A 112697-nucleotide genomic window follows, 5' to 3' on the forward strand; every position below is an offset into this window, starting at 1 on the left:
AGTCGCGCCCGTGCCTGTGTCGCGCCCGTGCCTGTGTCGCGCCCGTGCCTGTGTCGCGCCCGTGCCTGTGTCGCGCCCGTGCCTGTGTCGCGCCCGTGCCTGTGTCGCGCCCGCGCCTGTGTCGCGCCCGTGTCCGCCCAGCCCGTGCCCGCCCAGCCCGTGCCCGTGCCCGCCCAGCACGTGCCTGCCTGCGCCCGTGCCGCGCCCGTGGCTGCGCGCGCCCGTGCCCGTGGCTGTGCCGGGCCGCGCCTGTGCCTGCCTGCGCCCGTGCCCGCCCGCGCGCGTGCCGCGCCCGTCGCACTAGCCGTGCCATCTCAGGCAAGATCCACGCAACATCAGGGAAAGTGCTGCCTCAGCGCGTCCGGAGGCAGCACTTTCGCTGATATTGCGGGTGAAGAAGGGACGGGGCCGGAGCGCGGGGCGGAGTGTCGAGGTCGGGTTGGGGCGTGGCCTCCCGGCGGAGCACCCAGCCGCAAGATCACGCAACATCCAGGATTTAGGGGTATCCGGCGCGCGACGACACCACTACATCCGGGATCGAGCACGATCTTGGGGTGCTCGAGGGCCGTCCGCCAGATGTGCGTGGTTGGTCGGGCTGGGCTGGACGGAACCCGCCCCAGGCGGAGGCCGCCCCAGGCGGAGGCCGCCCCAGGCGGAGGCCGCCCCAGGCGGAGGCCGCCCCAGGCGGAGACCGCCCCAGCGGAGGCCGCAGCGAAGGCGCCCAGGCGCGGCCTCCCCAGGAGGACCTTCCCCAGCGGGGGCCGTCTCGGTGGCACCCTCCCAGCGGAGGCCGGTGAGTCAGCTGGTGAGGTCGGCGGTGGGGAAGGACGGGCCGTCGCCGGCGAGGCGGAAGGAATCGGTGTCGGCCGGTTCGACGAGCCCGTCCTGCACCAGGCCGGCCAGGGCTCGGGCGCGCTGCACGTCGTCGGTCCAGACCTGGTCAAGCCGTTCGTGCGGCACCGGACCGGTGGCGTCCCGGAGCACCCCGAGCAGCAGGCCGCGTACCTGTCGGTCGGTGCCCGCGTACCGCTGGGTTCGGCGGGTTGGACCTGTTGGGGCCTCCTGGCCGGAAGCCCGCCACGCGCAGATCGACTCGACCGGGCAGGTCGGGCAGCGCGGCGACCGGGCGGTGCAGATGACCGCGCCCAGTTCCATGAACGCGGCGCTGGCCAGCGCCGCCGCGGCCGGTTCCGTCGGGAGTAGCTCTTCGGTGGCGACCAGGTCGGCTGGCCGGGTGACCGGCCCGGCGTCCGGCTCGCCGGCTACCGCCCGGCAGACCACCCGTCGCACGTTGGTGTCGACCACCGGGTGCCGCTGCCCGTACGCGAATGCGGCCACCGCCCGTGCCGTGTACGTCCCGACTCCCGGCAGGGCCAGCAGTTGCTCCAGGCGGTCCGGGACCTGGCCGCCGTGCCGGTCGACGATCGCCACCGCGCATTCTCGCAGCCGAATCGCCCGACGGGGGTAGCCGAGGCGTCCCCACATCCGGATCGCCTCGGCGGGGCTGTCCGCCGCCAACGCTGCCGGGTCCGGCCAGCGGGCCAGCCATGCCTGCCAGGCCGGCACCACCCGGACCACGGGTGTCTGTTGAAGCATGACCTCGCTGACCAGGATGGCCCACGGGCTGGTGTCCGGCGCACGCCAGGGAAGGACGCGGGCGTGTTGCTGGAACCATCGGCTGACCAGGGTGGCGAAATCGGGCTGAGTCATGGCGACGTCGATGATGTCACGCGCCGGGGTCCCGCTGGTTGGGCGGCTCGGGCGGGGTGTCCCGGCGGCGCGCCCCGGATCGGAGAGAATGCGCGGATGAACGAGCTCGCGATCACCGTCATCGGTCGGGACCGGCCGGGCATCGTGGCCGACGTAGCCGAGGTGTTGGCTCGACTGGGCGCGAACCTCACCGACAGCACGATGACCCGGCTGCGGGGGCATTTCGCGATGACCCTGATCTGCACCGGGCCGGCCGCCGCCGAGGTCGAGGCCGCGCTGGCGCCGCTGGCCGCCGAGGGTCAACTACTGGCGACGGTACGCGCGGTCACCCCGGACGGTGAGGTGCCCGCGGTGGGTGAGCCGTACGTGCTGGCGGTGCACGGTTCGGATCGGATGGGCATCGTCGCGGCGATGACCCGGGTGCTTGTCGACGCGGGCGGGAATGTCACCGACCTGAGCACCCGGTTGGCGGGTGCGCTCTACGTGGTGCTGGCCGAGGTCGAGTTGCCGGCGGGCGTGGCCGACGCGCTTGTGGACCGGCTGCACCGGACGGCTGCTGACCTGGGCGTGGAGGTCACGCTCCGGCCGGCGGACCCGGATCTGTTGTGAGCGGCGCGGAGAGCGTGCCGTACGCCGGTCTGGGTGGCTGGACGCCGGAGGCGCTGGTCGCGTCGGGTGTGGTGCGGGCGGTGTTGTCCGCCCCGCATCCGGTGCTGAGTCGGGCCGCCGGAGAGGTCGATCCGACGGCGGACGAGACGGTCCAGCTCGCGGCCGACCTGGTGGCGACGATGCGGGTTTCGCCGGGTTGTGTCGGGTTGGCCGCCCCGCAGGTCGGGGTGGGTGCTCGTGTCTTCGCCGTCGACGTGACCGGGCACCCGAAGGCGGTGACGGTGCACGGGACCTTCGTGTTGTGCAACGCCCGTGTGGTGGAGGCGACCCGGTGGAAGCCGGGCCGGGAGGGTTGCATGTCGGTGCCGGACCTGACCGGTGACGTGAAGCGGGCCAGCCGGCTGGTGGTCGAGGGCGACCTGCCAGGCACCGGGGAGCCGGTCCGGTTGGTGACCGACGGCTTCGAGGCGCGGGCGTTGCAGCACGAGATCGACCACTGCTCGGGGCTGCTTTTTCTGGATCGGGTGGCTGGTGCGCACGCCGTCTATCAGCGCAAGGTCTACCTCTGAGCGGGTGCCGGACGATCGGGGTATTCATCCAGAGTGGAGGGTCGTGCCCGCGTCCCGACGGGGCTCCGGCGCGTCGCGCCACACTGGCGGGCGCAGCGCGGCTACGGTGGGGGGCATCATGCGTCTGACGGTCGGCCCCCTGCCACCCGCCGTGTACTGGCGGCGTCGCGTCGTCGTACTCGGAGCGGGGCTTCTCTTCCTGATTGTCCTGCTCTACTCCTGCACCGGCTCGGATCGTTCCGACCGCGACACGAAGGCTGCGGGGTCGCCGACGGCCACGCCCACCGGGGCGGCTGGTCCGGGCGCGCCGGTGCTGACGCCACAGACCGGCGCTCCGCCGCCGTCCGCCTCCGGCGATGCGGGCGCGACGACCCCGGACGCGACGACCCCGAGCCCCGCGATCACCAGCAACGACCCTCCGCCGGGCACGGTGGCCAATTCGGTGGACGACGGCACCTGCACCGATGCGGAGATCCGCGTGGTCTCGATGGCGAGTCCCACCTCGGTCCAGCGCGGAGCGGTGGCCGACCTGCAACTCAAGATCAAAAACACGTCGGACCGGACGTGCAGCCGCAACGTCGGCGCCGACCTGCAAGAGATCTTCATCAAGTCCGGTGCCGAGAAGGTCTGGTCCTCGGACACCTGCGGCAAGGTCCAGGGCTCGGACGTGCAGTCCTTCACCCCGAACTTCGAGCGCTCCTACCAGGTGGTGTGGAACGGGCGGGACACCAGCCGGTGTGACGGCAGTGGGTTGGCCGCCGGGCCGTTCCCGCCGCTCGGCACGTACGAGGTGTTCGCCCGGGTCGGCACGAAGCTCAGCGCACCGGTGAAGCTCACCGTGACCGGCTGAGCCGGATCAGACGTACCGCTCCAGGATCGACGCCTCGGCGAGCCGGGACAGCCCTTCACGGACACCGCGCGCCCGGGCGTCACCGACCCCCTCGACGGCCTGCAGGTCCTCCACGGTCGCGCCCAGCAGCCGTTGCAGGCTGCCGAAGTGCACCACCAGGCGGTCGACCACCGTCACCGGCAGCCTCGGCACCTTGGCCAGCAGTCGGAAGCCGCGCGGGCTGACCGCCGCGTCCAGCGCGTCCGACGCGGCCGGGTAGCCGATCGCCTTGGCCACCGACACCAGGTCGATCAACTCGGTGGCACCGAGCAGGTCCAGCTCGACAAGTGCCTCGTCGAGGGTGCGCGACTTGCGGCCGACCGGGAGGTAGTCCCGGATGACAAGCGTCCGATCGGCGTCCACGCCGGCCATCAGCTCGTCGAGCTGCAGGGCCAGCAGACGGCCGTCGGTGCCCAGCTCGACCACGTAACCGGCGATCTCGTCGGCGATCCGGCGGACCATCTCCAGGCGCTGCACCACGGCCACCGCGTCCCGTACGGTGACGAGATCCTCGATCTCCAGGGCGGAGAGCGTGCCGGAGACCTCGTCCAGCCGGAGCTTGTAGCGCTCCAGGGTGGCGAGCGCCTGGTTGGCCCGGGAGAGGATCGCCGCCGAGTCGTCGAGCACGTGCCGTTGGCCGTTGACGTAGAGGCTGATGATCCGCATGGACTGGCTGACCGAAATGACCGGATAGCCGGTCTGCCGGGCCACCCGCTCGGCGGTGCGGTGCCGGGTGCCGGACTCCTCGGTCGGGATGGACGGGTCGGGCATCAGGTGCACGGCGGCCCGGACGATCCTGGTGCCGTCGCTGGAGAGCACGACGGCGCCGTCCATCTTGCACAGCTCGCGGACCCGCGTCGCGGAGAACTCCACGTCCAGCGGGAAACCGCCGGTGCACAGGCCCTCGACGACCTTGTCGTAGCCGAGCACGATGAGCGCGCCCGTGCGGCCACGCAGGATGCGCTCCAAACCGTCGCGCAGGGCGGTGCCCGGGGCCATCAGGGCGAGGTTGGCGCGCAGTGGATCGCCGGCACTCCCGGTGGCTCCCGCGGTCACGCTCACGCTGATCGGGCGGGCGGGCGAGCCCACGGCGCCGGTGCGGGCCTGGGGCGGCGCGCCGGCTGGCTTGGTGGTATCGCGGTCGATCGGCACGGACACAGTCTACGGACTGCCGTGCGGTGGGTGCTGTCGTGGTTACTGTGATGTGTCACGATGCGGCCCTTCCAACCCGTTTCCCGCTTGCGGCGTGCTGTCCGGTTTTGCCGTCCCCGTCGGCACGCTGGGTCACTCGGCGGACGCGCGGGCCGCATGGTGCAGCGCCGAGCGGACGTCCGTGACCTCGGTCACCCGCATCTGCTGGGGGCCGGCGCCGGTGCTGGTCGGGCCGCAACCGGGCGGCACGAGGGCCACCTTGAACCCCAGCCGGGCCGCCTCGGCCAACCGGCGGGGCACCGCCCCGACCCGGCGCACCTCGCCGGTCAGACCCACCTCGCCGATCGCCACCAGGTGCGGTGCGATGGCCAGGTTGAGCCCGCCGGAGGCGACCGCCAACGCAACCGCGAGGTCCGCGGCCGGCTCCACCACCCGGATGCCGCCGACCGTGGCGGCGAAGACCTCCCGGTCGTGCAGGGTCAGCCGCTCGGTGCGTCGCTGAAGCACCGCGAGCACCATCGCCAGTCGCGCCGAGTCGAGGCCGGAGACGGTACGCCGGGGAGAGCCGGCCACCGTCGCGCCGATCAGCGCCTGCACCTCGGTGACCAGGGCGCGCCGCCCCTCCATGGCCACCGTGACGCAGGTGCCCGGGACCGGCTCCGCGTATCGGGTCAGGAACAGCCCGGACGGGTCCGCCAGGCTGCTGATGCCGCCCTCGTGCATCTCGAAGCAGCCGACCTCGTCGGCCGCGCCGAACCGGTTCTTCACACCGCGCACCAGGCGCAGCGAGGAGTGCTTGTCGCCCTCGAAGTGCAACACCACGTCGACCAGGTGCTCCAGCACCCGAGGCCCGGCCACCTGGCCGTCCTTGGTGACGTGCCCGACCAGCACGGTGGCGATGCCCCGCTCCTTGGCGACCGAGACCAGCGCGGCGGTGACCGCGCGTACCTGGGTGACCCCACCGGGCACCCCCTCGGTGCCGGTGGTCGAGATGGTCTGCACCGAGTCGAGCACCAGCAGGCCCGGCTTGACCGCGTCGAGGTGGCCGAGCACCGACCCCAAGTCGCTCTCCGCCGCGAGGTAGAGCTGGTCGTGCAGGGTGCCCATCCGTTCGGCACGCAAGCGCACCTGACTGACCGACTCTTCCCCGCTGACGACAAGCGAAGGGCTGCCGGCACCGGCTGCCCACTGCTGGGCCACGTCCAGCAGCAGTGTCGACTTGCCGACGCCGGGCTCGCCGGCGAGCAGCACCACGGCGCCGGGCACCAGACCGCCGCCGAGCACCCGGTCGAGCTCGCTCACCCCGGTGGGCACGGCTCGGGCCGGGGCGGCGCTGATGGTGGCGATCGGCCGGGCCGGCTCGGCCGGCATCCGGGAGCTGACCACCCGACCGGCCACGGTTGGGCCGGTCGTCGTGCTCTCGACCACCGCGCCCCACTCGCCGCACTCCGGGCAGCGCCCCACCCACTTGGGCGGCTGGTGCCCACAGGCGTCGCACTCGTACGCCGGGCGCGGCTCGCGGGCGGCGGACCGCCCACGCGCGGCACCGGCCGTGCCGCTACGCGAAGGAGTCGATCGGGAGGTGGTCACATCAGGACGCTAGCCCTCTCGTACGACGAAAACACCCCGGCGTGGTGGTCACCACGCCGGGGCGTCCGTCGATTCGGAGGTCGGGTCACTCGTGGGTCGTGCCGCCCTCGTTGCCCTCGTAGCCGCCCTCGCGCTCGATGAGCGGCGAGGGACGCGCCGCAGGGGTGAGCGGCACCGCGATCGGCGCCTGGCCGGTCACCGTGTTGCCGTTGCCGAAGTCGAAGGTCACCGAGACGTTCTGGCCGGAGCGCAGCGCCTCGGTCAGGCCGATCAGCCGGAGCTGCGAGGTGGCCTCGGAGTTGAGCTGGATGTAGCTGAGCGGAGCCAGCTCGATCCGGGCCAACTGGCCGGGGGCGGCCGGACTGGCCGAGCCCGACGCCCGCGCCGACTCCGGAGCGGACGGCGTGGCCGAGGACGAGCCGGTCTCGGACGGGGTCGCCGACGGGCTGGCCGAGCGGGACGTGGAGGTCGACGGGCTCTGTGAGCCCGACGGAGACGCGCTGCCCGACGGAGACGCGCTGCCCGACGGAGACGCGCTGCCCGACGGAGACGCGCTGCCGGACGGAGACGCGCTGGCCGAGGCGGACGCGCTGGTCGAGCCGCCGCCGATGCGCACCTCGCGGGCGCTCTCGGCGGTGACGGTGACGGTGACCGTCTGCTTCGAGTCGTTGTAGATCACGGCGCTCAGCGGAGCGTCCTGGCCGGCCCGGTAGCCCTCGGTGCCCGGGTACTCCACCAGCAGACCACGCACGGAGAAGGATCCGTTGTTGGTGGTGAGGTTGACGCCCTGGACCGACGGCTCCTTCAACGCGGTCTCGGCGATCTGACCGGTGCCGCATCCGGACGCCAGCAGGCCGGTTGCCGCAATCCCGGACAGCAACAGGGCCGCCCGCCGGGATCCCCTGATCGAGCGCGTCACGTCGGTCCTCCTCGTCACAATCCCCACCCGGGCCGCACGCCCGGGCACGGTGGCCATACCCGCGCAGACCGCGCTCCAGGGTAGTTGGGGCTGATCGAGGCCCGCACGCGGACCCGGCAATGCCACCTGGCCGGGTGGCGCTCACACCACCCGACCGCTCGCCACCAGCAGGACCACGTCGATCAGGGCCACCAGCATGACGGCGCGGAAGGCCGCCACCGGCCGCCGGCCGGCCCGGACCGCCGAGCGTCCGGCGTACCAGCTCAGTGCCGGCACCACGGCGGCCGTGCCGACCGCGGCCAGCCCGAGGGCCGACGGCGGCCCGGGTGGTCCGAGGACCAGGGTCGCGGTCGCCGCGAGGAGCAGACCGGCCGCCGCCGCCCGACTCCCGGCGGAGCCCAGCCGGTGCGGCAGGCCGCGCACCCCGGTCCGGGCGTCGTCGGCCAGGTCGGGCAGCACGTTGGCGAAGTGCGCGCCGGCCCCCAGGCAGGCCGCCGCGACGAGCAGCCAGGCGGGTGGGGTCGGCTGACCGGGCAGCGCGAGCACCACGAAGGCGGGCAGCGCGCCGAAGGAGACGGCGTACGGCACCACCGAGAAGGCGGTGGCCTTCAGCGGCCAGTCGTAGAGCAGCGCCGAGACGAGGGCCACGGTCAACCAGAACGCCGCCGTCGGGTTCGTGGTCAGCGCCAGCAGCGGACAGGCCACCGCGGCCGCCGCCGCAGCCCAGGCCGTGGTGCGCCGGCCGACCGCGCCGGCGGCGACAGGTTTGTCGGTACGCCCCACCGTGGCGTCCCGCTCGGCGTCCAGCGCGTCGTTGGTCCAGCCCACGGCGAGCTGGCTGGCCAGCACGGCGAGCACCACCGAGACGATTCCGGACGGTCGATGACCCACTCCCCAGGCCAGTAGGCCGGAAACCGCGGTGACCGCTGCGGCCGGTTCCGGATGGCTCGCTCTGACCAGCCCTAACACCCTCGACGACATAAGGGAAGTCTGGTCGTTACCGAGCAGTCGTGCCACGCTCGTGCCATGCGAGACGTGGCTGCGTCCGCGGCGTCCACCGGCCCCCGGGTGCTGCCGCGAAACGACCCGCGCCAGTACGACGACCTGGCCGCCGAGTGGTGGCGGCCGGATGGCGCGTTTGCGATGCTGCACTGGCTGGCCGCGGCCCGCGCGGCGCTGGTGCCACCGGCGACCCGTCCCGACGAGCTGCTGGTGGACCTGGGTTGCGGTGCCGGTCTGCTCGCGCCGCACCTGGCCGGCAAGGGCTACCGCCACGTCGGTGTGGATCTGACCCGCTCGGCGTTGCTCCAGGCAGCCGAGCACGGGGTGGGCGTTGTGCAGGGTGATGCGACAGCGGTCCCGCTTCCGGACGGATGCGCCGACGTGGTCTCCGCGGGCGAGTTGCTGGAGCATGTGCCGGCCTGGCCGCGGGTGGTTGCCGAGGCGTGCCGCCTGCTGCGTCCGGGTGGCCTGCTGGTCCTGGACACCCTGAACGACACGGCCCTGGCCCGGCTCGTCGCGGTACGGATCGCCGAGCGGTTGCCGACGGTGCCGCGCGGAATCCACGATCCACGGTTGTTCGTGGACGCGCGGGCCCTGGTGGCCGAGTGCGCTCGGCACGGCGTGGACCTGCGAGTGCGCGGCATCCGTCCGCAGCTCGGGGGCATGCTTGCCTGGTTGCTGCGCCGGGCCCGCGCGACCGGTGCGACGTCCACCGTCCGCGCGCCGCGCATCGTGCCGACCCGGTCCACCGCCGTGCTCTACCAGGGCCGGGGGGTCCGCAAAGGATAGTCCGGCCGTGGCGGGGTATGGGACGCCGAGGAGGAGACGATATGACGGTGCAGGCGTTTGAGGCGGCCCGCCGGTTGGCGCCGCGGTTCGCCGCGCGCGCGGCGGAGCACGACCGGGACGGTTCCTTCCCCATCGAGGACTTCCGTGACCTGCGGGAGGCTGGCCTTTTCGGGTTGATGGTGCCCCGGGCGCTGGGAGGCATGGGGGCCAGCTTCGCCGAGTACGCCGCGGTGGCCACCGAGCTTGCCCGAGGCAACGGCGCGACGGCCCTGGTGTTCAACATGCACGCCTCGGTGACCGGTGCCCTGGGCGCGGTCACCGAGGAGCTGGCCGAGGCGTTGGGCGTGCCGGACGAGGCGTTGGCAGCTCGGGACCGCCTGCTCACCGCCGCCGCCCAGGGCTCCTGGTACGCGGTCGCGATGAGCGAGCGCGGCGCCGGTGCCCGGCTGTCCCAGCTCACCACGGCGTACGAGGAGACCGACGAGGGTTGGCATCTCAAGGGCAGCAAGACGTTCTGTTCCGGCGCCGGTCACGCCGACGGCTACCTGGTGGCGGCACGCAGCGCGGCCGACCAGTCGGTGGTCTCGCAGTTCCTGGTGCCGGCCGGTGACGGGTTGACCGTGGAGCCGACCTGGGATTCGCTCGGCATGCGCGCCACCTCCTCGCACGACCTGCACCTGGATGTGACGGTGCCCACGGACCGACTGCTCGGCGGCGTGGAGGGGTTGGCGCTCGTGGTCGCCCAGTTGATGCCGCACTGGCTGGTGGCCAGTTACGCGGCCGTCTACGTGGGGGTGGCCCGGGCGGCGATCGACGCGGCGGCCGAGCACCTGAACGCCCGCAACCTGGCCGGCCTGCCGGCGGTGCGGGCCCGGCTGGGGCGGGCGGACGCCACGACCGCCGCCGCGCAGCTGGTGGTCGCCGAGGCGGCCCGTCGGGTGGACGACGCGCCGGGCGACGAGGAGACCAACCGCTGGGTGTGGCGGGCGAAGCTGCTCGCCGGCACCACGGCCGCGGAGGTGGCGGCGTCGGTGTTGGAGGCCGCGGGCACCTCGGCGACCCGACGTGGTCATCCGTTGGAGCGGCTCTACCGCGACGCCCGCTGCGGCTCGCTGCACCCGGCCACGTCGGACGTCTGCGCCGACTGGCTGGGCATCGCCGCTCTGGGCGGCGACCCGGACCGCGACGGATCGGCACCGCGTTGGTGAGGCGGCTCCGCGGGTTCGGCACGGAAGATGGGCCAGCCGAGGCGGCTGGTGGGACGGCCAGGGGGAGGACAGCATCCGACGAGAGGTGGGGATCGTGTCCGTACCAGTGATCGCGGGGCTCGGGACTGCGCAGCCGCCGTCCGCTTCGCAGGACGAGTTGTGGGAGGGCTTCTTCTCCCGGCACTTCACCGGCACCACCCGGTCGTTGGCCCAGCGGATCTTCGCGAACTCCGGGGTGACCCGGCGTCAGGCCGCGGTCAACCCGCTGTTGGAGGACGTGTCGGACTGGCCGACCGAGCGCCGGATGCGCCGCTACCAGGTGGAGGCGCTGCCGCTGGGCAAGGAGGCGGTGGGTCGCGCGTTGACCGCCGCCGGGTTGGACGCCGGCGACATCGGCATGTTCATCGTCTGCTCCTGCACGGGCTACGCCACCCCCGGGCTGGACATCCTGCTCGCCCGGGACCTCGGTATGGCGGCGGACACCCAGCGGATGTTCATCGGCCACATGGGCTGTTACGCGGCGCTGCCGGGGCTCGGCGCGGCGAGTGACTTCGTCACCGCGCGGGGGCGGCCGGCGCTGCTGCTCTGCGCAGAGCTGACCAGCCTGCACATCCAGCCGTCCAGTGCCAGGGTGGACACCCAGCAGATCGTCTCGCACGCGCTCTTCTCGGACGCCGCGGTCGCCGCCGTGGTCGTGCCGGGTGGTCCGGGGTACGCGTTACGCGAGGTCACCTCGGTCACCGACACCTCGACCGCCGATCACATGACCTGGGACGTCACCGATGCCGGCTTCCGGATGGGGTTGTCGCCGAAGGTGCCGCAGGTGCTGTCGAGGCACGTACGCGGGTTGGTCGACGACCTGTTGGCCCGGCACGGCGTCACCAGTTCCGACGTGGACGGTTGGGCCGTGCACCCGGGTGGGCCGCGGATCCTCAACGTGGTGGAACGGGAGCTGGCCCTCCCTCCGGAGGGGTTGGCGGCGTCCTGGGCGACGCTCGACGAGCACGGCAACTGCTCGTCGCCGACCGTGTTGCTGATCCTGGACCGGTTGGGCCGTTCCACGCCGGCGGCTCGACGCATCGTCATGCTCGCGTTCGGCCCCGGCCTCACCCTGTACGCCGCCCTGCTCGATCGACAGGAGTAAAAATCCGCCCCTGGCGGCGTTACGCTCGATGGATGGATGCGACGGCGGAGGGGCGGCTGCGCTCGGCGGTGCTGTTCGGCGCGACGGCGGCCCTCCTGGTCGCCGGTGGCTGGTGGTGGCGCTCCGCCGCGCCCGCTCCGGTGGCTCGGCCGCCCGGGACGGCGGCGACGCCTGTCGCGGGGCCCAGCGTCAGCACGCCGTTGGAGCGCGCCCTGGTCCGGGGTATTGGGGCGACCGCGCGGGTTGATGGAGAGACGGGGGCGGTCGTCCGGGCGGTGGATGCCCCGCGGGCGGTACTCGACCCGGCCAGCGGTGAGATCATCGACATCGAGGGTGATCCGAGCTGGCTCTTCTTCCAGGGCGAGCTGCCCGCGTTCCGCGAGACGATCTGGCAGGAGCGGACGGTGCTCGTGCCGAGGCAGCGCATCGTCCGGCAGGCGGGCGGCGGCGACTCCCGCTACCTGCTGCAGTACCGGTGCACCAGGCCGGGCACCCTGTCGGTGACGGTCTTCGAGGCCGAGTCGGCCGGGCCGTCCGAGATCGACTGCGATGGCGTGATCACCAGCGCCGAGGTGCTCTCGGACGGCAGGCCGTTCCGGGTGTCGCTGTCGACCGGCGGGGTGCGCGAGATCGATATCGAGGCGCAACTCGTCGGCCTGCCCCGCTAGGGCTGTTCAAAGCCCCTGGCCCGCCTCGGCTCGACCGAGGACTTTGAACAGACCCTGGGCCGGTGTCGAACCACCTGGCCCGGCGGGGTCACCGGCCCTCGTGGGGTCAGCCGGCGAGGGCGCTCAGGTCGTTGCGGTAGGAGTCGACAGTCCCCAGTTCGGGCAGCACCCGGGTCACCGTGCCGGTGCGGTCGACCAGCAGTGCGGTCAGGGTGCCGGGGTGGACCGGTTGGCCCAGGAACGACCGCAGTCCGCCAGCGGGGTCGGCGAGTGCCCGGACGCCCGTGCTCGCCGATGGCGAGGTCGCGACCCTCCGCCCTCCGGCCACGGTGATCACCGCGATCCCCGGGGGCGCCGCCGCCGCGGCCTCGTCGATCCGCTCGGGGCAGGGGCAGCCGTCCACCAGGATGATCATGGCGGGCAGCAGGCCGCGCAGCGGCACCGGCGCCTGGGCGGCGTCGACCAGGTCCAGCGCGGGCAGTGCCCGGCCGGCGACGGTCGCGGGAGGCGCGTACGGGGCCGGGGTCGGTCGGTCGGTGCCCCGGCTGGCGCGGGGCCAGGCGACGGCGAGCAGGCCGGCCATCGTGGTGAGCAGTGCGACCACCAGCACCAGCAGTGGTAGGGCCAGGCGGCCGGGGCGGTCGCCGGCGGCACGGCGCAGCTCGCGACGAAGCTGGGCGGCCTCGTCGGCGAGCGCCGAGGCGTCGTCCGGGACCACGATGCGGCCCCACTCGGGCGGTAGACCGGGCAGGCCGTCGGCTGGCCCGTGACCCTCGGCATCCGGCTTGCCCATCGGACCTCCTGGAAGGGGCTCGAGAGCGGTGTGCGGCTCGGTCTCCAGGGTCCCGCACCAGGGGCACCTCCCGCTACACCTGGGCGCATTCCCGCCAGCCGCGATACCATGGGAGAAGCGCATAGCCCTTGATCTCGACGTTCTGTTCACTAGTGCCGGGCAGTCATCCGCACGTTACGGAGCGTGTTCGAACCATTGGTTTGACCGCCTGTCAAGCTGAAGCAAGACCTCTCACAGGGCCCCTGAGCTGCGCCAACGGTCAGGACATCGGTGAGACATCGGTGCCTGAGCGTGTTACCCTAGACACAGCGAAAGGGGTTTCGAACCTATGGTTTTCAGTGTCGGCGAGACCGTTGTCTACCCCCACCACGGGGCCGCACTCATCGAGGCAATCGAGACTCGGGTCATCAAGGGCGAGCCTAAGCAATACCTCGTCCTGAGGGTCGCGCAGGGTGACCTGACGGTCCGGGTGCCGGCCGAGAACGCCGAGATCGTGGGCGTCCGTGAGGTGGTCGGCGAAGAGGGCCTCGGTAAGGTCTTCGACGTTCTGCGGGCTCCGCACACCGAGGAGCCGACCAACTGGTCGCGGCGTTACAAGGCCAACTTGGAAAAGCTGGCCTCCGGCAATCCGCTGAAGGTCGCCGAGGTCGTGCGCGACCTGTGGCGCCGGGAGCGGGAGCGGGGCCTCTCCGCTGGCGAGAAGCGGATGCTGGCCAAGGCCCGCGACATTCTCGTTGGTGAGGTCGCGCTGGCTGAGAAGAGCACCAAGGATGAGGCGGAGACGCTGCTCGACAAGGTCCTCACCGAGGCCTAGTCCGCAGAGCATCGTCGTCCCACCAAGTAGCGAAGAAACCACCGAGGACCGCGACGTGACCGCGCAGCTCAATCCGCGCGGTGACGTCGCGGTCCTCGTGCCTGCGGCGGGTGCCGGCGTACGGCTCGGCCCCGGCCGACCCAAGGCGCTGCGCCTGCTCGCCGGCGAGCCACTGTTGGTGCATGCCGTGCGTCGACTGGCTGCCGCACCGTCGGTGCACACGATCGTGGTGGCCGCGCCGGTCGACGACGTGCAGGCCGTCCGCGAGCTGTTGGCCCCGGTCGCACCGGTGATCGTGGTGGCCGGCGGTGCGGAACGACAGGCGTCGGTGGCCGCCGCGCTGGCCGCGGTGCCCACCGGCCCGACGATCGTGCTGGTGCACGACGCCGCCCGCGCGCTCACCCCACCCGAACTCGTCGAATCCGTCGCGGCGGCGGTTCGTGACGGGCGGGACGCGGTGATCCCGGTGCTGCCGGTCGTCGACACGATCAAAGAGGTGGATGCCGACGAGGTGGTGCTCGGCACCGTCGACCGTTCCTCCCTGCGCGCGGTGCAGACCCCGCAGGGTTTCCGCCGGGCCGTGCTCAGCGCCGCGCACGCCGCGGCCGGCGATCCCCTCACCGACGACGCCGGGCTGGTCGAGAAGCAGGGTGTCGTGGTGAGCTGCGTGCCGGGCTCCGAGTACGCCCTGAAGATCACCAGGCCGTTCGACCTGGCGCTGGCCGAGCACCTGCTTGCCGCCTCCGGTTGACGCGTACTCTCGGATCATGATCGTTCCCCGGGTCGCCATCGGCACCGACGTGCACGCGTTCGAGCCCGGCCGGCCCTGCTGGGTCGCGGGCCTGCTCTGGCCCGACCAGGACGGCCTCGCCGGGCACTCGGACGCCGACGTGGTCGCGCACGCCGCCTGCAACGCGCTGCTCTCCGCCGCCGGCCTCGGTGACCTCGGCGCCGCCTTCGGGGTGGGTCAGCCGGAGTGGGCCGGCGCGTCCGGGGTGGCGCTGCTGACCGAGACGGCCCGCCGGGTACGCGCCAGCGGCCTGGAGATCGGCAATGTGTCGGTGCAGGTGGTCGGCAACCGACCCAAGATCGGCCGGCGTCGGGCAGAGGCCCAGGAGGTGCTGTCCGCTGCCGTCGGCGCCCCGGTCACCCTCTCCGCCGCGACCACCGACGGCCTTGGCTTCACCGGCCGCGAGGAAGGGCTGGCCGGTGTCGCGGTGGCCCTGGTGTACGACGCGCCGGCCGCCTAAGCTCGCCGCGATGTCCAGCGACCCAGCCCCCGACCAGTCCGCCGCCGACGGCTATCTCCAGCGGGCCCAACTTCTCGCCGAGCTCGGGCGCCACGACGAGGCGGCCGGTGAGCTGGCCTACGGGCTGGCCCTGCAACCGGATGACGTGGAAGCCCTCACCACGCTGGCTCGGGTGCACCTGGCCGCCGGTCGCCCGACCGAGGCGCTCGCCGCCGCCGACACGGCCGTGGCCGCCGCACCGGAGGCCCTACCGCCGTTGGTCGCCAGGGGCATGGCGTTGGCCGACCTGGAGCGCTACGGCGAGTCGGCGGCCACCGCCGACCGGCTCCTCGCCCTCGGCCCGGCCGACGCGTACGCCCAGCGGAGCGCGGCGGCGCTCCTGGCCGACGCCCGCAACGGCCAGCCGGCGCTGAACGCGGCCTGGCGTGGTGTCGAACTGGCACCGGAGGAGCCGCAGGCGCACCTGGTGCTCAGCCTGGTCGCCGCCCGGCTGAACCTGTTCGACCTGGCCGAGCGGGCCTACCGGGAGGCGTTGCGGCTCGACCCGCGCGTCGCCGAGGCTGGGCACGACGTGGGGGTCCTGAGGTTGGAGCAGCGTCGGTGGTCGGAGGCGTTGGCGCACGTCGCCGAGACCGTCGCCATCAGCCCGAGTCGCATCGAATCGCCACGGACGCTCGCGCACGGCCTGCACCGCCTGGTGCTCTACGGCGCGGGTTGGTCGCTGGTGGCGGCGGTGCTGGTGGCCTTCGCGGCGTCGGCGAGCGACGGGTTGTCCCGCGCCCTGGCGGTGCTCGCCGCGCTCAGCGGGGGGATCGTGGTCTGGCAGCTCGCGGCCCGGTTGCCGGGGCTGACCCGGACCGTCCTGCCGGCCCTGCTGCGCTCGGACCGGGCGATCGCGCTGGCCGTCTACGCGGTGGCGGCCGCGCCGCTGCTGCTGCTGGTGTACGCCGTGGTCGGTTCCCCGTGGCCCCTGGTGCTGGCCATCGCCGTCACGGCGGTGGCCGAGTTCGCCATCTTCACCAGAACCGCGCTCCGCTAGCCGCGACGCGCCCAGGTCCAGGCGTACCCCTCGTCCTCGCAGCCGCTGGCGGCGTCGCAGAGATCGAGGGGGCGGAAGGTGTCGACCATGACGGCCAGCTCGTCGAAGTAGTCGGCGCCGATGGAACGCTCGGCGGCACCGGGCTGGGGGCCGTGGGTGAAGCCGGACGGGTGCAGGGAGATCGAGCCCTGCTCGATGCCGGAGCCGCGGCGGGCCTCGTAGTTGCCGCCGGTGTAGAAGAGCATCTCGTCGGAGTCGACGTTGTGGTGGTTGTACGGCACCGGGATCGACTGCGGGTGGTAGTCGACCTTGCGGGGCACGAACGAGCAGATGACGAAGTTGGGACCCTGGAAGGTCTGGTGCACCGGCGGGGGCTGGTGGATGCGCCCGGTGATCGGCTCGAAGTCGTGGATGGAGAACGCCCACGGGTAGAGGTGCCCGTCCCAGCCGACCACGTCGAACGGGTGGTTCGCGTAGACGTAGCGGGTCCAACCACGGCGGTGGCGGACCAGCACCTCGACCTCCTCGCCGTCGACGAGCAGCGGGGCGTCGGGGCCGCGGACGTCGCGCTCGCAGTACGGCGAGTGCTCCAGGAACTGACCGCGGACGGAGAGGTAGCGCTTGGGCGGGCCGATGTGCCCGGACGCCTCGACGGCGAGCAGCCGGACGGGCTGGTCGCCGGTGGGCACCAGCCGGTGGATGGTCGAGGTGGGAATGACGACGTAGTCGCCCGCGACCGCGTCCAGCACGCCGAACGGGGACTCGACCCGCAGGGTGCCCGACTCGACGTAGAGGCAGTGGTCGCCGGTGGCGTCGCGGAACAGCGGCGAGGGCCGGTCGGCGAGCACGTACCCGATCCGGACGTCGTCGTTGGCGAGTAGGTACTGCCGGCCGAGGATGGGGTCGGACCCGCCGGTGTCCAGCTTGTGGGTGCGCAGGTGGCGGGGCTTGAGCGGCAGGTTCGGTGCCCGGGTGAACCTGGGCGGGGTGAACTCGTCGGCGGCCAGGATCGCGGTGGGTGCGTGCCGGTGGTAGAGCAGAGACGAGTCGGAGGAGAAGCCCTCCTGGCCCATCAACTCCTCGGCGTAGAGGCTGCCGTCGGGTTGCCGGAACTGGGTGTGGCGCTTGCGCGGCACCTCGCCGACGCTGCGGTAATACGGCATGTCGCCTCCCGGGATGTCCCGTCCACCGGCCAGGTGTGTCCGATAATCGGACGTTGTTGTCCGTTCCTCGTAGCGTCCCGTACATTCTTGTTCCGTGTCAACGCAGGTGCCCGCACTCCTCCACGGCCTGGTGGACGACGCCGCCGTCTTCCCGCCGGGCAGCGCCACGCTGCACGACGCCCTGGTCGCCCACCGCCAACACCGCGCCGCCTGGTACGCCGACCTGGTCGGCCCCCTGCTGATTCCCGCCTCGACCGTCTCGGCGGGCGAGCTGAGTGGTCTGGCCGACCCGGGCGAGGGCCTGGTGCTCGGCGTGATCGGTGACACCGGGGTCGGCAATCTGCCGTTCGCGCTCTCGTTCCTCGCCCCGGACGGCGTGACCGCACGGCAGGTCGAGGTGGCGGTCGCCAAGCGGGGCGAGGACCCGCTGCCCGGCATCGTCGAGCTGCTGCGACTGGCCGACACCATGCCGGGCGTCGAGGCCGTGTACGCCGAGCTTCCGTTGACCTTCGGCCTGATGGGCGCGCTTGACGCGATCGCCGCCGCCCGCGCCGGCGGCGTGCCGATCGCCGCCAAGTTCCGCACCGGCGGACTGGCCGCCGAACTCTTCCCCACCCCGGCCGAGCTGGCCGCCGTGATCTGCGCCTGCCGGGACCGGGACCTGCCGTTCAAGCTCACCGCGGGGCTGCACCAGGCGGTCCGGCACCTCGACCCGGAGACCGGCTTCACCCACCACGGGTACGCCAACGTGCTGGCCGCGACGCTTGCCGCCGCCGACGGCGAGAGCGTGGGCCGGGTCGCCGAGCTGCTGACCGCGCTCGACCCGCGCCCCCTGTTGGAGCGCGCCACCGTACGGCTGCACGAACCCCGCCCGCTCTGGGTCGGCTTCGGTTCGTGCAGCATCCTGGAACCACTTACCGATCTGATCCGGCTGGGGCTGGTGAACGGGGGCTACGACGCATGACCTGGGTGACCGGCGTTGACGGTTCGCCGTACGGGGTGACGAACCTGCCGTACGGGGTCTTCCGGCGCGACGGGGGTCGGCCGCGGATCGGCGTACGGATCGGGTCCTGGGTGTTCGACCTGGCCGCGGCGGAGGCCGCAGAACTGGTGCTGGCCGCCGGCGCGCTGTGCCGACCCACCCTCAACGAGTTCATGGCGCTGGGCCGTCCGCAGTGGATCGCGGTACGGCAGCGGATCACCGAGTTGTTGACCGACCCGGCGCACCGGGCCGACGTCGAGCCGATGCTGGTGCCCCTGGACGACGTGGAGCTGTTGCTCCCGATCGAGGTCGCTGACTACGTCGATTTCTACTCCTCCGAGCACCACGCGTCGAACGTCGGGCAGATCTTCCGCCCCGGTCAGCCGCCGCTGCTGCCGAACTGGAAGCACCTGCCGATCGGCTACCACGGGCGGGCCGGCACGGTCGTCGTCTCCGGCACGTCGGTGACCCGGCCGACCGGCCAGCGGGCGTCCGCCGAAGGCCCGGTCACCGGCCCGTCGGTACGCCTGGACATCGAGGCCGAGGTCGGCTTCGTGGTGGGCGTACCCAGCCGGTTGGGCGATCGGGTGTCGGTCGACGACTTCGCCGACCACGTCTTCGGAGTGGTGCTCGTCAACGACTGGTCCGCCCGGGACATCCAGGCCTGGGAGTACCAGCCGCTCGGCCCGTTCCTCGGCAAGTCGTTCGCCACCTCGGTCTCGGCCTGGGTCACGCCGCTGGACGCGCTCGGCGATGCCTTCGTCCCCGCCCCCGACCAGGACCCGCCGGTGGTCGACTACCTGCGCGACGTGCCGCACCTGGGTCTGGACCTCCGGCTGGCGGTGGAGTGGAACGGCACGCTGGTCAGCGAGCCGCCGTTCGCCACCATGTACTGGACGCCGGCACAGCAGTTGGCCCACCTCACCGTCAACGGCGCGGCACTGCGCACCGGCGACCTGTACGCCTCCGGCACCGTCTCCGGCCCCGACCGTACGCAGGTCGGTTCGTTCCTGGAGCTGACCTGGGGTGGGGCGGAGCCGGTGACGGTGGGCGACGAGAGCCGCACCTTCCTCACCGACGGCGACACGGTGACCATCACCGCCACCGCGCCCGGCCCGGACGGCACGACCATCGCCCTGGGCGAGGTCAGCGGCACCATTCGTCCGGCCAACTGAGCGGTCGCATTACCTCCGTCTCGTGCACGGGACCGGTTATCGCACAGCCGGTGCGATAACCCGGCCGGGTTGACCCGTTGATCGTCCGGATCCCGTTGCCTCGCCGCGCGATCCGAGCCGGGTTCAACCCGGCTGCCAGCGGTGGGGCGTCCATCGCACACGGAGGTAACGACGATGCACGATCTTGCGGGCGCGGTCTGGCGTACCAGCAGCCGTTCCAACGACCAGGGGCTCTGCGTGGAAGTGGCGGACAACCTGGTCGATGTCCATGGTCTGGTTGCGGTCCGCGATTCCAAGGACCAGGCCGGCCCCACCCTCGCGGTCAGCCCGCCTGGGTGGACGGCGTTCATCGGCGCGATCCGGGCGGGTCGCTTCGAACACTGACCGGAGCATCGGCACCTGTCGACGACGTCTGGTGCCGAGCAATGGTCCAATCGGACAGCGTGGCCTCCGGGAGGTGGAAAATCCGTCCCGGGGGCCCCGGCCGGCCCCTACTCCGCGTACCGTCGGGGACACGGGAGGCGGGCATGTCGACGGTGGCGGTTACCAGGTTCATCGAGGCGCACGCTGTCGATGTCTGGGGTCTGCTGACCGACCTGCCCGGCCGTACGGCCCGGCTGACCGCCGCGGGCTCGATCGAGGTGCTCACCCCGGGTCCGTTCGGGCCGGGCACCGCCTGGCGTGAGGAGCGAGCCCAGCCCGACGGCGGCACGCTCACCGAAGAGTTCCTGGTGGTGGAGGCAGTCGCCCCACACCGGTTGGTGCTCTGTTCCTCAGGTGCTGGCGTGGACTACCGAATCACCTGGAGTCTGCGACAGGTCCGGCGTCGCCGTCGGGGTTGCACGGCGGTCACCGTCACCCACGAGGCCGTGCCGACGGCTCCGTACGGCCGGGTGATGGCGCTGCTGCTCGGCGGCCTCGCCGCGCGGGCGGTCGAGGTGGCGCTCGGCCGCGACCTCGCCGACCTGGCCGTGGCGGCCGGTGCCGGCGCCGTCGAAGCCGCCTGAGCGCCGGCCGGTCACCTCCGCATCCGCGCGTGGTCGCCCTGACCTGCGCGGGGTCCGGCAGGTTCCGCTGGGTAGGGTGCCGGGCGGAGGTGCGGCATGGGGATCCCGAGGGGCCGACGACGGCTCGCGATGGCGGTCGCGGCGCTGCTCGCGACCGTGGTCGTCGTGGTCATCGGTTACCGGGTGCTCGCGCCGGCCGAGGTGAGCACGGTGGCCCAGGCGGACTATCCGCAGGCGGCCCGACCAGCTGCCGGTGTGGTGGGTCGACTGCCGGTCGCACCGTTGATCGTGGACGGGAGGCTGCGGGTGTACGCGGCGCACCGCCAGGTGTACGCCGACCGGCCGGTCGACGGTCGGCACCGGACCACCCCGTACTGGTCGTACCGGCGCTGGCCGGCGGAGTTGACCGGGGTGGTGGCCAGCGGCCGTACGGTGGTCAGCCGCTGGTCCGACGGGCAACTGGTCGCGCTCGACGCGCCGACCGGGCGGGTGCTCTGGAAGGCTGACGGTCCGAAGCCCGCCGAGAGCGATGCGGTGGTACGCCGTACCGGTGCGGCAATCGTCTGGGATCCGCGCGGGCTGCACCTCACCGACCTCACGGACGGCCGCACGGTGGTGGTGGTCAGCGGGGACACCGAGGCGCGCGGGGTCGAGGTGAGCGGCGGCCGGCAACTCTGGCGGGTCGAGCTGCCCGGCCGGTGCCGCAGCGACGTCGGCACCACGGCCGACGGACAGCTGATCGGTCTGGACCGGTGTGCCGGACCCGCGACTGTTGAGTTTCGGGACGCGGCGACCGGTGTGGTGCGGGAACGGTGGCGACCGCCGGGTGGGTCCGACGAGTTGGTGGTGACTCCGCTCGGTTGTCGTACCGGTCGGTCGGACTGCCCGGCCTTGCGCACCGCGGGACCGGGCGACGCGGCCGGCCGGGGTTGGCTGGTGGGCGTCGGCGAGCCGGTCGCTGCCCCCGCGCTCGATCCGGCCGGGGCAACCGTGGTGGGTGAGCAGGCCGTGGTGGTGCTCGACGGGGTGGTGGTGGGTCGGTCGGCGCGTACGGGCGCGGAGTTGTGGCGGTCCGCTGATCTGGGTACGGCACGGGTCCTGGCCGCGCAGCCTGGCCGGGTGCACCTGCTGACCGACGCCAACGAACTGGTGACGCTGGACCCGGCGACCGGTAGGCGACTGTCCCGCTTCTCGCTCAACGTCGGACGGGACGGGACGGGCTGGGTGCCCGGGGCGGTGGGGGCCGGGGGCGGCTATGTCGCGGTGGAACGACTCCGCAGGCCGGTCGACCCCGCCGGCGACGACCGGCGCTACTACCTGACGGCGGAAGCGGTGATCCTGGCCGCCACCTGATCGTGGTGTCTCCGGCACCCGCAGAGCTGAACCCTGCATACCTTTTGGCGGTAAAAGGTATGTTTTTCACGGTTCAGGTTTCCTCGGGAAGGGGTCGGCGCATGGGCAGGACAGCAGCCAACTATCTCGTGGGTGGCGCACTCGCCGCCGCGGCGAGCCTCGCGCTGGCGGTTCCGCCGGTGCTCGACGCCGATCCCGCGTCGGCGCGCGGGTTTGCTGCCGTCCGGGTAGCGCCGTCGGCGGACACGGGCGTCACCTTCGAGATCCTGCCGGCGTCGCCGACACCCACGCCGACGCAACCCGCGTCACCCACGCCCACCCCCACGCAACCCGCGACGCCGACGCCCACGCAACCCACGCCGGCGCCACCGCAGCCCACGCCCAGCCACGGTCAACTGCCGGTCACCGGTTCCGGCGGGTCGACGTTGCTGCTCGTCGGACTGGGCGTGCTCCTGCTGATCGTCGGTGGCCTCGCCGCCCGTCGCTGGCGGCGCGTGTGATGTACGCCGGCCGTCGGCGGTTGGCGCGAGCCCGCCGCCGGTGGCTGGTCCATCGTGTGCACCTCGTCGATGGCCGGTGCGGAACCCGCCACCGGCGGCCGATGCGCTGTGCGGCCGCCGGCGTGGCGTCAACGTCCGGCCGGAACCCGCTCCCGTGGCCTGCCGGTGGGGGGCCGAGGGGACTGGCGGGAGCGGCGGATCAGCACCGCGAGTCCGGCGAGGAGCAGGAGGCCCGCGACGGCCGCCGCCACGGTCCAGCCGGACACCATCCGGGAGATGACGTTGCCCCGCTTGCCGACCTGACCCGGGTCGGGAAACTCGATCTGCGCGCTGACGCTGCGCTTCACCAGCCCGCTCTCCAGGTTCACCTCGATCTTCCAGGGTCCGTTCGGCAACGCGGCCGGTAGCCGGGCGATGACCTGCCCGGAGCCGCCCGGCGCCAGCGTGACGCCCTGCACCACGGGGAACGGGCCAGCGCGGCTGTCGGCCGGTCCGTCGCTGAGGGTGACCGAGCCGGTCAGGTCGATGGCACGACCGCCGGTGTTGGTGACCTGGGCGGTCACCGAGGGCTCGCCCTCGGGGCCGCGGGCCGGGCGAAGCTCACCGATGGAGAAGTCGGAGACCGGTTCGCCGCCGGGTCCGATGTCGAGGTACATCCGGACACCGACCCGGTGGATCTGGGTGACCTCTCCGCCGGCCCGGGGCGCGGAGGTGGCGGACGCCCAGATCACGCCGTACCGCTCGCCGCGCGAGGCGGGCGGCGGCACCGTGATGGTCGCCAGGACCCGGGCCTCGCCCCACGCTTCCACCTCGACAGCCGAGGTGTCGAGGGTGACCCAGGACGTCAGCTCGTTGGCCGCGCGGCCCTCGCCGAACCTGAACTCCGAACCCTCCACGCTCGCCGCCGCCGGATACACGTCGATGCGGCGGGCCTCGTCGGTGCGATTGGTGATCAGCAGTTGCCGCTTGATGGTGGTGCCCGGCGGCAGGTGGTCGACGATGTAGCGCAACGCCCGGGGGTCGTCGCGCCGGTTGGTGGGTGCCTCCAGCAGCCGGATTCCGAGGCGGTCGTCGGCGTCTGGCTCGGCCGCGCCGGCCCGGGTCGTCAGACCCGGACCGGCGAGGGAGAGCAGCGCCAGTGCGACCGCGACGGTCGACCGGCCGTGGCGGCTAGGCCACCGAATGCGTCACCGTCCCGGTGTAGACGCCCGCGATGCTGTCCAGCGGCACGTTGACGATCAGGGTCGGGTTCCAGGTCGCGGTGTTGCCGCCGGTGCCACCGGCGTGGGTGAACGCCGTGAGCGGGGTGACGCTGTCCAGCGGCGCGGCGGCGCCGGCGTTGGCCTGGCCCGGCGTGAAGGTGCCGGTGCCGGTGGTCGCCGTGGCCGGGCCGGACCAGTAGTCGATCTCCCCCGGGAGGACCGTCTCGGCGGGGGTGCCGCCGCCGGTCTGGAAGACGCTGGCCGTCACTGAGGCGACCCAGGAGGCGTCCGCCGCACCCCGGGAGTCGGTGACCGTGACCGGGCCGAGCTGGCCGGTGATGGTGCTACCGGGCGCGCCGCTGCCCAGGTCGGCGGTGGCCGGCGCGTCGATGTCGAGGGTGCCCGCCGCCACCTCGAAGGTGACGTCGGTGGTGTCGGTGGGAGCGGCGGCGGCCGGTGCGGCGAGGAAGCCCACCATCGCGGCGGCGGCCGCTCCGGCGAGGCAGATCTTGGCAGTACGCACTGTTTGTTACCCCGTTCTCGAAGTGAGCCGGCGTGATTCCTCGATACAGCCGGCTACTTCGGAAGATAGGGCAGGCAGCGGGGCACAAGCGGACAAACAGCGCTTATGACCCTTTCTGGGTCAGATCAGTGCGGACTCCGCAGCGGCCAGGAACGCGTCGTTCTCGGCAGGGGTGCCGATGGTGACCCGGACCCCGTCCCCGGCGAACGGCCGCACGATCACCCCGCGTGACTCGCACGCCTTGCCGAACGCCACGGCCCGCTCGCCCAGCGGCAGCCAGACGAAGTTGGCCTGGCTCGTCGGCAGTTCGGGCACGAACTTGCGCAGCGCCTCGGTGACCCGGTCCCGCTCGGCGACGACCAGGGCGCAGCGACGCGCCATCTCCGTCGCCTGGGTCAGCGCGGCGAGCGCCCCGGCCTGGGCCGCCGTGCTGCTGGAGAACGGGGTCGCCACCTTGCGGATGGCCGCGGCCACCACCGGCTGGGCAACCAGCCAGCCCATCCGCAGCCCGGCCAGACCCCACGCCTTGGACAGGGTGCGCAACACCGCCACGTTCGGCCGGTCCAGGTAGTCGAGACCGTCCGGCACCTCCGCGTCGGTGACGAACTCCCGGTACGCCTCGTCGATCACCACCAGCACGTCGTCCGGCACCGCGTCGAGGAACCGGTCCAACTCTCCCCGGCGCACGGCCGTACCGGTGGGGTTGTTCGGGTTGCAGACGAAGATCACCCGAGTCCGTTCGGTCACCGCCGCGGCCATCGCCGCCAGGTCGTGCCCGTGCCCGGCGTCGTTGGGCACCCGCACGCTCGTCGCGCCGCTGGTCGCCACGATGATCGGGTACGCCTCGAAGGACCGCCACGAGTACAGCACCTCGTCGCCGGGCAGGCAGGTGGCCCGCACCAGGTGCTCGGCGAGCGCCACGGACCCGCAGCCGGTGGCGATCCGGTCGGCGTGCACCCCGTACCGCTCGGCCAGCGCGTCCCGCAGCGCCACCACGCCCATGTCCGGGTAGCGGTGCGAGGTGGTGATCGCCTCGGTGACCGCCTCCACCACGCCCGGCAGCGGCCCGTACGGCACCTCGTTGCTGGCCAGCTTGATGGCCTCCGGCAGGCCCAACTCACGGGCCAGGTCGGCGGGACTGCGACCCGGCACGTAGTTGGGTAGCGCGTCCAGGTCGGCGCGGGTCAGCCGCAGCGCCGGCTGATGACGTCCGGAGTCGGTCATGGGGTGTCTCCCGGGGGCTGGTTGCGGTCGTTCGAGGGGGTGGAAGCGAAGCCGTGCGGAACTTCGACGACGACTGTCTGCGCGCGCTTGTCGTGCAGCGCCTGGCGCAGCGGGTGGTCGAAGAGCGGGGAGAGGGCGTCGACGAGTTGCAGCACCAGACCGATCCCGGCGCAGTACCAGAACAGCGTCGGCAGACCCAGCAGACTCCACCGGCTCAGCGACCGAACCATGCCCAGCGGCTGGTCGGTGGCGATCGGCACCGCCCGGATCCGCATCAGCCGCTTGCCGACGGTCTGCCCGTTGGCGGCCATGGCCGGCACCTCGTACGCCAGCCAGAGCGCCGCGGCGATCAGCAGGATCACCAGCAGGAGCGAGTTGGCCTGCTCGCCGGGCAACGGCAGGCCCTCGGCGGAGGTCTCGCCCCGCTCGGCCCGCCGGAAGATCTCCCGCCAGTACGGGGCCCACTCCTGCGCCCAACGCCAGACGAACCAGCCGTTGGCCACGATGTTCAGCGCGAAGACGAGGCCGAAGTCGATCAGCCGAGCAACGAACCGGCGGCCGTAGCCGGCCAGCACGAAGCCGTGCGGACGCGGCTCGGGCGGTCGCATCGACCAACCGGGGTGCCCGGGCGGGGGCGCCCAGCCAGGTTGGCCACCCGGAGGCACCCAGCCCGGCGGACCGCCCTGCGGACCCCAACCGGGAGGGCCGGCAGCCGGTCCCGAGACTGGGCCGTGGCCCGACTGCGGGCCGTACCCCGGTGGTGGGCCGTACCCCGGTGGTGGGCCGTACCCCGGTGGTGGACCCGGATGCGGCGGCCCGCCGGGGACGACGGTCGCCGGGTCCGGGGTGCCCGACGCCGCGGGCGCGACCGGGGCGACCGGCGCGGGCGGCGGCTCGACCGGCGGAGGGCCGTCCGGCGGAATGGCGTCGACGGGAATGGGCGCGCCGAGCCACCCCTCGCCGTCCCAGTAACGCCTGGTGTCGGTGTCGGCCGGGTCCACGTACCAGCCGGGTTGAACGCTCACGCCGCCGCTCCGCTTCGCTGCGCGCCGGCGCGAGGCGCCACGCTCCTGAGCCTGCTGGTTCGCTCACTGCGCTCGCTCACGCCACCGCTCCGCTTCGCTGCCTGCTGTTTCGGTCGTTGCGCTCGCTCACGAGGACACCTTAACGACGACCGTGTCGGCGAACTTGTCGTGGAGGCACTGCTGCCACGGCTTGTCCCAGAGCTGCCACAACCCGTCGACGTAGGCACCCCCCGGGACCAACGAAGCTCCCAGGTACTGCACGAGCCAGCGCCGGCCGGCCATCCGCCGGTCCAACGTGCGGCTCGGGTCGATCGGCACCACGCGCAGATTCAGCACCTTCTTGCCGACCGTCTGACCACCGCGCTTGAGGTACTCCACGTGGTAGAGCCAGTAGAACCCGAGCATCACGACGAGGAGCCCGAGCTGTAGCAGCAGGATCGGCAGGAAGAACTCGACGAAGAGGGTGGGCAGATCGGCTTCCACCAGCGGGCCGTCCGTGTGGGTCCGGGTCATCTCGGTGAACATCCGCCACCAGAGGATGAGGAAGAACGGCAGGAACAGCACCAGCGACACGGCGCTGGCCAGCGCCGTGTCGATCAACCAGGCCAGCAGCCGGTCGGCGAAACTCGCGAGCGGCTGACCGCCCGGGCTCAGCGGCGGAGGCGGCGGGCCGGGTGGTCCGGCGTGCCACGGTGGCGGTGCGTACCCGGGTGGGGCGTACTGCGGCGGCACCGCGTACCCGTGGGGGTGTGGTCCGGGCGGCGGCGCCACGCCGCCGGCGGCGGGCTGGGGCCCACCGGCCGGCGGCGTCGGGTACGACGGAGGCTGCGTCACGCCCGCAAGTGTTACAGGTTGCCGCGGGCTTCCTGCTCCCGCTCGATAGCCTGGAACAGCGCCTTGAAGTTGCCCTTGCCGAAACCGAGCGAGCCGTGCCGCTCGATCAGCTCGAAGAAGACCGTGGGGCGGTCCTGCACCGGCTTGGTGAAGATCTGGAGCAGGTAGCCGTCCTCGTCCCGGTCGACCAGGATCTTGCGGGCCTTCAGCTCCTCGATCGGCACCCGCACCTTGCCGATGCGGGCGCGCAGCTCGGGGTCCTCGTAGTACGAGTCCGGCGTGTCCAGGAACTCCACCCCGGCGGCCCGCATCGCGTCGACGCTGGCCAGGATGTCGTTGGTGGCGACGGCGATGTGCTGCGCCCCGGGACCCTGGTAGAACTCCAGGTACTCGTCGATCTGCGACTTCTTACGGGCGATCGCCGGCTCGTTGAGCGGGAACTTCACCTTGCGGGTGCCGTTCGCGACGACCTTGCTCATCAGCGCCGAGTAGTCGGTGGCGATGTCGTCGCCGACGAACTCCGCCATGTTGGAGAAGCCCATCACCCGCTTGTAGAACTCGACCCACTCGTCCATCCGGCCCAACTCCACGTTGCCGACCACGTGGTCGACGGCCTGGAAGAAGCGCTTCGGCTGGATGCCGGCGGCGATCATCGGCTGCCGGTCCACGATCGGGCCGCGAGCGGCGAAGCCGGGCAGGAACGGGCCGGTGTAGCGGGACCTGTCGACGAGCGTGTGCCGGGTGTCGCCGTACGCGGCGATGGCGGCCATCCGGACGGTGCCGTGCTCGTCGGTCACCTCGTGCGGCTCCACGACGCTGGCGGCGCCCTGCGCGATGGCGTGCGCGTACGCGGCGTCGACGTCCGGGACCTCCAGCGCGATGTCGCTGATCCCGTCGCTGTGCTTCGCCACGTGCTCGGCACCATCGGCGTCCGGGCGCACCGCGCCGGTCAGCACGAACCGGGCCGAGCCGCTGGTCAGCACGTACTGGGCGTGGTCCCGGTAACCCTGCTCGGGGCCTCGGTACGCCACGCAGGTCATGCCGAACGCGGTGGAGTAGTAGTGCGCGGCCTGCTTGGCGTTGCCGACCAGGAAGTGCACGTGGTCGAGGCCCCGGACCGGGAACGGGTCGTGGCTGATGTCGTGGTCGACAGCGCCGACGAGCCGGTCGACGTCGACGTCCTCGGTCGACTGGGGTCGGTCGATCGCCTGGGTCATGATGGCCTCCCTCGCGTACCGGCCGGCCTCGTGGGCCGGTTGTTGACCGAAGGATCGCGGTGCGGGCATCGGCTGGGCAACTGTCCGGGTAAATGCTGGTCAGGTTGCGCATTCGGTATGGTCTGGGTCCATGAATGGTGAGCAGAATGTACAGCTCGACGTCCTCGACGTGCGCTTGATCGAACTGCTCGCCGAGGAGCCGCGGATCGGGGTGCTGGAGTGCTCCCGCCGGCTCGGGGTGGCCCGCGGCACCGTGCAGGCCCGGCTGGACAAGCTCGTCGAGCGGCGGGTCATCGTGGGCTTCGGCCCGGAGATCGCACCGGCCGCGATCGGGTTCGGGGTGACCAGCTTCGTCACCCTGGAGATCAGCCAGCGGCACGGCCACGACCCGGTCACCGCCCACCTCGCCGCCATCCCCGAGGTGCTGGAGGCGCACACCATCACCGGCTCCAGCGACCTGCTCTGCCGGATCGTGGCCCGCTCCAACACCGACCTGCAACGGGTCATCGACCAGATCGTCTCGTCCGCCGGCATCACCCGGGCCTCGACGATCATCGCGTTGGCCGAGCAGATCCCCTATCGCACGCTGCCGCTGGTGCGCAGCGCCGTGCGGGCGTCCTCGTAACACCTTCGCGCGCAGAAAGCGCGGCGACACGGCGGCGCGGGCGTACGGAAGATCCGTGATCGTGGCTACGGTGTGCGGGTGGCGAAGGGGAGCGTGCGCGGCGGGCTGCTGCTCGGCCTCGCCGTGGTCGTCGCGCTCGCCGCGACCGGCGTGTGGAATCCCTTCCCCGGCCTGTGGGACTGGGTGGACCGCAGCGAACCCATCTCCGAGCCGGACGTGGTCTGGCAGCAACGGATCGGCGGCACACCGCGCAGCGTGACCATCGCCGGCGACGCCGTCGTGGTCGAACAGCGCACCCGGGTGGAGGCCCGCAGCCTCGCCACCGGGGCGCAGCTCTGGGAGCGCAAGGCGGACTGGGCGGCGGTCGCCGGCGGCGACCGGGACGCGGTCGTCGCCGTGGGCAAGCTCCTGGTCAAGGGGTACGAGCTGCTCGACCCGGCGACCGGGGCGACCCGGCGACGCGACGACGACGCGGTGGCCGTCTGGACGTACCGCAACCTGCTCCTCGACGCCCGCTGCACGGAAGCCACCGACTGCACCCTGAGTGCCTGGGACCCGCGCGGCACCACGCCACTCTGGACAGCGTTCCTGCCCGGGGTGCACAGCGGCCTACTCGCCGACAACCCGGGTCTGCGCGGCACCCGCCGGCTCACCGCCACCCGGGTCGACGACGGGGTGGCCGGGGCGGAACCAGCGCCACCGCTGCTCGGCTTCCCGGTGGACGGTCGGGTGCACGTCGTCGACACCGCCACCGGTCGCGTCTTGCAGAACGTCGAACCCGGGCGGGACGAGCGGCTGTCCGTGGTGGGCGGCCGGATGCTGCGGATCGCCGCCCGCTCCCAGGACGGCACCTGCTACTTCGCCATCTCCGCCCGGGACCCGGCGACCGGGCAGGAGGCCTGGCAGCGGGCCGGGGTCAACCTGCGGACCGCCGACAGCGCCGGCTGCGTGCAGCGCGAAGACCCGCAGGGTGCGCGGAACGTGCTGATCGGTGTCGGCCCAGACAGCCGCGAGGCGGTCGTCGACGGGTACGACGGCCGACTGCTCTGGGTCGGCGAACCGGGCACCAAGCTGATCGCCGTCGACGACCGCTACGCGGTGTTCCGCGCCGCCGACAAACGTTCCGTGGTCGCCCGTCAGCTCGGCACCGACCGGGTGCTGTGGACGCGTCCCGCCAGCGGCAAGGCCGGTGCCGCGCTGACCCCGTACGCGGCGGTGGTCGCGGACGAGAAGCCGTCCCGGTTGGCCGCGGTCGACCCGCGCAACGGCCGGGAGTTGGCAGTGCTGCGCACCTCGGCGAACGCCCTCGCGGTCGGGTCGCAGGGCATGATCATTGGTGAGGGGCGCGAGATCGGCTACGTCCGCTTCGGCGCTGGCGGGGGCTCGCCGGCCCGCCCGCCCGGCGACGGCGGGACCCCCGGCCCGGGCGGCACCGGCCCCGGTGCGCCGAACAACGGCGACTGCGGGCCGAAGGGGGAACTCTGCCCCGAACCGGACGGCGGCAAGGACGGCTGAGGGCCTGGTCGTCCGATCGCTGAGCGGGCGGCGGGACCGCGGGATGAGAGCGGCGTCCCAGGACCCGCCCGGCGGGTGGGAGTGATCGACCGGTCTGCCCTAGGCTTGCCGCTCATGAGCAGTGCCGCCGCATTCTCGTACGCCCCCCTGCTGCCGACCGGCCCCGACCAGACGGACTATCGCCTGGTCACCGACGAGGGCGTCGACGTCGTACACGGCCCGGGAGGCCGCCGGTTCCTCACCGTGGAGCCGTCCGCGCTCACCGCGCTGACCGCCGAGGCGATGCACGACATCGCGCACTACCTCCGCCCCGCGCACCTGGCCCAGCTCCGGGCGATCATCGACGACCCGGCCGCCTCGCCGAACGATCGGTTCGTCGCGCTGGACCTGCTGCGCAACGCCAACATCGCCGCCGGCGGGGTGCTGCCGATGTGCCAGGACACCGGCACCGCGATCGTGATGGGCAAGCGCGGCCGGCACGTGCTCACCGACGGCGCCGACGCCGAGGCCATCTCCCGGGGCGTCTACCAGGCCTACACGAAGCTCAACCTGCGGTACTCCCAGCTCGCCCCGCTGACCATGTGGGACGAACGCAACACCGGCAGCAACCTGCCGGCCCAGGTCGAGTTGTACGCCGAGGACCCGGACGGGCACCCCGACGCGTACAAGTTCCTGTTCATGGCCAAGGGTGGCGGCTCGGCCAACAAGTCGTACCTCTACCAGGAGACCAAGGCGCTGCTCAACCCGACGCGGATGATGCAGTTCCTGGAGGAGAAGCTGCGGCTGATCGGCACCGCCGCCTGCCCGCCGTACCACCTGGCCATCGTCATCGGCGGCACCTCCGCCGAGTACGCCCTGAAGACCGCGAAGTACGCCAGCGCGAAGTATCTCGACGCGCTGCCCACCTCCGGCTCGATGAGCGCGCACGGTTTCCGCGACCTGGAGCTGGAGGCGGAGGTGCTGGAGCTGACCCGCAACTTCGGCATCGGCGCGCAGTTCGGCGGCCGGTACTTCTGCCACGACGTGCGGGTGGTCCGGCTGCCCCGGCACGGCGCGTCCTGCCCGGTGGCGATCGCCGTCTCCTGTTCGGCGGACCGGCAGGCGGTTGCCAAGATCACCCCGTCCGGCGTGTGGCTGGAGCGACTCGAGACCGACCCGGCGCGGTTCCTGCCCGACGTCACCGACGACGCGCTCGACGCCGAGCTGGTCGTCCGGGTCGACCTGAACCGGCCGATGGACGAGATCCGCGCCGAGCTGTCCAAGTACCCGGTGAAGACCCGGCTGTCGCTGTCCGGCCCGCTCGTGGTGGCCCGGGACATCGCGCACGCGAAGATCGCCGAGCGGCTGGACGCCGGTGAGCCGATGCCGCAGTACCTACGCGACCACGCGGTCTACTACGCCGGGCCGGCGAAGACCCCCGAGGGCTACGCCTCCGGCTCCTTCGGGCCGACCACCGCCGGCCGGATGGACGCCTACGTGGAGAAGTTCCAGGCCGCCGGCGGCTCCCAGGTGATGCTCGCCAAGGGCAACCGGTCCGGCCAGGTGACCCGTTCCTGCCAGCAGCACGGCGGGTTCTACCTCGGCTCGATCGGCGGCCCCGCGGCCCGCCTCGCCCAGGACTGCATTAAGCACGTCGAGGTCCTCGAATACGCGGAGCTGGGCATGGAGGCGGTCTGGAAGATCGAGGTGGAGGACTTTCCCGCCTTCATCGTGGTCGACGACAAGGGCAACGACTTCTTCGCCGAGGTGACCAAGCCGGTGCTCACCGTCGGTCGCCGCTGACCCCACCGGCACGGCAAGGGGCGTCGAGCGAATCCGCTCGACGCCCCTTCTGTCGCCTGTGCTGTACCGACATCGGTGCGCCCACCCCACCGGAGGCGGCGGGCGTGCGCACCGCCCCCGTCGGATGCCGTCACCGACAACTCGGGAGTGAGTGTCCGATGGACCGCTGCCGATCCACTCTCACATCGCTATCGCCTGACTGAGCCAATCTGTCACCGCCGGACTACGCTGCTGAAAGTCGGGCCATTGAGGCGGGGGAGCAGATGCGGTTCGGGATCCTGGGGCCTCTGCGGGTCGGCGGTGGCGAGAGCACTGTCACCGCTGGTCGAGACCGGATCGTGCTCGCCATGCTGCTGTTGCGGGCCGGCCGGCTCGTGCCTGTCGAAGAGCTGGTCGACGCGGTGTGGGAGGAACGCCCGCCGGCCACCGCCCGGGCCCAGTTGCAGACCTGTGTGTCGCGGTTGCGACGCCGGTTCGCCGAGCTTGGGCTGGCACCGGAGGCCATCGTCACCGATCCGGCGGGGTACGGCGTCCGCACCGGGCCGGACGACCTGGACGTCGAGGTCTTCGCGCGGGGTGTGGAGACGGCCCGGGCCAGCGCGGAGGCCGGTCGGCTGGACGACGCGCGGACGGCATACCGCGGTGCCCTGGCGCTCTGGCGAGGGCCGGCGCTCGGCGGTATCCCGAGCCGGAGCATCCGCCGCCGCGCGCAGGCCCTCGACGAGCAGCGCCTGACCGCGGTGGAGGAGTGCGTCGACGTCGAGCTGCGTCTCGGCCGAGGCGCCGAGTTGATCGACGAACTCGCCGAGAGCATCGACCAGCATCCGCTGCGAGAGCGACTGCGCGGCCAACTGATGCTCGCGCTGTCCTCGGTCGGTCGACAGGCCGACGCGCTCGCGGTCTACCGGGAGGGTCGGCGGTTCTACGCCGACGAACTGGGCATCGAGCCGGGCGCCGAGCTCCAGAAGCTGCATCAACGCGTACTCGCCGGCGATCTTGTCCTGGCCGGTCGGGCGTCGTCGCCGATCCAGCCGGTCCGCTCGCTGCCCCGGGCGATCGGCGACTTCACCGGTCGGCAGCAGACGCTGGCCCGCCTCCGGAAGGACGTGGAGGCCGGCGCGCGAATCCAACTCATCGACGGAATGGCCGGCAGCGGCAAGACCACCCTCGCGGTGCACGTCGCCACCGCCCTGGCCGGCGACTACCCGGACGCCCAGCTCTACATCGACCTGCACGGGCACAGTGAGCGCACCCCACTGACTCCGGCCGCTGCGGTGGCCACGCTGCTGCGGCAGCTCGGCCTGCCCGCCGAGCGGGTGCCGACCAACCAGGACGACCGGTTGGCGCTCTGGCGCAACGAGCTGGCCGGCCGGCGGGCCCTGCTGGTGCTGGACAACGCGGCCACCGCCGACCAGGTGACGCCCCTGCTGCCCAACGGTCCGCGCTGCCTGGTCCTGATCACCAGCCGTCGCCGGCTGGTCGGGGTGGACGAGGGGCGGCCGTCGTCACTGCCCGTGCTCGACACGGACGAGGCGATCGAGTTGCTCGGCCACGTGGTCGGCGTCGACCGGGTGGCGGCCGAGCCGGAGGCGGCCACCGAGGTCGTCCGCCGTTGCGGTCACCTGCCCCTCGCCATCCGGCTGGCCGGCGCCCGACTGGCGCACCGCCCCCGTTGGCGCATCGCCGACCTGGCCGAGCGGCTGACGAGTCGACCCGACCCGTTGGCCGAGTTCGAGGCGGGCGACAGGTCCGTCGGGCGGGCCTTCGCCCTGTCGTACGCCCAGGTGTCGCCGGCGGCGCAGCGTGCGTTCCGGCTGCTCGGCCTGCACCCGGGGGTTCGGTTCGACAACTCGGTCGCCGCCGTCCTCGCCGAGCTTTCCCTGCCCGACGCCCAGGACCTGCTGGACGAGTTGGTCGACGCGAACCTGGTGGAAGAGGCCGAGCCGGGTCGGTACCGGTTGCACGACCTGGTCCGGGAGTACGCACGGACCCTGGTGTCCGAGCCGGGCCGAGAGGTCGAGCGGCGGGACGGCATCGAACGTCTCCTCGACCACCATCTGCACGTCGCCACGGCGATCGCGCGCAAGACGGAACTCTCCTCGCTGCACTCGCTGATCGTGGTGGCGGAACCGCTCCGCCCGGACCTGGTCGCGCTCGTCGCCGAGCAGGGCCAGGCCTGGCTCGACGAGAACCTGGCCGTGTGGACCGCCCTGGTCCGACTGGCGGAGACCGAGGCATTCCTCAACTACTGCTGGCAGTTGGCGAGGGCGTGCTGGTACGCCCAGTTCGAGGGCGGTCGGCTGGATGAGCTGATCGAGACCCACACGATCGGCCTGCGCGCCGCCGAGGCGTTGGGCAACGACCGGGCAGTGGCGACGATGCTCAACTATCTGGCCTCGGCCCACTACCGGCTGGGTGATTTTCCCGAGTCGATCCGGGTCATGGAGAGGTCACTCGAAATCTTCCGCGAGCTGGGTCTGCGCAGCGGGTTCCGCAACACCCTCGGCAACCTGGGCAGCTCGTACGCCGGCAACTTCGAGTTCCGCCGCGCCCGGGAGTGCTTCGACGAGGCCCGCGCGGTGGCGACGCGGATGCGCGACAAGGAAGCGCTGACGAACGAACTCAACAACCTGTCGATGACCCTGCTGCTGTGGGGACGGCTCGACGAGGCGCTGCTCGTTGCCCGACGGCACCTGAGCATTGCCCGCGAGGTCGGCGGCCCGCGCCGGATCGGCAACGCCCTCGGGCATCTCGGGATGATCCGGCATCGGATGGGTGATGTGGGACCGGCCAGCCGGTTGCTGCGGGTGGCACTGCGTTTCAAGCGGGAGATGGGCACCCGGTTCGGTGAGGGTGAGGTGTTGAACGAGATCGGGATGATGGAACGGGAGGCCGGGCGTCCGGAACAGGCCGCCGACCTGCACCGTGCGGCACTCGTCGCGATGACCGAGGTGGGGGACCGCGTCGCCCAGTGCGGTTCGCGTAACCTGCTGGCCCGAGCCATCCTGGACCAGGGGGACGTGACGAGCGCACTTGACCTGCATCGCCGGGTGCTCGCCGACGCCACCGGGCTGGGTGCCAGAAACGAGCAGGGTCGGGCACTGGAAGGAATGGCCCGCTGTCTGCTGCCGACCGACCCGGCGGCGGCGCGAGCGCATCTGACCCGGGCGCTGTTCCTGCTCCGTCAGATCGAGTCGCCGGACCAGCGCGAGGTGGAACGCCTGCTCGCCGAGTTGGGCTGACGGATCATCTGCGAGTCGGCGGCGGGCGCGGCAGGATGGTACGTGTGACGACTCCAGAGGCGACCGGATACCGGATCGAACGCGACTCGATGGGCGAGGTGGAGGTGCCCGCCGAGGCGCTGTGGCGGGCACAGACCCAGCGTGCGGTGCAGAACTTCCCGATCTCCGGCCGCGGTATCGAGCCGGCCCAGATCAAGGCCCTCGCCCAGATCAAGGGCGCGGCGGCCGAGGTCAACGGCGAGTTGGGCGTGATCGACGCCAACGTGGCCGCCGCCATCGCCGCGGCCGCCGCGCACGTGGCCGACGGCGGTTACGACGACCAGTTCCCGGTGGACGTGTTCCAGACCGGCTCGGGCACCTCGTCGAACATGAACGCCAACGAGGTGATCGCCACGCTCGCGGGCCGGGAGCTGGGCTCACCGGTGCACCCGAACGATCACGTCAACGCCTCCCAGTCGAGCAACGACGTCTTCCCATCGTCGATCCACCTGGCCGCCACGCAGTTCATCGTGGAGGATCTGCTGCCGTCGCTGGGCCACCTGGCCTCGGCACTGGAGGCCAAGGCCGCGGAGTTCGAGACCGTGGTCAAGGCCGGGCGCACCCACCTGATGGACGCCACCCCGGTCACCCTGGGCCAGGAGTTCGGCGGGTACGCCGCCCAGGTTCGCTACGGCATGGACCGGCTGGAGGGCGCGTTGCCCCGACTGGCCGAGCTGCCACTGGGTGGCACCGCCGTCGGCACCGGGATCAACACCCCGCTCGGCTTCGCCGCCGCCGTGATCGGCAAGCTACGTGAGTCGACGGGGTTGCCGCTGTCCGAGGCGCGCAACCACTTCGAGGCGCAGGGTGCCCGGGACGCCCTGGTGGAGACGTCGGGGCAACTGCGGACCGTGGCGGTCGGTCTTTACAAGATCGCCAACGACATCCGGTGGATGGGCTCCGGGCCGCGTGCCGGACTCCGCGAACTGCGTATCCCCGACCTCCAGCCCGGCTCGTCGATCATGCCCGGCAAGGTCAACCCGGTGGTCGCCGAGGCGATGCGACAGGTGTGCGCACAGGTGATCGGCAACGATGCGACGGTCGGCTTCGCCGGCTCCCAGGGCGACTTCGAGCTGAACGTGATGCTCCCCGTGATGGGCCGCAACCTGCTGGAGTCGATCCGGCTGCTCTCCGCGGTGAGCCGGCTGTTCGCCGACCGGCTGGTGGCCGGCCTGGTCGCGGACGCCGAGGTCTGCCTGGCGTACGCCGAGGGTTCACCGTCGATCGTCACCCCGCTCAACCGCTACCTGGGGTACGACGAGGCCGCCTCGATCGCCAAGGAGGCACTGGCCAAGCAGACCTCCATCCGCGAGGTGGTGATCTCCCGGGGGCACGTCGACTCCGGCAAGCTCACTGAGACCCAACTGGACGAGACGCTGGACCTGCTCCGGATGACCCACCCCTGACCTCCGGTCGGCGGGGAGCGCGCCGTGCGGGGTGATCGCGCTCGATCCAGGAATTAGTGGCCTCCACACGCCCGGACCCCACTGTTTCCTGGATCGAGCACGATCTTGCGTGGTCGGTCGGGTGGTGAGCGGGTGTTCTCCCACGCAACTTCCTCGATGTTGCGCGGATCTTGGGCTTGGGCGGGGCGGGTAAACGGCTCGACGGTGGTGACGGGCGGCGGGATGATCCCGTCATGGGTGACCTGCCACGGACCGAGCGGTTGTGGTTTCGGCGGCTGACCATGGCCGACGTCGACGTGCTGGTCGAGTTGGACAGTGATCCCGAGGTGATGCGGTTTCTCAGCGGTGGTGTCGCCACGCCGCTGGCCACGGTCCGCGACGAGCAGTTGCCCAGGCTCCTCGGCCAGTACGAGCGGCATCCCGGGCTGGGTCGTTGGGCGGCGCTCGACCGGGAGAGTGGCGACTTCCTGGGCTGGTTCGCGCTCGACCCTTCGGCGGACGGCACCGAGGCCGAGTTGGGCTACCGGCTGCGGCGCTCGACGTGGGGTCGGGGGCTGGCTACCGAGGGGTCGCGGGCGTTGGTCCGGTACGCCTTCGACACCGTCGGGGTGCGGCGGGTCTGGGCCGAGACGATGGCCGTCAACGAACGCTCGCGGCGGGTGCTGGCCAAGGCGGGTCTGCGCTATGTGCGGACCTTCCACCTCCAGTGGGACGACCCGATTCCGGGGACCGAGCAGGGCGAGGTGGAGTACGAGTTGCGGGCCGAGGAGTGGGCGGCCGCCGCTCAGGAGCGACCGGTGGCCCGACGGGCGCGGTAGGCGGTCACCGCGGCGCGATTGCCGCAGCCGGCCTCGCAGAACCGCCGGGACCGGTTGCGGGACAGGTCGACGACGACGTTGTCGCAGTCCGGGTACTCGCAGACTCGCAGTCGGCTCAGCTCGCCCATCCGGACCAGGTCGGCGATCGCCATCGCCGCCTCCACCGCGATCCGGGTGGCCAGTGGCGCGTCGCGGGGCACGGCGTGCAGATGGTACGGCTCGTCGTCGTGCTCGATGAGCTGCGGCAGCGCCCGGTGTTCCAACAGCAGGCCGTTGACGATGGCGACGATCTCGGGCGGCTCGGCGTCCCAGATGCGGCGCAGCCCGGGCCGCAACCGCTGGACGGCGCGTAGCTCGGCGTCGGTGTGCTCGTGCCGCCCACTGTAGGAGTGGCGGACGAAGAACGCGTCCAGCGCGGCAACGTCAGGCAGCAGTTCGCCGGACCGACCTGCCGTATTCACAAGCGCGGCGGCAGCAATCAGGGAACACTCGGTGTCATGAGCAAAGAGCATCTTGACTCCTGTCAGAGCTTCCGCCTAGCGTCATCAGCACAAGGATAGTTTGCTCATGACACGGTGCCGACCCGAGGAGCGCGACATGCACTCACGACCTGCCGCCGGCGTCGCGTTGGCGCTGCTCTCCGCAATCACCTTCGCCACCTCGGGCACCTTCGCGCGATCACTCATCGAGGCCGGCTGGTCGGCCGAGTCGGCAGTGATCGCCCGGGTCGGCATCGCCGCCCTGGTGCTGGCGATCCCCGCCGTGCTCGCGATGCGGGGGAGGTGGGCCGTCCTGCGGAGCAACGCCACGTCCATCGGGCTGTTCGGGCTCCTCGGGGTGGCGCTGGCCCAGGTCTGCTATTTCAATGCCGTGCGCTACCTGCCGGTCGGTGTCGCGCTGTTGCTCGAATACCTGGGCATCATCCTCGTCGTGGGCTGGATGTGGCTGCGGCACGGGCAACGACCCCGCCAGCTCACCGTGGCCGGGTCGGTAGCCGCCCTGATCGGACTGGCGTTCGTGCTCGACCTCGCTGGCACCGCCGACTTCCACCCGGTAGGGGTGCTCTGGGGGCTGGGCGCGGCATTCGGCCTGGCCGGATACTTCGTGCTCGCCGGACGGGTCGACCCCCGGTTGCCCTCGGTCGCCATGGCCAGCGGCGGAATGGCCATCGGTGCCGTCGTGCTGCTCCTCCTCGGGCTGACCGGTCTGCTGCCGCTGCACGCCACCTTCGGCGAGGTCACCTTCGCCGGGCAGCCCACCAGTTGGCTGCTGCCCATCGCCGGGCTCTCGCTGGTGGCCGCCGTCATCGCGTACCTGGCCGGTATCGCCGGCAACCGGATCCTCGGCCCCCGGCTGTCGTCGTTCGTCGGGTTGACCGAGGTGCTCTTCGCGGTGCTGATCGCCTGGCTGTTCCTGGACGAGTTGCCCACCGGCTGGCAGCTCCTCGGCGGCGCGATGATCGTCGCCGGGGTCGCGCTGGTCCGACTCGACGAGCTGCGCAGGACTCCATCAGCGTCCGCGTCCGACCCAACCGAGCCGGCGCTGGCGCTCGACGGTCGGTGAGACAGTGGGCAGCGTGCTGACCACAGTGGTGTTCGACGCCGACGAAACTCTGCTCGATCTGCGCCCCGCGGTGACCGGCGGGCTGGAGGCCGTCCTCGACGAGATGCGACGGCGTACCCCTGCGGCGACCGAGGTGACGCTCGCCGAACTCGAATCGGACTGGGACGCGGTCTTCGGTGACCTGTCGGCCGCCCCGGTCATGGAGATCCGCCGCGCCGCACTGGCCCGGTCGCTGGCCCGCGCCGGCCTGAACGACGACCTGGACGACATCGCCGACCTCTTCTTCGCCCGCCGGTTCGCCCTCACCAGACCCTTTCCGGACGTGCCAGTGGCGCTGGCCACGCTGCGCTCCCGGTATGCCCTGGGCTTCGCCACCAACGGCAACAGCCGCGCCGAGCGCTGCGGGCTCGCCGGAGAGTTCGCCTTCGAGGTGTACGCCCACCAGAACGGCCTGCCCAAGAAGCCGGCCCCGGACTTCTACGCGGCGGTGGTCGCCGCAGCCGGGGTGCCGGCCGGGCAGATCGTGTACGTCGGGGACTCGTGGGAGCACGACGTGGTGGCACCCCGGCGGGCGGGCCTGCGGTCGGTGTGGTTGAACCGGCACGGGCTGCCTCGTCCACACGGTCACCCGCCCGACGCCGAGGTGTCCAGCCTGGCCGACCTGCCAGCCGCGCTGGCCAGCCTGCCCGCCGGGCTGACCGACGTGCCGGCCGAGCCGGCCGGTCTGCGGGCCTGACCGACCGTCGAACGGTGCGGGCTTGCGGTGCGGGCTGGCCGTGCGGGTCGGCGGGCTTGATCCACTCGGGTTTCCTGAGGGTGGGGTGTCGACGTCCGGTGGACGGCGCGGTTTCCAGGAATCTGAGTTGATCGTGGTCCGGTGGAGGGTCACCGTCGCCACCCGCGGGAGGCCAGCGCGGCGCGCACCTCGCCGAGCACCGCCGGGAACTCGCCGTGCAGCCGTCGACTGGTCACGTGCAGGACCAGCCAACCCGCGCCGACCAGCAGGTTCAGTCGACGGCGGTCGCGGTGCAGCTGGTCTGCGTCAGAGTGCCACTGCCCGTCGTACTCGACAGCAACCCGAAACTCGGGCCACGCCAGATTGGGATGCAGGACAACGCCATTGGCCAGGTACACCGGAAGTTGGACGACTGGGCGTGGCAGCCCACCGAGCACCAGCCGTACGCGTAGGTGCGACTCCGGTGGGGACTGGGCTGAGCCGTCGGCCAGGTCGAAGAGCCACCGCGCTCGTCGCCCACCGGGCCGGTCCGCGTTTCCGGCCGCCAGAGCGCCAAGCGTGTCGCGATCGGTCAGTCCCTGACCGAGCAGCGAGTCGACGATGGCGACGGCGCGGACCGGGTCGAGCCAGACGGCGGTCTCCCAGGCGGACCGTCCCGGGTCGGAACGGGGAATCCTGCCGCCCGGCTCCCAGGGTGGCCCGGGCGTGTCGACTCGTCGATCGTCGTCGGATCTGGGCAGTGCCACGCTGCCCGTTTCAACCGACAATGCGGCTGGCCCGGGCATTTGCCGTGTGCGGCCGGGTGGCATTCCGACGGCGGTCTGACGCCCGACTCTCCGGAGAGAGTCCGCGTCTGGTGTTCGGCTCAGGCCCGGCGGGCGTCCGGCGACCGCTGCTCGCCCGGGGTGCGTCAGTCGACGTGCGTGGTCCGGTGTTCGATTGTCGTTCGTTGCACGACACGGGTTCGGCATGCTCCCGGCCCGCCCCGGTGACTCGACGGTTGACAGTGGGGTGCTGGCGTTGACGTGCACGCGGAGGCCGCGTTGGGGACCGATCCGCAGGGGGCGGGGCACGAGGACGTGGACGTCGTCGGTGAAGGCGGCGGCGTGTTCGACACCGTGCAGGTAGGCGGCCGACGGGCCAGCGATCATCACCCCGGACGGCAGCCGGAGGAGGGCCGCGCGACAGGCCAGGGCGTGGTCCCGGTCCAGCCGCGCGTCGGCGTACACGTCGTGGCGCAGCCGCACCCAGGCGGAGCTGCGTAGCTGATGCTCGGTGAGCAGGCCATCCCGGACAGCGTCGGAGCCGCGGAAGACCTGCCAGGTCAGGGCGTCGGGGCGATGCGGACGTGGTGGCATGCCGAGCAGCCTGCCGACCACCGGTCGGCCGCCGAAACCCCTGTGGACAACCTGACCCACGCCCGCCCTCGCGCCCTGTGGACAACCACGGGCCCGCCCGCCGATCGTGGTATGGCGCGCCCGCCTGGTCAGATCCCGGCCCGTTGGCGGACGTCTTCTGTCCAGGCCACTTCGTGCGGGGTGATCCGGGCCGTGGGACGTGGCGGTGCTGCCGGTGGCGATGTGTGCCGGGCGGCGCCTGTCGCGGGCAGGATCCGGGCCGTGGGTCGGCAGTGATCGACTCGCGTTTCTGGAAGGTGGGCCATCGCAGGCCTTGGGATACCGCGCCATCCTTGAACCCGAGTCGATCAATGGCAGTGCCGGGCCGGGCGCGAGGTGGTGGGGCGGCGGTCGGGATCAGCTGAGGGCGGTGGTGATGGCTGTGGCGGCGGCCAGCACCTGGGGTCCGATCGTGTCGACGTCCAGTGGAGCGAGCGCGACCACGCCGACGCTGGCCTCCAACCCGGGCACGCCGAGCACCGGTGCGGCCACCCCGTACGCCCCGGCCTGCAACTCCCCGCTGCTGCTCACCGGCGTCGCCTCTCCGGCTCGGCCGGCCAGGATGGCTCGGCCCGCCGCCCCTCGATCCAGCGGGTGCCGTGCCCCGGCGCGGTACGCGACGTGGAACGACGTCCAGGTTGGCTCGACCACGGCCAGGGCGACGCCCTCGCCACCCTCGACGACGGTCAGATGTGCGGTTGCGCCGGCCTGCTCGGCGAGGCGGCGTAGCGCGGGCAGGGCACCTTCGGCGAGCAGCGGCTGGGCCCGTCGGGCCAGGTGCAGCAGCCCGGCGCCGAGGCGCAGCCGACCGTCGCCGTCGCGGCGCAGCATGCCGTGCCCGGTCAGTGGGCCGACCAGCCGGTAGACGGCGGCCCGGCCGATGCCGAGCCGGTTGGCGGCCTCGGTGACGGTCAGGCCGCCTGCGGCGTCGGCAACCAGGTGCAGCAGCCGTAACCCTCGGTCGAGGGTCTGCGACATCTCTCCGGGACGTCCCGCCACGGCATCGGCACGCCCGACCGCGCTGGCTTGTCCGACCGGGCCGGCTTGTCCGATCGGGCTGGCCTGCCCCGGCACCGCGTCGGTGGGGGCTGGAGTATCGCCGGAGCGTGCGGTCGCGTCCACGCCTGGCAGCGTACGACCCGGCACCGGCAGGTCCGGACAGGCACGGACAGCTACCCTTGTACGGTGACACTACGCCTGTATGACACCGCCACCCGATCGGTGCGGGACTTCGTCCCCCGGGAAGCCGGCAAGGTGGGGGTCTACCTGTGTGGTCTCACCCTCCAGTCTCCGCCGCACATCGGTCACCTTCGCTCCGGCGTCAACTATGACGTGCTGCGACGGTGGCTGCTGGCCGCCGGCTACGAGGTCACCTTCATCCGCAACCTGACCGACATCGACGACAAGCTCCTGGTCAAGGCGGGCGAGCAGGGGCGACCGTTCTGGTCGATCGCGTACGCGAACGAACTGCTCCTCGCCGAGTCGTACCGGGCGTTGAACGTACTGCCGCCCACCTATGAGCCGCGCGCCACCGGGCACATCCCGGAGATGCACGAGCTGATCACCAAGTTGATCGCCGACGGGCACGCGTACCCGGCCACCGACGGCTCCGGCGACGTCTACTTCGACGTGGCGTCGTGGCCGGCGTACGGGTCGCTGTCGGGCCAGTCTCCGGACGCGATGCAGTCGGCCGGGGACGCCCCCGACCGGGGCAAGCGGGACCCGCGCGACTTCGCGCTCTGGAAGGGCGCTAAACCGGACGAGCCGGCGGACGCCTACTGGCCGTCGCCGTGGGGGCTCGGCCGCCCGGGTTGGCACATCGAGTGCTCGGCGATGTGCTGGCGGTATCTCGGCCCGGAGTTCGACATCCACGGCGGCGGGCTGGACCTGACGTTCCCGCACCACGAGAACGAGATCGCCCAGTCCAAGGCCGCCGGTCTGCCGTTCGCCCGCCACTGGGTGCACCACGGTCTGCTGAGCATCGGCGGGGCCAAGATGGGCAAGTCGGCCGGCAACGCGCTCGACCTGGCGTACGTGGACTCGCTCGGGGTGCGGCCGGTCGAGCTGCGTTACTACTATGCCGCCGCGCACTACCGCTCGGTGATCGACTACTCGGAGGACTCGCTCCGCGACGCCGCGACCGCGTACCGCCGGATCGAGGGTTTCGTGCAGCGGGCGGCCGAGCGGGTCGGCGTCGGTCAGCCCGGCGAGCTGCCCGGCGGCTTCGTCGCGGCGATGGACGACGACCTCAACACGTCCGCCGCGCTGGCTGTGCTGCAACAGCACATTCGGGACGGCAACACCGCGCTGAGCGTCGGCGACGATGTGACCGTCCGCACCACCCTGGCCGCGGCACGGGCGATGCTGGATATCCTCGGGGTCGACCCTCTCAGCCCGGCCTGGACCGGCGGTGGCCGCACGGATGATCTACGTGCCGTGGTGGACTCCCTGATCGCGTTGGCCCTGGAGCAGCGCGCGCAGGCCCGGGGCCGCAAGGACTGGGCTGCCGCCGACGCGGTACGGGACCAGCTCAAGCTGGCCGGTGTGGTGGTCGAGGACACCCCCCAGGGCCCCCGTTGGACTATTGGAGAGCAGGACTGATGGCCGGCAACTCGCAGCGCCGTGGCCGGCGACTGACGTCGAAGGCAGGCGCCCCCAAGGGCACCGGCGGCAAGAACAAGGACTCGTTGGCCGGGAGGGGGCGCACCCTGCCCGCCGACGAGCGGCCGTGGCACAAGGGCTACTCGGGCACCGAGAAGCTGCCCCAGCGCACCGCCTGGAAGCAGGACAAGGAGCGTCGCGCGGCGGCTGAGGAGGGGCGCGCCCCCAAGATCGGTCAGCCGGGCAGCAAGGACACCACCTGGGGCCGGGGCGGCGGTCGGGGCGTACCGGGCGGCCGGGGTGCCGCCACCGGTAGAGGTGCAACCGGCGGCCGGGGTGCCACCGGTGGCCGAGGCGGCCCTCGGGTCGCGCCGGGGCGCAAGTCCAACCCGAGCAAGGACACGCCGGAGCTGCTGGTCGGGCGCAACCCGGTGCTGGAGGCGCTGCGCGCCCAGGTGCCGGCGACTGCGCTCTACACCGCGCAGGGCATCGACATGGACGACCGGATCAACGAGATCATCCGGACTGCCGCCGACCGGGGCATCGCCAACCTGGAGATCAGCCGGGCCGAGCTGGACCGGATGACCGGCGGGGTGCTGCACCAGGGCGTCGGGTTGCAGGTGCCGCCGTTCGCGTACCAGCCGTTCGAGGACATGGTCGCCGCCGCCCTGGAGCAGCAGGCCCCGCTGCTTGTGGCGCTGGACGGTGTCACCGACCCGCGCAACCTGGGCGCCGTGATCCGCTCGGCTGCCGCGTTCGGCGCGCAGGGTGTCTTCGTACCCGAGCGTCGTGCCGCTGGGATCACCGCGACCGCCTGGCGGACCAGCGCCGGCGCGGCCGCGCGGGTGCCCGTGGCGCAGGTGACCAACCTGACCCGGTCGCTGAAGGCGTGCCGCGACGCCGGCTTCATGGTGGTCGGCCTGGACGCCGACGGTGACACCGACCTGTACGACCTGGAGGCCGCCGTCGGCCCCCTGGTGGTCGTGGTCGGTTCCGAGGGGCGCGGGCTGTCCCGCCTGGTCGGGGAGACCTGCGACCTCACCGTCAGCATCCCGATGATCTCCGAGGTCGAGTCGCTGAACGCCAGCGTGGCCGCCGCGGTCACCCTCGCCGAGGTCGCCCGCCGCCGTTCGGTCGAGCTGTAACGACGTCGACGAGGCCCCTTCCGCCCGGTGCGGGAGGGGGCCTCGCCGTCAGATCTGCCGGGTCCAGGAGACGAAGAGCAGCGCCCCGGCGAGCGCCATCAGCAGGGTGGCCGGGAGTAACCAGCGCGGACCTCGCTCCCCGTCCAGGCGCCGGGTCAGCCGTTGGTGCACGGCGGCGATGCCGATCAGCGCAGCCAGGCCGGCCGCGGCGATCGGCAGGCCGATGAGGAAGTGCGCCAGCCACGCGCCGGCCCGGGTCGGACCACCCCAGGCGTCGTCGTAGGGCCCGGAGACCACCAGGCCGTAGAGCACGCCGCGCAGCACCAGCAGCAGTTGGACGCCGAGCGGCAGCAGGGCCACCGCGCCGAGGAGCAGGCTGAGCAGCGCGTGGCCCAGCACCGCGACCGGGCCGGGTCGTCGGCCGGGCACGGGCGTCGGGGGCGCGCCGAGCAGTCCGGTACGCAGGGACCGCCACCGCGCGACGGCGGCATCGGCCCCGCCCCACGGGGTCGTCACCAGCGCGAACAGGGCGACCGGCACCAGCGTCGCGCAGTAGACGAGGCTGCGGCCGGCCAGGCGGACCACCAGGTACGACCGGGGACTGTTGATCGGTTGAGCGGTGGCGGACACGGCGTCTCCTCGGGTTGGGCGTGCCACGAGGCTAGGAGCGCGGCCCGCCGTGCCGAGTCACCCCAGAGAGCCACATCCGCGCTGGCTCCGCGGGGTGAAGAGCCACCACCGGTACGACGACAGGGGCGGCCCGCCGAAGCGGACCGCCCCTGTCGGTTGCGCGTTACGTCAGATCCGGCCGCCGGTGGCGGCGTGGAAGACGTGGCTACGACCGGTACGCGGCTTGACGAACACGGTGTCACCCATGTTCGGCATGGTGCGCCGGTCGGTGCGGACGACGAAGCGCTCCGAGCTGCCACCCAGCGCGGCGTGCCCGTAGACGTTGGCGTCCGAGCCGAGGTCCTCGACCAGCTCGACCACGACCGGCATGCCACCCTCGGTCGGGCTGACCAGGTCGCAGTCCTCCGGACGGAAGCCCACGGTCACCTTGCCGTTGCCACCCTCGGCGCGGGCCGCCGCGACCTGCTCGCGGGTCAGCGGGATGTTCAACTCGGCGAACTCGGCGCCCTGCTCGTTGAGCGCGACGGTCTTGATGTTCATGGCGGGGGAGCCCATGAAGCCGGCGACGAACACGTTCGCCGGGGTGTCGTAGAGCGCGCGGGGGGTGTCCACCTGCTGGAGGACACCGTCGAGCAGCACGGCTACGCGGTGACCCATGGTCATGGCCTCGACCTGGTCGTGCGTGACGTAGACCGTGGTGACGCCCAGCTTGGCCTGCAGGGACGCGATCTGGGTACGGGTCTGCACACGCAGCTTGGCGTCGAGGTTCGACAGCGGCTCGTCCATGAGGAAGACCTGCGGCTCGCGGACGATCGCGCGGCCCATCGCGACACGCTGACGCTGACCACCGGAGAGCGCCTTCGGCTTACGGCTGAGGTATTCCTCCAGCTGCAGCAGGGCTGCCGCTTCCTTGACCCGCCGGTCGATCTCCGACTTGGAGGTCTTGCGCAGCTTGAGGGCGAACGCCATGTTCTCGTACACCGTCATGTGCGGGTAGAGGGCGTAGTTCTGGAAGACCATCGCGATGTCGCGGGCCTTCGGGGGCAGGTGGGTGACGTCACGCTGGTCGATGTAGATCGACCCGGCGTCCACGTCCTCCAGGCCGGCGAGCATCCGCAGGCTCGTGGACTTGCCGCAACCGGAGGGGCCGACCAGGACGAGGAACTCGCCGTCGCCGATCTCGAGGTTGAGCTCGTTGACGGCGGGACGCTCTTGGCCCGGGTAGACCCGGGATGCCTTGGAATAGGTGACCGTAGCCATGGTGAAGCGCTTCCTTTCACCGGCAGGAACGTGCCGGACGATCCGAGTGAAGGAGCGACCGGCACGTATCCGTGCCGGTCAGCGGACGGCGGCTCGGCGCGCGGGGGCACCGGGCTGTCTCCCGTGTCAGTGAACCGTAAACGGGTTTCCCCCTGCTGCCAAGGCAGGGCGGCACCCAACCTGGCCCACGGCCTACGCATTCCGGTCACTCGGGCACGCTCAACCATCAATCGACACGCCCGTGCACCCTTGCGCGTCGGGTTGTTGACGTTTCCAATGCCCGGGAGGCCTCGCGAGCGGGATATCCGGACGTCACTCGCTATGCTGACCTCGACGCACGCGCCCCTGTAGCTCAGCTGGCCAGAGCACTCGCCTTGTAAGCGAGATGTCGCCGGTTCGATCCCGGCCGGGGGCTCCAATTTCACAAGGCGTTTCGGGGCGGTGCCGCCGCCGGGGCGTCAAGTTTCACTCCGGCGCTGCGGCGTGCGGCCCATGCGTGAGGGCTGGGGTTCGGTCCTGATGAGGTCATGAAGCTCATCCGCCGGTGATCGTTTGCCGTGGGATGAGGGCGTCAGCGTCACCGGCAGTGCCGTAGCGACCTCCCCGGTTGGCGGTAATCTGCTCAGCAAGGGCGAGCGCCGCCGCGACCTGACCTTGCGCCCCAGCTACACCGTCTACCGTCGAGATCCGTGCGTGCAGCGCTTCGTCGCCGCGGACTATCCCGACAGAGCTGCCGTCGCCGGAGATTGTGCCCGCCAAGACGGTCCGTCCGATCAGGGCGATCTGTGCGGCCATGGTCACGATCGCGGCGTTCCGCTCGGCTGAGTTTCGCTCCACGTATGGTGCCCCGGTCACCAGGACCGCCCCATCCGAGGGGCCGTCGAGCTGTTTGGGTGCGGCGAGGTACCCGGCGTTCGCGAAGGCGGGCAGCACCCTCGGATGGTGGGCGCTGGCCGGTCCGAGCAGAGTCGTGGCCAGGAGGGCGCTAGCGGTTTCGACTCCGTTACTGTTGCCCGGCAGAGTGATCGGCGGAGGGCTGCTACGGCGGGTCAGCCCAAGCAGGTCCAGACTGTTCTTCGGGTCGAAGAATGCTTCCTGGATGTGGATGGGCCCGGACACGGCGGCGCCGGCCAGTTCAAGCTTTTCGATCACGCCCTCGGCACGGTCGCGTCCGGACGGTGTCGTCAGTACCACGATTCGGCGGTTGGCCAGCGTCCCGCGCAGCACTGCGGGCGCCGTGTCGTTGATGTAGTCGTCCTTACGGCTCGCCTCCTCTTGGAGGTCGTCGGTCGTCTGACGAAGCTGATCGTTGGTCTTGTGCGCTGCATCGATCGAGCCCCGGAGCACGTCGGTGGCGTAACCGTTCGCTGCGGCGGTGCCGAATACCGCACCGACCGCCAAGGCGACAAACACCGCGGCAAGCGAGATGACGTGGTAGCGAAAATTGATCATCGGCGCACCTTAGTGACGAGGTCCGTGCGAGTCACTGGGACAACCCGCGCGGTGCGAGCCCGCCCGCCGCCGGCAAGAAAGCGGCGGTAACCTGGATGATCATACGGCGGCTGACGGCAGTCGATTGGCCCTGAACGGGATTCCAGTTCCATCAGGCATTCCCGATGGTCGCTGCCACGAGATGGTCACCGCCACGAGTCGACCGGACCACGGCAACGGCCCACGGGTTCCGTCACGGCACCAGGATGATCTTGCCGCGGGTGCGGCCGGACTCGGCGTCGTCGTGCACCGCGGCCAGATCGGCGAACGGGCGGGACGCGGCGATGTCCAGATGGACTGCGCCGGCGTCGACGAGCTTCACCAGCGCGCCCAGGTGATTCACGTCGTTTCGGGCGACCATGTGCACCGCGCGCAGTGGGACGTCGGGAGGTGGTTCGATCGGGGTGGTGACGGAGACGATGACACCGTCGGGCCGAACCAACGGCACCAGGGCCGCAGCCTCCACGGGGCCGATGGCGACCAGGTTGAGGACGGTGTCGACCGGTTCCTCCACCGCATCGCCGACCGGCGTGGCCGTGTAGTCGATGATCTGGTCAGCGCCGGACCGGCGGACGGCGGCGGCACTGCGCGGGCTTGCCGTGGCGATGACCTGCGCTCCGGCGTGCCTGGCGAGTTGGACGACGAACCCGCCGACGCCGCCACCCGCGCCGTTGACCAGGACCCGCTGCCCGGACGTGACGCGGCCATGCTCGAACACCGCCTGCCACGCGGTGAGGCCGGCAACAGGCATGGCGGCGGCGTTGGCGAGCGGGATGGCGGCGGGTGCCGGGACAAGGGTGTCGGCTGGGGCGGCTACGTACTCAGCTGCGGCGCCGCCGCCGTCGAGCCGGCCGATGACTCGGTCGCCGACGGAGAGAGTGTGCACGCCACCACCGATCTCGACCACGGTGCCTGCGACGTCCCAGCCGAGCGTGTACGGCAGGTCGACCGGGAGTATCGACCGCAGAAGCCCGGACCGCAGCGCCGTTTCGGTGGGATTGAACGAGGATGCGGCGACCCGGAGGAGTACCTCACCCGGGCCGGGCACCGCGCGCGGGACGGTTTCGTAACGGATGACGGTCGGATCGCCGTACTCGTGGAATCGGGCTGCTTTCATACCTCGAACCTATGGAGCAAGCCGAGGACGGACCATCTGCCTCGATCCTTGATTCATGCTCGATCGTCTCGACGTCGATACTCTCGCCGAGTGGATGTGCTCAGCGACGTGATAGCGGTCATGCGTACCGGCCAGCCACGATCAGCGCGGGTGGAATGGCAGGCGCCGTGGGCGCAACGATTCGCCTCCGTGCCGGGATCCGCGGGCTTCCAGATGATCCTGCAGGGGCCGTGCTGGCTCATCCCGCCGGACACCGACCCGGTGTCACTGGCCACCGGGGATGTGGTGTTCCTACCGCACGGCAGGGGACACGCCCTTGCCGACAGTCCGTCGACCCCACTGGTCGCGCCCGCCTGCGACCCGAACGACGGACGGTTCCTTCAGCGCTACGCCACCGCCACCGTAGGCGAACCTGTCGGCACCGGCGGTCCTACCGCGGTGACGCTCTGCGGTGCCTACCAGCTCGATCGGGCCCGCACTCATCCGCTGCTGGACGACCTGCCCGGCCTCATCCACCTCCCCGCCCACCTCGGGCGTCAGCCCGAACTGCGCGCCACGGTGGCCCTGCTCGCCGCTGAGTTGCAAAGACCCCGCCTCGGCACGGATGCCATAGTGCCCGCCCTGCTGGACACGCTGTTGCTCTATATCCTGCGCGCCTGGTTCGACGAGCAGGCCACCAGCGGTGTCGCCACCGGCTGGGCTGCGGCGCTCAACGACCCGGCCATCACCGCCGCCCTGCGGTCCATGCACCGTGACCCTGCGTGGCCCTGGACGGTCGCGACGCTGGCCTCCGAGGCAGGGCTGTCCCGAGCGCCGTTCGCGCGTCGCTTCACCACCCTCATCGGCGAACCGCCGCTCAGCTATCTGACGTGGTGGCGGATGACCATCGCGGCCCGGCTCCTTCGGGAGTCCGATGCCCCACTGAGCGCCGTCGCGCACCAGGTCGGCTACCGGTCGGAGTTCGCCTTTGCCAGCGCGTTCAAGCGTCGATACGGGGTCGCCCCCGGCAGATACCGCTGCGCCGGTCCGCCGAGGGCGACGACTGCCCGTGTCGGTTGGTCGGCCCGATAGCCTGGAGCCTGGCAGTGAGCGAAAGCGGGACGGGGGCCGATGAGTCGCGCGGTGGAGGAGTCGAACCGGGCGATGCTGCGTGCTCGGGACGCGATGGACCGGGCGTACGCCGAGCCGCTGGACATCCCCGCGCTGGCGCGGATCGCGTACGTCTCCGAGTCGCACTTCATCCGCACCTTCCGGGCCACGTTCGGTGAGACACCGCACCGTTACCTGCAACGCCGCCGGGTGGAGCGGGCGATGATGTTGCTGGTGGAGACCGATCGGGACGTGACGGACATCTGCTATGCCGTCGGCTTCAGCAGCCTGGGCACGTTCAGCCGGACGTTCCGCCAGATCGTCGGCGAGTCACCCTCGGATTTCCGGCGGCACCGCGTCGCGCCGAGCAACGTGCCGTCGTGCTTCGCCAAGGCTTGGACCCGACCAAGTAGTTTTGGATAAGCAGCAGGTCACGGGCGCCCTCTAACGTCATGGGCATGACGATGAACGCGATCAGCCGCTCCCAGATCTACGTCCTCGACCAGGACGAGGCGCTCGACTTCTACGTGAACAAGCTCGGCATGGAGGTCAACACCGACCAGGATCTCGGCTTCATGCGGTGGCTGACGGTCAACCTGCCCGGCGACCCGGAGCGGGAGATCCTGCTGGAGAAGCCGGGCGCACCGGCGCTGGACCCGGCCACCGCCGAGCAGGTCCGCGAGCTGCTCACCAAGGGCGCCCTGGGTGGGTACCTCTTCATGACGACCGACGACGCCCACAAGACGCACGAGGAACTCGTGGCGAAGGGCGTCGAGATCACCGACGAGCCGACCGAGCGCCCGTACGGGATCGACTTCGGCATCCGGGACCCGTTCGGCAACCGGATCCGCATCGGCCAGATGTTCCCGCGGGCGTAGGGGAGCGGACGGCGTCGGCCGGGCCGACTGAGCTGACGGCCGCAGGACCGGGAGGTGCGGGGTGGAGCCCGTGCCTCCCGGTGTGTTGGGGTGGGCGGCATGCTGACTCGCCTGCTGTACCTCGCCCGACACGCCGAGCAGGACCTGACCGCCGTGCGGGAGTCGGATGCCGGAGAGCCGGACACGGGCCTGACGGAGCGCGGCCGGCGGCAGGCCGCGCTGCTCGGCGAGCGCCTGCGGGGCCGCCGGTTCGCCGCCGTCCACCACGGACCGTTGCGCCGGGCCGCGCAGACCGCCGAGCTGGTCGCCGGGTCGCTGCCCGAGAGCCCGGTGTACGCGTCGGAGTTGGCCGGCGACCACCTCCCACACGACACGGACCCGGCCGGCCTGCCACCCGCGTACGCCAAGTTCCTGGCGCAGTTTTCGGCGGCCGAACGGGTCGACGGGCCGCGGGTGACGGCGGCGGCCGTGCGGCGGTTCGCCGGCCCGGTTCCCGGGGAGGCCCCCGACGGCGAGCCGGTCCGCGAGCTGGTCGTGACGCACAGCTTCCTGATCGCCTGGCTGGTGCGGCACGCGCTCGACGCGCCGGAGCGGCGTTGGCTGGGTTTGAATCTGCACAACGCGGGCCTGACCGTGATCCGGTACGGCCCGGCCGGCCCGCCGAATCTGATCGCCGTCAACGACGTGGCCCACCTTCCGCCGGAGTTGCGGGGTACCGGCCTGCCCCCGGACTACCTGGTCTGAGTGCCGGTTGCCCGCAGCAGCAGCTTGACCAGGGCCTGGGTGGCCGGCGGTGGGCTGGCGTCGGCCGGGCAGTCGACGTAGCCGGTCTCGATGCCGCCCACGGTGAGCCGGTAGCTGAACGCGTCCGAGCAGGTGGTCGAGCGGGTCGGCTGCCGTGCCTCGGCGGCCAGCCGGGGGTCGGCGGCCAGTCCCGTCAGGCGGCCGAGGTCGGCGGGGGTGAGCTGGCCGGTACGTCGACTGCCGGCCCGGTCCACCGCGGTCCACCGACCGTCCGGCTCGACGGTCACGGCGTCACCGCGGCCGGCGAAGCCGCCGGAGGTGCGCAACATGACCTGGGTTGGCGTGCCGCTGGTCGCGGGGCCGCCGGTAGGCGGCGGGGTGGCGGTGTCGGCCGGGCCGGGAGCGGCGCTGGCCGAGGGTTGGGTCGGGGTGGTGGGAGCTCGGTCGACGCCTGTGCAACCGGTCAGGACGGCGGTCAGGAGCGCGATCGTGACGGCGGTCGTCGATGCGGGTCTCATGTCCGTCGGACGAACGATTCCAACCGCTGGTTCCCCCCCGAGATTGCTTGGGCAGCGCGCCTGCGCCGGGCTTGGCCGATCGTCTTCGCTATGGTCGCCGCACCGGCGTGCGACGCCGGCGGTCAGATTGGCGGCGTCGCTCAGATTTGGCGGCGCCGCTCCACGGTGGCGCGGAAGGAGCGGACGTGTCGGACGCGGAGTTGACCGTCGAGGTGACCGGTCCGGTCGCGACGGTGGTGATCCACAACCCGGCCCGGCGCAACGCGATGACCGCCGCCATGTGGCGTCGGCTCCCGGAGCTGCTCGACCGGCTGGAACCCGACCCCGATGTGCGGGCGCTGGTGCTCACCGGCGCGGGCGACGCCTTCTGCGCCGGGGCGGACCTGGGTGATCTGACCGAGCTGCTGGACGCCGGCGACGCCAGCATCGCGGTGGCCGCCGAGGAACGGCTGGCCGGCTTCGCGAAGCCGACCGTCGCGGCCATCCGGGGTGCCTGCGTCGGCGGTGGTGCGCAGCTCGCGGTCGCCTGCGACCTGCGGATCGCGGCGCAGGACGCCCGTTTCGGCGTACCCCCGGCCCGGCTCGGTCTGGTCTATCCGGCACCGACGACCCGCCGGCTGGCCCGGCTTGTCGGCCCGTCCGCCGCCAAGCATCTGCTGTTCACCGCCGAGCTGATCGACGCCGAGCGGGCACTGCGGGTCGGCCTGGTCGACGAGGTGCTGCCATCGGACCGGCTCGCCGCGCGGGTGGACGAGTTGACCGCGACGATCGCCCAACGGTCGGCGCTGAGCATCGCCGCGGCGAAGGAGATCATCGACGACCGGGCCGGGGCGGCCCGGATCGCCTGGTGGCATCGAAAGGTGCTGACCACCGGCGAGGCCCGCGAGGGGGTCGCGGCGGTGGCCGAGCGGCGTGCGCCGCGCTTCGCCTGGCGGCCGCCGAGCGACGACTGAGTGCGCGGGCTGCCGGCGGGGAGGGGGTGGCCCGCTGCCGGCCGGTACGGCAGGCTGTCCGTCGTGCAGCGTGATCAGTTGCTTGCGGGCCGCTATCGGCTCCTGGAGCGTCTCGGCAGTGGCGGCATGTCGGCGGTGCACCGGGCGTACGACGAGGTGCTCGAACGAGATGTCGCGGTGAAGGTGCTCGTCGCCTCGGACACCTTCGCTCGGCAGCGGATCCGGGCCGAGGCCAAGGCGGCTGCCCGACTGTCGCATCCGCACGTCACCGGCGTGTACGACTACGGCGAGTCGCCGGTGGACGGTTCGCCGGTCCCGTTCGTGGTGATGGAACTGCTCGACGGTCTCACTCTCGAACAACGGCTGGCGGCCGGGCCGATGCCGCCGCGCGACGGTCTACGGGTCTGCGCCGAGGTGGCTGCTGCTCTCACGGCCGCGCACGCTCAGGGGTTGGTGCACCGCGACATCAAGCCGAGCAACGTGATGCTCACGCCGACCGGCGCCAAGGTGCTCGACTTCGGCATCGCGGCCGTCGCCGGCGAGTCGGAGATCGACTTCGAGGGGCGGCTGCTGGGCACTCCGGCCTATCTCGCCCCGGAGCGACTGGAGGCCGGCGAGGTGCTGCCGGCCTGCGACGTGTACGCCCTGGGCCTCCTGCTGCACCGGGTGCTCACCGGCCGGCTGCCGTGGGCGGCCGAGACGCAGACCGGGATGCTCCGCGCGCACACGCACGTCGAGCCGGACCCGCTGCCGGAGATCGACGGTGTGCCGCCCGAGGTCCACCGGCTCTACCGCTGGTGTCTGGCCCGCGACCCCGCCGATCGGCCGCCGGCCGCGGAGGCGGCCCGCATCCTGCTCGCCGCCATCAGCGGAGCGACGTCCGAGGGGACGGGCGTCACCGCGACACCGGAGGCCGGCCCAGCCGAGCCGACCGACACCGCGACCGCCGACTCGGCCGCTCCGACGAGACGCCTGTCGTGGCGTCGGCGTCGTCATCGGGCCATCCTGGCGGTCGGCGGCGCGGTGCTCACCGCGATCACCATGGCCGGGTCGCTCGGCGACTTCGGCAATCGTCGACCGGAGGAGGGTCCTCCCCCGACCGGCCGGGGCCCGGGCACCACCGCCGTGGGGATGCCACACGCCGCGGAGCCGGCCGACGAGATCACGACCGGGCCGTCCGCCGTCCCGCCGGCCCAGGACACCGCGCCTGCTGCCCGGACCGGCCCCCCGACCGGTCCGGACCCGACGGCGACCCCCGCCCCGACAGCGGCCCCGACCGCCACCGCGCCCGGTCCCACGCCGACCACGCCCGGCCCGGCCGCGTCGACGCCCACCCTTTCCGCGGACATGCCAGTGCAGGCCCAAGGAGGGACGATCACCGTCCGCTGCGTGGGGAAGTCCGCCGAGGTGCTCGCGGTGGCACTCGCGCCCGGATTTCGGGCGGAGGCCTACGACCCGGGCCCGGCGAAGCAGATCCGGGTCGAGTTGACCTCCACCGAGCACCGCAGCGAGATCCGGGTGAACTGCCCCAACGGCCGCCCGAACCCGCAGGTGAAGGAACGCGCCGCCTGACCCGGGGGCCGGCGGGTGCCGCGCCCCGGGACGCGGCCCCCCGTTCCCGCCGGCCGGTCCGTCACCGCCCGGCGAGCGCTCCCCAGCCCGGGTTCACCGGCTCCCGGCGCAGCGGCATGCCCGCCTCCGCTGGCGTCCGGTCACCCTTGCGCTGGTTGCAGCCGTAGCAGGCGGCGGTGGTGTTCCGCCAGGTGTTCCGGCCGCCGCGCGAGCGGGGCAGGATGTGGTCGATGGTGGAGGCCGGCCCACCGCAGTACGCGCAGCAGCGGTCGTCGCGGCGCATGACCCCGGCGCGGGACCAGGCCGGCCCGCCGCTGAACCTCCACCTGGTGACGACGTAGCGGACCAGCCGCACCACCCGGGGCATCGGGAAGACGCCGATCACCTGGTCCGGCTCGGCCTCGTGGATCTCGGCGACCCGGCGGCAGAGCATCCGCACGGCATGTTGAACGGTGACCCGGTGCAGCGGGCCGAGGTCGGCGTTGATGACGAGGACGGCGTCCACCGGGGCTTCCTTTCACGATGGTGACGGACAGCGAAGAGCCGCCCGGTCCGGTTGGTGGACGGGGCGGCTCGGCGCGTACGGGTACGCGTCAGTCGGGCCGGCCCGCCCGGGGACCTTCCGCTCGGCAGCCGTCGCCGGGCAGCGTCGACGGCACGGTGCTGACGTGCGACATCGTCATGATCTGCTCCCGCGGCGGTGGTTGACCTTGCCTGATCACGGTAGGTCGGGGTGGGTGAGGGGGGCAACGTATTTCGATCGACCGCCCGGCTCCTCCGGGCGGCGTGGACGGCGGGTCCGGGGTGCGACGACCGCCGTGCGCCGGGCGGCGGTCAGCGGCCGGTCCAGCCGCAGGGCCATGCGCGCGGTGAGTTCGCTGTCCAGCAGGGGCCGGTTGACCTCGCCGGCGACCGCCAGCGCCGGCCCGGAGACCGACCGCCAGATCGCGGCCAGGCCGGCGCCGAGACCCACCAGGGCGACGGTGGCCCGAGTGGTCGGTGAGCCGGCGGCCGCGGCGGCGCTCACGCCGACCACCGCGAAGAGCACCAGCAGCAGGGGTACGAGCACGGGCCAGAAGATGCCCCGCGCCGCCTGCGCCACCAGCCGCCGATCCCGAATGATCAGGTTCCGGGCGATCACCGCGTAGTCCTCCTCGTCGAGCAGGTCGCGGGGGTGCAGGCCGCCGGTGAGCACGTCCCGCCAGAGGTCACCCTGGCCCCGCAGCGCGCGGCTCAGCTCGGCGGGCGCCGGTTCGGCCGGGTCCCCGTGGCCGGCCCGGTCCACCGCGGTCGCCCAGGCGGCCAGCGACCGGCGCACCACCGCGGCCGAGTACGGCGGCAGCACGCTGGCCAACTCGTCCAGCCAGCGGCTGATCTGGATCTGCCGACCCCCGAACTGCTTCAGCAACTGGGTGGCGTCGCCGGCTCGGACGGTGTCGGCCACTGATCGGCCCAGCCGGTAGGCCAGCCCGACCCGGTGGTTGGTGGCCATCGCCCAGCGCAGCACCTCGACGTTGAGGTCGTCGAGGGCGAGCAGCAGCGGCACCGGGTCGGCCGGGTCGGGCCGACCCGGGTCGGGCAGCAGGGTCCGGGCGGCGGACGTGTCGGGCACCGGCCCGGTGTGCCGGGTGAGTTCGGCGATCTGGGCCAGCGCGACGTCCACCCCGTCGAGGTACATGCGCATCCGCCGGTGGGCGGACATCTCGGTGAGGTTGGAGAGCTTGGCCGGCGGTACGGGTGGTCGGGCCTCGACGGGGGCGCCGAACTCGGTGTGCTGCCCGTGGTGGTAGGCGTCCGCCATCCACCAGCCCAGGCGCAGTGCGGTGACGATGCAGGCGCGTTCGTCGTGGATCAGTGGGTACGCGTCGTCGCGGCCGATCTCGCCGATTGGTGGGCGGTTCTCCGCGCCGGCGCGGTGCAGTGGTGACATCCCCCGCTGCCCTCCCGCCCGGTCGATCGACGGTTGATCAACCAAGCGTACGGCAGCGTACCGATGCTTATGTTGTGTTTTGTCGGTTTGGGCTGGCGCGACGGGCCAGCAGCCCCCGGGGCCGGATCGACCGCACCGGCTCCGCCGCGCCGCCCTCCGCGCGCAGGATGTGGTTCGCGGCGATGATCCCGGTCGCCGCGGAGCGTTCCATCAACGCGCTCGGGAAGTCCGTGGCGATGCCGTCGCCGGCCAGATAGAGGCCGGACGCGTCGGTGCGTACCCCCGGTCGCCAGGCGTGGCTGCCCGGCGTGAACGCCGGCGCCTGCGCCTCCACCCGGGCCCGCAGCTCGCGGACCCGCAGGTCGCCGGCCTCCGGCCAGAGCGCGATCAGCTCGCGGCGCATCCGCTCGGCCAACTCCTCGGCCGGCACCCCCGGCTCGCAGGCGTACGCGTGCAGCTCGATGATCGACCCACCGGTCTGCCGCGCCCAACGCCGCGACTCGTTCTCCAGCCGGTGGTAGAGCGTCACCGAGTCCAGCGTGGGCTGGCGGGACACCCCGCTGAACACCGCCCGCTCGGCGGCCACGTCCCCGTCGCACCAGTACCGGGCCACCGCGTACGGCGGGCCGGGCTGGCCGAAGGCGGGCATCCGGGCGGTCAGCTCCGGTGCCTGCTCGACCAGGTCGGGGGAGGCCGCGACAAGCGCGGCGAGCGCCGGCGGGTCGACGGCCAGCACGACGTGACCCGCCGGATGACTGCCGCCGTCGGTGGTCGTCACCCGCCAGCCCTCGGCGTCCCGGTGCACCCCGGTCGCGGCGCAACCGGTGCGGACCCGACCGCCGTGCTTCTCGACGTGCCGGGTCAGCGGCTCCCAGATCGCCGTGGCGTAGTCCTCGTCCGGGCAGTCGAACGCCAACCCCTCCGGGTTGCCGAGCAGATAGAAGTGGAACTGGGCGACCATCTCGGCGGCCGACATCTCCGCCTCGTGGTTGAAGAACGAGTGCGAGAAGACCTCGAACAGCATCGCCCGCGCCCGGTCCGGCAGCCGCAGCGACGCCAACAGGTCGTCGGCCGTGGTGTCGTCCAACTCGGCGTAGGTGCGCACCGGGTCGTAGCTGAGCAGCGGCAGCGCGGCGTCCCGGTTGATCAGGCGCAGGTCGCCCAGGCGCAGACTGGGGCTGCGCAACAGCAGCGCGAGCAGGCTCGCCGGCGGTGCGGGCGGCAGCCTGCCGAACTCCTCGGTCGGCCACTGCGTACTGAGGACCGGGTAACCCGGAATGGGCTTGAGGAAGCCCAGGTCGGGATCGATCCGGCGGAGGATGGACCGCCAGTTGTAGTACTGCCGGAAGAACGCGTGGAAACCGTGCTCGTTCTGCTGGCTGCCCTCGGCGAGCGCCTCCGGCCAGGCGCCCAGTCGACCGCCGAGCGTCGGTGCCGCCTCCAGCACCGTGACCGCCACGCCCCGCTCGGCAAGCACCACCGCCGCCGACATGCCGGCGATGCCGCCGCCCACCACCACCGCCGCGCTCGGTCGCGGCACGTGGTCCGCGCCACCGCCGCCCGGGTCGACCAGATGTTGGCGTACGCCGATGAGCCGACCCGCCACCTGCGACAGCGCCATGGGCACCTACCTCTCTCCGGCAGTCTCCTCTACGCGAGGCACCGGCGCGCGCGGTCCGAGGCAGGCCAGACGTACTCCAGATCCGTCGGAACGTCGTCACCGAAGAGGGGTCGGTAGTGCTCCGGGTCCTTGCGGACCAGCGACGAGCGGTGGCTCAGGTGCAGGTCGTCGCGACCCAGCCAGGGCGGCAACTCACCAGCCTCGGCCAGCTCGTCCTGGGTCCGTACGACGCCGGCCCCGCAGGCGGCCGCGAGGTCCACGGTCATCGTGGTGGCGCAGGTGTCCGCCCGCCCCGGCTCGGTCCACACCGCGCACATGTCCAGCCCGTAGCGGACGAGCGCCTCCTCGTACCCGGCCCACATCTTCACCGCCGGGTGGTTGCGCCAGCCGTACCCGGGTCGGGTGAGCCCCCGCAGCACCTGGATGGCCTCCACCCGCTGTTTGCCCAGCCGCTTCTGGTCCAGCGTGCGGGCGCTGGCCAGGAAGTCCGGGTACGGGAGGAACGTCTGCATGCGGCTGCACTACCCGTCGCGGGAGCCGGCATGCCTGGCCGCGGGATGATCCGGACGGGGTCGCCCACGGTGGCCGTGCTGATTACGATCCGGGCATGGCGGAGCCGTGGCGGGACCGGGCGCGACGGGCGGTCGAGTGGAACTGGCGGCTGCGGTCGGTAGGTGATCCCCGCCCGCACTACGTGATCTGCGGTAAGGACGCGCTCGCCTACTACGTGGCCCGGGCGATGCTCGAATCCGAGCTGCCGGCGGGCGGAGCCCGGGTGACGGTCGTGGTGCCGGAGCGTTACCGCAGCAACGGCCCGGACGTGGCGGGGTTGCGCGGACTCCGGGTGGTCCGCTCGGATCGGCTGGACGTGGCCACCTTCGAGGCCGCCGGCCTGGCCGGGGCGACCGGATTGGCCCTGCTGCACCAGGACGACGTCGGCAACCTGCACGCGGCGCTCTGCGCGCAGGCCGTCGACCAGCAGGTCCGCCAGGTGCTGCGGATGTTCAACGGCACTCTCGCCGACGGCGTACGCAAGCTGATCAGGGCGCCGGTCGAGGTGCTCTCCGACGCCGAGATGGCCGCGCCGGCCTTCGTGGCCGCCGCGCTCGGCGAGGTCGACCCCAGTTCCTTCCAACATCGGGACAAGACGCTCCGGGTGGCGCGGCGCGCCGACGTCCGCCCGCAGGACGTGGTCTGCGCCCTGGCCCACCTCACCGAGGCGCAGGGGGTGGAACTGCTGCCGGCCGAACAGGTTGGCGCGGACCTGGTGCTCGCCGAGGCGACCGGTCAGCCGCCGGGCACCGAGGTCGCCGCCCGTCGGCTCGTCCGGGCCCGCCAGCGACGCCGTCCGGTCTCGGTGCTGCTGGGAGCGGTACGCGGCTTCGCCACCCGCAAGATCGGCGTCGCGGTGATGCTGGTGCTCGCGGTGATCGCGGTCCTGGGGGCGCTGATCTCCCGCACCGAGGAAGCCTCCCCACTGGAAGCCCTGTACCTGACCCTGGTCACCACGCTCAGCGGCGCCGACCCGGACACCACCAAGTCGGCCGGCGCGCAGATCATGCAGGTGGTGCTCAACCTGGCCGGGTTGGCACTGATCCCGCTGATCACCGCCGCCGTGGTGGACGGCATCGTCAACGCTCGACTGGCCCTGCACACCGGCCGGTTGCAGCCCGCGCGGGCCGGGCACGTCGTACTGGTCGGCCTGGGCAACGTCGGCACCCGCGTCATGGCGCAGCTCCGCGAGTACGACGTCGAGGTGGTGGCGATCGACAAGGATCCGGAGCCGCGCGGTGGTGCCCTGGCCCGTCAGCTGGGGGTGCCGCTGATCGTCGGTGACGCCGCGCTGCCGGAGACGCTGGCCGCCGCGTCGGTTGTCGACTGTCAGGCGCTGGTGGTGGCGTCCACCGACGACGTGGCCAACCTGGAGGCGGCGCTCGCCGCCCGCGACCTCCGCGCCGACCTGCGCGTGGTGCTTCGGCTCTTCGACGGTGACTTCGCCGAACGGGTGGAGGAGACCTTCGCCCTCGGGGTGTCCCGTTCGGTCTCGTACCTGGCCGCGCCGGCCTTCATCGGGGCGCTCACCGAGCGCGCGGTCATCACCACGATCCCGGTCGACCGGCACGCGTTGCCGGTCGCCGAGGTGCCGGTCGCGGCCGGCTCCGAGTTGGACGGCCGGCCGCTGGGTGTGGTCAACCGGGACGGGCAGGTCCGGCTGATCGCCCGCACCCCGGCGGGTGGCACCAAGACGATCTGGTGGAAGGACCTCGACCCCCGCCAGGTGATCTTCGCGGGCGACCGGCTGACAGTGGTCGCCCGTCGGCGCGGCCTGGACTGGCTGACGCACCAGTCCGCCCCCCCGGCCCGGCCAGGCCCGGCCTCCCGGCCGGCCGGATCGGTCCACGGCGGAGTGCCCACCCCGGTGGCGGCGTCTCCCCCGGTGCCGGGCCAGACGGACTCGGGGGCCGGCGGGGCCAATCCCGTTCCTCCCGGCGGCGGTGCTCCCTCGACATCCACCGGCGGCCCAGAAGACGAATTCGAACTGACCCGCCGGCAGGACGGGACCGCCGAGGTGAGCTGAGGCTTCCTCGTCAACTGCTTACCTCTCCGACGATCAAGGCCGCGCGGTACCGCGTGGTACAGTTCGTGCATGGAGAGGATCACGCTGCGGGAATTCCGCGACGGCGCGGGGCGGGTGCTGGATGGTGTCGAGCGCACCGGCGAGCCGGTCATCATCACGAAGTACGAGCGGCCCGTCGCCGTGCTCATCGGCATTGACGAGTGGGAGGAGATCGAGGCGTTCCGGGATCGCCGGGACTCAGCGGTGATCGCCCGATCTCGTGCCGAAGGCGAGTTCGTGCCGCTGTCGGCGGCGCTGGAGTCGCTCGGTGTCGATCCACGTGAGGTGGAGGCGCTTCTGGCCGAGCGGGCCAACGGCGAGGCGGCGTGAAGGTTCAGATCGACCGAGACGTGCTGGTCTGGCTGCACAAGCAGCCGCGCAACGTGTTCCTGACCGTTCTGGGTGCAATCCTCGGTTTGGTCTCCGATCCCGCGCCGCAAAATTCGACCGAGATGCGCGACGGATCTGGGCGCCGTTTGCGGGTCGGTGACTACCGGGTCCTGTACCGCCTCGACAGTGACGAGCTGACCGTCCACGACGTCGGTCATCGTAAGGATGTCTACTCATGACCCGTCTGGCTGTGCGCCCTATCTGCGCGCGACGAAGTTGACGAGCGGCTGACCGAGTTCACCGGCCGGCACTGAGTGACAATCAGTGCCATGCGTTTCCGCGTCCTGGGGCCGACCCAGGTGTTGCTGGCCGACGGGCGTGAGATTCCCGTCGGCGGTCCGCGGCTGCGCGCGCTACTGGCGCTGCTGCTGCTCGACGCGGGCCGGGTGGTGTCCGCCGAGCGGCTGATCGACGGTCTGTACGGCGAGCACCCGCCGCGGGGTGCCGCCAACGCGCTCCAGTCCCTGGTGTCGCGCCTGCGTCAGGCGCTGCCCGCCGAGCACACCCCCGTCGAGTTCCACCCGGCCGGTTACCGCCTCGCCGTGGATCCCGCGGACGTCGACGCGTACCGGTTCGAGCGGCTCGCCGAGGCCGGGCGTCGCGCGCTCGCCGGCGGTGACCAGCCGCGCGCGGCGGCCGTGTTGCGCGAGGCGCTGGAGCTGTGGCGCGGTCCCGCCCTGGCCGACGTCATCGACGTGGCTGGCGTACCCGCGCAGGCGGCCCGGCTGGACGAGCTGCGGCTGGCCGCCACCGAAGACCGGATCGAGGCGGAGTTGGCGCTGGGCGGGCACGCCGAGCTGGTCCCGGAGCTGCGGCAGCTCGTCGTGGCGCAACCGCTGCGGGAGCGGCCGCGAGGCCAACTCATGCGCGCCCTGTCCGCGCAGGGCAGGCCGGCAGAGGCGCTGGCCGAGTTCGAGGACGCCAGACGCAGCCTGGCCGAGCAGCTCGGGGTCGACCCGTCGGCGGCGCTGGCCGCGATCCACCTGGCCGTGCTGCGCGGCGACGACAGCTCTGCCGTGCTGCGCGGCGACGAGAGTTCCGCCGTGCGTCCGACGACCGAGCAGGCGCTGCCGAGCCAGCTCACCACGTTCGTCGGGCGCGAGGAGGAGCTCAAGCGCGTGGGGGAGCTGCTCGGCGAGCGCAGGCTGGTCACCCTCACCGGCCCCGGGGGAGCGGGCAAGACCCGGCTGGCCATCGAGGCGGCGGGCCGCGCGGACGGCGAGGTCTGCTTCGTCGAGCTGGCCGGGCTGGCCGACGGGTCGGACGTACCGCAGGCGGTGTTGAGCGGGCTCGGTCTGCGGGACGCGGGCCTGCGGGCACCGGCCGAGCCGGGCCGACAGTCCACCGACCGACTGGTCGAGGCGCTTGCCGAGCGGCGGTTGCTGCTCGTCCTCGACAACTGCGAGCACGTCATCGCCGCCGCGGCCCGGCTCGCCGCACGTCTGCTGGGCGCGTGCCCGGCGCTGCGGGTGCTCGCCACGAGTCGCGAACCGCTCGGGCTGGCCGGCGAGGCGTTGTGCCAGTTGTCCGGGCTGACCCTGCCGTCACCGGACGCGTCGACGGAGGATGCCGACGGCTACGCGGCGGTCAGCCTCTTCGTGCAACGGGCAGCTGACGTCGCACCCGACTTCACCGTCACACCGGCCAACGTCGACGTGGTGCTGCGGATCTGTCGTACCCTCGACGGCCTGCCGTTGGCGATCGAGCTGGCCGCCGCGCGGCTGCGGGCGTTGCCCGTCGCCGAGGTGGCCGCCCGACTCGACGACCGGTTCCGGTTGTTGTCCATGGGCAGCCGGGCCGCGTCGCCCCGACACCGCACCCTCCGGGCCGTGGTCGAGTGGAGCTGGGACCTGCTCGACGACGCCGAACGCACACTGGCCCGCCGCCTGACCGTCTTCGCGGGCGGCGCGACGCTGGAGGCCGCCGAGCGGGTCACGGGCCTTCCCAGCGCCGAGTTCGTCGACGCGCTCAGCGGTCTGGCCGACAAGTCCTTCGTGGAGTTGAGCGGCGGCCGTTACCGGATGCTGGAAACGGTGCGCGCCTTCTGCGCCGAACGTCTCGCCGAGGCCGGCGAGGCCGACCAGCTACGTCGTGCGCACACCGGTTACTTCCTGGAGTTCGCCTGGACCGCCAGCGACCACCTCCGGCAGGTCGAACAGTTGCACTGGTTGCGGCGGCTCGACGCCGAGCGGGACAACCTGCACGCCGCGCTGCGCCGTGCCACCGCGGCCGGTGACGCACCCGACGCGGCCGGGCTGGTCGCGGCCCTATCGTTCTACTGGTGGCTGCGTGGCATGCGCGGGGAAGCGGCCCGGTTGGCCGCCGACGTCCTCGACCTGCTGGGGGACGAAGCGCCGTCCGGGCTGCACGAGGAGTTCGCGCTCTGCGTCTACAACGCCTCGCTCGCCGGAGTCGGCCACCTGCCGTCGCTCGGCACGCAGCGGTCCGTGATCCGCAGCCTCGACCGGCCACCTCGACAACCGTTCCTGCTGTACCTGTCGGGGATCTCGACCGGGCCGCCGTCCGGCGGCGCCGACCACGTCGAGGAGCTGATGCGGGAGCTGCGGCGGCTGGTCGGCCCGGACGCCTGGATCAACGCGCTCGGCGCGATGGGTAGCGGCTCGGCACTGATGTGGAGTGGCGACTGGGACCGGGCCGGGAGCGCGTTGGCCACCGCGCTCGACGGCTTCCGGAGCACCGGCGACCGGTGGGGCTGCATGATCACGCTCGGTGCGCTCGGCGAACTGGCTGCCTGGCAGGGTGACCCGGAGACGGCGAGCGCCCACATGGACGAGGCCATGGGACTGGTCGAGGAGCTCGGGTCGGCCGTCGACCAGGCCGACATGCTGCGGACCAGGGGCGAGATCCGGCTGCGGGCCGATGACCTCACCGGGGCACGGGACGACTTCGCCGGTGCGCTGCTCCTGGCGCAGCGCAGCGGCGCGCCCGAGTTCGTGGCCAGTGCCCGCCTCGGCCTCGCCCAGGTGGCCCGGCTGCGCGGCGATCTGGTCGAGGCGAGACGGTTCTGCGAGGAGGCCCTGGTGGGTGGGCTCACCGGGTGGTACGTCGGCGAGGCCACCCGCGCGGAGATCATCTTGGCTCTCGACGAGATCACCAAGGCGGAGCGGGCCGGAGCCGCGAGCCGGCCCGGTGCGCCGCCGTCAGCGGACGGTGCGTGACCCGTCAGCGCCCGACCGCACCCTGGCGGCATGACGACATTCGACGTGACAGCGGAGGGGCTGGGCAAGCGGTACGGCCCGACCCGCGCACTGGACACCTTCGACCTGACCGTACCGACCGGCACGGTGTACGGGCTGCTGGGGCCGAACGGCGCCGGGAAGACGACTGCCGTACGGATCCTCACCACGCTGCTGCGCTTCGACGCCGGCCGGGCCACCGTTGCCGGGTTCGACGTGGGGCGTCAGCCGGACGAGGTGCGCGCCCGGATCGCGTTGACCGGTCAGTACGCCGCGGTCGACGAGATCCTCAGTGGCCGGCAGAACCTGGAGTTGTTCGGCCGGCTGTTCCGGCTGGGTCGGCGGGCGGCCCGCCAACGCGCCGACGAACTGCTGGAACGGTTCGGGCTGGAGGAGGCGGCGAGTCGGTCGGCCGGTGAGTACTCGGGTGGGATGCGCCGCCGGTTGGACCTCGCGGCCAGCCTGATCCGTACACCGCGGGTGCTCTTCCTCGACGAGCCGACCACCGGCCTGGACCCGCGTAGCCGCAACCAGGTGTGGGACCTGGTCCGTGGCCTGGTCGCGGACGGGACCACGGTGCTGCTCACCACGCAGTACCTGGAGGAGGCCGATCAGCTCGCCGACCGGATCTCGGTGATCGACGCCGGTCGGGTGGTGGCCGAGGGCTCGCCGGACGAGCTGAAGTCGAGGACCGGCGGCGACCGGATCGAGGTGGTGGTGCGGGATGCGGCCGACCTGACCCGGGCTGCCCGCATCGTCGCATCGATCTGTGCCGCGGAGCCGGAGCGCGACCCGGAGGTGCGGCGGCTCAGCGTGCCGGTGGCCGACCGGGTCGCCGGGCTGGTCGACGTGGTGCGGGCGTTGGACGAGGCCGGTGTCGCGGTGGAGGACATCGGCCTGCGGCGCGCGACGTTGGACGAGGCGTTCCTGTATCTGACCGGGCACCGACCGGACGAGGCCCGCGAGCCCGTCGGCGTTGGAGGAAAGGCGGACGTGGCATGACGGCTGCGGTGACCGACGGCTGGACGATGACCAGGCGGAACATGATCCACGTGATCCGCGCACCGGAGGAGCTGATCCTCTACTTCTCGCTGCCGATCATGTTCGTGCTGGTCTTCGGGTACGTGTTCGGCAGCGGCATGCAGGTGGCGGGTGGTGGCAACTACCGCGAGTTCCTGCTGCCCGGGGTCTTCGTGATGACGATGCTGTACGGCCTCGGCGCCACCGCGACCGGCGTGGCGCTGGATCTCAGCCGGGGTGTCGTCGACCGGTTCCGGTCGATGCCGATGGCCCGGTCCGCCCTGATGACCGGCCGCAGTGCCGCCGACCTGCTCCGCGCCCTGCTGGAGATGTCCACCCTGCTGGTCTGCGGCCTGCTCGTCGGGTGGCAGTGGCGGCAGGGTGTCGGCAAGGCGTTGCTCGCGGTCGGGCTCCTCCTGCTGCTCCGGATCGCGATCACCTGGGTCGGGATCTACCTGGCGCTGCTGGTTCGCAATCCGGACACGGTCGGCGTGATCGTCTTCCCGGCGGCGTTTCCGTTGAGCGCGATCTCGAATGTTTTCGTGTCGCCCGAGCTGATGCCGTCGTTCATCGGGACGATCTCGGAGTGGAACCCGTTGTCGGCCACCGTCGCGGCGATCCGCGAACTGTTCGGCAACCCGGGCCTGGGTGGCGACTCCTGGCCGGCGGAGCACGCCGTGCTGTTGGCGGTGCTGTGGCCGGTGCTGCTGATCGCGACGTTCGCGCCGCTCGCGGTGCGCCGCTACCGGCGGCTGAGCCGCTGACCCCTACCCGCCGGTGGCCTGCCGCCGCTGGCCCCTGGCCGCCGGTGGCCTGCTCAGGTCACCGGCGGGCGGGGCGCAGCGCGTACCAGGCGGCACCGGCGGCGAGCACACCGAAGCCGGCGAGGACGCTGCCCGTGGGCAGGTTGACCGCGAGCAGCAGACAGCCGACCAGCCCCAGGCCGGCGAGCACCCGCACCGGCAACCGCCGACCGGGTTCCCGCCCCAACGTGAGCGCCGCCGCGTTGGTGATCGCGTAGTAGACCAGCACCGTGCAACTGGAGAAGCCGATGGCACCGCGCACGTCGCCGAGCAGCACCACCACGATCACCACGGCGGCGACCGCCAACTCGGCCCGGTGCGGCACCCGGTGCACCTGGTGCACGGCGGCCAGCGCGCCGGGCAGGTCACGACGGCGGGCCATCGCCAGGGTGGTCCGGCCGATCCCGGCGACCAGGGAGAGCAGGACACCGACGACCGCGATGGTGGCCCCGGCGCGGACCACCCAGGCCAGGCCGGGCAGCCCGGCGGCGGTCACCACGTCGACCAGGGGCGCCGCGGAACCGGCCAGCCGGTTGGCGCCGAGCACGCCGAGCGCGATCACGGCCAGCACCAGGTAGATCGCGAGCACCACCCCGAGCGCCAGCGGCACCGCCCGGGGAATGGTCCGCTGCGGGTCGCGAACCTCCTCGCCGAGCGTGGCGATCCGGGCGTACCCGGCGAACGCGAAGAACAGCAGCCCGGCGGCGGTGAGCACACCTCGGGCGGAGCCGCCGGGCTCGCCGAGTCGCTCCAGGTGCACCGGCCCGCCCACCAGGCCGACGGTCGCGACCAGGGCCAGCACCGCGAGCACCAGCGCGACCAGGACTCGGGTCACGGTGGCCGTCTTGCCGATGCCGCGCAGGTTCACCGCGGTCACCGCGAGCACCGCGCCGACGGCGACCAGCCGGGCCTGCCCCGGCCACAGGTACGCCCCGATGGTCAACGCCATCGCCGCGCAGCTCGCCGTCTTGCCGACCACGAAACCCCAGCCGGCCAGGAACCCGGCGAACGGCCCGAGGCGCTCCCGCCCGTAGACGTAGGTGCCGCCGGACTCCGGGTAACGGGCCGCGAGCCGCGCCGAGCTGGTCGCGTTGCAGAAGGCGATGAACCCGGCCAGCACCAGCGCGGGCAGCAACCCGGAGCCACCGGCCGCCGCCGCGGCCGGACCGAACACCACGAAGACGCCCGCACCGAGCATCGAGCCCAGACCGATGACAACCGCATCGGGTACGCCGAGCCGCCGCGACAGTCGATCCACAGACTGAAACCTAGGGGTACGAGGTGAACGGCCGGTCCCAGGCGCGTAGCCGGCCGGGGAGCGGGAGGTCGTCCCACGGCACCCGGTGCAGCACCCGGTCCAGGAACAGCCCGATCAGCAGGGCTGCCACGCCGTCGGTGAGCCAGTGGAAGTTCAGGTAGGTCGTGGTGACCAGCAGGATGGCCGGCGGGGCGAACCGGATCAGCCGGTGCACCCTCGGGTGCAGTCGCCCAGCCGTCAGCGCGGTCAGCAGGACGGCTATCACCCCGTACCAGAGGATCGCATTGACGACGTGCCCGGACGGGTAGGACAGGTCGTACTCGGTGGGCGGCAGGTCATTGAAGATCCGAACCGACTGGGTCGGCGGCAGATCGGAGCTGGGCGCGGCCCGGTCGGTCAGGACCTTGAGCGGACCGACCGTCAGGTAGAGCAGCACGAAGGCCCCCGCCACCAGCAGCAGCGGCCGTACGGTGCGGCCCCGCCAGGCCACCGCCACGGCGAGCGCCCCGGCGAGGGGCGTCAACAGCCAGCCCCCCTGGCCGATGAGGTTGAACGCCCGTGCCGTCCAGTAGATCGGAGCCGGGTGGTGGGCATACGCCCACTCCCGGACCGCCAGGTCCAGCCCGAGCAACGCACCTGTGGCGAGGGCCACGGTCACCGCACCGAATCCGACCAGCAGCAGGGCGTCGAACCACCAGCCGGCCGGGCGGACGGGCCGTAGCCGCAGGTCACGTCGTACCGCCGTGGGTTTGAGCACGCGACCACGCTACCGGCCCGGCGCGAGGCCGGGGTGTTCGGCGCTGTGTGCCCAACCACGATGTGAGGCGGATGTGGGGGGCGAGGCGTCATGCTTGTGCCCGTGCGGATCACGTCTGCCCTCGTGGACCCGGCGCTGCTCGACCTGCCCTGGTCGACACCGCTGGAGGAGTGGCCTGCCCAACACCTGGTGGCCCTGCCGCAGGGCATCTCCCGACACGTCGTCCGGTTCGTCCGGCTCGGCGACTACGTCTACGCGTTCAAGGAGACCCGCGAACGGATCGCCGAGCGGGAGTACGACCTGCTCCGGGCGCTGGAACGGATCGACTTCCCATCGGTCGAGGCGGTGGCGGTCGTCGCCGACCGGCAGGCCGAGGACGGGGAACCCCTCGAATCGGTGCTGATCACCCGGCACCTGCAGTTCTCCCTGCCGTACCGGGCGCTGTTCTCGCACACCCTGCGGCCGGAGACGATGAGCCGGCTGCTCGACGCGCTGGCCGCGCTGATCGTGCGGATGCACCTCACCGGCTTCTTCTGGGGTGACTGCTCACTGTCGAACACGCTGTTCCGCCGGGACGCGGGCGCGTTCGCCGCCTACCTGGTGGACGCGGAGACGGGCGCGTTGCACACCTCGCTCTCCAACGGTCAGCGCGGTGAGGACCTGGAGATCGCTCGGGTGAACATCTTCGGCGAGGCGCTGGACCTCCAGGCCGCCGGACTGCTGCACGAGTCCATCGACCCCGAGGTGGTCTGCGAGGAGGTCGTGCAGCGCTACGAGCGGCTCTGGCACGAGATCACCTACGAGCAGGCGGTCGAGCGGGAGGCCCGGCACGACATCGAGGGTCGGATCCGCCGCCTCAACGAGTTGGGCTTCGACGTGGCCGAGGTGGCCATGTCCTCCATCGACGACGGGCGTTACCTGGTCCGGCCGAAGGTCGTGGACGCCGGCTACCACACCCGGCGGCTGCTGCGGCTGACCGGTCTCGACGCCGAGGAGAACCAGGCGCGCAAGCTGCTCAACGACCTGGACGCCTACCGGGCGGAGAGCGACCTGGTCGACGAGCAGCAGGCCGCGCACCGCTGGCTCACCGAGGTCTTCGAGCCGGTGGTCCGGGCCGTTCCCGCGCACCTGCGCCGCAAGTTGGAGCCGCAGGAGCTGTTCGCGCAGATCATCGAGCACAAGTGGCTGCTGTCCGAGCAGGCCGGTCGGGACGTCGGGATGCGCCACGCGGTCCAGTCCTACCTGGCCGACGTGCTTGTGCACCGCCCCGACGAGCAGGCCGTGCTCGGAGTCGACGTCCCCGCCCTGAGCTGACCCGGCCTCCCCTGGCCGGGACCGCCGGCCCGGACGCTTCACTCCACCCAGGTGCCGCCGCGGAGGACCCGGACCACGTTGAGGTCGGCGTCCAGCACCACCAGGTCGGCGCGGAGGCCAACCTGGAGGGAGCCCACCCGGTTGCCCAGGCCGATGGCGCGTGCCGGGGTGGTGGCCACCATCCGCGTCGCGTCGGCGATCGGGATTCCGGCGTTCACCGCGTGCCGCAGCGCGGCGTCCATGGTCAGCGTGCTGCCGGCGATGGCACCGTCGCGGGCGAGTCGAGCCACCCCGTCGGTCACGGTGACGGCCTGGCCGCCCAACTCGTACTCGCCGTCGGGCATTCCGGCGGCGGCCATCGCGTCGGTGATCAGCGCCGCACGGTCCGGACCCGCGGTCGCGGCGACGAAGGTCAGCATGCCGTCGTGCAGGTGCACCCCGTCGGCGACCATCTCGCAGATGACGGTGGGCGCGTCGAGCAGGGCCACCACCGGCCCCGGCTCGCGGTGGTGCACCGGGCGCATGCCGTTGAACAGATGGGTGCCGACACTCGCGCCGGCGGCGACCGCGGCGCGGGTCTGCTCGTACGTCGCGTCGGTGTGACCTACCGCCGCCACCACCTTCTGTGCGGTGAGCAGCTTGATCGCCTCCAGCGCGCCGTCGCGTTCCGGGGCGAGGGTGACCATCCGGACAGCGCCCCGGCCCAACTCGATCAGCTCGGTCAACTCGTCGGTCGACGGGTCGCGGAGATACTCCGGGTTCTGTGCCCCACAACGGGCCGCGGACAGGTAGGGGCCTTCGAAGTGGACTCCCGCCAGCACACCCTCGTCGACCAGCGGGGCGAACGCCTCGGTGGCCGTGCGCATCAGCGGGAAGGGCGCGCTGACCAGGCTTGCCAACAGGGTGGTCGTGCCGTGCGCGAGGTGGAAGCCGGCCGCCGCTCGGGCCTCGTCGGCGTCCCCGGTGGTGAAGGTGTGCCCACCGCCGCCGTGGGTGTGCATGTCGACGAAGCCGGGCAGGATCCAGTTGCCGTCCCGGACCGACGGATATTCGGCGACCGCGGTGATCCGATCCCCGTCCCACTCGACGCAGCCCTGTCGGATGACACCGTTCGGGGTCACCACTCGGCCGTCCACCCGCACGGTCATCGCTCCTCCTGATTGTCACGGACGCGTACCGCGTCACGGTCACGGACGCGTACCGCGTCCAGGGCGAGCAGGGCGGCGCCGAGGCAGCCGGCCTCGTCGCCGAGGGCTGCCGCGACCAGCCGCGGCTCCCGGTGGAAGGTCATCCGCTCGTGCAGCGCCGCCCGCAGTGGGACGAGCAGCCGGTCCCCGGCCTGGGCCAGGCCGCCGCCGAGCACGATCGTCGCCACGTCGAACAGAGCCTGCCCGGTGGCGAGGCCGTCGGCGAGCGCCTCGACCGCCTCCTGCCAGACCTGGCCGGCGAGCTGTTCCCCGGCTGCGGCCCGTTCGGCGACATCGGCCGCCGTCACGGGAGCGCCCGCCGCCTCGCCCGCCAATTCGGCGTAGCGGCGGCCGATGGCGGCGGCCGAGGCGATCGTTTCCAGGCAGCCGGGCCGACCGCAACCGCAGCGCGGGCCGTCGGGCCGGACCAGGATGTGGCCGATCTCTCCGGCGGCGCCGTGCGCGCCGACGGACGCCGAGCCGTCGACCACGTGGGCGGCGGCGATGCCGGTGCCGATCGCCACGAACAGCACGTGCCCGGTGCCGCGCCCGGCACCGAGCCGTGCTTCGGCGAGGCCACCGACGCGCACGTCGTGGCCGAGTGCCGTGGGCAGGCCGAGCCGTGTCACCGCCAGGTCCCGCAGGGGTACGTCCCGGAAGCCCACGTTCGCCGACCAGACCGCCACGCCGCGCGCCTCGTCCACCACACCGGGTACGGCGATGCCGACCGCGATCGGCGTGAGCCCGTCGGCGCGGGCCTTGTCGGCCAGCCCGGCAGCCACGTCCAGGATCGTGTCGACCACGGCCGCCGGGCCGCGCGCGGCCTGGGTGGGGTGCCGCTCGGTGCGTACCGCGACGCCGTCCGGTCGGACCAGGGCGCACTTCATGCCGGTGCCGCCCACATCCAGCGCGACGACGACCTGGCCGGTGGACCCGGCGTCGCCGCTGGTCACGCCAGCACCACCGACCGGGACAGGTGTCGGGGCGCGTCCGGGTCGAGGCCCCGGCTGGTCGCCAGCGCGACCGCGAAGCGTTGCGCCAGGATCAGGTCGGCCATCGGGTCGACCGGGGTACGACCGGCGGACCAACTGCCCAGCACCGTGCGCCAACCGTGCGTGCGGCTGTGCACGAAGGCCGCCCCGGTGGCGGCCACGTCCTCGGGCAGTCCGTCGGGTAGCTCGCCGAACGCCCAGACCAGTCTGCCGGGCGCACCGACCGAGATGGGGCCGTGCCGGTAGTCCATCGCCGGGTACGCCTCAGCCCAGAAGGTGGCCGCCTCGCGGCACTTCAGCGCCGCCTCCTGAGCCAGCCCGATCGTCCACCCCCGACCGAGGAAGGTGACCTGCTCGATGGTTGCCGGGTCGATCGGCAGTGGGGATCGCACCGCCACTTCGGCGTCGGCGGCGAGCGCGGTCACCGGGTCACCGAGGTGAGCCCGGAGCAGGGCGAGTGCGGTGGTCGCGAAGCGGGTCTGCACCACCGACCGCTCGTCGGCGAAGGGCATGGTCACCGCGGCGGTGGCCAACTCGACCGCCGGGGACGCCGGGTCGCCGACGATCACCGTGGTGGGGGTCTGCCCGCGCAGCGCGGCGAGAAGCTCCAGCACCTCGGTGGTGGTGCCGGAGCGGGTGATCGCGATCAACCGGTCGTAGCGGCGCCCGGTGGGGAACTCGGACGCCTGGAACGCGTCGGTCTCGCCCTGGCCGGCCTGCTCGCGGCGGCCCGCGTACGCCATCGCCATGAACCACGACGTGCCGCAACCGACGACGGCCACCCGCTCGCCGGGGCGGGGCAGGTCACCGTGGACGACGCCGGCCAGCGCGGCCGCCTCCCGCCAGCAGTCGGGCTGGCTCGCGATCTCCGCGTCCACGTACGCCATGGGAACTCCTCGCCGGTGCGCAATACGGCTCGTTAGGCACGCATTTCGCGCGTCATTCTGCGCGAACGGCGGTGGTCGTGGCAACTGGCCGACCGATCGCGCAGACCAGCCTTTTGCGTAAGCCTAGTTTCGCGCACTAGTGTGCACGCAATCAATCACCGTCCGTGCTGTCACTGGGAGGACCCCCGCGGTGGACCGGTACGCCAGATGGAACGCCCTGCTCGAGATGCTGACCGACAACGGCCGGGTCAGCGTCGAGGCGGCAGCCGAGCGGCTGGACGTCTCCCAGGCCACCATCCGGCGTGACTTCGACCAGCTCGCCCAGCAGCAGATGATCACCAGGACCCGGGGCGGCGCGGTTGCCAACGGCGTGTCGTACGACCTGCCGCTGCGCTACAAGACGGCCAAGCACTCGGCCGAGAAGCAGCGGATCGGCGCCGCCGCCGCCGCGCTCGTCACGCCGGGCACCGTGGTCGGTCTGAACGGCGGCACCACCAGCACCGAGGTGGCGAGGGCGCTCGCCGTGCGTCCGGACCTGAACACCAGCGCCGAGGGCGCCCAGCTCACCGTGGTGACCAACGCGCTGAACATCGCCAACGAGCTGCTGGTCCGGTCGCGGATGAAGGTCGTGGTGGCCGGCGGGGTGGTGCGCCCGAAGTCGTTCGAACTCGTCGGCCCGCTGGGCGGGGCGCTGCTGCGCGAGGTCACCCTGGACGTCGCCCTGCTCGGCGTGGACGCCATCGACCCGCAGCTCGGCGCGGCCGCCCACCACGAGGGGGAGGCCGCGATGAACAACCTGATGGTGGCCCGGGCCAAACGCGTGGTGATCATCGCCGACTCGTCCAAGCTGGGCGGTCACGCCTTCGCCCGGATCTGTCCGGTCGAGCGGGTCGAGACCCTGGTGACCGACTCCGGCGCCGCCCCGGAGGTCGTGGAGGCGTTCCGCGCCGTCGGCGTACAGGTCATCTGCGCCTGAGTGCTCACGCTCCGTCGATGAAGTGACCCGTTCGGCGCGTCGATGCATACCCCGTATTGAACGTGTCTGCATACCGCGTATGGTGTCGGCTGTCACGCCCACCCATCGGGGGAGGTGCAGCTTTGCCGGCTGTCCTGGAGATCGAAGGTCTACGTAAGACGTACAAGAGTCGTCGACGCGGTTCCCGCAACGCGCTCGACGGCTTCGACATGCGGGTCGACGCAGGGCAGGTGCACGGCTTCCTGGGCCCCAACGGGTCCGGCAAGACGACCACGCTGCGTACCCTGCTCGGCCTGATCCGACCCGACGGCGGCCGGATGTCGCTGCTCGGGCACGAGGTCCCCGACGCGCTGCCCACCGTCGCCGGCCAGGTCGGCGCGATCGTGGAGAGCCCGCAGTTCTTCCCGCACTTCACGGCACGGGACACACTGTCCCTGCTGGCCGGGGCGGGCGAGGTGCCGGCCGTCCGGGTCGACGAGGTGCTGGAACTCGTCGGGCTGCGCGACCGGGCCGACGAGCGGGTCAAGACGTACTCGCTGGGCATGAAGCAGCGGCTCGCCGTCGCCTCGGCCCTGCTGAAGAACCCGAAGCTGCTCATCCTCGACGAGCCGGCCAACGGCCTCGACCCGGGCGGCATCCGGGAGATGCGCACGCTGATGCGCGGTCTCGCCGAATCCGGGATGACGGTGCTGCTGTCCAGCCACATCCTCGGTGAGATCCAGTTGATCTGTGACTCGGTCACCATCATCTCGCTGGGCCGGCGGGTCGCGTTCGGCCCGGTCGACGAGGTGCTCGCGCAGCACTCGTCCGGCGCGGTCCGGGTCCGGCTGGAAGCGGTGAGCGACCTGCCGGCGGCCACCGAGGCACTCACCGCAGCCGGCATCGGGGTCACCGGTCACCACGACCACCTGATGTTGACAGGCGTCGACAAGCCGGCCTCGGTGACCCGCCTGCTTGCCGAGCGCAACCTCTACGTCAGCGAGTTGGCGCCGATCGCCGTCGATCTGGAGAGCGTCTTCCTCGAACTGACGTCCACCGCGCCGGTCCCCGGTCAGCACCGGCAGGTCGACGAGTCCATGAAGGTCGGTGGGACGGGTCAGCCCGGCGCCGCCGGGGGAGGGTGGGGCGCGTGAGCCTCTTTCGTACGGAGCTGCGCCGACTCACCAAGCGGCGGTTCACCAGGTACATGACGCTGCTCGGCCTGCTGGTGCTGGCCGCGGTGGTCGTCGGGGTGTTCTTCACCAATCAGAAGATCGACGCCGGCCAGCTCGCCAAGGCCGAGCGGCAGGCCGAGCAGCAGTACCAGGACCAGGTGCGCTGGAGCGAGCAGGCGCGGGCCGACTGCGATCGGGCCAAGGCGGCCGGTACGTCGAACGACGACCGCTACCCCGACGACTGCTCGCAGATCTCGCCGCCGCCCCGCGAGGCGATCGAGGCGCAGTGGTTCCTGCCCTCGACGTTCGACTTCCGGGAGACGTTCGACGAGACGCTGATCCCGTTCGCGGCGATCCTCGCCCTGGTCGGGTTCGTGGTCGGCGCGTCCTTCATCGGTGCCGAGTGGAGCAACGGCGGCATGATGAACCTGCTGCTCTGGCGGCCGAAGCGACTCACCGTACTGCTCACCAAGCTGGCCGCGCTGCTCACCGGCATGCTGGCGGTGACGCTGCCCGCCGCGGTGCTCTGGTTCGCCGGGTTCTGGGGGGTCGCCACGTTCCGCGGCAGCACCGAGAAGATGACCTCCGGGGCCTGGCAGTCGTTCGTGCTGACCGGAGTGCGGGCTGTGGTCCTGGTGCTGGTGATCACCACCATCGGCTTCGCCCTGGCGTCGCTGGGTCGGCACACCGCGATGGCCCTGGGTGGCGTGGTGGCGGTGATGGTGGTCGGCCAGTTCGGCCTGGGCATCCTGCTGGGGTTGGCGAACGTGCGCTGGCCCGAGGCGTACCTGCTGCCCACGTACCTGCTGGCCTGGGTGTACAAGAAGGTCAAGTTGCAGGACTGGGACTCCTGCGAGGCGACCTTCAACGGGTCGTGTGAACCGGCGACCCTGGTCATCACCTGGCAGCAGTCCTCGGTGCTGCTCTCGGTCGCGGTGGTGGTGATCCTCGGGGCGGCGCTCTGGACGATGCGTCGCCGCGACATCTCCTGACCGGATCGTTCTGACGCGGCGCGGCCGGCCCGGCCGTCGGGACTCCCGGCGGCGCAGGGTCGGCCGCGCCGGCTGGTGCAACCCAGGTCTTCCCTGGCTAGGCTGAGGACCATGTCCGCCGACGCCACCCCGGCCGCCCCCGAGCCGTCCACTGACGCTCGTCGAGGTGATGTCGCGGGTGGGGTCACGCCGTCGGTTCCGACTCCGCGGCCGGTGCCGCCCATCGAGAGCACCGATGATCTCGAGCCGGACGACGGGGTCGCCGTTGCGCCGAGCGCGCCGACAGCCGTCGGGCTGACCGAACGGGAACGGGCCATCCTCGCCTTCGAGCAGCAGTGGTGGCGGCACGCCGGCGCCAAGGAGCAGGCCGTACGGGACACCTTCGGGCTCTCGTCGACCCGCTACTACCAGTTGCTCAACGGGCTGCTCGACAACCCGGCCGCGTTGGCCGCGGACCCCGTGCTGATCGCCCGGCTCCGCCGGTTGCGCTCGTCGCGCGCCCGCAACCGTCGCCGCTGACCGGCACCGCCCGGCAGGAATGTAGCCGGGTCCACGGGGTACGCGGGGAGCGCTCCGGGGCCGCCGCTGGGCGGGTGGCCGGAGGTTGACGGAGGGGGCGGACTATGGCGGGCACCAATCCGACGTGGGAGTGCCGGTGATGCGGGTGCGCTCCGCGTCCGCACCGGCCCCCGGCCGGCCGGTGAACGAGGACCTGGTCTTCCAGATCGGTCCGCTGGTCGGCGTCCTGGACGGCGCGACGGTGCCGGAGGGCTTCGACACCGGCTGCGTGCACGGGCCGGAGTGGTACGTCCGGCACCTGGCCGCCCGCCTCGGCGTCGCGGAGGCGGTGCGCCCGGCGGCACGGCTGACCAGCAACCTGGCGGCGGCCATCCTCGCCGTGCGCGCCGACCACGGTGGGCAGTGCGACCTCGACCATCCCGGCACCCCGTCCAGCACCGTGTGCCTGCTGCGGGACTGCGGCGACCAGGTGGACTACCTGGTGCTCTGCGACAGCCCCCTGGTCCTGGACGCCGGCGGTCAGGTCAGCGTGGTCACCGACAACCGACTGGACGCGGCGATGGTCGAGCTGCGGGAGACGGTGGCCGCCCTGCCCGGCGGCGCGGCGGATCCGGTCACCCGGTTCCGGCACGCCGTGAGCGTGCAGCGGGAGCGGATGAACCGTACCCACGGCTACTGGGTGGCGGCCGCCGACCCGGACGCGGCCTTCCACGCGGTGACCGGGACGATGCCTCGGCGAGGTCCGACGGCGATCCGCCGGGCGGCGCTGCTCAGTGACGGCGCGTCCAGCGCGGTGGAGCAGTTCGAGCTGACCGACTGGGCCGGACTGTTGGACCTGTTGAGCGCCGACGGGCCGGGTGCGTTGCTCGACCGGGTCCGGGCGGCCGAGCGCGACCACCCGGACCGGTTGCGCCGGCACAAGCCCACCGACGACGCGTCGGTGGTGTTCTGCGAGTTCGCGCCGGCGGTTTGAGCTTCTTACACCCGGTCGGGTGACAACAGAGCGTGATGTGGAACACCTCGCCCGCCCGACCGGCCGGTACCGCTGTCCGGACCGCCAGTGGATGGCCAATGGGGTGGACTTCGGCCGATGAGCGCGGCAGACTGCGGCACGTGGCGGGTGCGGTCCGGCTGGAGCCGGTGGACGAACAGAACCTGGAGCCGTTGCTCTCCGTAGCGGCTGCCGAGGCGGAGCCCAGCGATGTGATGCCTCCGGTCGAGGCCCCCGCCGGCTGGTCGCTCGCCCGTCGCGAGGCGTTCCGGGAGTTCCATCGGGCCAGCTTCGGCGGGCTGGACGGCCCCACCCGCTCGCAGATGTACGCGATCCTCGTGGGCGGCGAGGTACTGGGTATGGTTCGGATGACTCGCTGTGACGAGCCCGGCACGGTGGAGGCCGGCATGTGGCTCGGTCGCTCGGCGCGCGGGCAGGGGATCGGCGCGGCCGCCCTGCGGGAGTTGCTGAACGCCGCCGCTCGGGCGGGCATGCGGGTGGTGGTCGCCGAGACGACTCCGGACAACTTCGGCGCGGTCGCCGTGCTGCACCGGTCCGGCGCCAAACTGTACGAGGAAGACGGCAAGGTGCGTGCCGAGATCTGCCTGGACTCGACCCCGCCGGCCCTCTGAGCCCGCCCTGCCGGTCGGCGGCGGCCGCAGGGGCCACCGCCGACCGCCTGGATCAGGCCGGCACCCGGACGATGTCGTAGTCGGTGGTCGGCGTCGACTCCACGTCGAACCGCCCGTTCACCACGTACAGCGCCGAGCCGAGCAGGTCACCGGTGGCCGGCGACCGTAGCAGCGGACTCGTGATCTCCCGCTGCACGGTCCCGGCGGTGTAGCCGGCGTTCAGCCGGACCACCGCGATGACGTTGCTCAGGTTCCGGATCACGTAGAGGGTGCGACCGCGCAGCACCAGCCCGTCGGCCCGGTCCACCGAGTAGCCGCCGAGGTGGAAGACGCGGCTGCCACCGGTGCGCGGGTCGACGCGGACGAGTTGGCCGGTCAGCATCTGCGCGACGAGCAGGTCGCCGTCCGGAAGCGCCACGATCCCGTTGTTGAACGCGTCGGGTGTCGCGCCCGGACCGGTGAGCGGCAGCACCCGGACGGCGGCGGGGGCGGGCAGGCGGCCACCCGGACCCAGCGGCACCACGTACAGCACCGGTCGGGTGGAGTCGGTGAAGTAGACCGCCCGGTCGGTGATCACCAGGTCGTTGACCAGGGTGTTGGGGTCGGTGGTGAACGGGTAGTGGGCCAGCCTGGCACCGCTGGCCGGGTCGTACACGCTGGCGCCACCGCCGGTGAAGTCGGCGGTCCAGAGCCGGCCCCGAGAGTCGATCTTGATCCCTGCCTTGGCGGCGCCGGGTGTGCCCGGGATCAGCACCGAGCCGCGCCCGGTGCGGAGGTCACCCCGCCACACCGCGCCGTCCAGCACGGACCCGACGTACACCGTCGTGCCCCGACCGATGGTCAACCCTTCCGGGGTGAAACCGTCGGGCAGGGCGATCCGGGCCGGGAACGGCTTCGTCGGATGGGCGGTAGCCGGCGCACCGACCGTGGCCAGGGTGGCCGCCGCGACCAGGGGGACGAGGAGAAGGGACAGCAGCTTGCGCAAGGAACACCGCCTGACGTCCAGGTGGAGGACTCCACAGAGGAATGTGACGCCCTAACAACACTCCGGAGGCACCAAAAGGTTGGGTGCGGTGCTCAGTCCCGCCGGGCGGCGTACGCGGCCAGCGCGGCGACCTGCGCCGGATCCAGCGAGGGGCGCACCCGTGCCCGTGCCGTCGAGACGTGCCCGGCGGTGACCGTGGCGGCGGTGAGAGACTCCCGCATCGCGGCCAGCGCCGCCTCCCGGACCAGCGCCGCGCAGTCCGCCGCGGAGAAGCCGGTCAGCTCGTCGCCGAGGGCGGCGAGGTCGACGTCCGGCGCCAGCGGCACCTGCCGGGACGCGGCTCGCAGGATCTCCGCGCGGGCCGGCCCGTCCGGCGGTGGCACGTAGACCAGCCGCTCCAACCGGCCCGGCCGCAGCAGCGCCGGGTCGATCAGGTCGGGCCGGTTGGTCGCGCCGACCACCACCACGTTGCGCAGCGTCTCCACCCCGTCCAGTTCGGTGAGCAGCGCGGCGACCACCCGGTCCGTGGTGCCCCCGTCGGTGGCCTGGCCGCGTACCGGCGCCAGGGCGTCCACCTCGTCCAGGAAGATCAGGGTGGGGGCCGCCTCCCGTGCCCGGCGGAACAGCTCGCGGACCGCGCGCTCGCTCTCGCCGACCCACTTGGAGAGCAGTTCCGCGCCCTTCACCGACAGCACATTGGCCCGCCCCGACCCGGCGAGCGCGGTGACCAGGTAGGTCTTGCCGCAGCCCGGTGGCCCGTAGAGCAGCACACCGCGGGGCGGCTGCACCCCGAGCCGGGCGAAGGTGTCCGGGTAGGTCAACGGCCACAGCACCGACTCGGTGAGCGTCTGCTTGACGTCGTCCAGGCCACCCACGTCGTCGAGGGTCACCGAGGCCAGCTCCAGGGTCGACGCCGCCATGGTGGTCGGCCGGACCACCTCCCGGGCGGCCGTGAAGTCCGCCATCGACACCGTCGGCGTCTCGGCGGACTTCTGCCGCAGCGCCGCGCGTACCCCGGCCTCCCGGACCAGCGCGGCCAGGTCCGCCGCGACGAACCCGGGGGTACGCGCGGCCACCTCGTCCAGCCGGACGTCGTCGGCCAACGGCACCTGTCGGGTCAGCACGGTGAGCTGTTCGCGGCGCAACGCCTGGTCGGGAAGCGGAATGCTGATCCGCAGCGACAGCAGGTCGGGTGCGCGCAGCGCGGGGTCGACCGCCTCCGGTCGGCCGGTGGCGCAGACGACCGCTACGCCGGCCCGCACGCACTCCGCGAGCACCTGGCGGAACACCGTCGCCACCGGGCCGGGCTCGTCCGCCGGTGCGAGCGCCTCGACGTCGCTGACCAGCAGCACCGCCGGCCCGCCGGCTCGGGCCGCCGTCGCCGCGGCACGCAACCGGTCGGCTGCGGCCTGGTTCGTCGACGCGGCCACCTCGGGTGCCCACAACGGGTGGACGCGGGCACCCACCCGGGCGGCGACGGCCCGGACCAGCGCCGACTTCCCGGAGCCGGCCGGACCGACGAGCAGCACCCCCAGCGAGATGGTGGTGCCCAGCCGGCCCAACACCTCCCGGTGGTGGAAGCCGAGGTCGAGCAGCTCGGTCAGCTCCTCGGCCTGGGTACGCAGCCCGGGAAGCTCGTCCACGTCGGGCACCCCCTCCGCCGGGACCGCCTCGGTGACCGCACCCGGCCGGGCCGGCGCGGTATCGGCCGGAACTGGCCCGCCGTGGGTGGCGGGACCGTGCTCCCAGCCGATCATCGTGTCCATGGTGACCAGCGCGCCGGCGGCCGGCTCGACCGTACGCACGGTGAGCAGGGTGCTGGTCCAGGCGACACCGACAGTGTTGGCGAGGCTGCGCCGAGCCGCCTCGACCAGGCTGCGCACCGAGGCGTCCGGCAGCACGTCCTGTGGCAGCAGCGACACGTCGTCGCCGCCGGTGAGCACCTTGCCCAACAGGGCCAGCCGGAGCATCTCCGGGCTGACCGCCGCGACCACCTCCACCGGCCCGGCCAGGACGACCCGGGCCGCCGGCACCAGCGGCACCGGGCTGACCCGCACCTGGGCGCCGTCGCGCACACCCAGGTTGCCCAGGGTCAGGTCGTCGGCGTACAGCAGGGAGCTGCTCGCGCCCGGCGCGGCGGTCGCCACGATTCCCGCCGTCTCTCGGCGGCCGGCAAGCCGGACCGGGTCGCCGGGCCGCAGCCCCAGCGCGGTCAGCGCCTCCGGATGCAGCCGCACGATGCCCCGCCGGGCGTCCAGCGCGGCCGGCCGTAGGCTCGCCGTCAGGGTCAGGTCGGGTTGCGCCACCGCCCGACCGTAGCCGCCGCGGGCCAGCCCCGCCGGTCAGCGCCGCGGATCCAACTCGTCCAACAACGACGGATCCCGTCGGATCAGCTCGGCCAACCGGGCCGCCGGGTCCGGGGTCAGCCCGTCCGGGCCGGGCGCCCACTCGGGGACCGTCCGGCCGGACAGCGGCCAGGCCGGCGGGGGTTCCACCGGCGGCGGCGGGGGCACCGGCCCGACCGTGACGTCCGGCCCGTCCCAGGAGACCCGCATGGGGTACGTCCGACCCTCGTGCTGCACCTGCACCGTCACCACCAGCCCGGGATGGCCGCCGACGACCTGGCGGACCGCCTCGGCCACCTCCTCGACCGGACCCCACCCGGGGACCTCGCCCGGGGAGTCCGCCCCCGCGTGCCGGGGGTCGTGCCGTCCCGGCCCGGCGCCGCGGACGTCGTCCGTGCCCGGCCCCGGAAGGCCCGGCGGCGGGATGCTGTCGTCACGGTCGTTGGTCCGCCGGCGCCGCGCCTCCTCGCGCCGGGCCAGTCGGGCCAGCGTCTCGTCCAGGTCGCCCCTCACCAGATCACCTCTTCCCGCACGGCCGGAGCCGTTCGGCTCAGGCTTGCCTGTCCCGGGTGGCACGTTCCAGCGCACGGTCCAGGACGACAAGCAGGGCGTCCCGCACCGAGAGCCGGTCCCGGGCGTCGAACTGCACAAGGGGCACGTGGTCACCGATGGCCAGTGCCCAGCGGATCTCGCCGAGTTCCAGGGCCAGCCGCCCGTCGAAGGCGTTGACCCCGACCACGAACGGCAGCCCGGCCCGTTCGAAGAAGTCGATCGCGGGGAAGCAGTCGTCCAGCCGGGCGCTGTCCACCACGACCAGCGCGCCGAGCGCCCCGCGGGCGAGGTCGTCCCACATGAAGCCGAACCGGGCCTGCCCCGGCGTGCCGAACAGGTAGAGCTTCAGACTCCGGTCGATGGTCACGCAGCCGAAGTCCATCGCCACCGTCGTGGTGGTCTTGGTGGAACGGATACCCGGATCGTCCACGCCGATCCCGGCGGTCGTCATCTCGGCCTCGGTGGTCAGGGGAGCGATCTCGGAGATCGCACCCACGGTGGTGGTCTTGCCCACCCCGAACCCACCGGCCACCAGGATCTTGACCGGGATCGGCGGTGCCGCCGGCTTACCGACCGGCGGCGAGGGCCTCCCCGCGCCGGATGGCGGCTGGTACGGCGGCGGCGGTGGGCCGGCGCGTCCGACTGCCGGCCCGGCGCCCGGCACGGCGTAACGGGCGGCGGCGCTGTTTCCGGCGGCCCCGCCGAGCGGGGCGACCGGCCATTCAGGAGATCGCACGAAGTCCATCAATCACTCGCAGGATGAGGTCGGGGTCGGCGGCGTCGTTGGTGTCGCTGACGTGCACGTCCAGGTGCCCGGCCGCCCGTAGGTCGCCGACCAGGACCCGCGTCACGCCCAGGTGCAACCGGGCGCGGGCCGAGATCTCGGCAACCGAGATCGGTGCGGCGCAGAGCGCGATGATCGCCTGGGATTCCGGTGCCAGCAGGGCATCGGGAGCGCCGGTCGGCCAGCCGCCGTCCATCCGGGCGGTCACCTGCGTCTCCAGCCCGATCGCCGGGTCGGCACCCGCCACCCGTCCGGAGGTGAGCACGAACGGACGGGGACCGGCTGGTCGACCATCGTCCGGCTCCGGCTCGGGCAACGCCGGCGCCATCACCTCGCCCGCGTCGGTCGGGCGAGGCGTGTGCAGATACGGGCGGATCCGGGTCCTCGGTTCCGGGTCCGGATCCTCGCCGGCGACGTCGGGGGTCACTGCTGAACGGCGTTCTTCAACTCGACGATCAGCCGCGGGGTCAGGGCACCACCGGCCCGCCCGGCGAAGAGCGTCATCTCGTACGCGACGGTGCCCAGGTTGGCTGACCGGTCGGCGACCACCCCGAGCACGGAACCGCTGCTGATCGCGCTGATCAGCAGGTAGCCGTCGGCCATGTCGACGATCACCCGGTTCAGGCCACCGAGGGCGTACCAACTGGCCGCCCCACCGGCGAGACTCGTCATCCCGGAGACCACCGCGGCCAACCGCTCCGCGTTGGACCGGTCCTTGATCGCCGACATGGCCATCAGGAGGCCGTCCGAGGAGACCGCGATCGCCTCCAGGACCCCGGCCGTGCCGGAGGTGAAGGAGTCCAGCAACCAGTTGAACGTGCGGGCCTCCGGGCTGAGGTCCCCGCTCGCGCCGGACTGGCTCTGGTCGACGTTGTCGTGCAGGAAGGGACTGGTCACCGTGATGATCCTTCTTCGTTCCGGCGGTCAGGGCCGACTTCGCGGAGCGCGCGGGCGACGCCCTCCTCGAACTCGCTGATCTGCTTGCGGACCTCGGCCGGGTCACCGAGGTGCGTACTGGGTGGCTGACAGGCCGGGACGACCGTGAGGTTCGCCCCCGGCACCCGTCGGCTCAGTCGGGGCCGACCCGGTGTGGTGTCGGACGGATCGGCGCCACCGGCCACCGTAGGGCCGACGCCGCCCGGTGTGCTCGGCAGGTCGACGGTGTTCAGTTCGGCCCGGCGTACACCGGCCTGGAACGCCTCGACCAGGGCCCGCGCGGCGGCGGGGTCCGCACTGGTGGCGTCCACCGGCCGGGTTGGTGGGGCGGCGGCGTGCAGGCTGGCCCCGGGCACCCGCTGCCGAACCCGGGGAGTGCTCGGTGCGCCCGACGGTTCCGGCTCCGGGGCGGCGGGTGCGGCCTGCTGCGGCGGCTGCCCGGGGCCGAACGCGTTCCAGGACGGGCTGGCCTCCAGGCTGCGGGTGGCCCGGCTGAGCAGGTCCGAGTCGAAGCGGGTTGGCTCGGTGACGGTCGTCGTGATGGACCGTGTGGCGCGCTCGGACGCGGCCGCCGTACGCCGGTCCCGCTCCGGCACCGAGGCCCGGGCGACGGTGCTCCCGGCCGGGTCGGCACGGCGCAGCACAAGTGACGTCGACGGGATCTCCAGGTATGCCGTCACTCCACCGCCGGTGGTGGCGGCCAGTCCCACCTCCCAGCCGTGGCGCCGGGCCAACCGGCCCACCACGAAGAGGCCGAGCACCTCGGTCGGTGCCAGGTCGAGTCGTTCCCGGCGGGTGAGCCGGGCGTTCTCCTCGGCCAGCCGTTGCTCACCCATGCCGATGCCGTGGTCCACGACGGTGACCCGCGCGCCGATGCCGGACGTCTCGGCGGTCACCAGCACCCGGGTGTGCGGCGGGGAGAAGGCGGTGGCGTTCTCCATCAACTCCGCCAGCGCCAGGATGAGGTCGCCGACCACCGCCGGGGCGGCTGAGATGCCCGCCGGCACCCGCACCTCCACCCGGGTGTAGTCCTCGATCTCGCCGAGCGCCAGCCGGACCACGTCGGCCAGCGGCACCGGCGCGGTGTGGGCGTCGGCGCCGGCCGAACCGGAGAGCACCACCAGGCTGCCGGCGTTGCGTCGCAACCGGCTGGAGATGTGGTCGAGCCGGTACAGGTGCTCCAACCGGCCCGGGTCGGCCTCCTGCTTCTCCAACCGGTCGATCAGCGCGATCTGCCGGCCCACCAGGTTCTGGGTACGCCGCCCGACGTGGCCGAACATCTGCGCCACGTTGCGCCGGCCGGCGACCTGCCGCTCGACCAGCCGCGCGGCGGTGCTCTGCACCCGGTCGAAGGCCCGCGCCAGGTCGCCGATCTCGTCGTTGGCCCGGATGTCCACCGGTTCCAGCCGGATCGGCTGGGGGCTCTCCCCCTCGTCGTCGGTGACCCGGACCAGCTCCGCCTCGGCGACCCGGGCGACCCGGTCCGCCGAGCGGGTGAGTCGGGTCAGCGGTCGGGCCACCGTCCGCGCGACCGCCGCGCTGAGCAGCACCACCAACGCCAGGATCAGGGCCGCGGTGGCCCCGACCAGGTACGCGGCCGTCAGCGCGCGCCGCTGCTCGGCGGTCACCTCGGTGAGTACGTCGGCGACCAGCTTCTTCTCCACGAACTGACCGAGCCGGATCATGGTGCGGACGGCCGGGAAGAGCGCCTCCATCGGCACGTCGCGGACGGCGCTGGCCGGGTCGCGGGCGCTGGTGGCCAGGAAGTCCGAGCTGGTTCGCGCGGCCACGGCCGCGTCGTTGAGCTGGGCCACCTTGAGCTGCTCGGGTGTGATCAGGCTGCGGAAGCGCTGGTTGTCGACCAGGAGCGCGGCGATGCACGCCACGTACCCGTTGATGGTGTCCGAGGTGCCGACCGCCTTGACCAGCAGGCTCAGGGTGGCGCAGGCGCCCAGCCCCTCGTCGGCGCGGAGCAGCCCGTCGAGGGCGAGCACCTGACGGCCCGGCAACGTGTCGGTGTCCACCCCGAACACCAGACGCAACGAGTCGATCAACCCATTGTTGACCGGGCCGAACGCATCCATCACCTGGCCCGGGTTCGCGACCCGGGCCAGCACGGACGTGCGCAGCTCGATGAGACTGGACACCCCGTCCAGGGCGTGGTCGACCCGGTCGGTGAGCGCGCCGCTGCGCCCGGCCCGCAGGTCGGCCACCCGGTCGTCCACGTCGGCGGACTTGCGGACCACCTCGCCGCGCTCGACCCGGCCGAGCAGGAAACCGACCGAGAGGATGCGTTCCTGCTGGAGGTCCTGGACGAGGCTGCCGACCCGGCTGGCGAGCCGTACCCGCTCGGCGGTGTCGCTGGCCCGCTGGGCCGCGCCCACCCGGTCGAGCATCACGGGCACGGCCAGGCCGACCATGCTGAGCAGCGGGATCACCACGAGCAGTGCGAGCTTGCCGCGGATCCGGAGCCTACCGAGCAGCATCGAAGGCCCCCCACCGCGCGGGCTCCGCGTCGCGCGCCACGTCGGCCGGTTGCAGCCCGCGCGGGTCGTTGGGCACCGGTTGCCACGAGTCTGCCGGCGCAGGGGTGTCGGCACTCTCCGCGTGGGTCACCGCCAGGGTCGCCCGACGCCGCGCCCGGCCACCGGCGGCGACCTGCAGCGCGGCGAGCCAGCTCAGCAACAGCACCGCGAGTACGCCCGCTGCGCCGATCAGCCATCGGCTCCGGTTGAAACCGTCGATGCGTTCGACCAGCAGGGCGTCCAGTTCGGCGAGGATGACCGGCTGAAGTTGGCGGGCCGCCCGGTGCGTGTTGAGTCCGGCGGCGCTCAGATGACCGGGGTCCACCACGCTCGTGCCGTTGGCCGGAGTGGAGTACGCGGCCAGCGCCTCCACCGAGCGTTGGTAGGTGTCCAGTGGGGTGAGGACGTTGGCACCGAGATCGGTGCTCTCCGAGCCGTCCACGGCGGAGCGCAGGTTGTCGACGAGGTCACCGGCGGGTGCCAGGGCGGCCACCCGCAGGCCGGCCAGCTCCATCATGCCGCGTGGTTGCTCGGCGGCCGGCCGGCGGGAGACCAGCATGCCCAGGTCGGCGAGCCGGCCGGCGGCCACCACCGCCTCGGGCAGTTCCTGGCCGGCGCTGCCCTGGAGGAAGAAGGAGTCAGCGACGGGGTCACGGACCAGCCCGGAACTCTCCCGGACCTTGCGGTGCAGTGCCAGCAGCAGGTCCGAGACCTCGCTGTACGCCGTGTAGGCGGCCTCCGGGTCGACGGGGCTGCGGCCGCGCAGTGCTTCCACCTTGGCGCGTACCCCGGCCCAGCGTTCCTGGCTGAGCAGCTCGGCGCCGATGCGGGCGTCCACCGCGGCGGCCTCCTCGACCGCCCGGTTCAGCGCGTCGCCGGACACGGGTCGATTGCTGACCGCGGCGGACTGGGCCTCCACGAGGGCGTCGGTGACCGACCCCAGCGCGGTGAGGTACTGCACGCCGAGTCGCTCCCGGGCGGCGAGGTCCCGGTCGTCGGTGGTCTGCTGCCAGGCGGACGTGACGAGCAGACCCACCGGTGCCAGGAGTGCCCCGACAAGCAGCAACGGCAGCAGTCGGCCCAGGGTGGACGGACGTCGACGGGCCCGCGGCGCGGGGACTGTCATGGTTGTGTCTCCTCCGGCATGGGGCGCGGATCGGCGCGGTGTCGGGTGACCCCGACAAGTCCCGTGCACCGGACCGGAAAACTAACCGACCCCCTCGCTGGTCAGGCCTCGGTGGACGAGTCAGGTTCGCGTCACTTCGAGCAATGTCACCATTCGCCCCCGTTCCCGACACGCTCTGTTTCGTCAGTGGGTGTGACATGGAGGGATGCAGGCCGATATCCGTGAAAGATCGGAATTCACGGGATCCGAACTCAACTCACTGTGCCGCGTCGGACATGGCGCGCTCGCTGCCGTCCGTGCACCGATCGGGGCAACCGGACGGACGTACGGCGGATCTCAGCCAACGCTCAGGCTGCGGGCCGTACCGTGTGCCGCATGACATCGCCGTCGCCGGCCGCGTGGTTCCGGCGTGCCCTGCCCACCCGCCGCCGCGCGATCGCCGCGGCGGCGGTCGTCGCGCTGCTGGCCGCCGCCGTGACCTGGGCGGTGTGGCCACAGGGGTCGGGCGTTCGCAGCACGAGCGAGATGCTCACCGTCCGCTCCGGACCGTCCGACGACCAGCCGGTGGAGCTGGACACGACCTTCTACCTGCCCGGCGACGCCTCGTCCGCGCGGAAGGTCCCGGCGGTGCTGTTGGCACACGGATTCGGCGGCACGAAGGAGTCGGTGCGCTCCGACGCGGAGGAGTTCGCCGGGCGCGGCTACGCGGTGCTCACCTGGACCGCGCGGGGTTTCGGCCGCAGCGGCGGTGAGATCCACCTGGACAACCCGGACTACGAGGTGCGCGACGCGTCTCGGCTGCTGGACTGGCTGGCCGCCCGACCGGAGGTCCGCACCGACGCCGCCGGCGACCCGAAGGTCGGTGTGGTCGGCGGCTCGTACGGCGGTGGGTTGGCGCTGTTGCTGGCCGCCCAGGACCGTCGGGTCGACGCGATCGTCCCCATGATCACCTGGAACGACCTGTCCCGTGCCTTCCTGCCGGAGAGCACCGGCGGGGCGCCGACCGAGGGCGTGTTCAAGAAGGGCTGGGCCGGTCTCTTCTTCGGCGGCGGCGGCAACGTGGGTTCCGGCCCGGCGGGGCTGTCCGGCGGGACCGCCGCCCAGCCGCAGGGCGCACCGGCGTCGGCCGGCCCGCCCAGCCCGGGGCCGGGCGCCGGTCCGGGCAGCGGTCCCGGTGGTGCCCCGGCCGGTGCGGCCGACCCGTCCTGCGGCCGGTTCGCGGCCGACGTGTGCGCCGCGTACCTGCGGATCGCCACCACCGGGCGGGCCGATCAGGCGGCCGTGGACCTGCTGCGCCGCTCCAGCCCGGCGGGCGTACTGGACCGGATCAAGGCGCCCACCCTGCTGGTGCAGGGCGAGGCGGACACGCTCTTCCCGCTCGGCGAGGCGGACGCGAACGCGAAGGGCATCGCCGCCGCGGGCACCCCGGTACGGGTCGCCTGGTTCACCGGTGGGCACGACGGTGGCAGTGGACCCCGGTCGGACGAGGACCGGGTGAAGTTCCTGACCGTCCAGTGGCTCGACCACTACGTCAAGGGCGAGGGCGACGCTCCCGGTGACGACTTCACCTGGTCGCGGATCGCCGGTTTCGACGCGCTCGACCGGGGTCTGGTCGCGACCGGATTCCGCCGCGCCGACTACCCGGGTCTGACCGGCAACGCCCGCCGGGAGGTCACGGTCGCCGGTCCGGCCCAGCCGATCGCGAACCCGCCGAACGGCAACCCCGCCGCCATCTCCTCGATCCCGTTCGCCGGTGGGCTCACCTCCCTGCTGGACGGCGTGGCCGGTGACGTTCCCGGCCAGCACGCCCGGTTCGAGTCGACGCCGTTGACCGAGGCGGTGGACGTGGCCGGTGCGCCCACCGTCACCCTGCGGGCCGCGTCGCCGACCGGCACGGCGGTGCTCTTCGTCAAGCTCTACGACGTCGACCCCGACGGCGCGGCGACCCTGCCGAACGGGCTGGTCGCCCCGATCCGACTCACCGGCCTGCCGCAGCGTGTGCAGGACGCCACCCCGGTCACCGTGACGCTGCCCGGGATCGTCCGCCGGGTGGAGGCCGGGCACCGGCTGAGGCTGGTGGTGGCCACCTCGGACCAGGCGTACACCACGCCCGCCGAGCCGACCGTCTACACGGTGTCGGCGGACGGCGCGGTCAGCCTGCCCACGGTCGACGGCGAGCCGATCCCCACCGCCGCGACGCTGTGGCGCTGGGTGCTCGCCGGTCTGCTCGCCGCCATCGCGATCGGCCTCGTCGTGGTCGTCGCCGTGCTGCGCCGCCGGCATCGCCGCCAGGACCGGTCGGTGCATCCGGAGTACGCGGACACGCCGTTGGCCGTGCGCGCGCTGCGCAAGGAGTACGCGGACGGCTTCGTGGCGGTGTCGAACGTCGACTTCGAGGTGCACCCCGGTCAGGTGGTGGGTCTGCTCGGACCCAACGGCGCCGGTAAGACCACCACCCTGCGGGTGCTGATGGGGCTGACCCAGCCGACCGCCGGGGAGATCTACGTCTTCGGTCGCCGGCTGGTGCCCGGCTCGCCGGTGCTGTCCCGGATCGGCGCGCTGGTCGAGGGACCCGGTTTCCTGCCGCACCTGTCCGGGTTGGAGAACCTGAAGGCGTACTGGCGGGCCACCGGCCGGCCGTGGGAGGACGCCCAGTTCGACGCGGCCCTGGAGATCGCCGGGCTGGGTGACTCCGTACAGCGGAAGATCAAGAACTACAGCCACGGTATGCGTCAGCGGCTGGCCATCGCCCAGGCCATGCTCGGGCTGCCCGAGCTGCTGGTGTTGGACGAGCCGACGGACGGGCTCGACCCGCCGCAGATCGCCGAGATGCGCCGGGTGCTCCAGCGCTATGCCACGGACGGGCGGGCGGTGCTGGTCTCCAGCCACCTGTTGGCCGAGGTGGAGCAGACGTGCACCCACGCGGTGGTGGTGAACAAGGGTCGGATCGTGGCGTCCGGGCCGGTGGAGGAGATCGTGGGCGAGTCGCCGAGTGTGCTGTTCGACGTCAGCGACCCGGTGGCGGCGCGGGCGGTGCTGGACCGGCTGCACGGGGTGCGGGTGCTGCCGGAGAGCGACGGCCAGTTGGTGGTCGACACCAACGGCACGGCTCGCAGCGAGGTGGTGGCCGAGCTGGTGCGCGCCGGCATCGGGGTGGACCGGGTGGTGCCGCGACGCCGCCTGGAGGACGCGTTCCTCGCCCTGGTGGGCGACAACTCTCGGGGAAGCGGTGACCGGTGATGGCTGTTACTGGCGCGGGTGCGGCCCAGGGCTACCGGCCGTCGGCCACCATGCCGTTCGGGGCGGAGTTCCGCCGGCAGGCGTCCCGGAGGCGTACCCAGCTGGCGCTCGGGTTCATGGTGCTGCTGCCGCTGATCATTCTGATCGCGTTCCAGTTCAACTCCGGTGGCGACGACGACAACGGCAACAACGAGTTCGCCAGTCTGGTGGACCTGGCCACCTCCGGTGGGCTCAACTTCACCCTCTTCTCGATCTTCGTCTCGGCGTCGTTCCTGCTCGTGGTCGTCGTGGCGCTGTTCTGTGGCGACACGGTGGCCAGTGAGGCGAGCTGGGGCAGCCTGCGGTACCTGCTGGCAATCCCGGTGCCCCGGGCCAGGTTGTTGACGGTGAAGCTGGTGGTCGCACTCGCGTACTCGGGACTGGCTCTTGTGCTGTTGGCCGGCACCGCGTTGTTGGCCGGCACCCTGCGCTACGGCTGGTCGCCGCTGCGCAGCACGGTCGCCGCCGAACTGGAACCCACCGAGGGGCTGCTCCGGTTGCTGGCCGTGCTCGGCTACCTGGCGGTCGTACTGCTGGTGGTGGCCGGATTGGCGTTCCTGCTGTCGGTGACCACGGACGCCGCGCTCGGCGCGGTCGGCGGTGCGGTACTGCTCTGGATCCTGTCCAGCATCCTGGACCAGATCACCGCCCTGGGCGCGTTGCGCGACTTCCTGCCCACCCACTTCAGCACCGCCTGGCTGGGGTTGCTCTCGACCCCGGTGCAGACCGACGACGTGGTGCGCGGCTGCATCTCGGCGATCAGTTACGCGACGCTGTTCTGGGGGCTGGCGTTCTGGCGCTTCACCCGCAAGGACATCACGTCGTAGCGGCGGGGCTCACAGCCGGCCGTCGGGCGGGCTCACCGACGACGGCACCGCGCTGGGCGCCGGCGGCCGGGCCGGCCGGGTCGGCACCGGCGCGGACGGTTCGGCCTTCTTCCAGGCGCTGACGCCGATCCGGCCGGTGTTGCCCAGGTCGATCGGTCCGTCCGGGTCGACCTCCTCGGCCGGCTGCCCGGCCGCGGGTGCCACCGTCAGGTACTCGCCGTTGGTGGCCACCACCGTCGAGTCGGTGACGAGGTTGCGCCAGAGCAGCACTGCCGTGGCCCGTTCGTTCGGGGCGAGGGTGACCTCGCGGGGCGGTTGGTCGAAGCCCGAGGTGATCTCCTTGCCACCGTTGACCACGCGCAGCAGGACCGGCTCGCGCTGCTCGTCGAACACGTGCAGCACCGGGTATCCGTTGAGCTGGTACGGGCGGTCGCCGCAGTTGACCAACTCCAGGCCGAGGGCGCGTAGGCCCATCGCGGCGTCGCCACCGGTCGAGCGGATCCGGACCCCGGTGGCCGGGCAGTCGGCCAGCGGGTCGGTGCTCGCGGACGGGCTCGGCGCGGCCGGCGGGGGGCCCGGCGGATCCCCACCCTGGCCCCGATGGTCGTCGGAGGTGCAGCCGCCGAGCGCGAGAGCCGCCGCGACCGCCGCGCTGATGCGCAGCCGTGCTGCCGTGTCGCGGGAGACCATTCGTTGATCCTCGCCCACGTGGGCGAGCCGCCGCCGCGCGGCCCCGACAGTCGGTTGCCCTGTCGAGCTGCCCCACCTGCCCGCCGATCATGAGGTTATTGCCGTCCTTCTCGGCGAGTCCTGACAACAACCTCATGATCGGCGCTGGAAGTCCGCTTGGTGCCCGCGGCCTGTGGGGCAGGTTGTATCCACAGTATGGGAGCGCGCCCATGGCCGTTGGATCGTCCTTTAATTCGTTCTATCCGCAGGTCAGGGGTCATGGTGACGCGGCTGCGCCGGTACGGGCGCTCGACGCCAGGCCGTGGACACCGGTACATTCCGACCGGGGACTTTCCCACTAGCAAGGAATTTATAACCTTCGATACTTTCATGCCTCACATTGAAGAGATCTCAACCCTTCGATGGAGGTACCGATGAACGCTTCTCGGCTCGGCGGGCCGACCCTGTCCCTGTTCCGCATCGTGATCGGCCTGCTGTTCACGTTGCACGGCCTGACCTCGGTCTTCGGGTTGTTCGGCGGCAACCCGATGACCGGTACGGCGATACCCATCGGCACCTGGCCGGGCTGGTGGGCCGCACTGATCCAACTGGTCTGCGGCGTACTGGTGCTGGCCGGGCTCTTCACCCGGCCCGCCGCACTTCTCGCGTCCGGCTCGATGGCGTACGCCTACTTCGTGGTGCACCAGCCGGACGATCTGCTGCCGCTGCACAACGGTGGTGAGCTGTCGGCGCTCTTCTGCTGGTCGTTCCTGCTGGTCGCGGCCCTCGGCCCGGGTTCCTGGGCGCTCGACACGCTGCTCGCCCGTGGTCGCGACGTTCGGCCCGCGCCTGCGGTGCCGGCGACCGAGCCCAGCTCGATGGTCATCTGACCGCACCCGTACCGCGCGTCGCCGGAGCCTCGACGAGGCGGCTCCGGCGACGCGCCCGGTCCGGGTTGCAGGGGTGGAACTGGCGATCTCGCGGACTTGATGCGCACTGCCACCATTGGCCGTTCAGCTGGCCAGCAAGGCCGGTGCCGGGGAGCCCACGGGGCGTCGGCGCATGACCTCCGCGATCGTCGTTTCGCCCGAGAGTCCGAGGTCCCCCAGTGGTCTGGCGGCAGCATCGAGATCCTCGGCGTTCGTGAGATGGAACGACCAGAGCAGCTCGTCAGCTACGTTGCAGACCACCACCGCCGCGTCGCCGGACGGATGAAGCTGAGCGGAGATGTCGTGCAGTGCGTCCGAGGGCACCGCGGCGATGAAAAGCACCTCGCCCGTCCTGGTGCGTGGCGACGAGAGCAACTGCTCCCGCTGCTCCGCCACAGTGAGAGCGGCACGTAGGCGCTGTGCGGTGGCGGAACGCTCAGTCCGGTGCCCATCCTGACTCTGGCGGATGATGTAACTCGTGCCAGCCGAGTCGTACATGTCCTCCACGTGGACACGAATCTGTACTGGCAGTGGGACATCGGCGAAGCGGAGGATTTCCGGCAGGTCTGCGCGCAGTTGAAGCAGGCTGCTGCGCCCGCCCATCAGCCCCGGTATCTGGGGGCTGTGGAAGGCCCAGTCCTCGTCATCCGTGTTCGGGCTGATCACGATCAGATCGATGACGTTTTCACGCACTCTTCAGCACCTCCCTGGCTTCCTCGGGGGTGAGCCCGACCTGTTGTACCAGTATGACGCCGACCGCGCGTGGTGAGACGGTGGATTTGTCGTGAAAGGCAAAGGTGATCGACGGGCGACCGTTGGCAACGAGGCGGCGATGAGAGCCGGACTGCCGCTCGACCCGGTAGCCGAGTTCGCCCATGAGCAACCTCAACAAGGCTCTCGCCTTCAACGATGGCCACTGGCTCCCCATGCACAGCAGTTTCCTCCATCCGAGCGTGTCTCACCCGTACCGACACTGACCGTTGGTGATGCTGTACTCAGCGCACGCACCGCTTGTCCGTCAGGCCCATCTACGCCGAGGTGTGTGCGCCGAGCACCGCGTCCAGGAGGCCGGGGTAGAGGCGGTCCAGCTCGTCGCGGCGGAGCCGGACCAGGCGGCTGGTGCCGGCGGCCCGGGTCCGGGTCAGGCCGGCCTCGCGCAGCACCTTGAGGTGGTGGCTGCGGGTCGCCTTGGAAACGCCGAAGTCGAAGCTGCCGCAGGCCGCCTCGCCATTCTCGACAAGCGCCCGCACGATCTGTAGCCGCACGTCGTCGGCGAGTGCGGCCAGCACGGTGGTGACCGGTACGTCGGTCAGGTCGGGTTCGTGCGGCTCCATGTGACCAGTGTAACCCTTGTTCGACAACTCTCGAACAACGCCCTAGGGTCGGTGTCGTTGGTTCGACGATACTCGAACATTGGAGCTGACGATGCGACCCCGTGCCGCCGCCTACCCGCTGCTCGCCGTGCTCGGTTGGGGCGTGATGTTCCCGGTCCTGGCCAGTGCGCTGACCCGGGTCGACCCGCTCAACCTCACCACCGCCCGCTACCTGCTCGCCAGCGCCATCCTGGTCGCGATCCTGCTGCTCCGCGAAGGTTCCGGCGCGCTGCGGCACGGCGGCCGGACGGGCGAGATCGTGCTGCTCGGCGTGGTCGGCTTCGCCGGCTTCAACGTGCTCACCAACCTGGCGCTCGAACACGCCGCCCCGCAGCAGATCGCCCTGTTCGTGGCCACCACCCCGCTGATCACCCAGTTGGTCCGCTGGGCGCGCGACGGCGTACGGCCGAAGCCGCTCTTGCTGGCCCTCTCCCTGGTGGCGCTCCTCGGAGTCGGCCTGGTGATCACCCGCGGGAGCCTGGCCGGGCTCGGCCAGTTCGGTCTCGGTGGGCTGATGATGATCGGCGCGGTCCTCGGCTGGGGCATCTACACACACGGTGCCAGCCGGTTCGGCGACTGGTCCCCGCTGCGCTTCACCACCCTGACGGCGCTCGCCGGCACGGCGGCCATGCTGGTCACGAGCATCGGCGCGGACGCCGTCGGCTGGCAGCACGCGCCGGCCGCCGCCGACCTCGCGGCGGTCACCCCACAGTTGGCGTACGCGGTGGTCGTCGGCGCGGTCATCGCGGTCCTGGCCTGGAACACCGGTGTGCAGCGGCTCGGTGCCGCCAACGCGGCGCTGTTCATGAACCTGGTCCCGGTCACCACCTTCGCGGTGCAGATCGCCCGCGGCTACCGCCCGGAGCCCATCGAGCTGGTCGGAGCCGCCATCACGATCGGTGCGCTGGTCGCCGCGAACCTCGCCACCCGGCCTCGGATCCGGCCCTCGTCCCCGCCGCAGTCGACCGCGACCACGGACCAGATCGCCGTGGTCGACCCGGTCGCGGTGAGCGCCCGCTGACCCACCTGCCGGCGCCCCCGGGCCCCGCAGTTGGGGACGGGAGGCGCCGCCGCCGGTGACTCGCTGAGTTGTTCGGCTCACAGCGTGGGATCCGCGGTGGAGGCGACGCAGATAGTTGCCTAGACTCGACGGCACAACTGCATACCTCATCCAGAGGGGCTGAGGGATACGGCCCGACGACGCCCCGGCAACCACCCTGCGCGCTCACCGCTGAGCGACCCGCGGGGCAGGTGCCAATTCCGTCCCCGCCGCACCGTGCGATGTGGGGAAAGATGAGAGGACTCTCGACATGACGTCGACGCTCGCCGCCTCCGGCATCGACACCTCCGCCAGCCCCGCCCGCGCCCTGGTCTGTCGGGCCTGCTCGGCCCGTTACCCGCTCGTCGCCCAGCACGCCTGCTACGAGTGTTTCGGCCCCCTCGAAGTCGACTACGACATCGCCGCCCTGGCCACCGTCACCCGTGAGCAGATCGAGGCCGGCCCGGAGAACATCTGGCGCTACGCCGCACTGCTCCCCGCCGGGCAGGACCCAGCCAGCCGGGTCACCCTCGACCCGGGACTGACCCCACTGGTGGCGGCCCCGCACCTCGCCGCCGAGCTGGGCATCACCGCGCCGCTGTGGGTCAAGGACGACAGCGCCAACCCGACCCACTCCTTCAAGGACCGGGTCGTCTCGGTGGCCCTCACCGCCGCGAAGGCGCTCGGCTTCACCCGGTTCGCCTGCGCGTCGACCGGCAACCTGGCCAACTCGGTGGCCGCGCACGCCGCCCGTGCCGGGGTGCCCTCGGTGGTCTTCATCCCCAGTGACCTGGAGCAGGGCAAGGTCATCACCACCGCCGTCTACGGCGGCGAGTTGGTCGCGATCGACGGCTCGTACGACGACGTCAACCGGCTCTGCGGCGAGTTGGTGGAGACCGACGAGTTCGAGGACACCGCGTTCGTCAACGTGAACGTCCGGCCGTACTACGCGGAGGGCTCCAAGACCCTCAGCTACGAGGTGGCCGAGCAGCTCGGCTGGCGCATCCCGGCGCAGGTGGTCATCCCGATGGCCAGCGGCGAGCTGCTCACCAAGATCGACAAAGCGTTCTCCGAGCTGGTGGAGATCGGCCTGGTCGAGGCGCCGGCCGGCGGCTGGAAGGTCTTCGGCGCCCAGTCCGCGGGTTGCAACCCGATCGCCACCGCGCTGCACGCGGACACCGACACGATCATCCCGGTCAAGCCCACCGGCATCGCCAAGTCGCTCAACATCGGCGACCCGGCCGCCGGCGTCTACGCGCTGGAGGCGGTCCGCCGCACCGGCGGCTGGATGGAGTACGCCGACGACGACGAGATCCGCGCCGGCATCCGCGATCTGGCCCGCACCACGGGCGTCTTCGCCGAGACCGCGGGCGGGGTGACCGTGGCGGTGCTCCGCAAGCTCGTCGAATCCGGTCGGCTCGACCCGACCGCGGAGACCGTGGTGTTCAACACCGGCGAAGGTCTGAAGACCGTCGACGCGGTGGCCGGCCAGGTCGGACCGACCCACCACATCAAGCCCTCGCTGCGCGCCGCCCGCGACGCCGGCCTCCTCGGCTGACCCACCCCGCCACCCGCTCGCCGGCCGGCCCGTGGCCGTTCGCCGGCGGCCGTCGGTCGGTTGGGGTTGATCCACTCGGGTTCCTGGAAGGCGCGGTGTCCGTCCGGCCCGGACACCCCGTTCCCAGGAAATCCGAGTGGATCACTCTGTGACTGAGATTTCGCTGTGAGTGTGGAAAACCCGCCGCTGCGGACTTGACGGCAGGAACCGGACGGCGCAAGATGCTCCGTGCGGGAGGGCATTTCGCCGAAGACTTTTGAAGTTCTTGCGACCCAACGCCGGAGGCGTTGTGCGAGTGTCCCTCCCGACCACGTTCGATCGGGCCAGCGAGTAATTCGCTGGCCCGATCGCTTTTCCGGGCGCACGCTCAGCGCCATGAGCATCACGATCGCGTCGTTCGACGGCACCGACCGAGCCGCGGTCGACGAGGCGTACCTGATCGGCGCGGCGGCCAAAGACGCCGATCTGCCGGACCTTCCACCCTTCTGCCGGCGACGCTTCGACGCGATCTTCCACACGCCGATGCCCGGTGTCGAGTCGCTCTGGGCGCTGGCCCGGCTCGACGGGGTGCCGGCCGGTCACCTCCAACTGGACCTGCCCTACCTCGACAACACCGACAACGCCGGCGCGGAGCTGACCGTGCATCCCGATCTGCGGCGGCAAGGCGTCGGGCGGGCGCTGCACGAGTACGGGGTGCGCCTGCTCCGCGAGCGCGGCCGCAAGCGGATGGTCGCGATGGCCGTCTCCGCGCTGCCCGGCGGGCCGGCCCGAAGCGGGGCGGGCGACGCGTTCGCCGCCGCCACCGGCGCCCAGCCCGCCCTCGCCGAGGTACGCCGCCGGCTCGTTGTCGACGAGATCGACCGGATCGCGCTCCGGGCGGCGCTGGCCGAGGCCCAACCGCGGGCCGAGGGCTACCGATCGGTCTGCTGGCAGGGAGCGACCCCGCAGGAGTACGTCGCGGACATCGCCTACCTCGACGGCCGGCTGATGATGGACGCGCCCATGGGTGACGTGCAGTGGGAGCCGGAGCAGGTGGACGCCGAGCGCATCCGCGGCAACGAGCGGGCGTTCGACGCCCGGGGCCGGCGGCGCTACCACCTCGGAATGCGCCACGAGGCGACCGGCCGGCTGGTCGCCTGGACCCTGCTGGACGTGGGCGCCTCCGCCGACTGGCACGCGTACCAGCAGATCACCATCGTCGACCCGGCCCACCGTGGGCACCGGCTCGGCCTCATCGCCAAGGCCGAGAACCTGCACCACCTGCTCACCCACGAGCCGGCGGTCCGCGTGATCGACACCTGGAACGCGGCCAGCAACGGCTACATGGTGGCGATCAACGAGCAGCTCGGCTTCCGCCCGGTGGACTCCTGGACCGACTGGCAGCTCACGCTCTGACCCGGGCGGTCACCCGTCCGGCCGTTCCCAGCGCTCGACCAGCTCGCGGATCGCGGCCTGGAAGTCGTCGTCCGGCGTGTACCGGTGGCCCTGCACCGGAGGGGGCACGGTGTCCGTCGGTGGAATGAGGAGTCCCTTCGGATCCCGTACCCGACGGTCGACGTGGGCGGCCGGGTCGTCGGGTCCGTCGATGGGCGGGTCGAACACCGGTCCGCCCACCGCGTCGGTGTACCGCCACAGGTTGATCCACCGCCAGGCCAACCGGCTGCCGACCTCGCGCAACATCTCGTCGCTGACGTACGCGGGGAAGATCCGCCGGTACAGGTTGCCGAGCGGGGTGCCGTAGGTGAGCAGGGCCACCCGCTGGCGGCAGTGGTCGGGGAGTTGGAGGACCGTCACCGCCGCGAGCACGCTGCCGTGACTCTGCCCGGACAGCACCACCGCGTTCCCGTCGACGGTGAGCTGCCCGATCCGGCGGGTCAACTCCGGGACGGCCCGCTCGACGTAGCACGGCGGGGCGAGCGGGTGTGCGGCACGCGGCCAGAAGGTGGCCAGCTCCCAGAGCACCCCGACCAGCCGGATCGCGCCGGATCGGTAGGCAACGAGTCCCATCACCGCGAGGACCGTGGCGAACAGTCCGATCAGCAGGGCGCCCAGGTCGGTCACGAAGATCACCGGGCGGGCCAGCGGCTCGCCGCCGAGGCGCAGGGCGAGCGCACCCGGCCCGGGACCGATCACCGAGAGCCCCGCCGCCGCGAGAGTGAGTAGCGCCAACACCACGTACGCGGTGGCCAGCAGCGGCCCGAGCCGATCCGTGAGTCGGGCGCGCATGATCGCGTCGCGGACGGCCCGGACCCGTTCCGGGGCCGCCCGGGAGGCCTCCGGATAGTCCTGCCGAACCAGTTCCTCGGCCTCCCGGCGGCGACGATCCCGGCCGATCCGGGGTCGGAGCAGGGCCGTCACCACCACCAGGAGCACGGCGAGGGAGAAGCCGAGGGTGGCCCAGCGGAAGGCAATCGGCGGCGACAGCGGAGGCGCACCAGGCGGCAGCGGCCTTGCCGGCGTCGGGCTGGAACCACGGTCCAGATACTCGGCGAGCCCGTAGGTCAAGCCCGAGTCGTAGGCGACGCCCAACCCGATCGCGACGGTTATCAGCACCGGCGCGCCCACCCCGGCCAGCCGAAAGAGGGGGCGGGGAAGGGAACGGCGCTGCACCACGACCACCAGGCCGAGCATCGCGAGCAGCACCACCTGCCCGGCGAACAGCCCGGCGGCCAGCATCCCGTACCCCGGCAACATCCCCTCGGCCGTCCAGGGCGGCCGTGGCAGCAACGCGTACCCCAGGGTCAGCGCGGTGAGCGCGACGGCCACCCAGCGGATCGTCCGCGAACTCCGCTGGTCCTGCTCTCCGCCCCGCTCTATCGCCGGCCGGCAGAGCAGCACCACCGCGCCGGCGAGCAGCGCCACGACCGCGGCCAGCAGCAGCCAGCCGGGCAGGGTGGCGTCGTGCGGCGCCAGAGCCAGCAGCAGAGTCACATCGAGCGTGCCCAGCGCCACCGCGACGTGCACGGAGCGCAGGCGGCGCAGCAGCGAGCGGGTGTCCCAGAAGGCGGGCGCGTCGAGCCGGTCCGCACCCACCCCGGGCGCGTGGTCGCTGTCCTCGGGGAGTTGCCAGGTCCGGGCACCGAGCCGCCAGATCAGGACGATCGCGATGATCGGCAGTGCGGCCAGCAGCGCGAGCCGCTGCCCCGGGGGCACGTCGCCCAGCCAGGACAGTTCCCGCCGCCCCTCCAGGCACCTCGGGTAGGCCGCGCACTGCCAGGCGATCAGGTCGAGGGACACCCCGACGGTGGACAGCACGTACATCGCGGTCATCGTCGCGGCCAGCAGCCGGCACAGCGCCTGGGCGGCGTGGCCGCCGCGACCGGTGACCGGCAGCATCCACACCGCGATGTTGCTGAGCATGAACGGCAGGAGGAGGACCAGGGAGAACGTCCGGGTCGCCGTGCCGCCGGTCAGCCGGCTCCAGCGGTACGCCTCAACCGCCACCCCGTCGCGATCCGACTGGGGACCGTAGCCGGGCCGCGGCCGGTAGAAGCCGGCGTTGTCGTCTCCCGCGACCCGCGTGACGATCGGGCGGTCGAGGATCGCCTCCGGCCCCTTGTTGGCGACCCCGTGCACCCGGATCTCGGTGATCCTCACCTGCCGCCCTTTCCTGGCCGGCTTCCTGGCTGGAGGCCCGCGGTTACCCGCTGCCGGCCCGGGCAACCCCGGTGCTGTCGGGCATTGGCGCTACTGCTCGCGGACCGGACTGCGGCATGAGTCGCTGTCGGGCATTCGCGCTACTGCTCGCGGACCGGACTGCGGCATGATGGCGGGCATGACGGAGACCCCGCAGCCCCTGTACGACAGGCACGCCGACACCCTCAACCGTGCGCTGACCGCGATCACGGAGCGGGGCTACTGGTCCGCCTATCCCGAATCTCCCAGCCCCCGGGTGTACGGCGAGACCGCCGCCGCCGACGGCAAGGCCGCCTTCGAGGCGTACCTCGGTGGTGACTTCCCGCTCGACCAGCCGGGCACCGGCGCTCGGGTCGCCACCGAGACGAGCCCGTTCGGGGTGGAGTTGGCGGTGCGTTACCCGCACGCCGGCCCCGGCGAGCTGATCGACGCCGCCTCCGCCGCGCTGCCGGCCTGGCGCGACGCCGGCCCGCAGGCCCGCGTGGGGGTCTGCCTGGAGATCCTCGACCGGCTGCACAAGCACATCTTCGAGCTGGCCAACGCGGTGCAGTTCACCAGCGGGCAGGCGTTCGTGATGGCCTTCCAGGCCGGCGGCGCGCACGCGCTGGACCGGGCGCTGGAGGCGCTGGCGTACGCGTACGCCGAGATGACCAGGCACCCGGGCACGGCCGGCTGGGAGAAGGCCGCCGGCAAGGGCGACCCGCTGCGGATGACCAAGACGTTCCACGTGGTGCCGCGTGGGGTGGCGCTGGTGATCGGCTGCAACACCTTCCCGACCTGGAACTCGTACCCGGGGCTGTTCGCCTCGCTGGTCACCGGCAACCCGGTGCTCGTCAAGCCGCACCCGCGCGCGGTGCTGCCGCTGGCCATCACCGTGAAGTACGCCCGGGAGGTGCTGGCCGAGGCCGGGTTCGACCCGAACCTGATCATGCTGGCGGCCGAGGCGCCCGGTGAGAAGCTCGCCAGCGACCTGGCCCTGCACCGCGCCGTGAAGATCGTCGACTTCACCGGCTCCACCGAGTACGGCGACTGGCTGGAGACGCACGCCCGGCAGGCGTCGGTCTACACCGAGAAGGCCGGCCTCAACACGGTCGTCATCGACTCCACCGACGACTTCGCCGGCATGTGCCGCAACCTGGGCTTCACGCTGACCCTCTACAGCGGTCAGATGTGCACCACCTCGCAGAACATCCTCATCCCGGCCGGCGGCATCGAGACCGACCAGGGGCACAAGAGCTTCGACGAGGTGGCCGGCGGGATCGCCGCCGCCGTCGGCAAGCTCACCGCCGACCCGGCCCGGGGCGTCGAGCTGACCGGCGCCATCGTCAACGACGGGGTGCTGGAGCGGCTGGCCGAGGTCACCAAGGTGGGCGAGCCGGTGCTGGAGTCACGGGCCGTGGCCCACCCGTCGTACGCCGACGCGGTGGTGCGTACCCCGACGATCGTGAAGCTGACCCCGGACGACGCGGAGACGTACGGCCGGGAGTGGTTCGGGCCGATCTCGTTCGCCATCGCGACCGACTCCACCGCGCACAGCCTGGAGCTGCTGTGCCGCACGGTCGGCGAGAAGGGCGCGCTCACCGCGGGGGTCTACTCCACCGACGAGGCCGTGCTGGACGCCACCGAGGCGGTCGCGGTCGAGGTCGGGGTGCACCTGTCCTGCAACCTGACCGGCGGGGTCTTCGTGAACCAGTCGGCGGCGTTCTCCGACTTCCACGGCAGTGGCGCCAACGCGGCGGCCAACGCCGCGCTGACCGACGGGGCGTACGTGGCCAACCGGTTCCGGATCGTGCAGTCGCGGCGTCACGTCTGATTTTTAGTTGCGGTTGGGGTTTCCGGGGGGAGCCCACCCGCTCCAGGCGGTCAGGCTTGATCCTTCCGCGGGCGGGCTCCCCCCGGAAACCTGTTGTGGGCAGGCTGTCCTCAGGCGCTGCCGGCTTTGGGGCAGCAGCACCGGGGTTTTGCCGTGGGATGGGTTTCCGGTTTTCGGGGTTAGGCGGGGCGGCGCATTTGTAGTTCGGTCAGTGCGGGGATGGTGGGGTGGGGGACGCGTACCCCGGTGTCTTTGAAGCCCAGCCGTTGGTAGGCGCGGTAGGCGCGGTCGTTGCCGACCACCACCTCCAGCAGCAACTCCCCTCGGCCGCAGGCGCGTGACCAGGCGGCCACCCCGTCGATCAGCTCACCGAGCAGCCCGTGCCCCCGCCAGGCCGGCGTGACGTAGACCGCGTAGATCACGGTGAGCCCGGGTTCGCCCGGGGAGACCGTGCCACCGGCGTGTCCGACGAGCCGGCCACCCGGGTCGGCGATGAACTGCGCGTTGCCGGGGCCGGTCGCGGTGTACGCGACCCGGGCGGCGAACTCAGTGTGCGGCCGGGCCGCCGCGTCCGCCAGGGTCTCCAGGAAGGCCAACGGTGCGTCGGCGAGCATCTCCAGACGCAGTGCCCGCATCCGGGCGGCGTCCTCCGGCCGGACCCGGCGGATCTCCGCCCGCCGGAGGGCGGTCGCGCCCGTGTCGGTGGTCATGCCCGCATGCCTATCACAGCGTCGGTGGCCGTCACGGCCGAGCTGTGTACGGCAGTCGCCGCCCTGGATCCGGTGGCCCGAAACCCGACCGACCAGCGCAATCGGAGCGCCCCAGAGCATGCCCGATTTGTGGCCGTGCGCGGCGCTGACTCCTCGTGTAGCGTGCGATTTCGGTCACCTTTTTCAATGGTCGCCATCGATCGCTGAGGTGGTGGCCGGTCGGCGTCCGGCCGTGCCGTGCGCCAGGTCAGGCAACACCGCGCATAGTGAGGGAAGTGCACCGTGGCACAGGGCTCCGTGAAGTGGTTCAACGCCGAAAAGGGCTATGGCTTCATTGCCGTCGACGGCGGTCAGGACGTCTTCGTTCACTTCTCCGCGATCGAGATGGACGGCTACAAGGCGCTGGACGACGGCCAGCGGGTGGAGTTCGAGATCGCCCAGGGCCAGAAGGGCCCGCAGGCCGAACACGTACGCGTCATCGCCTGAGTTTCCCTCCTCGATCGGCCCCGCGCGTCTGGGCCGCGACGCGGGCGCACCGCGGTCGGGGCGGTGGCGGTGATCGGGGTCACCGCCGTACCTGCCTGCCGGCCCACCTTGCCCAGTTGATCGGTCTGCTGGTGACGTACGTCGAGCGGCGCGCCCATGAGGCGCCGGTGAACACTGCCGGACTGGCCGCGGAACTCGGCTGAGCGGCCCCATCGTGCTTGCACTCGCCAGGGGAGAGTGCTAAACAAGTCATTGGCACTCGCATACCGCGAGTGCCAGCGGTCGGGACGGTGGGGCCAGGTTGCACCGGCGTGGAGACGCCGGGGCGACACATGGCCGGTCGTCGCGGGCTATCCGGCCCGGCCGAAGGACGTCGTCGTCGCCAGGTGGCGACGTCCCAAGGTGCGTACACCAGGCGGCCCATCCGGGGCACACAACTCGGGTGGCCCGTGAGTGTCCAGGAGGACAACGCCGTATGGCCAAGATGATCGCTTTCGACGAAGAGGCGCGCCGCGGCCTCGAGCGGGGCATGAACCAGCTCGCCGACGCCGTAAAGGTGACCCTCGGCCCGAAGGGCCGCAACGTCGTGCTCGAGAAGAAGTGGGGTGCCCCCACCATCACCAACGATGGTGTGAGCATCGCCAAGGAGATCGAGCTCGAGGACCCGTACGAGAAGATCGGCGCTGAGCTGGTCAAGGAGGTCGCCAAGAAGACCGACGACGTTGCCGGTGACGGCACGACGACGGCGACCGTCCTGGCCCAGGCCCTGGTTCGCGAGGGCCTGCGCAACGTGGCCGCTGGCGCCAACCCGATGGCCCTGAAGCGGGGCATCGAGGCCGCCGTCGCGAGCGTCTCGGAGGAGCTGTCCAAGCTCGCCAAGGACGTCGAGACCAAGGAGCAGATCGCCTCCACCGCCTCCATCTCCGCTGGCGACAGCACCGTCGGCGAGATCATCGCCGAGGCGATGGACAAGGTCGGCAAGGAAGGCGTCATCACCGTCGAGGAGAGCAACACCTTCGGGCTGGAGCTGGAGCTGGAGCTCACCGAGGGTATGCGCTTCGACAAGGGCTACATCTCGGCCTACTTCATGACCGACCCGGAGCGTATGGAGGCCGTCTTCGACGACCCGTACATCCTGATCGCCAACAGCAAGATCTCGTCGGTGAAGGACCTGCTCCCGATCCTGGAGAAGGTCATGCAGTCGGGCAAGCCGCTGCTGATCATCGCCGAGGACCTGGAGGGCGAGGCCCTCGCCACCCTGGTGGTCAACAAGGTCCGTGGCACCTTCAAGTCGGTCGCCGTCAAGGCGCCGGGCTTCGGTGACCGCCGCAAGGCCATGCTGACCGACATCGCCATCCTCGCCGGTGGCCAGGTCATCAGCGAGGAGGTCGGCCTCAAGCTCGACGCCGCCAGCCTCGACATGCTGGGCCGCGCCCGCAAGGTCGTGGTGACCAAGGACGAGACCACCATCGTCGACGGTGCCGGTGACGCCGAGCAGATCCAGGGCCGGGTCAACCAGATCCGGGCCGAGATCGACAAGAGCGACTCCGACTACGACCGGGAGAAGCTGCAGGAGCGGCTGGCCAAGCTGGCCGGCGGCGTTGCGGTCATCAAGGTCGGCGCGGCCACCGAGGTCGAGCTCAAGGAGCGCAAGCACCGCATCGAGGACGCCGTTCGCAACGCGAAGGCCGCCGTCGAGGAGGGCATCGTCCCGGGTGGTGGCGTCGCGCTGGTGCAGGCCGGCAAGACCGCCTTCGACAAGCTCGACCTGGTCGGCGACGAGGCCACCGGTGCGAACATAGTCAAGGTGGCGCTGGACGCCCCGCTGCGGCAGATCGCCGTCAACGCCGGCCTTGAGGGCGGCGTCGTGGTGGAGAAGGTCCGTAACCTCGAAGCGGGTCACGGCCTCAACGCCGCCAACGGCGAGTACGTCGACCTGCTGGCCGCGGGCATCATCGACCCGGCCAAGGTGACGCGCTCGGCGCTGCAGAACGCCGCGTCCATCGCGGCGCTCTTCCTCACCACCGAGGCCGTTGTCGCGGACAAGCCGGAGAAGACCCCGGCTGCCCCGGCTGGCCCGGGTGGCGGGGACATGGACTTCTGAGTCCAGTTCCGACACCGAACGGGGCGGGCCGCTGACGCGGTCCGCCCCGTTCGTCGTCAGGTCGGCAGTGGGCGCTGATTGCGCCGCTTCTGTGCCCGGTTGTACGGCGGAAGCAGTTTGATCGGCGCGTCCACCATCTCCCGTGGCTCCTCGACGACCGCCGACTCGCCGTCGGTGGTCATCTCGGCCAGTTGCTCGGCGTCGCCGTAGTCGAGCCGGTCGAACGGCACGTGACCGGGGAGTTCGCCTACCGGTTTCCAGGTGATCGGCGGGCCGTCCTCGGTCTGGTCGTCATCCGTGGTCATGGCTGCCTCCTCTACCAAAACGGTAGGGGGCGTCGATGGCCGACGCGGGCGAATGAGGCAATGCCCCTTTTGCCCCGGTTACGCCACCGGCAGGGTTCGCCGGTACAGGAAGAAGACCCGTTCGATCCGGGCACCCGCGCTGCCCGAGTAGAACGGCACCGGCCCCACCCAGCCGATCTCCGCCCGGGTCAGCCCCGCCGCCTGCTGATCCCGCAGGCACCGCCGCAGCAGCACCCCGCCGATGCCCGACCCCTCGGCTGCCGGCGCGGTGCCCATCGGCCCGAACCAGCTCGGCCGGGACGACCCGTACGCGGCGAAGCCGAGCACCTCGCCGTCCCGCTCCGCCAGGTGACAGCCGGCGCCGTCGCGCCCCACCGACCCGACCAGCTCACCGTCCCACGTACCGCCGAAGGTGGACCTGGCGAACGCGGTCAACGCCGGCAGGTCCGCCGGCTCCGCCCGACGTACGGTGACGCCCTGACCGGCCAGCCGCCGCTCCGCCGCCTCGGTGGACCGCAGGGCCGGCGACCCGTCGTACGACAGGTCCGCGGTCATGTTCCAGGCGGTCCGGTCCTGCTGGTAGCCGAGCGCGAGGGCGGCGCAGACCGCAGGCGTGTAGCGGACGTCGATGCCGGGCCACGCGTAGTACGGCGGGTTGCCGGCCAGCAACACCTCGGTCGCTCCGCGCTCGGCCAGCGCCTGCTCGGCCGACCGCAGCAGCGCCCGACCGACGCCCCGGCGGCGGTGCTCGGGCAGGACCGCGACCAGGTCCACGTGCCCGACACCCGGCTCGATCGCCGACACCGAGCAGAGCAGCACCCCGACCAGGTCCACACCCCGGTACGCGCCCAGCCCCACCACCGAACGGTCGGCGGCGGCCCGGGGCCAGAGCACGTCCACAATGGGGGCCGCCTCGGCGGCGTCCTCGGGCAGATCGAGGGCCTGCTCGCAGAGCCGCGCCACGGCGGGGGCCAGGTCGGGGGTCAGTTCGGTGACGGTGATCTCGGCGTCCATGGTCGCCGACCCTAGATCACCGGGTGCCGGTCCGGGTACCTCACCGCCGGGCGGCCTGGACGGCCGCGTACGCGTCGACCTGGCCCGAGCCGGTGACGTTGGAAGGACCCCCGCAGGCGTCGGCCGGGTTGTCGGAGCGGTAGGTGGGTGTCGCCGCCGTCGCGGTGTCCCGCAGGATCTGCCGGGTACGGTCCACGTCGCCGACCAGCGCCGGGTTCGCCGACCACATCAGCGCGACCACGCCCGCCACCTGCGGGGTCGCCATCGAGGTGCCGTCCAACGCCGCGTACGTGCCGCCCGGCATCGCCGACACCACACCCACGCCCGGGGCCAGCACGTCCGGCTTACCCGGGCCACCGGGCGCCGGCCCGCGCGAGGAGAACTCCGCGACCCGGCGCTGCCTGTCCACCGCGCCCACGGTCAACACGTCCGCGTACGGTGCCGGCGGGTCGTCGATGGACGCGCACCACGGCCCGGTGTTACCGGCCGCGGCGACCACGAAGATCCCGGCGGCGTCCAGCGCGGCTGTGGCCGGCCGCAGCACACCCCTGTCGCAGCCCTCGATCGGCGGGCAGCCCCACGAGTTGGTGAGCACCTGCGGGGCGCGCTCCGGACGGCCGTCGGTGAACGGGTCGCCGCCGACCGGGAAGGGCGCCAGCATGAACTGGAGACAGTCCAGGTAGTGCGCGGGGCTGCCGAGGTTGCGGTCCAGGTTGACGCAGCCCACCCACTGCGCGTCCGGCGCCACCCCGATGCCGTCCCGCCCGACGGCGCTGCCCACCGTGTGGGTGCCGTGCCCGCCCTGGTCGGTCGGGCTGCGGGTGCCGTCCCACGGGTCGTACCAGGAGTCGTCCCCGCCACGGAACCCGGGCCGCAGCGCCGGATGGGTGCCGTCCACGCCCGAGTCGGAGCTGCCGACCACGATGCCGGTGCCGGTCACCCCGAGCTGGGACCACACCCGGTCGGCGCCGATCTGGCTGATGTTCCACTCCGGCCCGGAGGGCTTGGGCGCGGTGCCCCGACTCTGCCCCGCCGGGGCGGGCAGCGGCCGCAGGCGTTGGCTGACCAGCACCCGGGCCACCTCGGGGCGACGGGCGAGCCAGGCTCGCACCGCCGGGCCGCCGTCCACCTCGACCGCGTTGACCAGGTAGTACGAGATCGGGTCGAGTCGTAGTCGACTCAGCCCCCGGACCAGGTCGGCCTGGCTCTGCTCGGCGGTCGTCACCAACCGCCGGTAGACCTCCGCCGCGCGGGCGTCCCGCCCGGCCCGACCGGGCTGCCCGGCCGGTAGACCCGTCAGGTCGGCCTGCGCGCGCAGCACCACGAACAGCCGCTCCCCGTACAGGCCCGGCTGGCCGGGGCCGAGGTCGACCACGCCGAACGTCACCAGCAGCACCACGGCTGCCACCGCCGCGACCCGACGGCTCGGGGTGCGTGCCGTCGGCCGAGCGAGCAGCACCGCGTACCCGATGGCGACCAGGACGGCGACGGCGAGCCCGGCAGCGGCGGCGGCCGCCACCCAGAACGGGACGTCGCGGGTCCCGACCAGCAGCAGGGTGATCTCTTCCGGGTCGGTGAAGGCCAGGGGGCCGAGTGCGGCCAGGCCCACCAGCCAGCCGGTCGCCGATCGGCCGGCGCGCGCGGCGTCGGCCGGGTCGGCGGCGGGCCGCCACGTCGCGGCCCAGAGCGCGGCCAGGGCGAAACCCACAGGTGGCAGGGTCAGCAACGCGGGCAACTGCGCGCCGGACTGGCCGGCGCCGGCGGCGACCAGCAGCAGCGCCACCCCGGCGACCAGACCGCCGACCAGCACCAGCCGAGCCGGCCGGGGTGGCCGGCCGACCGCGAACCGCGACCAGAAGGTGGCGTCCAGCAGCGTCGCGGCAAGCCCCCCGAGCGTGGCCGCCGCCAGGAGCGCGAGCGCGGTCTCCAGGAGCCCGCCGAGCGCGCCCAGCCAGGCCCACGGCAACAGCAGCGCCACCCCGGCGGCGACCGCGAGTAGCGGAACGGGACCGGGTCGCCGCAAACGCCCCACCGGCCCCGCGCTCCCGAGGGTCTCGGTCCGTGCGGCGTCGCGGTCTCCGGTGGGCTCGGTCCGTGCGGCGTCGCCGTCGTCGGTGGGTGCCGGGCCGCCGACCGAGCCGGCCGGTCCGGGGTACGCCCGCCGGCGCGCCGACCAGCGCACGGCGAGTGTGCTGAGCGCCGCCACGCCGGTCAGGGCGGCGAGGTACGCCTCGTGGTGCACCGGCGGCACGACCCGCAGCAGCGTCAGCACCCCGAGGACGAGTGTGCCGATCAGCCAGACCCGCCCGGTGGCCCGGACCGTCGCCGACCTGGGCAGCTTGGCCAGCAGCACGGCGGGCGTGCCCGCCAGCACGACGGTGGCCAGGCCGAGCACCGGCCAGAGCCAGGCGATCCGGTCCCGTCCGAAGCCCAGCAGCAGTTGATCGGTGAGCCAACCACCGGTCTGGGTGGCCACGGTGACCGCAACCGTCCAGCAGCCGACGAACACGGCCGCGACCACCGGCCACGGGGAACTGCGGTCGCTGACTCCGGGGTACGCAGGGTGACCGTGCATCCGAGAACCTTACGACCACGACGAAGGATTTCGACCCGGCCGTCGCGTTGTGGGCCGACCCCGTCCGCGGCGCACAGGCGTGGACCGGACCGGCGTGGTCCGTTCGGGGACGGGGCAGCGAGGCGTGTCGCGGGCGACACGTCGCAGGTAGACGCCGTACGGAGCGGGCGGCGAATGTCGACATGCCGGCGCGGCGGTTACGGTGGAAGGGTGCGTGACCCCAGTATCTCCCGATCCGTCGCCGGTCAGCTCTCGCCGATCCGCCGTGCGTCCGACCTGCGGCGACTGCGCGCCGAGCGCTTCGACGTGCTGGTCATCGGTGGTGGGGTGACCGGTGCGGGTGCCGCACTGGACGCGGCGTCCCGGGGCCTGAAGGTGGCCCTGGTCGAGGCGCGCGATCTCGCCGCCGGTACCTCCAGCCGGTCCAGCAAACTGATCCACGGCGGCCTGCGCTACCTGGAGCAGTTGGAGTTCCACCTGGTCCACGAGGCGCTCACCGAGCGCGGCCTGCTGGCCACCCGGCTCGCGCCGCACCTGGTGCGCCCGGTGCCGATCATGGTGCCGCTGCCGGCCGGACGGGGCCTGCGGGACCTGCCGGCCCGGATCTTCCGCCGCTCGTACTACGGCGCCGGGGTGGCCGCGTACGACGTCTTCGCCGGGGTCTTCGGCGGTGGCCGGGGCATGCCGCTGCACCGGCACCTGACCCGGGAGGGTGCCCGGAGGATCTTCCCGAGCCTCCGGGCCGACGCGGTGTCCGGCGCGATCCGCTACTACGACGGGCAGGTCGACGACGCCCGGCTGGTCGTCACCCTGGCCCGCACCGCGGCCAGCCTCGGCGCCACGGTGGTGAGCAGCGCCCGCGCCGTCGGGCTGATCCGGCAGGCACGCGAGGTGACCGGCGTACGCGTCCGGGACCTGGAGGCGCCGGCGGGCTCACCCGACGCGGAGTTCGAGGTGCATGCCCGTACCGTCATCGCCGCCACCGGGGTGTGGAGCGACGACATGTCGCGGATGCTCAACGACGTGGGCCTGCGGCCCGGCGTCCGGGTGCGCGCCTCCAAGGGGGTGCACCTGGTGGTGCCCCGCTCGGCGATCACCGGCGAGACGGGGCTCATCCTGCGGACGGCCAAGTCGGTGCTCTTCGTCATCCCGTGGGGCGGGCACTGGATCATCGGTACGACGGACACCGACTGGCGGCTGGACCGGTCCCACCCGGCTGCCTCGGCCCGCGACATCGACTACCTGTTGGAGCAGGTCAACACGGTGCTGGACCGGCCGTTGACCACCGCCGACATCGAGGGGGTGTACGCCGGGCTGCGGCCACTGCTGGCCGGCGAGGCCGACTCGACGTCGAAGCTCTCCCGTGAGCACGCGGTCTTCGAGCCGATGCTCGGGCTGCTGCTGGTCGCCGGTGGTAAGTACACGACGTACCGGGTGATGGCGTCCGACGTGGTCGATCGGGCCGCCCGGCGGCTCGGTGGCGCTCGCTCGTCGCGTACGGCCGATCTGCCGTTGCTCGGGGCGGACGGCTTCCCGGCGATGTGGCGGGACCGGGCCGATCTGGCCCGCCGGCACGGTGTGCCGGTGGGCGTGGTGGAGCATCTGCTGGAGCGGTACGGCACCCTGACCCTGGACCTGTTGGCGCTTGTCGACGCCGATCCGCTGCTCGCGTCTCCGCTGGCCGGCGCTCCGGAGTACCTGGCGGCAGAGGTCACCTATGCGGCGCGCGCCGAGGGTGCGCTGCACCTGGAGGACGTGCTGACCCGGCGGACCCGGATCTCGTTCGAGACCAGCCACCGGGGGTTGGAGTCGGCGGAGCACACCGCCGAGTTGATGGGCGCGGTGCTCGGCTGGGACGCGGCCACCCGGGCTCGGGAGGTCGAGCACTACCGCGCTCGGGTGGAGGCGGAGCGGCAGTCGCAGTTGATGCCGGACGACGCCGCGGCGGACGCGGCCCGGCTCGGTGCTCCGGATGTCCGGGGTTATGCGGCCGATCGGGGTGGCGGTGACGATCAGGCTGAGCTGCGGCCGTCCACTAGGTGACGAATTGTAACGTTACTGGTTGGTAACCATCGATACCGGCCCGGATGGTGGTTTCGAACGCTACCTACGGTGGGGTAGGTTTCCGCGCGTGCTTCCCCGCGCGCACCCTCGTCTGCTACTACCGGTCGTCGCCGTCGTCCTCGGCGGCGCACTGACCGGGTGCTCGCTGTTCGACCGGGAGCCACGGGGCACTCCGGTGGCAGAACCGACGTCCTCGGCGGGTGGCGGCGCGCAGCTGGAGATCCCCGCCACGGTCGCGGTCGGCCAGGTCAGCCTGATTCAGCGGCTCGGCGAGGACGGCCCACTGCGCACCCTGAGTGTCGAACGCGACGGCGCGTGGCAGTGCCTCGACTGCGCCGGTGACGGGGTCACGTCC

At 72.3% G+C, this 112697-nt stretch carries 104 protein-coding genes, 1 tRNA gene and 1 riboswitch (1 of these 106 running past the window's edge); of the genes, 58 read left to right on the top strand and 47 right to left on the bottom strand.

All coding sequences use genetic code 11. The annotated features are described in order from the left end of the window. Positions 1–798 precede the first annotated feature (798 nt). Positions 799–1710: an A/G-specific adenine glycosylase gene (locus tag AB0C01_RS08945; RefSeq protein ID WP_357570793.1), complete on the bottom strand. Its 912-nt coding sequence runs from the start codon at positions 1708–1710 to the stop codon at positions 799–801. 96 nt (positions 1711–1806) lie between these two features. Between AB0C01_RS08945 and AB0C01_RS08950 the strand changes: the two genes are divergently transcribed. The 3 genes from AB0C01_RS08950 (at position 1807) to AB0C01_RS08960 (ending at position 3738) form a co-directional block, all read left to right on the top strand. Further along, positions 1807–2319 carry an ACT domain-containing protein gene (locus AB0C01_RS08950; RefSeq protein WP_357252791.1) on the top strand — a complete coding sequence of 171 codons (513 nt, stop codon included), beginning with the start codon at positions 1807–1809 and terminating at the stop codon, positions 2317–2319. After that, entirely contained in the window at positions 2316–2888 is a 573-nt protein-coding gene (locus tag AB0C01_RS08955) for a peptide deformylase (RefSeq protein ID WP_357570794.1), read from the top strand. The genes AB0C01_RS08950 and AB0C01_RS08955 overlap by 4 nt, the downstream gene beginning before the upstream one ends. 118 nt (positions 2889–3006) lie before the next feature. Next, entirely contained in the window at positions 3007–3738 is a 732-nt protein-coding gene (locus tag AB0C01_RS08960) for a hypothetical protein (RefSeq protein ID WP_357252785.1), read from the top strand. Positions 3739–3744: 6 nt separating this feature from the next. Here AB0C01_RS08960 and disA read toward each other — a convergent pair whose 3' ends face one another. The 4 genes from disA to AB0C01_RS08980 form a co-directional block, all read right to left on the bottom strand. Further along, complete coding sequence (gene disA, locus AB0C01_RS08965; RefSeq protein ID WP_357252782.1) at positions 3745–4929, bottom strand: DNA integrity scanning diadenylate cyclase DisA; 1185 nt, start codon at positions 4927–4929, stop codon at positions 3745–3747. A gap of 132 nt (positions 4930–5061) precedes the next feature. Further along, positions 5062–6519 (bottom strand): DNA repair protein RadA, encoded by a 1458-nt coding sequence (radA, locus tag AB0C01_RS08970; RefSeq protein ID WP_357252779.1) that lies wholly within the window; start codon positions 6517–6519, stop codon positions 5062–5064. A gap of 85 nt (positions 6520–6604) precedes the next feature. Further along, positions 6605–7438, bottom strand: a complete 834-nt coding sequence (locus tag AB0C01_RS08975; RefSeq protein ID WP_357570795.1) for a hypothetical protein — start codon at positions 7436–7438, stop codon at positions 6605–6607. Between the two features lie 141 nt (positions 7439–7579). Further along, positions 7580–8419, bottom strand: coding sequence for a UbiA family prenyltransferase (locus AB0C01_RS08980; RefSeq protein ID WP_357253051.1), 840 nt, complete (start codon positions 8417–8419; stop codon positions 7580–7582). A 45-nt stretch (positions 8420–8464) separates the two neighbouring features. Between AB0C01_RS08980 and AB0C01_RS08985 the strand changes: the two genes are divergently transcribed. From AB0C01_RS08985 to AB0C01_RS09000, 4 genes are all read left to right on the top strand, one after another. Then, positions 8465–9229: a methyltransferase domain-containing protein gene (locus AB0C01_RS08985; protein WP_357570796.1), complete on the top strand. Its 765-nt coding sequence runs from the start codon at positions 8465–8467 to the stop codon at positions 9227–9229. Between the two features lie 41 nt (positions 9230–9270). Continuing rightward, the gene (locus tag AB0C01_RS08990) at positions 9271–10437 is read left to right on the top strand and encodes an acyl-CoA dehydrogenase family protein (protein ID WP_357252771.1); all 1167 of its coding nucleotides are present in this window, start codon (positions 9271–9273) and stop codon (positions 10435–10437) included. A 94-nt stretch (positions 10438–10531) separates the two neighbouring features. Then, on the top strand, positions 10532–11581 hold the full coding sequence (locus AB0C01_RS08995) for a type III polyketide synthase (protein ID WP_357252768.1): 1050 nt from the start codon (positions 10532–10534) through the stop codon (positions 11579–11581). A 32-nt stretch (positions 11582–11613) separates the two neighbouring features. Further along, a complete protein-coding gene (locus AB0C01_RS09000) occupies positions 11614–12249 on the top strand; it encodes a hypothetical protein (RefSeq protein WP_357252766.1) in 636 nt (211 codons plus the stop codon). Positions 12250–12355: 106 nt separating this feature from the next. Here the strand turns inward: AB0C01_RS09000 and AB0C01_RS09005 are convergent, their stop codons facing one another. Next, positions 12356–13042 carry a hypothetical protein gene (locus AB0C01_RS09005; protein WP_357252763.1) on the bottom strand — a complete coding sequence of 229 codons (687 nt, stop codon included), beginning with the start codon at positions 13040–13042 and terminating at the stop codon, positions 12356–12358. Between the two features lie 328 nt (positions 13043–13370). On the opposite strand from AB0C01_RS09005, the gene AB0C01_RS09010 reads away from it, so the two are divergent. From AB0C01_RS09010 to AB0C01_RS09025, 4 genes are read left to right on the top strand one after another with little or no spacing between them, the layout of a single operon-like run. Next, on the top strand, positions 13371–13856 hold the full coding sequence (locus AB0C01_RS09010; protein ID WP_007073334.1) for a CarD family transcriptional regulator: 486 nt from the start codon (positions 13371–13373) through the stop codon (positions 13854–13856). A gap of 55 nt (positions 13857–13911) precedes the next feature. Then, positions 13912–14607: a 2-C-methyl-D-erythritol 4-phosphate cytidylyltransferase gene (gene ispD, locus AB0C01_RS09015; protein WP_357570797.1), complete on the top strand. Its 696-nt coding sequence runs from the start codon at positions 13912–13914 to the stop codon at positions 14605–14607. A gap of 13 nt (positions 14608–14620) precedes the next feature. After that, positions 14621–15106 carry a 2-C-methyl-D-erythritol 2,4-cyclodiphosphate synthase gene (ispF, locus tag AB0C01_RS09020; protein ID WP_357253048.1) on the top strand — a complete coding sequence of 162 codons (486 nt, stop codon included), beginning with the start codon at positions 14621–14623 and terminating at the stop codon, positions 15104–15106. Positions 15107–15116: 10 nt separating this feature from the next. After that, positions 15117–16145 carry a tetratricopeptide repeat protein gene (locus AB0C01_RS09025; RefSeq protein WP_357252758.1) on the top strand — a complete coding sequence of 343 codons (1029 nt, stop codon included), beginning with the start codon at positions 15117–15119 and terminating at the stop codon, positions 16143–16145. Here AB0C01_RS09025 and AB0C01_RS09030 read toward each other — a convergent pair. Continuing rightward, the gene (locus AB0C01_RS09030; RefSeq protein ID WP_357252755.1) at positions 16142–17308 is read right to left on the bottom strand and encodes a cupin domain-containing protein; all 1167 of its coding nucleotides are present in this window, start codon (positions 17306–17308) and stop codon (positions 16142–16144) included. The genes AB0C01_RS09025 and AB0C01_RS09030 overlap by 4 nt on opposite strands. A gap of 94 nt (positions 17309–17402) precedes the next feature. On the opposite strand from AB0C01_RS09030, the gene AB0C01_RS09035 reads away from it, so the two are divergent. The 6 genes from AB0C01_RS09035 to AB0C01_RS09060 all read left to right on the top strand — a co-directional run bounded on the left by AB0C01_RS09035 (position 17403) and on the right by AB0C01_RS09060 (position 22325). Further along, positions 17403–18272: a hypothetical protein gene (locus tag AB0C01_RS09035; RefSeq protein WP_357252752.1), complete on the top strand. Its 870-nt coding sequence runs from the start codon at positions 17403–17405 to the stop codon at positions 18270–18272. Continuing rightward, entirely contained in the window at positions 18269–19465 is a 1197-nt protein-coding gene (fahA, locus tag AB0C01_RS09040) for a fumarylacetoacetase (RefSeq protein ID WP_357252749.1), read from the top strand. Before AB0C01_RS09035 ends, fahA begins: the two co-directional genes overlap by 4 nt. A gap of 174 nt (positions 19466–19639) precedes the next feature. Next, positions 19640–19849 carry a DUF397 domain-containing protein gene (locus AB0C01_RS09045; protein WP_357252746.1) on the top strand — a complete coding sequence of 70 codons (210 nt, stop codon included), beginning with the start codon at positions 19640–19642 and terminating at the stop codon, positions 19847–19849. 143 nt (positions 19850–19992) lie between these two features. Next, entirely contained in the window at positions 19993–20472 is a 480-nt protein-coding gene (locus AB0C01_RS09050) for an SRPBCC family protein (protein ID WP_357252743.1), read from the top strand. Between the two features lie 96 nt (positions 20473–20568). Beyond that, a complete protein-coding gene (locus tag AB0C01_RS09055) occupies positions 20569–21825 on the top strand; it encodes a PQQ-binding-like beta-propeller repeat protein (RefSeq protein ID WP_357570798.1) in 1257 nt (418 codons plus the stop codon). A 101-nt stretch (positions 21826–21926) separates the two neighbouring features. Beyond that, complete coding sequence (locus AB0C01_RS09060; RefSeq protein WP_357570799.1) at positions 21927–22325, top strand: LPXTG cell wall anchor domain-containing protein; 399 nt, start codon at positions 21927–21929, stop codon at positions 22323–22325. Positions 22326–22453: 128 nt separating this feature from the next. Here the strand turns inward: AB0C01_RS09060 and AB0C01_RS09065 are convergent, their stop codons facing one another. The 6 genes from AB0C01_RS09065 to hppD form a co-directional block, all read right to left on the bottom strand. After that, the gene (locus AB0C01_RS09065; protein ID WP_357570800.1) at positions 22454–23335 is read right to left on the bottom strand and encodes a hypothetical protein; all 882 of its coding nucleotides are present in this window, start codon (positions 23333–23335) and stop codon (positions 22454–22456) included. 160 nt (positions 23336–23495) lie between these two features. Next, positions 23496–24050 (bottom strand): hypothetical protein, encoded by a 555-nt coding sequence (locus tag AB0C01_RS09070; protein ID WP_357252733.1) that lies wholly within the window; start codon positions 24048–24050, stop codon positions 23496–23498. 120 nt (positions 24051–24170) lie between these two features. Next, positions 24171–25274 carry a histidinol-phosphate transaminase gene (gene hisC / locus AB0C01_RS09075; protein WP_357252730.1) on the bottom strand — a complete coding sequence of 368 codons (1104 nt, stop codon included), beginning with the start codon at positions 25272–25274 and terminating at the stop codon, positions 24171–24173. Continuing rightward, the gene (locus tag AB0C01_RS09080) at positions 25271–26299 is read right to left on the bottom strand and encodes an RDD family protein (protein ID WP_357570801.1); all 1029 of its coding nucleotides are present in this window, start codon (positions 26297–26299) and stop codon (positions 25271–25273) included. Before AB0C01_RS09080 ends, hisC begins: the two co-directional genes overlap by 4 nt. A gap of 126 nt (positions 26300–26425) precedes the next feature. After that, on the bottom strand, positions 26426–27133 hold the full coding sequence (locus tag AB0C01_RS09085) for an RDD family protein (protein WP_357252724.1): 708 nt from the start codon (positions 27131–27133) through the stop codon (positions 26426–26428). 11 nt (positions 27134–27144) lie between these two features. Continuing rightward, positions 27145–28350, bottom strand: coding sequence for a 4-hydroxyphenylpyruvate dioxygenase (gene hppD, locus AB0C01_RS09090; protein ID WP_357252721.1), 1206 nt, complete (start codon positions 28348–28350; stop codon positions 27145–27147). 130 nt (positions 28351–28480) lie between these two features. Between hppD and AB0C01_RS09095 the strand changes: the two genes are divergently transcribed. The 6 genes from AB0C01_RS09095 (at position 28481) to AB0C01_RS09120 (ending at position 37777) form a co-directional block, all read left to right on the top strand. Continuing rightward, a complete protein-coding gene (locus AB0C01_RS09095; RefSeq protein WP_357252719.1) occupies positions 28481–28975 on the top strand; it encodes an Lrp/AsnC family transcriptional regulator in 495 nt (164 codons plus the stop codon). Between the two features lie 105 nt (positions 28976–29080). Then, positions 29081–30490: a PQQ-binding-like beta-propeller repeat protein gene (locus tag AB0C01_RS09100; RefSeq protein ID WP_357253046.1), complete on the top strand. Its 1410-nt coding sequence runs from the start codon at positions 29081–29083 to the stop codon at positions 30488–30490. A gap of 114 nt (positions 30491–30604) precedes the next feature. Then, positions 30605–32272 (top strand): fumarate hydratase, encoded by a 1668-nt coding sequence (locus AB0C01_RS09105; protein WP_357370701.1) that lies wholly within the window; start codon positions 30605–30607, stop codon positions 32270–32272. A 263-nt stretch (positions 32273–32535) separates the two neighbouring features. Further along, positions 32536–35514, top strand: coding sequence for a BTAD domain-containing putative transcriptional regulator (locus AB0C01_RS09110; RefSeq protein WP_357570802.1), 2979 nt, complete (start codon positions 32536–32538; stop codon positions 35512–35514). 35 nt (positions 35515–35549) lie between these two features. Further along, positions 35550–36959 carry a class II fumarate hydratase gene (locus AB0C01_RS09115; protein ID WP_357570803.1) on the top strand — a complete coding sequence of 470 codons (1410 nt, stop codon included), beginning with the start codon at positions 35550–35552 and terminating at the stop codon, positions 36957–36959. Between the two features lie 233 nt (positions 36960–37192). Further along, a complete protein-coding gene (locus AB0C01_RS09120) occupies positions 37193–37777 on the top strand; it encodes a GNAT family N-acetyltransferase (RefSeq protein ID WP_357570804.1) in 585 nt (194 codons plus the stop codon). Here AB0C01_RS09120 and AB0C01_RS09125 read toward each other — a convergent pair. Next, positions 37744–38289, bottom strand: a complete 546-nt coding sequence (locus AB0C01_RS09125; protein WP_357252704.1) for a CGNR zinc finger domain-containing protein — start codon at positions 38287–38289, stop codon at positions 37744–37746. The two genes, AB0C01_RS09120 and AB0C01_RS09125, sit on opposite strands and share 34 nt — an antisense overlap. 85 nt (positions 38290–38374) lie before the next feature. Here AB0C01_RS09125 and AB0C01_RS09130 point away from each other — a divergent pair, with 85 nt between their 5' ends. Both AB0C01_RS09130 and AB0C01_RS09135 read left to right on the top strand, forming a co-directional pair. After that, the gene (locus AB0C01_RS09130) at positions 38375–39340 is read left to right on the top strand and encodes an EamA family transporter (RefSeq protein WP_357252701.1); all 966 of its coding nucleotides are present in this window, start codon (positions 38375–38377) and stop codon (positions 39338–39340) included. A gap of 13 nt (positions 39341–39353) precedes the next feature. Beyond that, complete coding sequence (locus AB0C01_RS09135) at positions 39354–40076, top strand: HAD family hydrolase (RefSeq protein WP_357570805.1); 723 nt, start codon at positions 39354–39356, stop codon at positions 40074–40076. A gap of 149 nt (positions 40077–40225) precedes the next feature. On the opposite strand, the gene AB0C01_RS09140 is transcribed toward AB0C01_RS09135, so the two are convergent. Together AB0C01_RS09140 and AB0C01_RS09145 are read right to left on the bottom strand one after the other, a co-directional pair. Next, on the bottom strand, positions 40226–41434 hold the full coding sequence (locus AB0C01_RS09140; protein ID WP_357570806.1) for a hypothetical protein: 1209 nt from the start codon (positions 41432–41434) through the stop codon (positions 40226–40228). Between the two features lie 396 nt (positions 41435–41830). Next, complete coding sequence (locus AB0C01_RS09145) at positions 41831–42451, bottom strand: helix-turn-helix domain-containing protein (RefSeq protein ID WP_357570954.1); 621 nt, start codon at positions 42449–42451, stop codon at positions 41831–41833. Positions 42452–42658: 207 nt separating this feature from the next. On the opposite strand from AB0C01_RS09145, the gene cysS reads away from it, so the two are divergent. Further along, the gene (gene cysS, locus AB0C01_RS09150) at positions 42659–44074 is read left to right on the top strand and encodes a cysteine--tRNA ligase (RefSeq protein ID WP_357252694.1); all 1416 of its coding nucleotides are present in this window, start codon (positions 42659–42661) and stop codon (positions 44072–44074) included. Next, positions 44074–45219 carry a 23S rRNA (guanosine(2251)-2'-O)-methyltransferase RlmB gene (gene rlmB / locus AB0C01_RS09155; protein ID WP_357252691.1) on the top strand — a complete coding sequence of 382 codons (1146 nt, stop codon included), beginning with the start codon at positions 44074–44076 and terminating at the stop codon, positions 45217–45219. The genes cysS and rlmB overlap by 1 nt, the downstream gene beginning before the upstream one ends. 48 nt (positions 45220–45267) lie before the next feature. On the opposite strand, the gene AB0C01_RS09160 is transcribed toward rlmB, so the two are convergent. Then, complete coding sequence (locus tag AB0C01_RS09160; protein WP_357252688.1) at positions 45268–45849, bottom strand: hypothetical protein; 582 nt, start codon at positions 45847–45849, stop codon at positions 45268–45270. A gap of 168 nt (positions 45850–46017) precedes the next feature. After that, a complete protein-coding gene (gene ugpC, locus AB0C01_RS09165) occupies positions 46018–47109 on the bottom strand; it encodes a sn-glycerol-3-phosphate ABC transporter ATP-binding protein UgpC (protein ID WP_357252685.1) in 1092 nt (363 codons plus the stop codon). A gap of 341 nt (positions 47110–47450) precedes the next feature. Here ugpC and AB0C01_RS09170 point away from each other — a divergent pair. Next, positions 47451–47527 (top strand) — tRNA-Thr (locus tag AB0C01_RS09170). Positions 47528–47643: 116 nt separating this feature from the next. Here AB0C01_RS09170 and AB0C01_RS09175 read toward each other — a convergent pair. Next, entirely contained in the window at positions 47644–48561 is a 918-nt protein-coding gene (locus AB0C01_RS09175) for a copper transporter (RefSeq protein WP_357570807.1), read from the bottom strand. Between the two features lie 232 nt (positions 48562–48793). Then, a complete protein-coding gene (locus tag AB0C01_RS09180; protein ID WP_357252680.1) occupies positions 48794–49717 on the bottom strand; it encodes an NADP-dependent oxidoreductase in 924 nt (307 codons plus the stop codon). 90 nt (positions 49718–49807) lie between these two features. Between AB0C01_RS09180 and AB0C01_RS09185 the strand changes: the two genes are divergently transcribed. The 4 genes from AB0C01_RS09185 to AB0C01_RS09200 all read left to right on the top strand — a co-directional run bounded on the left by AB0C01_RS09185 (position 49808) and on the right by AB0C01_RS09200 (position 52428). Beyond that, positions 49808–50788, top strand: a complete 981-nt coding sequence (locus tag AB0C01_RS09185) for an AraC family transcriptional regulator (RefSeq protein WP_357252677.1) — start codon at positions 49808–49810, stop codon at positions 50786–50788. Between the two features lie 39 nt (positions 50789–50827). Then, entirely contained in the window at positions 50828–51229 is a 402-nt protein-coding gene (locus tag AB0C01_RS09190) for an AraC family transcriptional regulator (RefSeq protein ID WP_357252675.1), read from the top strand. A gap of 35 nt (positions 51230–51264) precedes the next feature. After that, on the top strand, positions 51265–51684 hold the full coding sequence (locus AB0C01_RS09195) for a VOC family protein (protein WP_357252672.1): 420 nt from the start codon (positions 51265–51267) through the stop codon (positions 51682–51684). Positions 51685–51783: 99 nt separating this feature from the next. Continuing rightward, positions 51784–52428, top strand: coding sequence for a histidine phosphatase family protein (locus AB0C01_RS09200; protein ID WP_357570808.1), 645 nt, complete (start codon positions 51784–51786; stop codon positions 52426–52428). On the opposite strand, the gene AB0C01_RS09205 is transcribed toward AB0C01_RS09200, so the two are convergent. Further along, a complete protein-coding gene (locus AB0C01_RS09205) occupies positions 52416–52946 on the bottom strand; it encodes a hypothetical protein (RefSeq protein ID WP_357252666.1) in 531 nt (176 codons plus the stop codon). The two genes, AB0C01_RS09200 and AB0C01_RS09205, sit on opposite strands and share 13 nt — an antisense overlap. A 185-nt stretch (positions 52947–53131) precedes the next feature. Between AB0C01_RS09205 and AB0C01_RS09210 the strand changes: the two genes are divergently transcribed. Together AB0C01_RS09210 and AB0C01_RS09215 are read left to right on the top strand one after the other, a co-directional pair. Further along, the gene (locus tag AB0C01_RS09210) at positions 53132–53899 is read left to right on the top strand and encodes an enoyl-CoA hydratase/isomerase family protein (protein ID WP_357570809.1); all 768 of its coding nucleotides are present in this window, start codon (positions 53132–53134) and stop codon (positions 53897–53899) included. Positions 53900–53962: 63 nt separating this feature from the next. Next, positions 53963–55471, top strand: coding sequence for a serine/threonine-protein kinase (locus AB0C01_RS09215; protein ID WP_357252660.1), 1509 nt, complete (start codon positions 53963–53965; stop codon positions 55469–55471). 61 nt (positions 55472–55532) lie between these two features. On the opposite strand, the gene AB0C01_RS09220 is transcribed toward AB0C01_RS09215, so the two are convergent. The 4 genes from AB0C01_RS09220 to AB0C01_RS09235 form a co-directional block, all read right to left on the bottom strand. After that, a complete protein-coding gene (locus AB0C01_RS09220; protein ID WP_357252658.1) occupies positions 55533–55976 on the bottom strand; it encodes an HNH endonuclease in 444 nt (147 codons plus the stop codon). 213 nt (positions 55977–56189) lie between these two features. Next, complete coding sequence (locus AB0C01_RS09225; RefSeq protein ID WP_357252655.1) at positions 56190–57401, bottom strand: hypothetical protein; 1212 nt, start codon at positions 57399–57401, stop codon at positions 56190–56192. Positions 57402–57468: 67 nt separating this feature from the next. Next, positions 57469–59022 carry an FAD-dependent oxidoreductase gene (locus AB0C01_RS09230; RefSeq protein WP_357570810.1) on the bottom strand — a complete coding sequence of 518 codons (1554 nt, stop codon included), beginning with the start codon at positions 59020–59022 and terminating at the stop codon, positions 57469–57471. Positions 59023–59051: 29 nt separating this feature from the next. Then, positions 59052–59534: an MSMEG_6728 family protein gene (locus tag AB0C01_RS09235; protein ID WP_357252649.1), complete on the bottom strand. Its 483-nt coding sequence runs from the start codon at positions 59532–59534 to the stop codon at positions 59052–59054. A gap of 95 nt (positions 59535–59629) precedes the next feature. Between AB0C01_RS09235 and AB0C01_RS09240 the strand changes: the two genes are divergently transcribed. From AB0C01_RS09240 to AB0C01_RS09265, 6 genes are all read left to right on the top strand, one after another. Continuing rightward, on the top strand, positions 59630–61600 hold the full coding sequence (locus AB0C01_RS09240; protein ID WP_357252646.1) for an NAD-binding protein: 1971 nt from the start codon (positions 59630–59632) through the stop codon (positions 61598–61600). 69 nt (positions 61601–61669) lie between these two features. Further along, a complete protein-coding gene (locus AB0C01_RS09245; protein ID WP_357252642.1) occupies positions 61670–61969 on the top strand; it encodes a type II toxin-antitoxin system Phd/YefM family antitoxin in 300 nt (99 codons plus the stop codon). After that, complete coding sequence (locus AB0C01_RS09250) at positions 61966–62208, top strand: type II toxin-antitoxin system RelE/ParE family toxin (RefSeq protein ID WP_357570811.1); 243 nt, start codon at positions 61966–61968, stop codon at positions 62206–62208. Before AB0C01_RS09245 ends, AB0C01_RS09250 begins: the two co-directional genes overlap by 4 nt. Before the next feature lie 90 nt (positions 62209–62298). Next, entirely contained in the window at positions 62299–65208 is a 2910-nt protein-coding gene (locus AB0C01_RS09255; RefSeq protein WP_357570812.1) for a BTAD domain-containing putative transcriptional regulator, read from the top strand. Between the two features lie 30 nt (positions 65209–65238). Next, on the top strand, positions 65239–66228 hold the full coding sequence (locus AB0C01_RS09260) for an ATP-binding cassette domain-containing protein (protein ID WP_357570813.1): 990 nt from the start codon (positions 65239–65241) through the stop codon (positions 66226–66228). Beyond that, the gene (locus AB0C01_RS09265) at positions 66225–67010 is read left to right on the top strand and encodes an ABC transporter permease (protein ID WP_357252634.1); all 786 of its coding nucleotides are present in this window, start codon (positions 66225–66227) and stop codon (positions 67008–67010) included. Before AB0C01_RS09260 ends, AB0C01_RS09265 begins: the two co-directional genes overlap by 4 nt. A 58-nt stretch (positions 67011–67068) precedes the next feature. Here the strand turns inward: AB0C01_RS09265 and AB0C01_RS09270 are convergent, their stop codons facing one another. Both AB0C01_RS09270 and AB0C01_RS09275 read right to left on the bottom strand, forming a co-directional pair. Continuing rightward, positions 67069–68307, bottom strand: a complete 1239-nt coding sequence (locus tag AB0C01_RS09270) for an APC family permease (protein ID WP_357570814.1) — start codon at positions 68305–68307, stop codon at positions 67069–67071. A gap of 10 nt (positions 68308–68317) precedes the next feature. Then, on the bottom strand, positions 68318–69064 hold the full coding sequence (locus AB0C01_RS09275; protein WP_357252628.1) for a phosphatase PAP2 family protein: 747 nt from the start codon (positions 69062–69064) through the stop codon (positions 68318–68320). Between the two features lie 102 nt (positions 69065–69166). Here AB0C01_RS09275 and AB0C01_RS09280 point away from each other — a divergent pair, with 102 nt between their 5' ends. Then, the gene (locus AB0C01_RS09280) at positions 69167–70378 is read left to right on the top strand and encodes a DUF4032 domain-containing protein (RefSeq protein WP_357252625.1); all 1212 of its coding nucleotides are present in this window, start codon (positions 69167–69169) and stop codon (positions 70376–70378) included. 38 nt (positions 70379–70416) lie between these two features. Here the strand turns inward: AB0C01_RS09280 and nagA are convergent, their stop codons facing one another. The 3 genes from nagA to AB0C01_RS09295 are packed head-to-tail and all read right to left on the bottom strand — an operon-like array spanning position 70417 to position 73444. Further along, positions 70417–71526 (bottom strand): N-acetylglucosamine-6-phosphate deacetylase, encoded by a 1110-nt coding sequence (nagA, locus tag AB0C01_RS09285; protein ID WP_357252622.1) that lies wholly within the window; start codon positions 71524–71526, stop codon positions 70417–70419. Next, entirely contained in the window at positions 71523–72518 is a 996-nt protein-coding gene (locus tag AB0C01_RS09290) for an ROK family protein (protein WP_357570815.1), read from the bottom strand. Before AB0C01_RS09290 ends, nagA begins: the two co-directional genes overlap by 4 nt. Next, positions 72515–73444, bottom strand: a complete 930-nt coding sequence (locus AB0C01_RS09295; RefSeq protein ID WP_357570816.1) for a sugar isomerase — start codon at positions 73442–73444, stop codon at positions 72515–72517. The genes AB0C01_RS09290 and AB0C01_RS09295 overlap by 4 nt, the downstream gene beginning before the upstream one ends. A 190-nt stretch (positions 73445–73634) precedes the next feature. Here AB0C01_RS09295 and AB0C01_RS09300 point away from each other — a divergent pair, with 190 nt between their 5' ends. From AB0C01_RS09300 to AB0C01_RS09325, 6 genes are all read left to right on the top strand, one after another. Further along, entirely contained in the window at positions 73635–74420 is a 786-nt protein-coding gene (locus AB0C01_RS09300) for a DeoR/GlpR family DNA-binding transcription regulator (RefSeq protein WP_357252614.1), read from the top strand. Between the two features lie 122 nt (positions 74421–74542). Further along, the gene (locus tag AB0C01_RS09305; protein WP_357570817.1) at positions 74543–75553 is read left to right on the top strand and encodes an ATP-binding cassette domain-containing protein; all 1011 of its coding nucleotides are present in this window, start codon (positions 74543–74545) and stop codon (positions 75551–75553) included. Beyond that, positions 75550–76566, top strand: coding sequence for an ABC transporter permease subunit (locus AB0C01_RS09310; RefSeq protein ID WP_357570818.1), 1017 nt, complete (start codon positions 75550–75552; stop codon positions 76564–76566). Before AB0C01_RS09305 ends, AB0C01_RS09310 begins: the two co-directional genes overlap by 4 nt. Positions 76567–76677: 111 nt before the next feature. Next, entirely contained in the window at positions 76678–77085 is a 408-nt protein-coding gene (locus tag AB0C01_RS09315) for a DUF3263 domain-containing protein (protein ID WP_357570819.1), read from the top strand. A gap of 139 nt (positions 77086–77224) precedes the next feature. Further along, the gene (locus tag AB0C01_RS09320; protein ID WP_357570955.1) at positions 77225–78058 is read left to right on the top strand and encodes a hypothetical protein; all 834 of its coding nucleotides are present in this window, start codon (positions 77225–77227) and stop codon (positions 78056–78058) included. 140 nt (positions 78059–78198) lie between these two features. After that, positions 78199–78708 carry a GNAT family N-acetyltransferase gene (locus tag AB0C01_RS09325; RefSeq protein WP_357252603.1) on the top strand — a complete coding sequence of 170 codons (510 nt, stop codon included), beginning with the start codon at positions 78199–78201 and terminating at the stop codon, positions 78706–78708. Positions 78709–78760: 52 nt separating this feature from the next. Here the strand turns inward: AB0C01_RS09325 and AB0C01_RS09330 are convergent, their stop codons facing one another. The 8 genes from AB0C01_RS09330 to AB0C01_RS09365 all read right to left on the bottom strand — a co-directional run bounded on the left by AB0C01_RS09330 (position 78761) and on the right by AB0C01_RS09365 (position 87961). Next, positions 78761–79693, bottom strand: a complete 933-nt coding sequence (locus AB0C01_RS09330; protein WP_357252600.1) for a superoxide dismutase — start codon at positions 79691–79693, stop codon at positions 78761–78763. Between the two features lie 92 nt (positions 79694–79785). After that, positions 79786–81999: an AAA family ATPase gene (locus tag AB0C01_RS09335; protein ID WP_357252597.1), complete on the bottom strand. Its 2214-nt coding sequence runs from the start codon at positions 81997–81999 to the stop codon at positions 79786–79788. Positions 82000–82035: 36 nt separating this feature from the next. Continuing rightward, positions 82036–82551 (bottom strand): hypothetical protein, encoded by a 516-nt coding sequence (locus tag AB0C01_RS09340; protein WP_357570820.1) that lies wholly within the window; start codon positions 82549–82551, stop codon positions 82036–82038. 37 nt (positions 82552–82588) lie between these two features. Continuing rightward, positions 82589–83335, bottom strand: coding sequence for an ATP/GTP-binding protein (locus AB0C01_RS09345; protein ID WP_357252591.1), 747 nt, complete (start codon positions 83333–83335; stop codon positions 82589–82591). Beyond that, positions 83313–83801, bottom strand: coding sequence for a DUF742 domain-containing protein (locus tag AB0C01_RS09350; protein WP_357252588.1), 489 nt, complete (start codon positions 83799–83801; stop codon positions 83313–83315). The genes AB0C01_RS09345 and AB0C01_RS09350 overlap by 23 nt, the downstream gene beginning before the upstream one ends. After that, positions 83798–84271: a roadblock/LC7 domain-containing protein gene (locus AB0C01_RS09355; protein WP_355027544.1), complete on the bottom strand. Its 474-nt coding sequence runs from the start codon at positions 84269–84271 to the stop codon at positions 83798–83800. The genes AB0C01_RS09350 and AB0C01_RS09355 overlap by 4 nt, the downstream gene beginning before the upstream one ends. After that, positions 84268–86796 (bottom strand): sensor histidine kinase, encoded by a 2529-nt coding sequence (locus tag AB0C01_RS09360; protein WP_357252584.1) that lies wholly within the window; start codon positions 86794–86796, stop codon positions 84268–84270. Before AB0C01_RS09360 ends, AB0C01_RS09355 begins: the two co-directional genes overlap by 4 nt. Continuing rightward, positions 86783–87961 carry a hypothetical protein gene (locus AB0C01_RS09365; protein ID WP_357570821.1) on the bottom strand — a complete coding sequence of 393 codons (1179 nt, stop codon included), beginning with the start codon at positions 87959–87961 and terminating at the stop codon, positions 86783–86785. The genes AB0C01_RS09360 and AB0C01_RS09365 overlap by 14 nt, the downstream gene beginning before the upstream one ends. 375 nt (positions 87962–88336) lie before the next feature. On the opposite strand from AB0C01_RS09365, the gene AB0C01_RS09370 reads away from it, so the two are divergent. After that, positions 88337–91201 carry an alpha/beta fold hydrolase gene (locus AB0C01_RS09370; protein ID WP_357570822.1) on the top strand — a complete coding sequence of 955 codons (2865 nt, stop codon included), beginning with the start codon at positions 88337–88339 and terminating at the stop codon, positions 91199–91201. Beyond that, the gene (locus AB0C01_RS09375; RefSeq protein ID WP_357252575.1) at positions 91201–92067 is read left to right on the top strand and encodes an ABC transporter permease subunit; all 867 of its coding nucleotides are present in this window, start codon (positions 91201–91203) and stop codon (positions 92065–92067) included. Before AB0C01_RS09370 ends, AB0C01_RS09375 begins: the two co-directional genes overlap by 1 nt. A gap of 9 nt (positions 92068–92076) precedes the next feature. Here AB0C01_RS09375 and AB0C01_RS09380 read toward each other — a convergent pair whose 3' ends face one another. Beyond that, positions 92077–92757: a DUF4232 domain-containing protein gene (locus tag AB0C01_RS09380; RefSeq protein WP_357570823.1), complete on the bottom strand. Its 681-nt coding sequence runs from the start codon at positions 92755–92757 to the stop codon at positions 92077–92079. Positions 92758–93170: 413 nt separating this feature from the next. Between AB0C01_RS09380 and AB0C01_RS09385 the strand changes: the two genes are divergently transcribed. Beyond that, positions 93171–93626, top strand: coding sequence for a DoxX family protein (locus AB0C01_RS09385; RefSeq protein WP_357252568.1), 456 nt, complete (start codon positions 93171–93173; stop codon positions 93624–93626). Positions 93627–93749: 123 nt separating this feature from the next. Here the strand turns inward: AB0C01_RS09385 and AB0C01_RS09390 are convergent, their stop codons facing one another. From AB0C01_RS09390 to AB0C01_RS09400, 3 genes are all read right to left on the bottom strand, one after another. Then, positions 93750–94358: a hypothetical protein gene (locus tag AB0C01_RS09390; protein ID WP_357570824.1), complete on the bottom strand. Its 609-nt coding sequence runs from the start codon at positions 94356–94358 to the stop codon at positions 93750–93752. Then, positions 94351–94542, bottom strand: a complete 192-nt coding sequence (locus tag AB0C01_RS09395) for a type II toxin-antitoxin system HicA family toxin (RefSeq protein ID WP_355027555.1) — start codon at positions 94540–94542, stop codon at positions 94351–94353. The genes AB0C01_RS09390 and AB0C01_RS09395 overlap by 8 nt, the downstream gene beginning before the upstream one ends. A 151-nt stretch (positions 94543–94693) precedes the next feature. Then, positions 94694–94999 carry a metalloregulator ArsR/SmtB family transcription factor gene (locus AB0C01_RS09400; protein ID WP_357252559.1) on the bottom strand — a complete coding sequence of 102 codons (306 nt, stop codon included), beginning with the start codon at positions 94997–94999 and terminating at the stop codon, positions 94694–94696. A 91-nt stretch (positions 95000–95090) separates the two neighbouring features. Here AB0C01_RS09400 and AB0C01_RS09405 point away from each other — a divergent pair, with 91 nt between their 5' ends. The 3 genes from AB0C01_RS09405 to AB0C01_RS09415 all read left to right on the top strand — a co-directional run bounded on the left by AB0C01_RS09405 (position 95091) and on the right by AB0C01_RS09415 (position 99030). After that, positions 95091–96059, top strand: coding sequence for a DMT family transporter (locus AB0C01_RS09405; protein WP_357253714.1), 969 nt, complete (start codon positions 95091–95093; stop codon positions 96057–96059). A 143-nt stretch (positions 96060–96202) separates the two neighbouring features. Then, positions 96203–96338: riboswitch (SAM riboswitch) on the top strand. Between the two features lie 10 nt (positions 96339–96348). After that, entirely contained in the window at positions 96349–97635 is a 1287-nt protein-coding gene (gene thrC / locus AB0C01_RS09410; protein ID WP_357570825.1) for a threonine synthase, read from the top strand. Positions 97636–98010: 375 nt separating this feature from the next. Further along, a complete protein-coding gene (locus AB0C01_RS09415; RefSeq protein WP_357253718.1) occupies positions 98011–99030 on the top strand; it encodes a GNAT family N-acetyltransferase in 1020 nt (339 codons plus the stop codon). A 9-nt stretch (positions 99031–99039) separates the two neighbouring features. Here AB0C01_RS09415 and AB0C01_RS09420 read toward each other — a convergent pair whose 3' ends face one another. Next, the gene (locus AB0C01_RS09420; protein WP_357570826.1) at positions 99040–101232 is read right to left on the bottom strand and encodes a hypothetical protein; all 2193 of its coding nucleotides are present in this window, start codon (positions 101230–101232) and stop codon (positions 99040–99042) included. Between the two features lie 178 nt (positions 101233–101410). Between AB0C01_RS09420 and paaN the strand changes: the two genes are divergently transcribed. Beyond that, positions 101411–103084, top strand: a complete 1674-nt coding sequence (gene paaN, locus AB0C01_RS09425; RefSeq protein WP_357570827.1) for a phenylacetic acid degradation protein PaaN — start codon at positions 101411–101413, stop codon at positions 103082–103084. A gap of 179 nt (positions 103085–103263) precedes the next feature. Here paaN and AB0C01_RS09430 read toward each other — a convergent pair whose 3' ends face one another. After that, complete coding sequence (locus AB0C01_RS09430; protein ID WP_357253722.1) at positions 103264–103794, bottom strand: GNAT family N-acetyltransferase; 531 nt, start codon at positions 103792–103794, stop codon at positions 103264–103266. A gap of 282 nt (positions 103795–104076) precedes the next feature. On the opposite strand from AB0C01_RS09430, the gene AB0C01_RS09435 reads away from it, so the two are divergent. After that, the gene (locus AB0C01_RS09435) at positions 104077–104280 is read left to right on the top strand and encodes a cold-shock protein (RefSeq protein ID WP_088950422.1); all 204 of its coding nucleotides are present in this window, start codon (positions 104077–104079) and stop codon (positions 104278–104280) included. A gap of 475 nt (positions 104281–104755) precedes the next feature. Then, complete coding sequence (groL, locus tag AB0C01_RS09440) at positions 104756–106384, top strand: chaperonin GroEL (protein WP_357570828.1); 1629 nt, start codon at positions 104756–104758, stop codon at positions 106382–106384. Between the two features lie 56 nt (positions 106385–106440). On the opposite strand, the gene AB0C01_RS09445 is transcribed toward groL, so the two are convergent. The 3 genes from AB0C01_RS09445 to AB0C01_RS09455 all read right to left on the bottom strand — a co-directional run bounded on the left by AB0C01_RS09445 (position 106441) and on the right by AB0C01_RS09455 (position 110278). Then, positions 106441–106689, bottom strand: coding sequence for a hypothetical protein (locus AB0C01_RS09445; RefSeq protein WP_357253725.1), 249 nt, complete (start codon positions 106687–106689; stop codon positions 106441–106443). Positions 106690–106767: 78 nt separating this feature from the next. Next, a complete protein-coding gene (locus AB0C01_RS09450; RefSeq protein WP_357570829.1) occupies positions 106768–107703 on the bottom strand; it encodes a GNAT family N-acetyltransferase in 936 nt (311 codons plus the stop codon). A gap of 40 nt (positions 107704–107743) precedes the next feature. Next, complete coding sequence (locus AB0C01_RS09455; RefSeq protein WP_357570830.1) at positions 107744–110278, bottom strand: S8 family serine peptidase; 2535 nt, start codon at positions 110276–110278, stop codon at positions 107744–107746. A 225-nt stretch (positions 110279–110503) separates the two neighbouring features. Between AB0C01_RS09455 and AB0C01_RS09460 the strand changes: the two genes are divergently transcribed. Beyond that, entirely contained in the window at positions 110504–112321 is a 1818-nt protein-coding gene (locus AB0C01_RS09460) for a glycerol-3-phosphate dehydrogenase/oxidase (protein ID WP_357253969.1), read from the top strand. An 88-nt stretch (positions 112322–112409) separates the two neighbouring features. Next, positions 112410–112697, top strand: partial view of a hypothetical protein gene (locus AB0C01_RS09465; protein WP_357253730.1) — the 5' portion only. 246 nt of this gene lie beyond the right edge of the window; the window shows 288 of its 534 coding nt (coding positions 1–288); it begins with the start codon at positions 112410–112412; its stop codon lies beyond the right edge, outside the window.

Source organism: Micromonospora sp. NPDC048905 (assembly GCF_040649655.1).
GTDB lineage: Bacteria > Actinomycetota > Actinomycetes > Mycobacteriales > Micromonosporaceae > Micromonospora.

What these genes read in the sequence shown, in the direction of transcription:
- AB0C01_RS09180 (WP_357252680.1), bottom strand. Translation starts at nt 49,717, where the DNA reads ATGAAAGCAGCCCGATTCCACGAGTACGGCGATCCGACCGTCATCCGT.
- AB0C01_RS09225 (WP_357252655.1), bottom strand. Translation starts at nt 57,401, where the DNA reads ATGTCACCACTGCACCGCGCCGGCGCGGAGAACCGCCCACCAATCGGC.
- AB0C01_RS09380 (WP_357570823.1), bottom strand. Translation starts at nt 92,757, where the DNA reads ATGGTCTCCCGCGACACGGCAGCACGGCTGCGCATCAGCGCGGCGGTC.
- AB0C01_RS09000 (WP_357252766.1), top strand. Translation starts at nt 11,614, where the DNA reads ATGGATGCGACGGCGGAGGGGCGGCTGCGCTCGGCGGTGCTGTTCGGC.
- AB0C01_RS09175 (WP_357570807.1), bottom strand. Translation starts at nt 48,561, where the DNA reads ATGATCAATTTTCGCTACCACGTCATCTCGCTTGCCGCGGTGTTTGTC.
- AB0C01_RS09050 (WP_357252743.1), top strand. Translation starts at nt 19,993, where the DNA reads ATGTCGACGGTGGCGGTTACCAGGTTCATCGAGGCGCACGCTGTCGAT.
- AB0C01_RS09120 (WP_357570804.1), top strand. Translation starts at nt 37,193, where the DNA reads ATGGGTGACCTGCCACGGACCGAGCGGTTGTGGTTTCGGCGGCTGACC.
- ugpC (WP_357252685.1), bottom strand. Translation starts at nt 47,109, where the DNA reads ATGGCTACGGTCACCTATTCCAAGGCATCCCGGGTCTACCCGGGCCAA.
- AB0C01_RS09385 (WP_357252568.1), top strand. Translation starts at nt 93,171, where the DNA reads ATGAACGCTTCTCGGCTCGGCGGGCCGACCCTGTCCCTGTTCCGCATC.
- AB0C01_RS09235 (WP_357252649.1), bottom strand. Translation starts at nt 59,534, where the DNA reads ATGCAGACGTTCCTCCCGTACCCGGACTTCCTGGCCAGCGCCCGCACG.
- AB0C01_RS09110 (WP_357570802.1), top strand. Translation starts at nt 32,536, where the DNA reads ATGCGGTTCGGGATCCTGGGGCCTCTGCGGGTCGGCGGTGGCGAGAGC.
- AB0C01_RS09240 (WP_357252646.1), top strand. Translation starts at nt 59,630, where the DNA reads ATGGCGGAGCCGTGGCGGGACCGGGCGCGACGGGCGGTCGAGTGGAAC.
- AB0C01_RS09205 (WP_357252666.1), bottom strand. Translation starts at nt 52,946, where the DNA reads ATGAGACCCGCATCGACGACCGCCGTCACGATCGCGCTCCTGACCGCC.
- AB0C01_RS09010 (WP_007073334.1), top strand. Translation starts at nt 13,371, where the DNA reads ATGGTTTTCAGTGTCGGCGAGACCGTTGTCTACCCCCACCACGGGGCC.
- AB0C01_RS09045 (WP_357252746.1), top strand. Translation starts at nt 19,640, where the DNA reads ATGCACGATCTTGCGGGCGCGGTCTGGCGTACCAGCAGCCGTTCCAAC.
- rlmB (WP_357252691.1), top strand. Translation starts at nt 44,074, where the DNA reads ATGGCCGGCAACTCGCAGCGCCGTGGCCGGCGACTGACGTCGAAGGCA.
- AB0C01_RS09450 (WP_357570829.1), bottom strand. Translation starts at nt 107,703, where the DNA reads ATGGACGCCGAGATCACCGTCACCGAACTGACCCCCGACCTGGCCCCC.
- AB0C01_RS09115 (WP_357570803.1), top strand. Translation starts at nt 35,550, where the DNA reads ATGGTACGTGTGACGACTCCAGAGGCGACCGGATACCGGATCGAACGC.
- AB0C01_RS08990 (WP_357252771.1), top strand. Translation starts at nt 9,271, where the DNA reads ATGACGGTGCAGGCGTTTGAGGCGGCCCGCCGGTTGGCGCCGCGGTTC.
- AB0C01_RS09430 (WP_357253722.1), bottom strand. Translation starts at nt 103,794, where the DNA reads ATGACCACCGACACGGGCGCGACCGCCCTCCGGCGGGCGGAGATCCGC.
- AB0C01_RS09445 (WP_357253725.1), bottom strand. Translation starts at nt 106,689, where the DNA reads ATGACCACGGATGACGACCAGACCGAGGACGGCCCGCCGATCACCTGG.
- AB0C01_RS09105 (WP_357370701.1), top strand. Translation starts at nt 30,605, where the DNA reads ATGAGCAGTGCCGCCGCATTCTCGTACGCCCCCCTGCTGCCGACCGGC.
- AB0C01_RS09030 (WP_357252755.1), bottom strand. Translation starts at nt 17,308, where the DNA reads ATGCCGTATTACCGCAGCGTCGGCGAGGTGCCGCGCAAGCGCCACACC.
- AB0C01_RS09060 (WP_357570799.1), top strand. Translation starts at nt 21,927, where the DNA reads ATGGGCAGGACAGCAGCCAACTATCTCGTGGGTGGCGCACTCGCCGCC.
- AB0C01_RS09400 (WP_357252559.1), bottom strand. Translation starts at nt 94,999, where the DNA reads ATGGAGCCGCACGAACCCGACCTGACCGACGTACCGGTCACCACCGTG.
- hisC (WP_357252730.1), bottom strand. Translation starts at nt 25,274, where the DNA reads ATGACCGACTCCGGACGTCATCAGCCGGCGCTGCGGCTGACCCGCGCC.
- AB0C01_RS09055 (WP_357570798.1), top strand. Translation starts at nt 20,569, where the DNA reads ATGGGGATCCCGAGGGGCCGACGACGGCTCGCGATGGCGGTCGCGGCG.
- AB0C01_RS09375 (WP_357252575.1), top strand. Translation starts at nt 91,201, where the DNA reads ATGGCTGTTACTGGCGCGGGTGCGGCCCAGGGCTACCGGCCGTCGGCC.
- AB0C01_RS09360 (WP_357252584.1), bottom strand. Translation starts at nt 86,796, where the DNA reads ATGCTGCTCGGTAGGCTCCGGATCCGCGGCAAGCTCGCACTGCTCGTG.
- hppD (WP_357252721.1), bottom strand. Translation starts at nt 28,350, where the DNA reads ATGACCCAGGCGATCGACCGACCCCAGTCGACCGAGGACGTCGACGTC.
- nagA (WP_357252622.1), bottom strand. Translation starts at nt 71,526, where the DNA reads ATGACCGTGCGGGTGGACGGCCGAGTGGTGACCCCGAACGGTGTCATC.
- AB0C01_RS09260 (WP_357570813.1), top strand. Translation starts at nt 65,239, where the DNA reads ATGACGACATTCGACGTGACAGCGGAGGGGCTGGGCAAGCGGTACGGC.
- AB0C01_RS09365 (WP_357570821.1), bottom strand. Translation starts at nt 87,961, where the DNA reads ATGACAGTCCCCGCGCCGCGGGCCCGTCGACGTCCGTCCACCCTGGGC.
- AB0C01_RS08950 (WP_357252791.1), top strand. Translation starts at nt 1,807, where the DNA reads ATGAACGAGCTCGCGATCACCGTCATCGGTCGGGACCGGCCGGGCATC.
- groL (WP_357570828.1), top strand. Translation starts at nt 104,756, where the DNA reads ATGGCCAAGATGATCGCTTTCGACGAAGAGGCGCGCCGCGGCCTCGAG.
- AB0C01_RS08980 (WP_357253051.1), bottom strand. Translation starts at nt 8,419, where the DNA reads ATGTCGTCGAGGGTGTTAGGGCTGGTCAGAGCGAGCCATCCGGAACCG.
- AB0C01_RS09195 (WP_357252672.1), top strand. Translation starts at nt 51,265, where the DNA reads ATGACGATGAACGCGATCAGCCGCTCCCAGATCTACGTCCTCGACCAG.
- paaN (WP_357570827.1), top strand. Translation starts at nt 101,411, where the DNA reads ATGACGGAGACCCCGCAGCCCCTGTACGACAGGCACGCCGACACCCTC.
- AB0C01_RS09125 (WP_357252704.1), bottom strand. Translation starts at nt 38,289, where the DNA reads ATGCTCTTTGCTCATGACACCGAGTGTTCCCTGATTGCTGCCGCCGCG.
- AB0C01_RS09395 (WP_355027555.1), bottom strand. Translation starts at nt 94,542, where the DNA reads ATGGGCGAACTCGGCTACCGGGTCGAGCGGCAGTCCGGCTCTCATCGC.
- AB0C01_RS09005 (WP_357252763.1), bottom strand. Translation starts at nt 13,042, where the DNA reads ATGGGCAAGCCGGATGCCGAGGGTCACGGGCCAGCCGACGGCCTGCCC.
- AB0C01_RS08985 (WP_357570796.1), top strand. Translation starts at nt 8,465, where the DNA reads ATGCGAGACGTGGCTGCGTCCGCGGCGTCCACCGGCCCCCGGGTGCTG.
- AB0C01_RS09230 (WP_357570810.1), bottom strand. Translation starts at nt 59,022, where the DNA reads ATGGCGCTGTCGCAGGTGGCGGGTCGGCTCATCGGCGTACGCCAACAT.
- AB0C01_RS09130 (WP_357252701.1), top strand. Translation starts at nt 38,375, where the DNA reads ATGCACTCACGACCTGCCGCCGGCGTCGCGTTGGCGCTGCTCTCCGCA.
- AB0C01_RS09370 (WP_357570822.1), top strand. Translation starts at nt 88,337, where the DNA reads ATGACATCGCCGTCGCCGGCCGCGTGGTTCCGGCGTGCCCTGCCCACC.
- AB0C01_RS09095 (WP_357252719.1), top strand. Translation starts at nt 28,481, where the DNA reads ATGAATGGTGAGCAGAATGTACAGCTCGACGTCCTCGACGTGCGCTTG.
- AB0C01_RS09200 (WP_357570808.1), top strand. Translation starts at nt 51,784, where the DNA reads ATGCTGACTCGCCTGCTGTACCTCGCCCGACACGCCGAGCAGGACCTG.
- AB0C01_RS09255 (WP_357570812.1), top strand. Translation starts at nt 62,299, where the DNA reads ATGCGTTTCCGCGTCCTGGGGCCGACCCAGGTGTTGCTGGCCGACGGG.
- AB0C01_RS09345 (WP_357252591.1), bottom strand. Translation starts at nt 83,335, where the DNA reads ATGGACTTCGTGCGATCTCCTGAATGGCCGGTCGCCCCGCTCGGCGGG.
- AB0C01_RS08945 (WP_357570793.1), bottom strand. Translation starts at nt 1,710, where the DNA reads ATGACTCAGCCCGATTTCGCCACCCTGGTCAGCCGATGGTTCCAGCAA.
- thrC (WP_357570825.1), top strand. Translation starts at nt 96,349, where the DNA reads ATGACGTCGACGCTCGCCGCCTCCGGCATCGACACCTCCGCCAGCCCC.
- AB0C01_RS09140 (WP_357570806.1), bottom strand. Translation starts at nt 41,434, where the DNA reads ATGCCACCACGTCCGCATCGCCCCGACGCCCTGACCTGGCAGGTCTTC.
- fahA (WP_357252749.1), top strand. Translation starts at nt 18,269, where the DNA reads ATGACCTGGGTGACCGGCGTTGACGGTTCGCCGTACGGGGTGACGAAC.
- AB0C01_RS09415 (WP_357253718.1), top strand. Translation starts at nt 98,011, where the DNA reads ATGAGCATCACGATCGCGTCGTTCGACGGCACCGACCGAGCCGCGGTC.
- AB0C01_RS09245 (WP_357252642.1), top strand. Translation starts at nt 61,670, where the DNA reads ATGGAGAGGATCACGCTGCGGGAATTCCGCGACGGCGCGGGGCGGGTG.
- AB0C01_RS08960 (WP_357252785.1), top strand. Translation starts at nt 3,007, where the DNA reads ATGCGTCTGACGGTCGGCCCCCTGCCACCCGCCGTGTACTGGCGGCGT.
- AB0C01_RS09320 (WP_357570955.1), top strand. Translation starts at nt 77,225, where the DNA reads ATGCGGGTGCGCTCCGCGTCCGCACCGGCCCCCGGCCGGCCGGTGAAC.
- AB0C01_RS09190 (WP_357252675.1), top strand. Translation starts at nt 50,828, where the DNA reads ATGAGTCGCGCGGTGGAGGAGTCGAACCGGGCGATGCTGCGTGCTCGG.
- AB0C01_RS09265 (WP_357252634.1), top strand. Translation starts at nt 66,225, where the DNA reads ATGACGGCTGCGGTGACCGACGGCTGGACGATGACCAGGCGGAACATG.
- AB0C01_RS09295 (WP_357570816.1), bottom strand. Translation starts at nt 73,444, where the DNA reads ATGGCGTACGTGGACGCGGAGATCGCGAGCCAGCCCGACTGCTGGCGG.
- AB0C01_RS09405 (WP_357253714.1), top strand. Translation starts at nt 95,091, where the DNA reads ATGCGACCCCGTGCCGCCGCCTACCCGCTGCTCGCCGTGCTCGGTTGG.
- AB0C01_RS09025 (WP_357252758.1), top strand. Translation starts at nt 15,117, where the DNA reads ATGTCCAGCGACCCAGCCCCCGACCAGTCCGCCGCCGACGGCTATCTC.
- AB0C01_RS09455 (WP_357570830.1), bottom strand. Translation starts at nt 110,278, where the DNA reads ATGCACGGTCACCCTGCGTACCCCGGAGTCAGCGACCGCAGTTCCCCG.
- AB0C01_RS09145 (WP_357570954.1), bottom strand. Translation starts at nt 42,451, where the DNA reads ATGTCGCAGACCCTCGACCGAGGGTTACGGCTGCTGCACCTGGTTGCC.
- AB0C01_RS09315 (WP_357570819.1), top strand. Translation starts at nt 76,678, where the DNA reads ATGTCCGCCGACGCCACCCCGGCCGCCCCCGAGCCGTCCACTGACGCT.